Genomic DNA, 100,928 nt, shown 5'->3' on the forward strand with positions numbered 1-100,928 from the left:
CGGACCGATGAGCGACCTCCTCCCCTACCAGTACGTCACCCTCCGCTGCGTCCCCCGCGTCGAGCGTGAAGAGTTCGTCAACGTCGGCGTCGTCCTCTTCTGCCAGGAGGCCGACGTCCTCGTGAGCGGTCACGCGCTGTGCCCGGAGCGTCTGCTCGCCCTCGATCCGGACCTCGACCTCAAGGCCCTGCGCGCCTCGCTCCGGCAGGTCGAGGCCGTGTGTCGCGGGGAGGCCGGCCGCACGGACCTCACGCGCCAGGGCGCCCGGTTCGGCTGGATCGCCGCTCCCCGCAGCACCGTCGTCCAGCCCGGCTCCCGCCACGGCGGCCTGACCACCGATCCGGTGGCCGAACTCGACCGACTCCTCGCCCGACTCGTCCTCCCGGCCCCCTCGAACGCGCCGCCCGCGGCCGTTAGTGTCGAGACATGAACCTCGAACGACCCCAGGCCCCGGACCCCTACGAGCTCCTCCCCCGCGTCCCGTCCTTCACGCTCGAGAGCCCCACGTTCGCCGACGGGGGGACGCTCCCGACGGAGCAGACCTACGGCGGCGGCAACACGTCGCCGGTGCTGCGCTGGTCGGGTGCGCCGGAGGGGACGAAGAGCTACGCCGTCTCCTGCTTCGACCCGGACGCCCCCACGCCCTCGGGTTTCTGGCACTGGTTCGTCGTCGGCATCCCGGCCGACGTCACCGAGCTCGAGGCGAACGCCGGCCTCATCGGCGGCGGCAGCCTCCCCCGTGGCTCGGTGCAGCTGCGCAACGACTACGGCACCGACGACTTCGGTGGCGCGGCCCCACCCCCCGGCGACCGTCCGCACCGGTACATGTTCGCCGTCCACGCCCTCGACGCCGAGGATCTCTCCCTCGACCCGAGCACGCCGCCCGCGCAGGCGTCGTTCGTCATGCTCGAGCACGTCCTCGGGCGAGCGGTGCTCACCGGCATGTCCGCCGCGGACTGACCCCCACTGCTCCACGAGGCGCCGCAAGGCGGATCCCCGACCCGGGGGTCCGCCTTGCGGCGTCTCCGGCGTCTGCGGCGTCGTCACGGAGACGCGCCGCCAGAGAGTGAGGCCGCTTCAGCGGGACGGCGCGCGGAGGGCCCACATCGCGACGGCGGCGGCCGCAGCGACGTTGAGGGAGTCGACCTCGCCCGCCATGGGGATGCGGACGACGAGGTCGGCGGCCGCCACCGTTCGGCGGCCGAGACCGTCGCCCTCCGTGCCCATGACGAGGGCGAGGCGCTCGGGCGGGTCGGCGGCGAGGTCGTCGAGGGAGACCGAGCTGTCCTCGAGTGCGAACGCCGCGACGGTGAAGCCCGCCTCGCGGAGCTGGTCGACCCCGGCGGGCCACACCCCCGTGCGGGTCCACGGCACCTGGAAGACCGTCCCCATCGAGACGCGGATGCTGCGACGGTAGAGGGGGTCGGCGCAGCGTGGGGTGACGAGTACGGCGTCGACCCCGAGCGCCGCGGCCGAGCGGAAGACGGCGCCGACGTTCGTGTGGTCGACGATGTCCTCGAGGACGACGACCCGGCGTGCGCCGTCGAGGACGTCCTCGAGGGCCGACATCTCGGGCCGCTCCATCGAGGCGAGCGCACCGCGGTGGAGGTGGAAGCCGGTCATCTCGCGGATGACGTCCTCGCCCGCGACGTAGACGGGCACGTCGTGCGTGAGCGCCTGGTCGACGAGGTCGGCGAGGTCGTCGAGCCACTTGCGGGCCATGAGGAACGACCGCGGCCGGTGCCCCGCCGCGAGGGCGCGGCGGATGACCTTCTCACTCTCGGCGAGGTACAGCCCCCGCTCGGGCTCGAGCCGACGCCGCAGGTGGACGTCGGTGAGGTGGAGGAAGTCGGCGACGCGTTCGTCACGGGGGTCGTCGATCTCGATGGGGGCGTCCGTCATGCCGTGGGGCCTTTCGCGTCGTTCCTGTGGAGAGTGGTCGGCTTCAGCCGAAGAGCATCCGCACGATCGCGACGACGCCGATGGTCGCGATGACCGCCCGGAGGAGCGGCGGCGGGAGGCGTCGCCCGATGCGTGCTCCGAGGACGCCGCCGAGGAGCGCGCCCGTCCCGAGGACGAGGGCGGTCCACCACGCGATGTCGGAGCCGACGACGACGACGAAGACGAGGGCGGAGGTGGCGTTGGCGACGAGGCCGAGGACGTTCTTGATGCCGTTGACGGTCTGCAGCGGTGCCGGGAGCATCGCGCCGAGGATCCCGACGAGGAGGACGCCCTGCGCGGCGCCGAAGTAGCCGCCGTAGACGCCCGTGAGACCGACGAGCAGCGGGAGGGCAACACGGTGGGTGCGTGGTGTCGCTCCTGCGGCGCGGCGCCGGGCCGCGCGCGCCTTGAACCGGGGGCCGAGGAGCACAAGGACGACGCCGAGCCCGATGAGGAGGGGCACGACGACCTCGAACACCTCCGCCGGCAGCACGAGGAGCAACAGGGCCCCGGCGAGTGCGCCGACGAGAGTGGCCGGCACGAGACGCCGCAGCGTCGGTGCCTCGCCCGCGAGCTCTCGGCGGTAGCCGTGGACGCCGCTCGCTCCCCCGGCGACGAGGCCGACGGCGTTCGTCATGTTCGCGACGACCGGCGGGTACCCGAAGAGGAGCAGCGTGGGGAACGTGACGAGGGAACCCGCGCCGACGACGGTGTTGATCGTCCCGGCCGCGACCCCGGCCAGCAGGATGCAGACCACCTCGAACAGCGACACCCCGCCACCCTAAGGGTGACGGGGTGCCGAGGACGTCTCACGTGGACGCGGTGCCCGTGCCGTGTCGGTCCAGGGTGCGGGACGGGGGGTCGGGCGTCCGGGTCAGCGCGGTTGCTGCGGGTCGTCCGATCGCGGGGTCCACGGGTCTGCGGCCTCCGGGGTGGGCGGCTGCGCGGCCGAGGAGCCCCCGGCCGGCTCGGTCCCGGTACCCGGGGCGCCGAGGGTCGGGTCGGCCACGGCATCGGCGACGGGCGCCGCGGCGGGGTCGACACCGGGGATCCCGGCGGTGGGCGCCTGGACGTTCGGGTCGGCGGCGCCGATCTGCGGGGCGTCCGCACGGGCACCGAGGCCGGCGTTCTGCGGGCGCGGGCGGCGGCCCTGGATGTGCGCGGATGTGCCCTCGGCCTCGGCAGACGTGCTCGCCGCCTCGTCACGGGCCTTGCGGAGCGCCTCCTGCGGATCCTGCAGCGCGATGTCGTGGAAGGCGTCGTCGTCCTCGCCCCATTCGACCTCGACGTCGCCGGAGGTGGCGGCCGAGGCGCCGGGGAAGGAGAAGCCTTCGCTGCCGAAGGCGTTGCCGAATCCCTTCATCGCCTCGGTGAACTCGCTCGGGACGATCCACATCTTGTTGGAGTCGCCGCGCGCGAGCTGCGGGAGGATCTGGAGGTACTGGTAGGCGAGGAGCTCCTGGTTGGGCTTGCCCTTGTGGATCGCCTCGAAGACCTGCTTGATGGCGCGGGCCTGACCCTGGGCCTCGAGGATGCGGGCCTGGGCCGAGCCCTCGGCGCGGAGGATCTGGCTCTGCTTCTCACCCTCGGCCGTGAGGATCTGCGACTGCTTGACGCCCTCGGCCGTGAGGATCGCGGCGCGGCGGTCTCGCTCGGCACGCATCTGCTTCTCCATCGAGTCCTGCACGCTGTGCGGCGGGTCGATGGCCTTGAGCTCGACGCGCGAGACGCGGATGCCCCACTTGCCCGTGGCCTCGTCGAGGACGCCGCGGAGCTGACCGTTGATCTGGTCGCGGCTCGTCAACGTCTGCTCGAGGTCCATCGAGCCGATGACGTTGCGCAGCGTCGTGACGGTGAGCTGCTCGATGCCCTGGATGAAGTTGGCGATGCCGTAGACGGCGGCCTTGCTGTCCGTGACGGCGTAGTAGATGACGGTGTCGATGTTGACGACGAGGTTGTCGCTCGTGATCACCGGCTGCGGCGGGAACGAGACGACCTGCTCGCGCAGATCGATGTTCGCGCGGACCTTGTCGACGAACGGCACGATGACGTGGAAACCGGCATCGAGGGTGCGCGAGTACTTACCGAGTCGCTCGATGATGAGCGAGGTCTGCTGCGGGACGATCCGGACCGACTTGACGACGACGGTCACGACGAGGATCAGCAGCAGAGCGAGCAGGATGGTCCCGATCATGCGTTGTCACTCCCCTTGTGTGAGAACGATGGTGGATGGGTCAGAGGGACGGCCCCGGCCCCGGGGGCGGGGTCGGGTCGTCCGGGCGGGGTACGACGTCCTGCACCGTGGTGGTGGGGGCGACGACGAGCGTGGCGCCCTCGACCCGGACGATCGTGACCGTGGTGCCCGCCGGGAGCGGGATGGTGGAGTCCTCGGAGCGGGCGCTCCAGATCTCTCCGTCGAACCGCACGCGGCCGTCGTGTACGTCGACCGGTTCGGTGACCTGCGCGGTACGGCCGGCGTAGGACTCGGTGCCGAGCCGGGCGTCGGGGATGGAGTCGAGCATCCGACGCTTGAGCGTGGGACGCACCCCGACGAGGAGTGCGAGCGCAGCGACGCAGGCGGCGATCACCTGCATCGCGACGGTCGAGGGCAGGAGCCCGACGACCATGCCGACGACGGCCCCTCCGGCGAGCATGAGGAAGATGAGGTCCGCCGTGGCGGCCTCGACCGCGGTGAGGACGAGGGCCACCGCGAGCCACGCGGCCCACGGGTTCTGTTGCAGCCAGTCCATCCACTCCATGCGTTCCAGCCTCCCCGATCGGTGGCCCGTTGTGGGTCAGTGCTCCTCACCCTAGGGGACAACCGTCGAGCCGGCGCGGACCTCGAGCACCTCGGGGTGGGGTGCCGGTGGCGGGGAGGCGGTGCGGTCAGTCCGTGACGGCCCGTGCCGCCCACCGGCGGCCGTGCTGCTCGAGGACGAGCGGGAGCCCAAAGGTCTCCTCGAGGTTCTCCTTCGTCAGGGTGATCTCGATCGGTCCGGCCGCGACGACGCGACCCTCGCGGAGGAGGAGGACGTCGGTGAACCCCGGCGGGATCTCCTCGACGTGGTGGGTGACGAGCACGAGCGCGGGCGCCTCGATGTCGTCGGCGAGGGCGCCGAGACGGGCGACGAGGTCCTCCCGACCGCCGAGGTCGAGGCCCGCGGCGGGCTCGTCGAGGAGCATGAGCTCCGGGTCGGTCATGAGGGCGCGCGCGATCTGCACGCGCTTGCGCTCCCCTTCGCTGAGCGTGCCGTAGCGGCGGTCGGCCAGGTGGGACACCCCGAGCGCCGCGAGGAGCTCGGTCGCGCGCGTGAGGTCCTGACGGTCGTAGTGCTCGCGCCAGCGCCCCACGACGCCGTAGGACGCGGTGACGACGACGTCCGCGACGCGCTCGTCGCCGGGCACGTGCTCGGCGAGGGAGGCGCTCGCGAGGCCGATGCGAGGACGCAGCTCGAAGACGTCGACCGCCCCGAGCACCTCGCCGAGGACACCGGCGACCCCGGTGGTCGGGTGGAGGCGCGCGGCCGCGAGCTGCAGGAGCGTCGACTTACCGGCACCGTTGGGGCCGAGGACGACCCATCGCTGGCCTTCCTCGATCTCCCAGTCGACCTCGGCGAGGATGTCCTTGCCACCACGGGTCACGGTCACACCGGCGAACGCGAGCACGTCACTCATGGGGGTGACCCTATCGGCAGTCGGGCACCGGACGTGCACGGCCTCGGAGCACGGGCGTCGACGCGTCGTCTCCCCCGCCTACGCTGGGTCCGTGCCGGAACTGCCTGCCTCCGTCCGTCTCGCCCTGTGGGCCACCGACGCCCTGAGCCGCGGGAGGGGCGACCTCGACCGCGTCGTCCGGGACGCCACCCCCGATCTCGCCGACGTCGACGTGGACGCCGCCGTGGCGAGTCTCGACCTCTGGCAGAGGTTCGGGGAACGGGTCGTCCTCGTCTCCCTCCCCGCGCCGGGCGACCTCGTCGGGCTGCCGCGGGGTGGGACGGAGTTCGCCGGTGCCGCGCTCGACGCCGGGGAGTGCGCCTGGTCGCCCCTGCTGGGCGGTGCGCTCGTGCCCGAGTTCGAGGAGTTCGGTCCGAGCGGTGACACCGGCACCCTCCTCAGGTGGGCGGCGTACGAGTGCACCCCACCTCCACTCGGCGAGGACGACGCCGCGGGCGCGGAACGCGCCCTGCGGACCCTCGTGCTGGAGGCCGTGAGTGCCCTCGAGGGCCTCGACGCACCGCACTGGGACGCCGGTCTGCGCGATCTCGCCGACGAGCGCGTCGCGAGCGGCCGGTGGGGTCTGCCGCCCGTCGACGAACGCGCGCGCCGCCTCATCACGCAGGCGGCGATCCTCGAGGCCGTCGCGGGCACCGCCCTGGACCATCTCCACGACGCCCCCACCCTGGCCGTCGGGGAGCGACGCGCGGACATCCTGCGGGAGGTGCGTCGGGAGGCGCGGCGTGCCCTCGTCACGGGCGCCCGCGCCGCGGCCCTCGGCCTCGCCTCCGGCCGCTCCTGACTCCGGACTCGGCTCGCACACCGCGCAGGGGGAACCGCACCGACCCCGACGGCGGGCCTCGACGGACTCCCGCCGGTGGGGATGCGCGGGATCGTCGAGGCGGGCCGGTCGTCCGGACCGGGCCGTGCGGACGCCGTGCCCGTCGGTGTGCGCCCCTCGGTGTGCGCCCCTCGGGAGGGACGAAGGGAGGGTGTACACCCCCAGGGGGGTGCAAACGACCGCACCGGCCGTCGGAGCGTCCGTCGGCCGGTGCGGTCGTGGGTGCGGGTCGTGGAGCGGGATCAGCGGTGCTGCGTCAGGACCTTCTCGTAGACCTCGAGGGTGCGGTCACCGATCGCGGACCAGGAGAAGTGCTCGACCGCGCGGCGGCGGCCGGCGAGACCACGCTCGCGCGCCCGCTCGGGGTCGCTCACGGCGTCGGCGAGGGCCGCGGCGAGGTCGGCCTCGAACTTCGCGGGGTCGACCGGGGTGCCGGTTCCGTCGCCGACCTGCTCGATGTCGACGAGCCAGCCCGTCTCGCCGTCGACGACGACCTCGGGGATGCCGCCGGTCGCGGTGGCGACGACGGGCGCCTCGCACGCCATCGCCTCGAGGTTGACGATGCCGAGGGGCTCGTAGATCGACGGGCAGGCGAACACCGTCGCGTTGGACTCGATCGCGACGACCTTGTCCCGCGAGAGGTGTTCGGCGACCCACACGACGCCCTCCCGGGTCGTGCGGAGCTCGTCGATGAGGGTCTCGACCTCGGCCTTGATCTCCGGGGTGTCCGGAGCGCCCGCGACGAGGACGACCTGGACCTCGGGCGGCAGAGCGGCCGCGGCACGCAGCAGGTGCGGGAGCCCCTTCTGGCGGGTGATGCGGCCGACGAAGACGACGGACGGACGGTCGGGGTCCATGCCGTAGGCGCGGCAGACGTCCTTGCCGGCGCCGGAGTGGTCGGGGTGCCAGTCGGTGGAGTCGATGCCGTTGTGGACGACCGAGACCTTGTCGGGGTCGATCGAGGGGTAGCACGTGAGGATGTCGGCCCGCATGCCGCGGCTCACCGCGATGATGCCCGAAGCCGCCTCGTACGCCGTGCGCTCCACCCAGGAGGACACGCGGTACCCGCCGCCGAGCTGCTCGGCCTTCCACGGACGGAGCGGCTCGAGGGAGTGCGCCGAGATGACGTGAGGCACCCCGGCGAGGAGGGAGGACACGTGACCCGCCATGTTGGCGTACCACGTGTGGGAGTGGACGAGGTCGGTGCCGACGCAGTCGCCGGCCATCGCGAGATCGACGCCGAGGGTCTGCAGAGCGGCGTTCGCCCCGGCGAGTTCGGCGATCTCGGGGTAGCCGGTCGTGCCGTCCTCGTCGCGGGGGCCACCGAAGCAGCGCACGCGGACGTCGACGTCACCGCGGGCGCGCAGCGCCCGCGTCAGTTCGGCCACATGGACCCCGGCGCCACCGTAGATCTGCGGGGGGTATTCCTTGGTGAGGATGTCTACGCGCACGGCCTCACCCTAGACGCCGGGGGCCCTCCGCGGGGCGGCGACGGACGGGCGAAGGGCACGCGCTCGCGGCGGAGCGAGAACGAGGGCCTTCGTTCCTCTTCCCCATCGGGGTTCCGCAGGTAGGTTGAACGCCATGAGGCGTCGGAAGCGCAATCCCAATGTCCTGGCCATCGTCCTCGCCGGCGGCGAGGGCAAGCGGCTCATGCCACTCACCGCCGACCGGGCCAAGCCGGCCGTGCCGTTCGGCGGCATCTACCGGCTCATCGACTTCGCGCTGAGCAACGTCGTCAACTCCGGCTACCTCAAGGTGGTCGTGCTCACGCAGTACAAGTCGCACAGCCTCGACCGACACATCAGCCGCACGTGGCGCATGTCCAACCTGCTCGGCAACTACATCGCCCCCATCCCGGCACAGCAGCGCATGGGCAAGCAGTGGTACATGGGTAGCGCCGACGCGATCTATCAGAGCCTCAACACCCTCGACGACGAACGCCCCGACTACGTCGTCGTCGTCGGCGCGGACCACGTGTACCGCATGGACTTCAGCCAGATGGTCGACCAGCACATCGAGACCCAGGCGGGCATCACCGTCGCGGCCATCCGACAGCCGATCTCCCTCGCCGACCAGTTCGGCGTCATCGAGGTTGACGAGGGCGACGAGCGTCGCATCGGCCGCTGGCGCGAGAAGCCGAAGGACGCGAAGGGTCTGCCCTCCTCGCCCAACGAGGTCCTCGCCTCGATGGGCAACTACGTCTTCGACGCGGACGTCCTGCGCGACGTCGTCGTCGCCGACGCCGACGATGAGGGCAGCACGCACGACATGGGCGGCGACATCGTCCCCCGCTTCATCGAGCGCGGCGACGGCTGGGTGTACGACTTCGCCTACAACGAGATCCCTGGCGCCACCGATCGCGACCGCGCCTACTGGCGCGATGTCGGCACGATCGACAGCTACTACGAGGCCAACATGGACCTCATCGCGATCCACCCGATCTTCAACCTCTACAACTACGACTGGCCCATCTACACCTCGGACGTGGGCAACCACCCGCCGGCCAAGTTCGTGCACAACGAGACGGGTCGACTCGGCGAGGCGATCAACTCGGCCGTGTCCTCGGGTGCGGTCATCTCCGGTGCTCGTGTCGAGGGCTCGGTCGTCTCCCCCCTCGTCCGCGTCAACAGCTTCGCGCAGGTGCACGACTCGGTGCTCCTCGACGCGGTGCGCATCGGCCGCAAGGCCGTCATCGAGAAGGCGATCCTCGACAAGAACGTCGTCGTCGAGGACGGCGCCGAGATCGGCGTCGACCACGAGGCCGATCTCGCCCGAGGCTTTCACGTGAGCGAGGGCGGCGTCGTCGTCGTCCCCAAGAACACCGTCGTCAAGGCGTGAGCGTCGGCACGATCCCAGGCGCCGGCTCCGGCCTCGTGCCGGGTGGGCGCCTACTCGTCGTCATGGACGTCGACTCGACGTTCATCCTCGAGGAGGTCATCGAACTCGTCGCCACCCTTGCGGGCACCGAGGACGAGGTCCGGGTCGTCACCGAGGCGGCGATGCGCGGAGAACTCGACTTCGCGGCGAGCCTGCGGGCCCGGTGCGCGACGCTCGCCGGTCTCGACGCCCAGGTCCTCACGCAGGTCGCGGAGTCCGTCACGGTCACACCCGGCGCCGACGTCCTCGTGAGCGCGCTGCAGGAGGGCGGACACGCGGTGGCGCTCGTCTCCGGCGGGTTCGTCGAGATCGTCGAGCCCCTCGCGGCACGGTTCGGCATCGGACTCGTGCGTGCCAACCGGTTCGCCGTCGCCGACGGGCGCCTCACGGGCGAGGTCGAGGGCGAGATCGTCGACCGGGCCGGCAAGGCGCGGGCGTTGCGGGAGTTCGCCGCGGCCGAGGGAATCGACCTCGACCACACGGTCGCGATCGGCGACGGCGCCAACGACCTCGACATGATGGGGACCGCCGCGCTCGGTGTCGCGTTCTGTGCCAAGGCCGTTGCCCGCGAGCAGGCCGACGTCGCGATCGACGTCCCGGACCTCTCGCTCGTGCTCCCCCTCCTCGGCCTGGATCACGGCCCGGCCCCGGCCTGACTCGGTCGCCTCACGACGGAGTGCGTCGCTCCGCGCCGTGGCAGGGCGGAGGGTGACCAGAGACGTGGACGTCTCCGAGCCGTCCGGCGACTGTCGTGTCCCGGTGTCTCGCGTCCTCCAGGGCCAGACGGCAACGAGCTGCGGCTTTACCCCTAAGCTTCTACTCGACATCGAGACCCCATGCTCAGATCGTCGAAGGTGCGACCGGGGGTGATCTCCTCTCTCGATCTGAAGGGCACGTCGAGGTTCGGAACGGTCTGCCGGGTCGGTCGATCCGCCCTCACGACCTCAGGAGCGGCGTTCCGGCCGATCGGTGAAGAGCTGGATGGTCCCGTAGGGGGCGAGCCCTGCGCGGACGAGCGACTTCGCGCACGGGAGGTTCGCGGGCGCGGCGCACGCGGCCACGAGTTCGTTCTCGGGGACGCAGTGAAGCGCGGCCCGGACGAGGTCGACGCCACGACCCTGGCCGCGACGGCGCGGGTCGAGCTCGAAGGAGATCTCGCGGAGACCACCGACGCCGCGTGCGAGGACGACGACATCTTCGACGCCGGGGTCGGCCGAGCCGTAGACCTGGACCTGGGACCGCACCCGTTCGGCATGCTCGGCGAGCGGGTGCTTGGCGAGGTCGGACCGCGTGACGAGGTGATCGCCGCCGGCCCGCTCCCCCGCGCCGGGGCCGAGGAAGAGGATGTCGAGGGTGTCGATCCACCCGTTCTTCGCGAGGGTCGTGACGACGCGCGGATCGTGTGCGCCGCCCCAGCCGTCGACGCCGAGCTCGGCGAGGTCGTTCTCGGTGCGGTCGTAGGAGACCGCGAGGATCGCGTGCCCGGGGAACGAGAGGATGCCCTGGATGTGGGGGGCCCAGGGCGTCACCCGCATCCAGCCGCCGTCCATGGGGAGGCGGGTCCCCGTGACGAGCCCACGGAGGAACCGGGCGAGGGGATGCCGCGCCGGGGTCCAGATCGGTGAGTCGTTGGACATGCGGGCGGCCTCCATATGGGCATCCGGGATTGCGTCGGGCACGCGAGACGGTGCCGTCGTCGTCCTTATCGGCGAAGACGCCACGTCACGTGAGGGTTTCGGCGTGTCCGCCGCCCGGAACGCTCCTCCCGCGGACCAGACGAGGTCCCTGAGCCCCGAGGAGTCCCCTCCCGTGCCTCCGCTCACGGCTCGACGGCGCCCTCGACGGCGCCGCGGTGCGGTGTCGGTACACACGTCGGGCCGGCCGATGCGTGCACCGCCCGTCGTCAGCCGCCGAAGGCGTGGAACCCGCCGTCGACGTGGACGATCTCGCCCGTCGTCGCGGGGAACCAGTCCGAGAGGAGCGCGACGCACGCCTTGGCCGCGGGCGTCGGATCGGAGATCTCCCAGCCCAGCGGCGCGTGCTCGCCCCACTGCGCGAACTTCGAGAAGGCGGGGATGCTCTTGGCCGCGGTCGTGCTGATGGGGCCTGCGGCGACGAGGTTGCTGCGGATGCCCTGAGGGCCGAGGTCGCGGGCGACGTACCGGCTCGTCGACTCGAACGCGGCCTTGGCGACACCCATCCAGTCGTAGCCCGACCAGGCGACGGAGGCGTCGAGGGTGAGGCCGACGATGGCGCCACCGGGCGACATGAGCGGCAGGCACGCCTTCGCGAGGGCCTTGAGGGAATATGCGGAGATCTGGAGCGCGGGGGCGACGTCCTCCCACGAGGCACCCATGAAGTCGAACGCCTCCTGCGGGGCGAACCCGATGGAGTGGAGGACGCCGTCGAGGTGGTCGGCGTGCTCGCGCACCCGGTCGGCGAGCGCCTCGACGTCCTCCGTGTCGGACACGTCGAGCTCGACGACGGGGGCCTCGACGGGGAGGCGCTTGGCGATCTTCTGCGTGATCTTGGCGGCGCGTCCGAACGAGGTGAGGACGACGCTCGCGCCCTCCTCCTGCGCGAGGCGGGCGACGTGGAACGCGATCGACGACTCGGTGAGGACGCCGGTGACGAGGATGCTCTTTCCGTCGAGCAGGGGCATGGGGACTCCTTGGAGATCGTGGCGGGGCGGGAGCGGGCAGGGCGGGTCGGCGGGCGTCAGTGGCCCATGCCGAGGCCCCCGTCGACGGGGATGACGGCGCCGGAGACGTAGGCGGCGGCGTCGGAGACGAGGAACCGTACGGCGGCGGCGACCTCCTCGGGGGCACCGAACCGGCCGGCGGGGATGAGGCCGCGGTAGGTCGCCTTGAGGTCCTCGGGAAGCTCCTCGGTCATCGCCGTGTCGATGTAGCCGGGGGCGACGACGTTCACGGTGATGCGTCGGGCGCCGAGCTCGCGGGTGAGGGAGCGGGCCACGCCGACGAGGCCCGCCTTGCTCGCCGCGTAGTTGACCTGGCCGGGCGAGCCGTAGAGGGCGACGACGCTCGAGACGAGGACGATGCGGCCGCCCTTGGCGCGCATGAGGCTCCGTGTGGCCCGGCGGGCGCAGCGGATCGCGCCCACGAGGTTGGTGTCGAGGACGGTGTCGACGTCCTCGTCGGTCATGCGGAGGAGGAGCTGGTCGCGGGTGATGCCGGCGTTGGCGACGAGCCCGCCCATGGGGGCGCCGACGATCTTCTCGGCCTCGGTGAAGGCGGCGTCGACGGATTCGGCGTCGGTGACGTCGAGCGTGACGGCGTCCAGTCCGTCGGGGGCCTCCCCGGAACGGCAGCCGACGACGACCGGGTGTCCGGCCTCGCGCAGGTCTCGGGCGATGGCGAGGCCGATGCCTCGGTTGCCGCCGGTGACGAGAACGGGACGGGGCGTCGGGTCGGTCATCGGAACTCCTCGGGGTCGGTGGCCGTGGGGGCGATGACGAACCTAGTGCACGTCGGACTCCGTCGGCGCACACGGCTCGACGTGACCGGCGGGTAGCTTTCTCACGGGTCGGAGGGGTGTGGCGCGATCATCCCCTCGCCCGAGGCCGCTGCGGCGGTAGACTCCCGGCATGGCGCGTGACGGCGAGGAGCGGGTTCACTCGATCTCCAGCCTGCCCCGTTCGCGGGCGGAGGATCAGCACGAGCGCATGCGCTCGTACACGATCTCGATGGCGGTCCGTACGGTCTGCTTCCTCCTCGCCGGGGTCTTCGTCACCGTCGTGGACTGGCCCCCGGGGGCGTGGATCTGCATCGTCGCCGCGCTGCTCCTCCCCTACCCGGCCGTCCTCATCGCGAACAACCGCGACATGCGCACCCACGTCGAGGAACACGACCCCGTCGTCCACCGGATGGTGACGGCCGCCTCGGGCAGCCACGACCGGGACTCCCACGAGGACGCGACGGACGCTCCCGACCCGGAGCCGGCGCCCACCGTCATCCGGGGTACCGCCATGCCCGCCGACATCTCCCCCGGCGACTCGCCCCATGCGGAGACCCCGGTCTGACGCCTCCGGTCCTGCCCTGCGCGGGCCGCCCCGCGTTCGTGCGGGCGTGTTCGCCCCGTTCGCGCTCGATCCTGCTCGCCGCCGCCCGGTCCTCGGCGTCGGTGTCGCTCTCAACCACCGATCGCCGACATCGGGCGGGTGGGTTGGGTGAAGTCGGGCTTGCCGATGCCGTGACCGGCGGCCTTGCGCCACATCTCGCCCCGGATGAGCCGGACGAGGTCGCGGTCGCTCGCGCCCTCCCGCATCGGGCCGCGCAGGTCCACCTCGCCCCGGGCGAAGAGGCAGTTGCGGACCATGCCGTCGGCGGTGAGCCGCACCCGGTCGCACGCCCCGCAGAACGGGGCGGTGACGCTCGCGATGATGCCGACGGTCGCAGGACCGCCGTCGACGAGGAACCGCTCCGCGGGGGCGCTCCCCCGCTCGGGCACGGGGGTGAGGGTGAACCGCTCCTCGAGGCGCGCGCGGATCTCCCCCGCCGTGACCATCTGCGCACGTTCCCACCCGTGCTGGGCGTCAAGGGGCATCTGTTCGATGAACCGCAGCTCGTACCCCCGTTCCAGGCACCACTGGAGGAGGTCGGCGACGCCATCGTCGTTGACGCCCCGCATGGCGACGGCGTTGACCTTGACGGGAGCGAGCCCCGCTTCGGCGGCGGCGGCGAGTCCGGCGACGACGTCGTCGAACCGGTCGCGGCGCGAGAGGGTCGCGAACGTCTCGCGGTCGATCGTGTCGAGGGAGATGTTGACGCGGTCGAGGCCTGCGTCCGCGAGGTCGGCGGCGCGACGCGCGAGGCCGATCCCGTTGCTCGTCATGGCGATCCGAGGCCGGTTCGGCAGCGCGGCGATGCCCGCGACGATGTCGGTGAGGCCCTTGCGCAGGAGGGGTTCACCACCGGTGAGGCGGACCTGCTCGATGCCGAGGTCGCCGAAGACGCGAACGAGGCGCAGGAGCTCCTCATCGGTGAGCATCTGCGGACGCGCCATCCACGGCAGGCCCTCGGCGGGCATGCAGTACGTGCAGCGGAGGTTGCAGTGGTCGGTGAGGGAGATGCGCAGGTCGCGCGCGACCCGACCGAACGTGTCGACGAGGCCCTCGCTGCGCGCGGGCGGCGCCTCCGTCTCCGGGGCGTCCCCGCGGCGTGGGACGGGCCAGGGCAGGTGGCCCGGTGCGCCGCCGCCGGCATCCGGCGTGGTCACGGGTGCGGTGAAGGGGGCGTCGGAGGTCATGCGCGCCACGATAGCGACGCCGGACGTGGGGCGTCGCGTCGGGCGGGGCGAGTCGCGGACGTCGAACGGATCGGACATCTCTGACACCGGTGGTCATGCCCGTCGCCTCCGGCACGAGGCCCGGCAGGGGGCGAGGACGCACGTCGGCCCCGAGGGGCCACGCCTCGGCGCCCGGTGGCGCCCCCGGGCCGGTGCGCCCGCCGCACGGTCCGAGTAGCCTGACCGGCGTGTCCCGGCTCCTCCTCACCCGCCGTTGGCTCACCGCGCTGCTCGTGGCCGCGCTCTTCGCCACCGCCTGCGTCTTCCTCGGACGCTGGCAGTGGGGGCGCCACGTCGAGAAGACCCATCGCAAGCAACTCATCGAGCAGTACTACGAGGCGCCGCCCGTCGCCCTCGACGAGCCGCTGCCGGGCGGCACGGTGACCTTCCCGGACGACCAACAGTGGCGGCACGTCTCCATCGAGGGCGAGTACGTCACGGGCGGCCGGTTCATGGTGCGCAACCGGCCGCAGCGCGTGACGTACGGCTACGAGGTCCTCGACGTCGTCCGTCTGCCCGCCGGTGACACCGTCGTCGTCGACCGTGGATGGGTGCCCAACGCCGAGCGCGCCGACATCCTCCCCGAGGTTCCCCCTGCCCCGAGCGGTCCCGTCCGCATCACCGGGTGGCTACGCCCCGGGGAGGAAGCGCTCGGGCGTGATCTTCCGGCCGGGCAGCTCGCCTCGATCGACCTCGCCGAGGTCGCGCGCGTGACGGGGCTGCAATTGCGACCGACGTACGTCGTCCTCGACGCCGAACGCACCGCCGACGGCGCCACTCCCCCGCGCCCCGATCCGCTCATCCCGCCGTCGACCGACACCGGCCCGCACTTCGCCTACGCGCTGCAGTGGTGGGGTGCCGCCCCAGTCGGGTTCGTCCTCGTGTTCGTCTACCTGCGCCGGGAGTACCGCGACTCCCTCGGCGAGGGCGAGGGGCGTCCCACCGCGCCGCGCCGCCCGCGCAAGACGCGCATCTGGGACGAGGAGGACGGCTGAACGTCCTCGACCCCGGTCACGTCGCGACCGGGGCGGTGCGAGCGCCCTGTCCCCCTGCTCCCCTGTTCGTCGGTGCGACCGAGCCGAGGGCGACGAACTCGTGGCACCCGACGATCCCAGGGACCGGCGGACGCCGGCCTCACTCGGCGAACTGCGTGCGGTAGAGGTCGGCGTAGAGCCCACCGTGGGCGAGGAGTTCGGCGTGGGTGCCCTGCTCGACGACCCGGCCGTCGTCGACGACGAGGATGACATGCGCGCCCCGCACCGTCGAGAGACGGTGGGCGATGACGAACGCCGTCCGGCCGTGCAGCGCGGTGTCGAGCGCCCGCTGGACGGCGGCCTCGGACTCGCTGTCGAGATGGGCCGTCGCCTCGTCGAGGACGACAAGGCCCGGGCTCTTGAGGAGCAGCCGGGCGATCGCGATGCGCTGCTTCTCCCCACCGGAGAGGCGATGCCCCCGGTCGCCGACGACGGTGTCGAGGCCCTGCGGCAGCGCCCGGACGAGTCCGGCGATCTGGGCCGCCTCGAGGACCGACCACAGCTCCGTCTCGTCCGCACCGGGGCGCGCGTACTCGAGATTGGCGCGGATCGTGTCGTGGAACAGGTGCGACTCCTGCGTCACCATGCCGACGACGTCCCGCAGCGAGGAGAACGACGCCTCCCGCAGGTCCACTCCCCCGACGCGCACGACGCCGGAGGTGGGGTCGTAGAGACGCCCGAGGAGGCTCGTCATCGTCGTCTTGCCTGCGCCGCTCGGACCGACGAGCGCGACGAGGCTGCCCGGTTCGACCCGGAACGACACGTCGTGGAGGACGAGGTCCCCACCCTCACGGTCACCGGTGGGGCCGCCCTGCTCGAGGGAGGCGAGGGACACTTCGTCGGCGCCGGGGTAGGCGAAGGCCACGTCGTCGAACTCGACGGAGACCGGGCCGTCGGGGATGTCGACGGGCTGCGGCGCCTCGGCGACGAGCGGCTGCAGATCGAGGACCTCGAAGACCCGCTCGAAGCTCACGAGCGCGGTCATCACGTCGACGCGCACGTTGGAGAGGGCGGTGAGAGGACCGTAGAGACGCCCGAGGAGCGCCGCGAGGGCGAGGAGCGACCCGACGGTGAGGGTGCCGTCGATGACCTGGAGACCACCGATGCCGTACACCGCCGCGGTGGCGAGGGCGGCGACGAAGGTGAGCCCCTGGAAGAAGAAGGTGCGGTTGAGGGCGATCGTCACACCGATGTCGCGGACGCGGCCCGCCCGGACGGCGTACTCGGCCGACTCCCTGCCCGGGTCGCCGAACAGCTTGACGAGGAGCGCTCCCGCGACGTTGAACCGCTCGGTCATGCGCGCGCCGAGTTCGGCGTTGAGACCCATCGACTCCCGTTGCAATCCCGAGAGGCGCCGTCCCATGAGGCGAGCCGGGACGAGGAACACCGGGGTGAGGAGCAGTGCGACGACGGTGAGCTGCCACGAGGTGCTCGCCATGGCGACGACGATGAACACGACCGAGACGACGTTGCTCACCGTCGAGCCGAGCACCGAGGTGAACGCCTGCTGTGCCCCGATGACGTCGGAGTTGAGCCGGGTGACGAGCGCGCCCGTCTGCGCTCGGGTGAAGAACCCGATCGGTTGGGCGAGGACGTGCGAGAAGACCTGGGTACGCAGGTCATAGATGAGGTTCTCGCCGATCCGGGCCGAGGCCCAGCGGCTGAGCAGGCCGACGACGACGTCGAGGACGGCGAGCGCGGCGACGACGCACGCGAGGACGACGACGACACGCCGGTCACCGGGCACGACGCCCCGGTCGACGACCTGGCCGAGGAGCATCGGCGTCGCGACGACGAGCCCCGAGGAGACGAGCGACAGCGTGAGGAACACCGCGATGAGTCGGGAGTACGGCCGGGCGTAGGAGAGCACCCGCCGTGCGGTGCCCTGGTGGAGGCGCGCGCCCGACATCCGGTCCCGGGAGAAGGACCGCATCGTCATCCAACCGCTGCTCGTGCTCACCGACACCTCTCGTCCGCGCTCGCGCGCTCCACCGTCGTCACCACCGGGCGCCCAGGGCGACCGGCCGCACCCCGGAAGGGACGCGGCCGGTCCGGGAGGATGCTCAGGCTCCCGGTCGGGTGCGCCCGCGCATCGCCGCGGTCATCGCGCAGAGGATACGGGCCTGTGCGCCGCGCTCCGTGCGCTGCTGTTCCGCGGCGGTCCGGCTCTCGATGCCCCGGAAGAGTCCCAGCATCTCGCGCATCGTGTTCTCGGGCGCGCCGAGGACGGCCGCGACGAGGTCGTCGACGGTGGCGTCGAGCTGGTCGGGCTCGACGGCGAGGCTCGCGATGCCGGTGGCGACGGCCTCGTGCGCGTCGATCGAGCGGCCGGTGAGGCACAGCTCGAGTGCGCGGGAGGGGCCGACGAGCGAGGTGAGTGCGTGGGTGCCGCCGAGGTCGGGCACGAGACCGAGGGTGACCTCCGCCATCGCGAAGCGGACGTCGGTCGCGACGATCCGCAGGTCCGCGGCGAGGGCGAGCTGGAACCCTGCGCCGATCGCCGGGCCCTGCACCGCGGCGACGACGAGGGCCGGGCACTCCCGCCATGCGGTGAAGCCGTGCTGGAACGTCTCGATGAGGTCGGCGAGCGCCTCGGGCCCGTCCGCGGTGAGGCCGAGGAGGTCGGGTTCACCGTCGACGCCGCCGGGGGTGAGCATGCCGCGGTCGAGACCCGCGGAGAATGCCGGGCCCTCGCCGGTGAGGACGACGACGCGGATCTCCGGCGGCAGGGTCGTCGCGAGCCGCTCCATCTCCGCCCACATCGTGGGGACCTGGGCGTTGCGGCACGTGGGGGCGTCGAGGGTCACCCGCATGACCGGACCGTCGACGTCGACGCGGAGGCGGGGATGTGGTCGGGAGCTGGACTTCGTCGTCATGCGACGACTCTAGGCCGGGGCGACGACGGCCCTCGCCGGGACGCGGGGTGTCCGCCGTCACGCGCCCGCGCCCGAGGGGGGGGTCGGACGAGGCCCCGGCCGAGCGGGCGGCCGTGAAGGGGTCTCGGCCTCAGGCGAGGGAGATGAGGTCGAGGTAGTCCGGACCCCAGTGGTCCTCGACGCCGTCGGGCAGGAGGAGCACCCGCTCGGGCTCGAGGGCGGCGACCGCTCCCTCGTCGTGGCTCACGAGGACGACGGCACCCTCGTACGCGCGGAGGGCGCCGAGGATCTCCTCGCGGCTCGCCGGGTCGAGGTTGTTCGTCGGCTCGTCGAGGAGGAGGACGTTCGCGCTGCTCACGACGAGCGTCGCGAGCGAGAGGCGCGTCTTCTCCCCGCCGGAGAGGACCCGCGCGGGCTTCTCGACGTCGTCCCCGGAGAAGAGGAAGCTGCCGAGGACCTTGCGCACGTCGGTCTCGCCGAGGTCGGGCGCGGCCGACTTCATGTTCTCGAGCACGGTGCGGTCGACGTCGAGGTTTTCGTGCTCCTGGGCGTAGTAGCCGAGCTTGAGCCCGTGCCCGGGGAGGACCTCGCCGGTGTCGGGGGCGTCGATGCCCGCGAGGATGCGCAGGAGCGTCGTCTTGCCGGCACCGTTGAGGCCGAGGACGACGACCTTGCTGCCGCGGTCGATGGCGAGGTCGACGCCGGTGAACACCTCGAGGGAGCCGTAGCTGCGTGAGAGGCCCTCCGCGGTGAGCGGGGTCCGGCCGCACGGCGCGGGCTTGGGGAAGCGCAGCTTGGCGACCTTGTCGCTCATCCGCTGCTCCTCGAGCCCGTCGAGCATCTTCTCGGCACGCCGGGCCATGTTGTGCGCCGCGGTCGCCTTCGTCGCCTTCGCGCCCATCTTCGCGGCCTGCGCGAGGAGGGCGGAGGCCTTCTTCTCGGCGTTCGCGCGTTCGCGGCGGCGGCGCTTCTCGTCGGTCTCCCGCTGCTGCAGGTAGGCCTTCCACCCGACGTTGTACTGATCGAGCTCGGCTCGGTTGGCGTCGAGGTGGAACACCCGGTTGACGACCTCGTCGAGCAGCTGCACGTCGTGGCTGATGACGATGAGCCCGCCCTTGTACGTCTTGAGGTAGTCGCGCAGCCACGTGATGGAGTCGGCGTCGAGGTGGTTCGTCGGCTCGTCGAGGAGCAGCGTCTGCGCGCCGGAGAAGAGGATGCGCGTGAGCTCGACGCGGCGACGCTGACCACCGGAGAGGTGACGCAGCTCCATGCCGAGAACCCGGTCGTCGAGGCCGAGCGCCGAGGCGATCGCCGCCGCCTCCGACTCCGCTGCGTATCCCCCGGCCGCCTCGAAGCGCGCCTGGAGCTTGGGGTAGCGCTCCATCGCCCGCTCGTGGGTCTCCGCGTCGGCGCTCGCCATCGCGCCCTCGGCCTCGTGCATCCGTCGGACGAGGTCGTCGAGGCCGCGCGCCGAGAGGATCCGCGACCGCGCGACGACGTCGAGTTCGGTCTCGCGGGGGTCCTGGGGCAGGTAGCCGATGTCGCCGGATGTCTGGAGCGACCCGCCCGCAGGCTGTGCCCACCCCGCGAGCACCTTCGTCAGGGTCGTCTTGCCGGCGCCGTTGCGCCCGACGAGACCCACCCGGTCACCGGCGGCGACGCGGAACGTCGCGTCGTGCACGAGCAGACGGGAGCCCGCACGGAGCTCGATACCGGTGGCGGCGATCACGCAGTGGTCCTCTCGAATCGGGGCGGCCGCGCGAATGTGACGCCCACTTCGGCGGATCCGGTCCGCGGCAGCCCAACACTGCACGTCAGAGGCATGTGTGGGAGGACGGCGCGACGGCCGCCGGATAGTCTAGTGCAGGCGGTCACCGGGTACCGCGAGGCCAGACGCCGTAGGAGGCAACCCATGACGTTCAACGACGACGCCCAGCTCGACACCTCGGGGGTGTCCCGCGGCGGGGGCGGCGGTGGTCGTGGTCTCGCGCTCGGCGGTGGCGGCGGCATCCTCGGCCTCATCGTCCTCGTCATCTACATGCTCATGGGTGGCAACCCGGGCGATCTGCAGCAGCCGCCGACGCAGGCGGAGCAGCAGGCGCAGGCCGGGGCCGGTGACCTCGCGGAGAAGTGCCGCACCGGCGCCGATGCCAACAGCGACCCGGAGTGCCGCGTCGTCGCCACCCGCAACAGCGTCCAGGCGTTCTGGCGCGAGGAGATCCCGAAGGCCTCCGGCGGCAAGCAGCAGTGGCAGGACACGAAGATGGTCCTGTACCACGGGCAGACGCCGTCGGGCTGTGGCACGGCGAACAACGAGGTGGGCCCGTTCTACTGCCCCCTCGACAAGACCGTCTACCTCGACGCCGCGTTCTTCCGCATCCTCGAGCAGCAGTTCGGCTCCTCCGGTGGCCCGCTCGCCCAGGAGTACGTCGTCGCCCACGAGTACGGCCACGCTCTGCAGGACCAGCTCGGCCTCCTCGAGCGCGCCCAGCAGGACCCCAAGGGGCCCGAGAGCGGCGGCGTCAAGACCGAACTCATGGCCGACTGCTTCGCCGGGATGTGGGCCAAGGGCGCCGTCGAGAGCAAGGACGCGAACGGCCGCGCCTTCATGCAGCCCCTCACCGAGAAGGACGTCCGCGACGCGCTCTCGGCCGCCGAGGCCGTCGGTGACGACCACATCCAGGAGCAGGCCCGTGGCCGGGTCAACCCCGAGTCGTTCACCCACGGCACGTCGGCCCAGCGCCAGCAGTGGTTCATGCGCGGATACGAGAGCGGCGACATCAACCAGTGCAACACCTTCCGCGCCTCGCGCCTCTGACCTCTCCTGACCCGCGGCGACGCCCCGGTCGTGCCCGCTTCGTGCGGACGGTCGGGGCATCGCCGCATTCCCGCTGGACGTTCGATGCAAACGTGATCTGGGTCACTTACATGGGTTTCAGGTTGGTTTCAGTGTTGCCGAGTCGTTATGTTCTGTGCGGCGTTCACCCCTGGAACGCCACCGGAGCGTGACGCTGAATCCTGCCACCACGTTCCCGGTTCGGTACACGCAGAGATGTGTGGGTGGCAGGAACGGAGCACCCGAGCAGTACGGATTCCCTCCCCCATCCGGGAGGACGTCCTTGGGGTGAAGCCAGAGCGGCAACCGCCGCACAGGCCGGGGACACCAGGTTCCCGAACCCGACAGGTCATGTTTCGCAAGCGCCTCCTGGAACCCCCGACACACATGAAGACCTCTTTCAAGGGCGCCTCCGCGCGCCTGGCCGTCACCGGTGCCCTCGCCCTCTCCCTCTCCGGCGGTATGACCCTCGCCTCGGCCCCCGCGGCCGACGCTGCGATCAGCTCCAGCCAGGGCGTCAAGGCCGTCAGCATCGCCAGCACCAAGCGCGGCACCCCCTACCGTTACGGTGCCACCGGCCCCCGCGCGTTCGACTGCTCCGGCTTCACCGGCTGGACGTACAAGCGCATGGGCAAGAACATCCCCCGCACCGCCGACGCGCAGTACCGCGCGAGCATCAAGATCAGCCGCGGCCAGGCCCGCCCCGGCGACCTCGTCTTCTACGGCGGTGGCCGCAAGCACCACGTGGGCATCTACGCCGGTAACGGCCGTATGTGGCACGCTCCCCGTACCGGCGACGTCGTCAAGCTCGCCAAGGTGCGCGGCGGCGCGTCCTTCGGTCGCGTGCGCTGACCCGACGCGATTCCGGGTCGGCTCCCCGACCGGCCCGCATTCCAGGAGTACCCGAGAGGGCCGTCCCCCGTGGACGGCCCTCTCGTCGTGTCCGGGGCCGTCTCCCGGCCCGGCGGACGGTGCCCAGGCGGGCACTGCGGCGACGCCCGGTAGGTCGGTTCGTCGGGCGAACCTCGGGTGGGTTCACCGGGTGCGAGCGGGACCCGAAAGCCCCCCGCGCGACGGGAGCCGTCAGAGGGAGGACGGAACCGCGGAGCGGTCCTCTCCCCCATCGGTCCCCTCGAACTCACGTCGGTCGCCCGCGCCGGGACGAGAGATGTCGCCGCCGCCGATGTGGACGCGAGCCACGCGCGGGGCGATCGCGCACGTGACCTCGTAGCTGATCGTGCCGAGGAGCTCGGCCATGTCGTCGGCGGTGTACTCGAGCTCGCCGCTGCGTCCGAGGAGGACGACCTCGTCGCCCACGGCCACGACCGGTTCGGGGCCGACGTCGATCATCGACTGGTCCATGCAGACGCTACCCACGATCGGGTACCGCCGGCCCCCGACGAGAACCGTGCCGACGTTGCTCAGGTGACGGTCGAAGCCGTCGCCGTACCCGACGGGGATCGTCGCGACCCACGTGTCCCGCGGCGCCGCCCACGTGCGTCCGTACCCGACGGTGCCGCCGGAGGGCACCTGCTTGAGGAACGAGATGCGCGTCGCCCACGTGATCGCCGGGCGGAGGTCGATCGTGCGGGGCGTCGTCGCGTCCGGGTAGTAGCCGTACGCCATGATCCCGGGGCGGACCATCGTGCCCCATGCCTCGGGGTGGGCGAGCACTCCCCCGGAGTTCGCCATGTGCACGAGCTCGAGACACCGTCCGAGACGCGCCTGGACGTCGGCGACGGCACGGGTGAACGTCGCGATCTGCCCGTCGGTGAACGCGTCCTCCGCCGGGGTGTCGCTCGTCGGGAAGTGCGTGAACGCCCCGAGGAGATGCAGGTGTGGGGAGTCCTCGATGCGCACGGCGAGCTCGGGGGCGGTGTCGGGGGTGGTGCCGATGCGTCCCATCCCCGTGTCGATCTTGAGGTGGACGGGCGCGACGACGCCCCGGGCCAGGGCGGCCTCCGCGACGGCGTCGGCTCCCGCCGCGTCGACGACCGCGAGCTCGAGGTCGTGGGCGAGTGCCGCGTCGATCTCCTCGGGGAACGCGTGGGAGAGCTTGAGGATGGGTGACCGCACGCCCGCCCCGCGGAGCTCGATGCCCTCGGGTACGGTCGCGACGCCGAACCGGTCGACGAGCCCGGCGCGCTCGACGTCGCGGGCGACCTCGACCGCGCCGTGGCCGTAGCCGTTCGACTTCACCGCGAGGAGCACGGCGACGTCCGGCCCGACCGCCTCACGGATGCCCGCAAGGTTGTGGCGGATCGCGTCGAGGTGGACGCGAAGGTGTGTCTGATAGAGCATCGGCCTCTCCTTGCCGTCGCCGAGGGGACGCACGCCGACCGGAAGGGGCGACGCACGTGGTCGTGCCGACGATCATCCTCTCCGGACGATCTTCTCGACGTAGGGGGAGGTCGCGAGACCGAGGAGCGCGCCGTAGTTCGGCGTGAACGCCACCTCGGCGCCGAGGCGGACGTCGCCGGTCGCGTCCTCGACGTCGAGGATGAGGTGATCGCTGCTGCCGCCGATCACGCGGATGCCGGGGTCGTGCGGAAGGATCCCGTCGACGCTCGTGTCCTGACGACCGATGTTGCAGATCGCCCGGAGCCGGGTGCCGCGGTCGTCGAACTCCACCGTCTCGCCGAACGCGTTCTGCGCCCGCAGCCCGATGGGCACCGACGGCTTGCGTTCGAGCTCGACGATCTCCGTGACGAGCCGGACGGTGTCCTGCCGGGTGCCGGGCCAGTCGGAGCGGTCGAGGACGTTGCTGCCGAGGACGACGGTCTCGCCGATGCGGAAGTGGTTGATCTCGGGCGGCATGTCGCCGCTCGCGAGGAGTGGCAGGCTCGAGGAGTTGCCGCCGCTGATGAGGCCGAGTTCGAGACCGCTCGCCTCGCGGCAGGCGTCGCGCACCTCGACGAGCATCCGCATGTTCTCGACGCTCGGGACGACCCCGCCGTAGCAGGCGAGGTTGGCGCCGACCCCGACGAGGTCGAGGTGGGGCAGGGCTGCGGCGGCCTTCGCCACGTCGGGCGCCTGATCGGGCCACACACCCTCCCGCAGGTCGCCGACGTCGATCATGAGCACGGCCTGGTGGCGCACCCCGAGCATCCGGGCCGCGTCGGAGAGGACGGTGAGGCTGCCGAGGCTGCTGTTGAGGGTGATGTCGGCGTACCGCACGACGTCGTGCGCAGCCGACGGCGTGGGGATGCGGAGGAGCATCGACGGCCGCTCGAGCCCGAGTGCGGCGACCGAGGCGAGGTTCGGGATGCGGGAGTCGGCGACCATGTCGGCGCCCGCCCCCAGCATCGCGTGGATCACCTCGGGGTGGGCGCACACGACCTTGCCGACGGCGGCGACCTGCGCCCCGTGCGCGTGGCAGAGGTCGTAGACGACCTTCGCGTTCTCGGCGATGCGGTCGGGGTGGATCTCGAGCCGTGGCGTCTGCGCGATCATCGCCGGTCCTCCTGCTGGGTGCGGGCCCACTCGACGAACGTCGCGGCGACCTCGGTGGGATAGGTGTGGGCGAGGGTGCCGAGGGCGGAGAAGAGGTATCCCCGGTCGACGAGGACCCGCGCCTCCGGCGAGGGCAGGAGGGAGGTGACACCCCCTCTGGCGGAGGGGCCGAGGCAGACGCCGGCGAGGATCTCCTCGCCGCCGGGCACCTGGGTGAGCGCGCCGCCGGTGGCGACGACGTACTCGACGGCGGTGAGGTCCTTGCCCCGCACGACCTGCTTCTTGCCGGTCGGGGTGTAGAGATCGGTGAGAGTGCCCGCATGCCGGCGGATGCCCTGGTCGACGGCCCGCTGCGCGAGACGCCGGGTGAGGGCGATCTCGGCCTCGGCCTGGGGCATCGCGCGGAGGTCGGCGAGGGCCGCCTCGATCTCGGCGTCACCGGCGGCGACGTTCGCGGCGTTGACGTAGACGCCGAGGTCGCCCTCGACGGTGCGCTTGGCCGTGGGCTCGGGTTCGAGGGTCTTCGCGGCGAACTCGACGCTGCCCTCGGTGACGGAGTGGACGTCGGTCGTCGCGCCCCCGACGTCGAGGACGACGACGTCGCCCACGGCCTCGGCGAAGAGCTCGGCACCGCGGAGCACGGCCCCGGGGGTGGGGAGGATCTCCGCGTCGGTGAACTCCCGCAGTCGCGCCATGCCGGGCGCGTGCGTGATGTGCGCGTTGAAGACCTCGTGGATGAGGCCGCGCAGCGGGGCGATGTCGAGGACGTCGACCTCGGGGAAGACGTTGTCGGCGAGGAGCACCTCGACGCCCGCCTCGGCGAACAGCGAGGTGATGGGCCGCCGGAGTGCGCTGTTGCCGGCGTAGACGACGGGCGTGGCCCGCTCCCCCGCGGCGTGCTGCTCGGCGAGGAGCCCCGCGAGGAGTTCGGCGTTGCGGAGGACGACGCCCCGTTCGCCGCCGTCGACGCCGCCCGCGAGGAGGACGACGTTGGGGCGGATCTCCCGGATCTCGTCGAGGTCGTAGCTCGCGAGGGGCCCCGCGGTGACCATCGTGACGATCGCACCCGCGCCGAGGGATGCCTCCCGGGCGGCGCGGGCGGTCATGCTCACGGTGAGGCCGTGGACCGTCATGCGCAGCCCACCGGCGGCGGAGGAGTTGACGTGCGTGTCGACGTCGGTGGGATCCGGCCCCCCGGCGTCGCGGCACGCACGGAGGGCCGCGTCGATCCCGAGACCGACGTCGCCCTCCTCCACAGACGTGGGCGCGAACCCCTGAGCGAGGGGGTGGAAGACCCCCTCGCTCAGGTCGAAGGCGTTGGCCTTCGTGATCGTGCTGCCCACCTCGACGGTGAGCACGGTCCTGCGGGACTGCTCGGTCACTCCGCTCCCTCACGGGCGCGGAGCGTCTTGATCATCGCGTCGACGACCATGATCCCCTTGGTGCCGCGGCCGAACGTCGCGTCGAGGCCGGTCTCGGCGGCCATCTCGCGGCTCACCTGGGTGCCACCGGCGATGAGGACGAGGCGGTCACGCACACCCTTCTCGACGCAGAGCTCGGCGAGGCGCTTCATCATCGTCCGGTGCACGTCGTTGTGGCTGATGATCGTGCTGATGAGGATCGCGTCCGCGCCGGTCTCGATCGCCGCGTCGACGAGCTTGGTGAGCGGGACGGACGTGCCGAGGTAGTCGTACTTGACGCCGTACTTCTCGATGCCGCCGTGCTTGATGTCGAGGATCTCGCGGAGCCCGACGCTGTGCTCGTCCTCGCCGACGGTGCCGGCGACGACGCGCAGCCCGCGGGCCTTGACCTCCCCGCGGAGCTCCTCCTCGGGTAGCAGCTCCTCCTTCTCGGGGATGTGGAGGCTGCCGCGGTCGACGTCGAACGCGACCTTGCCCTTGACCTCGACGAACGTGCCCTCGCTCGGGTGCATGGTCTCGACGTTGACGACCTCGGGGTCGACCAGGCCCATCTTCTTCGCCATCTCGACGGCGTAGACCTCGGTGATGTCGACGTTCTCCGGCACGAAGAGCTGGACGAGGACGGTGCCGTCGCCCGCCCACTCGGCCTCGGGTCTGATCTTGTCGCCCTTGCGGTACGGCAGGGTCTTCTCGAGGCGGGCGTCGACGGAGTCGCTCGGGTCGAGCTCGTCGATGTAGACGATCTTGTCCGGGTGCTCGAGGGTGTCGCCGCCGATGGCATCCTCGGGACGCTCGACGCCCTTGTCGCGGAGCCACTGCGGGATCGTGTTGTCGCCGAAGTGGCAGCTCACCGGCGCGAAGTAGTCGGGGTCGCGCTCGACGATGGAACCCGCCCCCACGCCGCCGGAGCCGTCGCGGGCGATGCCGTCGCCGTTGCGCTCGGGGTAGCGCGCGGAGTCGACGAAGAACCCGGCCTCGACGGCGGCGAAGTAGCCGCCGATCTCGATGGCCTCCTCGAGGAACGCGACGGCGCGCGTCTTGAGGTCGTGGATCATCTCGCCGAGCGGGCCGTCCTTCTTGAGGGAGACGAGCTCGTTGATGCCGTCGAGACCCGACCACACCTGCTTGACGGTCTGCAGACCGCGGACGTTGTTGTAGTGCCACGGCACGTTGCGGCCCTCGTCGGGCGTGATCGTGCTCTGGATGTCCGCGCTCGTGAGCATCGAGATGAGGGTGTCGATCGTGTGGGTCCGCACCGCCTCCTCGATGTTCGCCTCGATGTAGCGCGTGTTCTGCTGCGCACGGAACTTGTAGTCGCTGAAGAAGTCGCGCAGCGCCACCGCGTACGGCAGGTCGAACCAGAGCTTGGGCGCGGGCGGCGAGTTCGGCGGCACCGTGGAGAGGCCGATGAGGGCGGGGTCCATGCCGACGAGTTCCGAGAACGCCGTGTTGATGCCGTGCTGGACCATGAGTTCGGGCATGACGAGCCAGCCCGCCTTGGCGGTGGCGTTGGCGTTGTGGGCGCCGTCGATCTGGAAGATGCCCGCGCCGTTCATCACCTTCTTGGCCTCGGCGGCGTCGACGAAGCTCCGGTACATGTTCACGTTGCGGTACAGGACGTTGTACTGCGGGTCCTGGTGCGCCCCGTTGATGCCCTCCTCGGCGAAGAGGACGGCGACCTCCGGCCCGGCGACGCCGGACACGTAGGAGTGGAAGTTGATGGGGCGGCCGACCTCGTCCTCGATCGCGTCGCACGCCTTGCGGCTCGCGCGGATCTGCTTGCGGGTGATGGGCACGCCGCCGATGCCCTCGGGGGTGCCCTCGAGGAGACCGTCGATGTGGGACTGGCCCGTCGTGCGGATGACCATGAGGTGGTCGGCGCCGTGCCAGGCGGCCATGCGCATGCGGCGCACGTCGTCCTCGAAGCGGCCCGAGGCGATCTCGGTGGTGACGACGCACTTGGGCTGAGGGTCGATGTCGCCGAAGTACTCGCTCGCGGGCAGACCGAGGGAGTTCTTCAGGGGCTCCGCCATGTCGCGGAAGTGGAACGGGCCCATGTCGACGCCGCTCTCGGGGACCTCACGCCACGTCCACCCCTTGCGGCGCGGACGGTAGTGCTCGAGGTCCTGGATGAGGTTCTCGACGTCGAGCTTCTCGTTGGGCTCGAGCGGACCGAACGACTCGGAGGTGCTCACTTGCCGTCTCCCTTCGTGAACAGCCCGGTGAGGACGCTCGGGTCCTCGGTGATGCGGGCGGCGGCGGCACGGACGTCGAGCCCGTGCTTCTCCCCGACGAGCAGGACGACGTGACCGGCGCCCTTGCCGAGCAGGCCGGCCTCGGCGATCGCGTCGACGACGCCGTGGCTGCTCACGGAGTCGATGCCCATGCGCAGCAGCACGGAGCGTTCGATCGAGGGGCTCGTGTGGGTGCGGGCGAGATCGACGACGGGGGTCATCATCTGCCGGGTGAGATCCCAGAAGCGGGTCTTGAGCTCGTCGTCGGAGAGCGTCGCGAGCTCCTCGACGCGGGCCTCCATGCGGGCGGTGCGGTCGGCGCCGGTGGGCGCGGTGACCTCCGGGGTGTCCGGGCCCTCGCCCGGCTCCGGGGTCAGGGGGGCGGTGTCGGTCATCGGATGCTCCCTGTCGTGCTCGTCGTGCCGGGGGTGGCGGGGCGTGCGTCGCCACCGGGGATCGTCGTGGCGGTGAGGTCGGCGACGGTCTCGCGCACCCAGGCCTCGTCGGTGTGGGCGTCGGCGGCGACGAACGCGACGTCGACGTCGCCCCACCGCTCGGCGGGCAGGCGCTTGAGGGCGTTCTTCACGTAGCTGCGACGCAGGGCGTCCATGTCCTGCGGACGGCCGGTGACCTGTTCGAGGCGTTCGGGGAGGACGATGACCTCGCCGGGGACGTTCTCGCGCGGGTCGCCGACGCGGACCTCGATGCCGTTCTCGCGGGCGAAGGAGAGCTGCCGGTTGTGGTGCTTTCCGGCGCCGGTGTACTCGGTCTCCTGGACGACGACGATCTCGTCGCGGCCCATCTGCGCGGCGAGGGCGACGGCGGCGGTGACGCTCGTGTTGCCCGCCGGGCCGCGCTCGATGCCCTCGAGCTTGGTGAGCAGCTCGGTGATGTAGAAGACCTCGCCCTGGGTGACGAGGTGGTAGTCGTCCATGTACCGCAGGCAGCGGGCCGCGTTGCGGGGCACGTCGGAGCGGTCGGGCATCACGGCGAACGGCACGCCGAAGCCGGTGTGCCCGGTGGTGAACGACTTGCGGTTGAAGTCGACGTCGGAGGCCATGTGCAGCCCGGAGAGGTCGACGGAGCAGGCGATGACGCGGCTGTCGGCCCCACGCGCCCGCAGGCCGCGGGCCGTGCCGGTGAGGTTGCCGCCACCGGCGTTCGTCACGACGACCGCCTCGGGGTGCTTGCCGTAGGTCGCGAGGGCCTGGTCGGCGATCTCCGCGCCGAGCGTCTCGACGCCGCGGATGCCGAACGGGGTGTAGAGGCTCGCGTTGAAGAATCCGGTCGTCTCGAGCGTGACGAGCATCTGGTAGAAGAGCTCGGGTCCGACCGACAGCTTCTGCACCTCGGCGCCGTAGGCCTCGCACGCGCGGGACTTCTCGACGATCTCCGGCTGGCCGACGCCGCGGGAGTCGAAGACCTCCTGCAGGACAATGCACTTGAGCCGGCGCATGGCGGCCTGGCTCGCGACACCGGCGCCGTAGTTGCCCGAGGTGGCCGTGGCGACGCCCTCGTAGCCGCGGCGCTGCGCCTCGTAGCAGCTCACCGACGCGCGGCGGGCCTTGAACGAGCCGGAGGCGTTGGCCGCCTCGTCCTTGAGGAGGATCCGTGCACCCTTGCCCGGCCCGGCGAACTCCCGCACCGCCTCGGTGAGGTTGCGCAGCTCGTACAGCGGGGTGTTGCCGACCTTCGTCTCGGCCTGGATGCGGGCGATGTCGTCGAGCTCGAACCCGCCGACGTCCATCATGCGCTCGTAGTCGAACGCGATGGGGGTCTGCTCGAACTCGTCGTAGTCGATGCCGAGCGAGCCCTTCATGATCTCGTTCTTGCGCGCCATGACGGCGTCGTAGGACATGTCGCGGCTCATCGGGCGCCTCCGTCCCCGTGCTCGTCGCCGTGCTCGTTGCCGGGGGCCTGCTCGCCCGTGGCCGTGTCGGGGTCGCTCTGCGAGGCGGCCTCGCTGAGGCTCGTCGCGGGCAGGCCGATACGCAGTAGCTCGGGCACGGTGGCGCCGAAGCTGTGGTCGTAGTGCGGGTCGACGCGGACGAGTCGCCCGGTGTGCTCGTGGTCGACGAGGGACCGCACGGTGACCTCGTCGCCCTCGGCCGCGTCGGCGGTGAGGAACCCGTTCATGCGCAGCACGTACGGCGTCGAGGCCGTCTCGGGCGGCAGGCCTGCGGCGCGCTGCTCGGGCTGCAGGAGGACCCGTTCGATCTCGACCCAGGCGCCCGCGGGGATCGTCGCGCCCATCAGACGCGCCGGGTGTAGGCCGAGGGGCCCATGAGGGCACCGGTCATCGGGACGTCGAGCATGTTCTTCAGGCCCGGGGAAGCCTCGACGACGCGTGGCACGACGTTGACGGCGATGGCCTGCGTCGCCTTGCCGCCCGCGTACTCGGGGTTGATCTGCATCGACACCTCGGGGGTGCCGTGGATCGTGATGTAGTCGCCCGTGCCCTGGCCCTCGAGCTCGGGGAGGACCTGCTGGGGGTGGACGAGGGTGAGGACGACCTCATCGCCGCGGTATCCGAGGAGGGTCTGCTTGCAGCCCGCGACCATGCCCGGCTCGATCGTGATGTGCTCGGTCTCGCGCTTGACGGTCGAGACGATCGGCTCGCGCTTCTGCTCGATGCGGTCGATGCCGAGGCCGAGGGCGTCGCTGATCATCCGCGCCGACTCGGGGAAGCCGATGTGGCCGTCGACGGTGCCGTCCTCGACGCCCTTGCGGAACTCCTCCTCCGACAGGCCGACGCCCTGCGTACGCATGACGGTGGGGCCGTAGGGCGAGAGGTCGTTGACGCGGGTGGCCTCGATCGAGGTGACTTCGAGGCAGCCGGCGGTGAGGGCGACGACGAGGGTGTCCATCGACAGGCCCGGGTTGACGCCGGTGCCGATGATCGAGACGCCGTTCTTCTTCGCGAGCTCGTCGAGCTCCTCCGCGATCTCGGGCGACTGGGCCTCGGGCGAGGCCATCTCCTCGGCGATCGAGACGCAGTTGATGCCCGCCTCGAGGATCGTGCGCAGGTCGCCGATCTGCTCCTTGACCCAGGACGTCGTCGCGATGACGACGCAGTCGACCTTCTCGGGGTCGAGGACGGAGGCGGGGTCGTCGGTGACGTCCACACCAAGGTCGGCGTCGATGCCGAGCACCTCACCGAGGGGACGACCGACGTACTCGGGGCGGGTGTCGATGCCGCCGACGAGCTGCATCCCCTCCTTGGAGGCCACGAGGCGGGCCATGCCGCTCCCCATCGCACCGAGACCCCACTGGACGACGCGCAACGTTGACATTCCCGTACTCCTCATCGACGGCCACTGTGCACAGCGCGGCCACGGATCACCACCGTGGCCACTCGCTCCCACGGTAGGGCTCGGAACACGGGCTGTCCGGGGTTTCCCGGACTCCGGCGGGGCATGTCAGCGGGGCCCGAGGAGGGCCTCGAGGGAGGCGAAGGTGGCACCGGCGACACCGACTCGGGCGGCGGAGGGCAGCAGGGCGCGTGTCGTCGCCGCGTCGAGGGCGCGGCTTTCCTCGTCAAGGGCGTCGAGGTGGGCTGCGACGGCGCCGACGTCGCCCCGCACGGCCGGCCCGGTGAGGCAGCCGGGCAGCCCCGCGGCGGCGAGGTCGTCGACGGTGAGCACGGAGACCCCGGCCGCGTGGGCACGCGCCGTCGTTGTGCGGCGTCCCTCCCCCACAACCCGGGCACGGTGACATGCGGCACCGCGGCGAGGGCGCGGGCGAGCGAACCGGCGAGGCGGCCGGACCCGACGAGGTCGATCTGCATCCCGGGCGGGCAGGAGGCCGTCGTCGAGGACGTGCTCGCGTGCGGGCCGGACGGCGGGTCGAGCGGCAGGTCGGGCGGCGGGTCGAGCGGCAGGTCGGAAGGCGGGTCGAGCGGCAGGTCGCGCGGCGTGGACGACGACACGGGCAGGACTCCCCCGATGCTCGATGTGGTGCGGCGCGCGGCGGCGGCGGCCAGGGTACGTCGGGACCGTCGTCCCCGGTGCGGAGCCGATCCCGGGATAGCCTGATCGCACCTCCGAGCAGGAAGGCACGTGCGATGCAGAAGATCATCGACGACCCCACCGATCTCGTCCGTGGCGCTCTCACCGGCATGGCCGGGGCATACCCCGAGCTGTCCGTCGACGTGGAGAACGCGATCGTCTACCGGGCCACGCCCAAGGAGCAGGGCAAGGTCTCGCTGCTCTCCGGCGGCGGCTCCGGCCATGAGCCCCTCCATGGCGGGTTCGTCGGGTTCGGGATGCTCGACGCCGCCTGTGCGGGAGCGGTGTTCACCTCGCCGGTGCCCGACCAGATCCTCGCCGCGACGACGCAGGTCGACCGGGGTGCGGGTGTGCTTCACATCGTCAAGAACTACTCCGGCGACGTCATGAACTTCGAGATGGCCGCGGAGGCCGCCGCCGGTGTCGAGGTCGCCACGGTGATCACGGCCGACGACGTCGCCGTCGCGGACAGCACGTACAGCACCGGCCGTCGCGGCGTCGGGGTCACCGTGCTGCTCGAGAAGATCGTCGGCGCCGCCGCGGAGGACGGCCTCGACCTCGAGGAGTGCCGCTCGCTCGCGCAGCGCGTGGCCGACTCCGGCCGCTCCATGGGCGTCGCGCTCACCTCGTGCACGGTGCCCGCCGCGGGGCACCCCACGTTCGACCTGCCCGAGGGACGCATGGAGGTCGGCGTCGGCATCCACGGCGAACCCGGCCGCCGCACCGACGACCTCGGCACCGCGAGCGAGATCGCCCACGTGCTCGTCGAGCCCATCCTCGCCGACCACGACTTCACCTCCGGCCCCGTGCTCAGCTTCGTCAACGGGCTGGGCGGCACTCCCCTGCTCGAGCTCTACAACCTCTCGGCCGAGATCGACGCGCTGCTCGGGGCCGCGGGCGTCGAGGTCGTGCGTCACCTCGTCGGGCCGTACATCACGAGTCTGGAGATGGCCGGGGCCTCCCTCACCCTCCTCGCCCTCGACGACGAGATGCTGCGCTACTGGGAAGCGCCGGTGAACACCCCCGGGTTGCGCTGGGGCACACCGGGATCCGCCGACCCGGAGACCTCCACCCGCGCGTCGGACGCCGCCCCTGCCGCAGCGTCGACGCAGGACTCACCGCAGGCTGACGCGGCCGATGCACAGGCCCGGACGGAGACCGGCGGGACGACTGCGGCACCGAGCGGCCCCCGTCGGGTCGCCACGGGCGCGGAGGGCACGATCTCCACCGCCACATTCGCGGCCTGGCTGCGGGAGTACGCGCGGCTCGTCGGCGAGAACGAGTCCGTGCTCACCGATCTCGACGCGGCCATCGGCGACGCCGACCACGGCGCGAACATGACCCGCGGCATGGCTGCGGTCGTCGCCTACCTCGACGGGCTCGGCGGCGACGACGCCCTCGCCGAGGTCTCCCCCGCGACGATGCTCGGCAAGGCCGGGATGACCCTCGTGAGCACGGTCGGTGGCGCCTCCGGCCCGCTCTACGGCACGTTCCTCATGCGCACGGGCCAGGCGTGCGGCGACGCACCGGAACTCGACGCCACCACCCTCGCGACGGCGCTGCGGGCCGGGATCGAGGGCGTGCAGGCGCGGGGCAAGGCCACCACCGGGGAGAAGACGATGCTCGACGCGCTCGTCCCCGCCGTCGAGGCCTTCGACGGTGGGCAGGGCGATCTGGTCGCCGCGCTCGACGCCGCCACCTCGGCCGCGGACGCCGGTCGAGACGCCACCACCGACCTGACCGCGACGAAGGGCCGCGCCTCCTACCTCGGCGAGCGGTCCGTCGGTCACCAGGACCCCGGCGCTACCTCGGCTGCGCTGCTGATCGCGGCACTACACACCGCGGTCGCGCAGAGCACCGGCACCGCGTCCTCCGCCGAGGCCGCCCCCGCCCCGCAGTCGGAGTCCTCGCCGGAGCAGGTCTCCGACTCGTCGCCGACGACCTCGGACACGACGACCTCGGCGACCGCGGATGCGGCGGCGACCGCGCCGACGGACTCCCCCACCGGGCCGCAGAACCGAGGCGTCGGGTTCGTCGTCGTCAGCCACAGCCGACCGCTCGCCGAGGCGGCCGTGGCCCTGGCCGCGGAGACAACGCCGGGCGACCCGGTCACCGTGGAGGTCGCGGCGGGAACGGCGGACGGTGGTTTCGGCACCGATGCGGTCGCGATCCGGAAGGCGATCGAGCGTGTCGACGCTGCTGCGGGTGGCGGGGTCGTGGTGCTGCTCGACCTCGGCTCGGCGGTGATGTCGACCGAGACGGCCCTCGACCTGCTCGGCGACGACGTGCGGGGGCGGGTGGCGGTCTCCGCCGGTCCGCTCGTCGAGGCCCTCGTCGTCGGGGTCGTCCAGGCCTCCGTCGGTGGCGATCTCGAGTCCGTGCGCACGGCCTGCGCCGGTGCCCTCGGCGTCAAGGAGGGGCAGATCGCCGACCTCGGCTGAGGGCCCTGCGATGCGGCGGGTGCCGAGACGCGCCCGCCGCGTCGGCGCCCCCCCGGAATAGTGGACGCGTCACTCAGGTTGTCGGGGTCATGAAGGCGTTCGGATTCCTCAGCTTCGGTCACTACGGCACGGGTTGCGGCCCCGGCGACCCCGATGCGGCGGCGATGCTCCGCGACACCGTCGAGATCGCCCGGGGCGCGGACGATCTCGGCGTCAACGGCGCGTACGTGCGCGTCCACCACTTCGCCCGCCAGGCGGCCTCGCCGATGCCGTTGCTCGCGGCCATGGCGGCGAGCACCTCACGCATCGAGGTGGGCACCGGGGTCGTCGACATGCGGTACGAGAACCCGCTGTACCTCGCCGAGGAGGCGGCCGCCCTCGACCTCCTCTCCGGCGAACGACTCGCCCTCGGCGTGAGCCGCGGCTCACCCGAGCCGGCACACCGCGGGTGGGAGGCGTTCGGGTACACCGGCTCCACCGACCCACGGGGCGTCGACATCGCGCGCGACAAGTTCGACCTGTTTCTCCGCGCGATCGCCGGGGAGCGCCTCGTCGACGCAGACCCCGCGCAGTTCGGGCCCGGCGTGCGCCTGCGCATCGAGCCGCACAGCCCTGGCCTGACGAGCCGCGTGTGGTGGGGTGCGGGCACCCGCGAGACCGCGGAGTGGGCGGGCCGCACGGGCGTCAACCTCATGAGTTCGACTCTGCTCACCGAGGCGACGGGGTCGTCCTTCGGCGACCTGCAGGCCGAGCAGATCCGCCGCTATCACGACGCGTTCCGGGCAGCGGGGCACGATCGCACCCCGCGGGTCTCGGTGAGCCGCAGCGTCTTTCCGATCGTCGACGGTCGAGATGCGCTGTGGGCCCGCATGGCCCGGGGTGAGGGCGATCAGATCGGCGTCATCGACGGGTTCACCTCGACGTTCGGGCGTACCTACGTCGGTGAACCCGACGCCCTGATCGAGGAGTTGCGCGCGGACGCGGCCGTCATGGCCGCCGACACGCTCATGCTGACGATCCCCTCCCAGCTCGGGGTGGAGACCAACCTCCGCCTGCTCGGCGCGTTCGCGGAGCACGTCGCCCCCGCGCTCGGGTGGGAGCCCAACCACTCCGGGCCCGTGACGGGGTACCCGCAGGGGTGAGGCTGGGAGGATGCGGGCATGGCCGACCTCCTCGCGATCACTCCCCTGCAGGCCGCCGCGGTCGTCGTCTCGGCGGCTGGCATGTACGTGGCGTTCCTCGTCCTCGTCCGGGTGTTCGGGGCGCGGGTCCTCGCACGGATGTCGACGTTCGACCTCGTCGTCACCCTCATGCTGGGTGCCATCGCGGGTCGCGTCATCCTCGGGGACACCCCCGTGCTCGCGGCCGGGGTGCTCGGCCTCGGCACGCTCCTCCTCCTCGAGGTCGGCGTCGGACGGCTCCGCACGATCCCCCGGATCCACCGGTGGCTCACGCCCGACCCGATCCTCATCGTCGACCGCGGCGAGATCGTCGACGAGGGCCTCCGCCGGGCGCACATCACGACCGACGAGGTGCGGGGCGCGCTCCGGACGCACGGCATCCGCCACCTCGACGAGCTCGCCTACGGGATCTTCGAGCCGACGGGCACGATCAGCCTCCTGCGTGCCGGGCGCGACGTCGACCCGCGGATCCTCGCCGACGTCGTCGACGCGACGGGTCGCCCCGTCCTCCCGTACGAGGAGTGAACGCGACCGGCGCGTGATCGCGGGCGGCCGCCGAGCCGAAGACGGCACCCGAGCACATCGACCGGGGCCTACGTTCGACCGCATCCGCGCGTCCCTCACCCCACGTCCCCCGCTCCCCCGACGACGACGGCGCCGGACCCGAGGTGGGTCCGGCGCCGTGCGAGGTGGGGCGTGTCGGTTCAGGAGAACCATTCCGTCGGCGGACCGGCGGCGAGGAGCCCGGCGAACACGAGCGCGAGGACGACGAGCGTGGCGAGCAGCGCGGGCACCGGGTGACGCAGCGCCGTCGCGGCGACCCGCTCGACCGGCCCGGAGGGCTCCTCCTCGAGGAGGCGCCACCGCTGGGCGAGGAGCCCCCGTCGGGCGGCGGACCGCTCGAACGGGATCGTCGCGTACGGGATCACCGACGAGCCGAGCCCGAGGAGGAGATCCCGCATGCTCCACCGACGGTCGACGGCGACGAGGATCGTCACCGAGACGTAGGAGAGGAACACGAACCCGTGCACGCCACCGCCGAGGCGCACCCCGAGCTCGGTGACGTGGAGGACGTACTTGAGGAGCATCCCGAGGAGCAGGAGCGTCCACGTGACGGCCTCGGCGAACGCGAGGTCGCGGTAGAGCCGCTCCGGCCCGCGCGGGCGTCGGGATCCATCGGCGGCGCGGTGCGCGTCGTCGTGGGGCATGGGCGTCTCAGACGTTGAAGCCAAGCGCGCGGAGCTGCTCCCGGCCGTCGTCGGTGATCTTGTCCGGGCCCCACGGCGGCATCCACACCCAGTTGATGCGGTGGCCGGTGACGAGGCCCTCGAGCGCCTGCGCCGTCTGGTCCTCGATGACGTCGGTGAGTGGGCAGGCCGCGCTCGTGAGCGTCATGTCGATGATCGCCGTGTTCGACGGGTCGACGGTGACGCCGTAGATGAGGCCGAGGTCGACGACGTTGATGCCGAGCTCGGGGTCGACGACGTCGCGCAGCGCCTCCTCGACGTCCGCGGCGTTGGCCGGTGTCGGGCCCGTGGCCGCGGGGGTCGCCGGAGCCGCGACGGCGTCGCCGGCGGGCGGGGTGGTGAGGTTGTCGGTCATGCGTCCTCCAAGGGGGCGGCAGAAGTAGAGTCGTCAGAGGTCGTGGTGTCCGCGCCGGCACGGGCGAGGGCGTCGAGCAGGGCCGACCAGCCGAGCAGGGCGCACTTGACGCGCGCGGGGTACTGGGAGACGCCGGCGAGGGCGACGCCGTCACCGATGACCTCCTCGTCGCCGGGGTCCTGACCCCGGCTCGTGAGCATGGCCTTCATCGCCTGGTAGGTCTGCAGGACCTCCTCGATCGGGTACCCGATCGACTCGTCGGCGAGGATCGACGTCGATGCGACGGAGATCGAGCACCCGAGGGCGTCGTAGCTCACGTCCTCGAGCACCTGGGTGCCGTCCTTCTCCGCGAGGTGGACGCGAAGGGTGATCTCGTCGCCGCAGCTCGTGTTGACATGGTGCACCTCGGCCTCGTAGGGCTCGCGCAGCCCCGCGTGCTGGGGGCGCTTGCTGTGGTCGAGGATCAGTTCCTGGTAGAGGTCCATCACGCGACTCCGAAGATCTCCGGTACCCGGTCGAGGGCGGCGACGAAGGCGTCGATCTCCTCGCGGGTGGTGTAGACGTGGAAGCTCGCCCGCGTCGAGGCGGGGACGCGCAGCGCGCGGTGCAGCGGCCACGCGCAGTGGTGGCCGGTGCGCACGGCGATGCCGGAGTCGTCGAGGATCTGGCCGACGTCGTGGGGGTGCACCCCGTCGACGACGAACGAGACCGCGCCGACGCGGCGCTGCGGGTCGGTCGGGCCGAGGACCCGGACCCACGGACGCTTTGCGAGCTCCTCGAGGGTGTAGGCGACGAGGTCGCGGTCGTGGGCCGCGACCCGGTCCATGCCGATCTCCGACAGGTAGTCCACGGCGGCACCGAGCCCGATGACCTGGGCGGTCATCGGCACGCCGGCCTCGAACCGCTGCGGCGGGGCCGCGTACGTCGACCCCTCGATGCGGACGACCTCGATCATCGAGCCACCCGTGACGTACGGGGGCATCGCCTCGAGGAGTTCGTACCGGCCCCAGAGGACGCCGATGCCGCTCGGGCCGAGGACCTTGTGGCCGGTGAAGGCCATGAAGTCCACGCCGAGGTCGACGACGTCGACGGGGATGTGCGGCACCGACTGGCAGCCGTCGAGCACGGTGAGCGCCCCGACCTCCTTGGCGCGCGCGACGATCCGCGGCACGTCGACGAGGGTGCCGAGGACGTTGCTCACGTGCGTGAACGCGACGAGCTTCGTGCGCTCGGTGATCGCCGACAGCTCGGGGTCGAGGTCGCCGGACTCGTCGATCTCGAGCCACGTGAGCGTCGCGCCCGTGCGGCGGCAGAACTCCTGCCACGGCACGAGGTTGGCGTGGTGCTCGAGGGTCGTGATGCACACCTCGTCGCCCGGACCGATGCGGAGCCGGTCGGCGACGAGCGGGTCGACCCCGTCCAGGGCGCCGGGCGCGTTCGCGTTGGAGAGGGCGTAGGCGACGAGGTTGAGCGCCTCGGTGCCGTTGCGGGTGAAGACGATCTCCTGCGCGGGGGCGCCGATGAACTCCCCGATCCGCTCGCGGGCGGACTCGTAGAGGTCGGTGGCCTCCTCGGCGAGCTGGTGGGCTCCCCGGTGGACCGCGGCGTTGTGGTGCTCGTAGAAGTCACGCTCGGCGTCGAGCACCGCACGCGGCTTCTGCGCCGTGGCGCCGGAGTCGAGGTAGACGAGGGGCTTGCCGCCCCGCACCGTCCGGCTCAGGATCGGGAAGTCCTCACGGAGCCGGGCGATCTCCGCCGCGTCGGGGGCCGGACGTGGGGGGACACCGGCCTCCTCGCGGTCGACCTCCGGGGTGGTGTGAGGTGCCGTCATCAGACGTTCGCCGTCGCGCCCTGGTTCGTGAACCGGTCGTAGCCCTCGTTCTCGAGACGTTCGGCGAGCTCCGGGCCGCCCTCCTCGGCGACGCGGCCGTCGACGAAGACGTGGACGAAGTCGGGCTTGATGTACCGCAGGATGCGCGTGTAGTGCGTGATGAGGAGAACGCCCATGTCGTTGGCGGCCTTCGCCCGGTTGACGCCCTCGGAGACGATGCGCAGCGCGTCGACGTCGAGGCCGGAGTCGGTCTCGTCGAGCACGGCGAACCGCGGCTTGAGGAGCTCGAGCTGGAGGATCTCGTGGCGCTTCTTCTCACCGCCGGAGAAGCCGACGTTGACGTCGCGCTCGGCGAACGAGGGGTCCATCTTGAGGTCGCCCATGACGTTCTTGACGTCCTTGACCCAGTGACGCAGCTTGGGGGCCTCACCGTCGACGGCCGTCTTGGCGGTGCGCAGGAAGTTGCTCACCGAGACGCCGGTGACCTCGACGGGGTACTGCATCGCGAGGAAGACGCCCGCGCGGGCGCGCTCGTCGACGCTCATCGCGAGGACGTCCTCGCCGTCGAGGGTGATGGTGCCGCTCGTCACCGTGTACTTCGGGTGGCCGGCGATGCTGTAGGCCAGGGTCGACTTGCCCGAGCCGTTCGGGCCCATGATGGCGTGCGTCTCGCCCGACCGGATGGTCAGGTCGACGCCCTTGAGGATCTCCTTCGCGCCGTGCTCGGTCTCGACGCTGACGTGCAGGTCGCGGATCTCCAGCACGGAAGGCTGCCGGGTGGTCTCGCTCATGTCTCGCTCCAGGTGGGGGTGGTCAGAAGTTGATGGGCGTCGCGGCGTCGACGTAGACGTCGTCGCCCTCGATCTCGACGCGATAGACGGCGACGGCGGCCGTCGCGGGAGGGGAGGCGGGGACGCCGGTGGCGACGTCGAAGCGCGAGCCGTGGAGCCAGCACTCGACGAAGCAGTCGGAGACCTCGCCCTCCGAGAGGGCGACGGAGCCATGGCTGCAGGAGTCCTCGATCGCGTGGATCGTGCCGTCCTTCAGCCGGATCATCGCGACGTTGCGGCCCTCGACGACGGCCGGGTGCGCCTGGCCGGGCGTGAGGTCGTCGACGGAGCAGACGAGCTCCCTCATTCGCGCGCTCCGTCCAGGGCGAGCTCGGCCTCGATGCGCTCCATGAGGTGCCCGCTCACCTCGGCGACGCCGATCCGCTCGACGATGTCGGCGAAGAAGCCGCGCACGACGAGCCGACGGGCCTCGTCCTCGGGGATGCCGCGCGCCTGCAGGTAGAAGAGCTGCAGGTCGTCGAAGCGCCCCGTCGCCGAGGCGTGGCCGGCACCGGCGATCTCGCCCGTCTCGATCTCGAGGTTGGGGACGGAGTCGGCGCGGGCGCCGTCGGTGAGGAGGAGGTTGCGGTTGAGCTCGTAGGTGTCGGTGCCCTCGGCGGCGGCCCGGATGAGGACGTCGCCGATCCACACGGTGTGGGCGCCTTCGCCCTGGAGCGCGCTCTTGTAGAGGACGTCGGAGGAGCAGCGGGGTGCCTCGTGGTCGACGAAGAGACGGTGCTCGAGGTGCTGACCGGCGTCGGCGAACGAGACGCCGAGGCCCTCGAACGTGCCGCCGGTGCCCGCGTAGAACGCGTTCGTGGAGACGCGGACGAGCGCACCGCCGAGGCTCACGGCGACGTGGCGGACGGTCGCGTCACGGCCGACGACGACGTCGTGCTGGCCGACGTGGACGGCGTCGTCGTCCCACTCCTGCACGGTGACGACGCTCACCTGGGCGCCGTCACCCGCGAGGACGGTGACGACCTGGCCGTGCGTGCCGGTTCCGGCGTGCTCGAGGACGATCGTCGCCTTCGAGAACGCGCCGACGCGGACGGCGAGGAGCCCGTGGCTGAGACCACCGGTGCCGGTGAGGCGCAGGCGGATCGGCTCGTCGAGCTCGGTCTCGGCCGGGACGTCGACGATGCGGGCGAACGGGGCACGGTTCGCCGCGACGGCGGCGACGCGGTCGGCCGGCTTGGGCGGGGTGAGCGCCTTCCAGTCGTCCACGGTTCCGCGGGAGGACGTGACCCCCGCGGGCAGCGTCTCGGCGACGTCGACCTCGGTGCTGCCGGCCTCGTCGGCGAACAACGGTGCGAGGGGGGTGAGCGGCGTGAAGCGCCACCCTTCCTCACGGCCGGTCGGCATGTCGAAGTCGGCGACCTCGTAGGAGGTCTTCCACTCGGCGCGCGACTGCTCGGGGACGGTGGACTCGACCGCACCACGCACGGCGTCAGCAGCGGCGTTCGCCGTGATCTCCGTGGGGGCGGCGTCCGTCGTCACGCCGGGCGTGCCGAGCGTCGGCTTGTCGGAGTCGACGGGCATGCCCGTCGAGGTCTCCCCGGTCTCGGGGCGGGGGGTCTGGCGATCGACGAGCGGCATCAGCCCACGGATCCTTCCATCTGCAGCTCGATGAGGCGGTTGAGTTCGAGGGCATACTCCATGGGGAGCTCACGGGCGATCGGCTCGACGAACCCGCGCACGATCATCGCCATGGCCTCCTCCTCGCTCAGGCCTCGCGACATGAGGTAGAAGAGCTGGTCGTCGCTCACCTTGGACACCGTGGCCTCGTGGCCGAGCTGCACGTCGTCCTCGCGGACGTCGACGTACGGGTAGGTGTCGGAGCGGCTGATCGTGTCGACGAGCAGGGCGTCGCAGACGACCGAGCTCTTGGAGTCGGTCGCGCCCTCGGCGACCTGGACGAGTCCGCGGTAGGACGTGCGGCCGCCGCCGCGCGCCACCGACTTGCTCACGATGGAGCTCGAGGTGTGCGGGGCGTTGTGGACCATCTTGGCGCCGGCGTCCTGGTGCTGACCCTCACCGGCGAACGCGATGGAGAGGGTCTCGCCGCGGGCGTGCTCCCCCTGGAGGAACACGGCGGGATACTTCATCGTCACCTTGGAGCCGATGTTGCCGTCGACCCATTCCATCGTCGCGCCGGCCTCGCAGACGGCGCGCTTGGTGACGAGGTTGTACACGTTGTTCGACCAGTTCTGGATCGTCGTGTAGCGCACGCGGGCGCCCTTCTTGACAACGATCTCGACGACGGCGCTGTGCAGCGAGTCCGACTTGTAGATCGGTGCCGTGCAGCCCTCGACGTAGTGCACGTAGGAGTCCTCGTCGGCGATGATGAGCGTCCGCTCGAACTGGCCCATGTTCTCCGTGTTGATGCGGAAGTAGGCCTGGAGCGGGATGTCGACGTGGACGCCCGGCGGGACGTAGATGAACGAGCCGCCCGACCACACCGCGGTGTTGAGCGACGCAAACTTGTTGTCCCCCGGGGGAATCACGGTGCCGAAGTACTCGCGGAAGAGCTCCTCGTGCTCACGCAGACCGGAGTCCGTGTCGACGAAGATGACGCCCTTCTCCTCCAGGTCCTCGCGGATCTGGTGGTAGACGACCTCCGACTCGTACTGGGCGGCGACACCGGCGATGAGGCGCTGCTTCTCCGCCTCCGGGATGCCGAGCTTGTCGTACGTGGCCTTGATGTCCTCGGGCAACTCGTCCCAGGACGTCGCCTGCTTCTCCGTGGACCGGACGAAGTACTTGATGTTCTGGAAGTCGATGCCGGAGAGATCGCTGCCCCAGTGCGGCATGGGCTTCTTGTCGAACAGGCGGAGCGACTTGAGGCGCAGCTCGCGCATCCACTCCGGTTCGTCCTTGCGCCCCGAGATGTCCTCGACGACCTCGGTGTTGAGGCCGCGACGCGCGGAGGCTCCCGCGACGTCCTTGTCGGCCCAGCCGTACTCGTAGCGTCCGAGGTCCTTCAGGCCCGGGTTGAGCTCCTCGATCGTGCTCATGTGGCGCTCCCTTCGTCGTGCCCGTGGGCGCAGTGGTCGGTGTTCGTGCTCGTGTGTCTCGTGCTGGTGCGTGTGGTGCCGGTCGGTGTCGTGCGGGTCGACGCCGGTGGGGGTGCGGCCGTGCTCGCGGGCGCGCGGCCCGGCGTCCCGAGGACGACGGGTTCGCGCGGGACGAACGTCGTGCACACGTGCTCCCCGCCGGCGAGGGTGGCGAGACGCTGCACGTGGACCCCGAGCAGGCGGGCGAAGACCTCGGTCTCCTCCTCGCAGAACTGCGGGAACCGCGTCGCGACCTCCGGCATGGGGCAGTGACCCTGGCACAGCTGCAGCCCCAGGCCGGACGGGCCGACCGGACGGGCCGAGGCAGCATAACCGTCGGCGGCGAGGGCGGTGGCGAGTGCCTGGGCGCGGGCGTCGAGGTCCTCCCCCGCGGCCTCGACGACCGGCGCATACCGGCCCTCGAGGACGGCGAGGCGGGCGCGAGCGAAGTCGGCGACGGCGTCCTGCCCGAGACGGTCGGCGAGGAACTGCAGCGCGTCGGTGGCGACGTCGCCGTAACCGGTGGAGAGGCGGTTGTGCCCCTCGGGGGTGACGACGAACGCCCGTGCGGGGCGGCCGCGTCCACGCTTGGCGGGGGTGACGTCGGAGGTTGCGATGAGCCCGTCCTGGGCGAGGGCCTCGAGATGGCGTCGCACCCCGGCCGTCGTTATGGCGAGGACCTCGGCGAGACGCGCCGCAGTGACGGGGCCAAGTTCGGAGACCCGTCGCAGCACGACGTCACGCGTACGGGCATCGCCGTCGGTGGAGACACGGCTCCTCGACGCGGCGGACGTCCGACCCTCGATAAACACAACGGTCATCTTACCTAATTCGTCGGAGCCTGTCTCCGGGGGTGGGTTCCGGCCGGTTCGTGGACGCGACCGCAGCCGAAGGCCGGCGTCCTCCTGGCCACGCAGGCACCCCCCCGCCCCTCGCCCCTCGCGTACGTACGCGCGCCGCCGGGGGTGTCGGAGGCGCGTCCTAGACTCGCGCCATGCCGCTCCCCCCAGGCCGTCCGCGCGACGACGTCCCTCAGCCCGACGAGTCCCGACACCCCGTCCCCGGCGCCACCGGTGAGGCCGGTGAGGCCGCGGTGTCGGTACGGGGGCTCGACAAGCACTTCGGGGACGTGCGCGCCGTGCACGGCATGACGTGGGGGGCCCACCTCGGGCGCATCACCGCCGTCCTCGGTCCCAACGGTGCGGGCAAGACGACGACCGTCGCCTGCCTCGAGGGGCTGCTGCGCCCCGATGCCGGTGAGGCACGCGTCCTCGGCGTCGACCCGTGGGGCGCCGGGCCGGACCATCGCGCCGCCGTCGGCGTCATGCTCCAGGACGGCGGTCTGTCCAACACGAGCACTCCGGCGCGGCTCATCCCCCACCTCGCCCGCCTCTACGCCGACCCGTGGCCGCTCGACGACCTCACCGGGCGCCTCGGCATCCGCGACTTCGAGCACACGAGCGTCCGGCGCCTCTCGGGTGGGCAGCGCCAGCGCGTCGCCCTCGCCGCGGCACTCGTCGGCCGCCCGAGGGTCGCGTTCCTCGACGAGCCGTCCGCCGGGCTCGACCCCCACGCTCGCCTCGACGTGTGGGAACTCGTGCGCGAGGTCGCCGCGGCCGGCGCATGCGTCGTCCTCACCACCCACTCCTTCGAGGAGGCCGAGCGTCTCGCCGACGACCTCGTCGTCGTCGCCGACGGTCACGCCGTCGCGACCGGCACCGTCGCCGAGGTCGCGGACGGGCGTGGCCTCGAGGAGACGTACTTCACCCTCACCCGTCCGGGCGCCCACCACGACGGAGGTCACCGATGAGCACCACCCTTCGCGCACCGGGTGGCGCCGCGGCCCCCACCGGTGCCCGCGTCCTCACACAGGCACGGTTCGAGGCCTCCACGCTGCTCCGCAACGGCGAGCAGCTCCTCGTCGCGATCGTCCTGCCCGCGCTCACGCTCTTCGCCCTCCTCTACGCGCCCGTGCCCGGGTTCGACGGCCCGCACCGGCTCGACCTCGCGATGGCGGGCGTCCTCGGCCTCGCGGTCATCTCGACCGCGTTCACGGGTCAGGCGATCTCGACGGGATTCGACCGGCGTTACGGGGTCCTGCGGCTGCTCGGCACGACGCCGCTCGGGCGGGGCGGTCTCCTCGCGGCGAAGGCCCTCGCGGTGCTCGTCGTCCTCGTCATCCAGTCCGTCGTGCTCGGCGGCATCGGCGCGACCCTGGGATGGCGGCCCCACCCCGGGCACCTCCTCCTCGCCGTGCCCGTCCTCGTCGTCGGCGCGTGGGTGTTCGTCGCACTCGCGCTCCTCCTCGCCGGCACGCTGCGGGCCGAGGCCGTGCTCGCCCTCGCGAACCTCGTGTGGGTCCTCCTTCTCGGCATCGGTGGCATCGTCATCCCGCCGCACGTCCTACCCGGAGGCCTCGAACGTCTCGCGGCGTGGCTGCCCTCGGGCGCCCTCGGCGATGCGACGCGGGCCGCAATGCTCCACGGCACGATCCCCCTCGCGCCGATGCTCGTCCTCCTCGTGTGGGGCGTCGTCGCGAGCGTCCTCGCCGCCCGCTTCTTCCGCTGGAGCGACTGAGCCGCGCCCTCCCCGCTCGGGCGTCCCCGGCGCCGTCGTCGTCGAACGGGTTCCGGCCCGCGTGTCGGACGGAAGGGCCCGTCCCCCGGACGGCGGGGTCGGTCACGGGATCCGGGGATAGGGTGGCCGCGTGAGCACGACCTCGACCCCCGGTAGCCCCGTCCAGACCCCCGCCGACGTCGTCGCACCCCCGCGCGGTGCACGCGACTGGATGTGGATCGCCCTCATGGCGAACCTCGTCGGCAACATCGCGATCATCCTCACCGGCGGCCTCGTCCGCCTCACCGGATCGGGCCTCGGCTGCCCGACGTGGCCGGAGTGCACGCCGGGATCGATCGTGCCCACGGGGCAGCAGACCGAGGGGTTCCACAAGTTCATCGAGTTCGGCAACCGGATGATCACGCCGGTGCTCGGCGTCATCGCCCTGTGGGTGCTCGTCGTCGCCGTCATGCGGTTCTGGAACACGCGTCGGCGGTTCGTCGTCGACTGCGCGATCCCCCTCCTCGGCGTCGTCGTGCAGGCGGTGCTCGGCGGGATCATCGTCCTCGCCCACCTCGACCCCAAGACGGTCTCGCCGCACTTCCTCATCTCGCTGTTCCTCGTCTCGAACGGCACGTACCTCCTGTACCGGTACCGCGAAGGCGACACGACGCCGCAGCGGGTCGTGCCGCACGCCGCCCAGCGTCTCGCGTGGGTGACCGCGGGGGTCGGCGCCGTCGTCTGCGTCCTCGGCACGGCGGTCACGGGCTCGGGCCCGCACTCCGGCGACTCGATGGCGAACGTGCGGTTCGGTTTCGACCCGCACGCGACGAGCTGGCTCCACGCCGACGCGGTGATGCTCTTCCTCGGCCTCTCGGTGGCGCTCGTCGTCGTGAGTCGCCTCGTCGAGGTGCCCGTCCCGTTCCGTCGCGCCTGGGACTGGACCCTCGGCCTCTCACTCCTCCAGGGCGTCGTCGGCTACGTCCAGTACTTCACGGGGCGCCCCATCGCCCTCGTCGCCGTCCACCTGCTCCTGTCGGCGCTCTTCGTCGTGTTCCTCACCCAGGGAGTCCTCACCGCCCGGCGGCGCTGAGATCCCGACGACCCGAACGCCCCGCACACCACCCGGTGTGCGGGGCGTTTCTCGTCTTCGGGCCGGTGGGGTCCGCGCCACGGGAGCGGTGCACCGGATGCGCCGAGGGCGACGAGGTGTCCCTCCCACCGCCGGAGGGGGCGGCAGGTCCGGCACGTCGCACAGCGCCGCAGATCGAGACATGACGACTCGACTTCCCGTGGTGCCGTGGACCCTCGAAGTCCGTGGCCAGGGCCTCGCCGAGGAACCCGGACCGGCTGCGGCCCGAGCAGTCCGCCACGGTGCGAGCCCCCGCCCGGTCACGGGGCGACGGCCCCTTCCTTCCCCATCCCCGGGTGGTGGGACTCGGTGGGCCGCGTCGCACCTGTGGCCACACCCGGACGTGGGAGAGCCCCGGCGCGCCGGAGGTCCGGGCGGCGGGGGGCTCTCGCGTGTTCCCTGCGGTGTCGACTCAGCCGAGGCCGGGGAGCGGGAAGTAGACCAGCGGATCGACGGCCACGCCGACGAAGAGGAGCGTGAGGTAGCTGATCGAGTAGTGGAACAGCCGCATGGGCCGGAGGGCGGCGAGGGTGGTGTTCGCCGGGTCCTTCGCGCGTCCGAGGAGCGTGTGCGCCTCACGGACGAACACGCCACCCGTGACGACGGCGACGACGGTGTAGATCCAGCCCATCGGTGCGAGCGGGATGAGCGCGAGGGAGGCGAGGACGGTGGCCCACGCGTACGCGACGCACTGCTTCGCGACGCCCGTGTCCTCCGCGACGACGGGCAGCATCGGGATGCCGGCAGCGGCGTAGTCGTCCTTGAAGCGCATCGAGAGCGGCCAGTAGTGCGGTGGCGTCCAGAAGAACACGACGAGGAAGAGGACGAACGGCGCCCAGGCGAGGGAGTTCGTCACGGCCGACCAGCCGATGAGGACGGGCATGCAGCCCGCGATGCCGCCCCACACGATGTTCTGCGCCGTGCGGCGCTTGAGGACGATCGTGTAGAAGACGACGTAGAGCAGGATCGCGCCGAACGACAGGGCCGCCGACAACTCGTTGACGAGCAGCCCGAGCACGAGCACCGAGGCGACGCCGAGGACGACGCCGAAGATCACCGCGTTGCGCACCGGCATGACGCCGGTGGCGAGGGGGCGACCCTCCGTGCGGTGCATGAGGCGGTCGACGTCGCGGTCGATGATGCAGTTGAACACGTTCGCGCACGCCGCCGAGAGGGTGCCGCCGACGAGGGTGGCGAGCACGAGCGGGATCGAGGGGACGCCGCGCTCTGCGAGGAACATCACGGGGAAGGTCGTGATGAGCAGCAGTTCGATGATCCGGGGCTTCGTCAGCGAGACGTAGTCGCGCAGGCCCGCCCGCGGCATCGGCTCACCTGCGCCCGGCCCCGGGGTGGGAGTGTGGGCGCTGGAGTTCCGGCCTGGCTGAAGAGTGGTCACGATGTGGTCGCAGATCCTTCGCGTGCAGGGGCCCGACGGGGGCAGGGTGCTGAGGCCCAGTGTAGGCGCGCGACGCGTCGCCGCGCGTGGGCGGCCCCGATGCCGTCGTCGGCGGCGGCAGATACGCTCGTGGGGTATCAGGAACCGTGGCGTGAGGCGCCCCACCGAGCCCGGTGGGAGACGCCCCCACGCCCTCCCACCAGCGCCTCCGGCGAAGGAGACCCCATGACCGACCAGCTCACCGACCGCGATCCCTCCCTGCCCGCGCCCCGCTGCAGCGAGGTGGGGTGGACCGACCTCGACGTCCGCGCCGTCGACACGGTCCGCGTCCTCGCGGCCGACGCGGTGCAGAAGGCCGGCAACGGCCACCCGGGGACGGCGATGAGCCTCGCGCCGCTGGCCTACCTGCTCTTCCAGAACGTCATGACGATCGACCCGCACGACCCCGACTGGCTGGGGCGCGACCGGTTCGTCCTGTCCTGCGGGCACAGCAGCCTCACCCAGTACCTCCAGCTCTACCTGTCCGGGTACGGCATGGAGATGGACGACCTCAAGGCGCTGCGCACGTTCGGTTCGCAGACGCCCGGCCACCCCGAGGTGCACCACACCCGCGGCGTCGAGATCACGACGGGCCCGCTCGGCTCCGGTCTCGCCACGGCCGTCGGCATGGCGATGGGCCAGCGCCGTCAGCGCGGCATGTTCGACCCCGACGCGCCCGCCGGAGAGAGCCCGTTCGACCACCACGTCTACGTCATCGCCTCCGACGGCGACCTCATGGAGGGCGTGAGCGCCGAGGCCTCCTCCCTCGCCGGTCACCAGGAACTCGACAACCTGACGGTGATCTACGACCAGAACTTCATCTCGATCGAGGACGACACCGACATCAGCTTCAGCGAGGACGTCAAGGCGCGCTACGAGGCGTACGGGTGGCACGTCGAGGTCGTCGACTGGCGCGGCGAGCCCTACGTCGAGGACGTCGACGCCCTCTACGACGCCCTCCAGGCAGGCGAGAAGCGTAGCGGCAGGCCGACCCTCGTCATCCTCCGCACGGTCATCGCGTGGCCGGCCCCGTCCCTCCAGGGCACGGGCAAGTCGCACGGGGCGGCCCTCGGCGAGGAGGAGATCGCGGCGACGAAGAAGCTCCTCGGGTTCGACCCCGAGGTCGCGTTCCCCGAGGAGGCCGAGGTCCTCGCCCACGCCCGTAAGGTCGCCGACCGCGGTGCGAAGGCCCACGCCGAGTGGGAGGAGCGCTTCCAGGCGTGGCGCTCGGCCCACCCCGAGGCGGCCGCGACGCTCGACCGCATCCGCGACCACGAGCTGCCCGAGGGGCTCGACCAGGCCCTGCCCGTCTTCCCCACCGACGCCAAGGGCATGGCGACCCGCAAGGCCTCAGGCCAGGTCATCAACGCGATCAAGGACGTCGTCCCCGAGCTGTGGGGCGGGTCGGCCGACCTCGCCGAGTCCAACAACACGGACATGAAGGGCGAGCCGAGCTTCGTGCCCGAGAGCCGCGCCACGAAGATGTGGCCCGGTGGCCCCTACGGCCGCAACCTCCACTTCGGCATCCGTGAGAACGCGATGGGCATGGCGCTCAACGGCATGGCGCTCGAGGGCCTCACGCGCCCCTACGGCGGCACGTTCCTCATCTTCTCCGACTACATGCGCCCCGCAGTCCGTCTCGCCGCCCTCCAGGACCTCGGCGTGACGTTCGTGTGGACGCACGACTCCGTCGGTCTCGGCGAGGACGGCCCGACGCACCAGCCCATCGAGCACCTCACGTCGCTGCGCGCCATTCCCCACCTCGACGTCGTCCGCCCGGCGGACGCGAACGAGACGGCCTGGGCGTGGCGTCAGATCATCGCGAACCACGACCGCCCCGCGGGTCTCGCGCTCAGCCGCCAGAACCTCCCGGTCCTCGACCGCGACGTGTACGCCGCCGCCGAGAACACGACGAAGGGCGGCTATGTCCTCGCCGACACCGACGGCACCCCCGACGTCCTCCTCATCGCGAGCGGCTCCGAGGTCTCCCTCGCCCTCGCCGCCCGCGAGGAACTCGCGGAGATCGACGTCGCCGCGCGCGTCGTCTCGATGCCGTGCGTCGAGTGGTTCATGGAGCAGCCGCAGGAGTACCGAGAGAGCGTCCTCCCCCCGACCGTCCGCGCCCGCGTCGCCGTCGAGGCCGGGCACCCGATGACGTGGTACCGCTTCGTCGGGGACGCCGGTCGCGTCATCGGCATCGACCACTTCGGCGCCTCCGCCGCCGGGGAGGTCCTGTTCGAGGAGTTCGGCTTCACCTCCACCGCCGTCGTCGACGCCGCCAAGGACTCCATCGAGGACGCCCGCCGCGGCGCCCGTGTCGGCACGGACGCGCGGATCGCCAACGACGAAGGGACCGAGAAGTGAGCGCCAACCCCCGCCTGGCCGCCCTCTCCGAGGCCGGCGTTTCCATCTGGCTCGACGACCTCAACCGCGAGCTCATCTCCTCGGGACGCCTCGCGCGTCTCGTCGAGGAGTACTCCGTCGTCGGTGTGACGACGAACCCGACGATCTTCGCGACGGCCCTCGCCGACGGTGAGGCCTACGCCGACCAGGTCGCCGAGCTGTCGAAGAACGGCGCGAGCGTCGACGAGGCGATCCTCACCCTCACGACCGACGACGTCCGCGACGCGTGCGACGTGTTCATGCCGGTCTACGAGGCCACCGGTGGCGTCGACGGCCGCGTCTCGATCGAGGTCGACCCCGGCCTCGCACACGACACCGCGGGCACCGTCGAGAGCGCCGAGCTCCTGTGGCGCACCGTCGACCGACCCAACCTCCTGGTCAAGATCCCCGCCACCGACGAGGGGCTGCCCGCCATCAGCCAGGTGCTCGCCAAGGGCATCAGCGTCAACGTCACGTTGATCTTCTCGGTCGACCGGTACCGCGGCGTGCTCAACGCGTTCCTCACAGGTCTCGAGCAGGCCCGGGAGCACGGTGTCGACCTCTCGACGATCCACTCGGTCGCGTCGTTCTTCGTCTCCCGCCTCGACACCGACGTCGACGCCCGGCTCGACGCGATCGGGTCGGAGGAGGCCCTCGCCCTCAAGGGCAAGGCCGCCCTCGCCAACGCGCGCCTCGCCCACCGGGCATTCGAGTCCGTACGCGACACGCCCCGTTGGCGCACCCTCGCCGACGACGGCGCCCACCTGCAGCGTCCGCTCTGGGCGTCGACCGGGGTCAAGGACCCCGACTACCCCGACACGATGTACCTCACGGGGCTCGTCACCGAGGACGTCGTCAACACGATGCCCGCGGCGACCCTCGAGGCGTTCGCCGACCACGGCGAGGTCGCGGGCGACACCGTCACCGGCCGCGCCGAGGAGTCAGAGGCCGTCCTCGACGATCTCGAGCGCCTGGGCATCTCCTACCCCGAGGTCATCGCCAAGCTCGAACGGGAGGGCGTCGAGAAGTTCGTCGGCTCCTGGGGCGAGCTCACCGGCACGGTGCAGCGTGCCCTGGAGAAGGGCGAGTGAACCCGGCCCCCATCACGCGGGAGCACAACCCGCTGCGCGCGCCCGACGACCTGCGGCTCCCGCGGATCGCCGGGCCGTGCGCGGTCGTGCTCTTCGGCGTCACCGGCGACCTCGCCCGCAAGAAGCTGCTCCCCGCGATCTACGATCTCGCGAGCCGTGGTCTGCTCCCGCCGGGCTTCTCCCTCGTCGGGTTCGGCCGTCGCGACTGGAACGACGCCGATTTCGCCGAGTACGTCCGGGAAGCCGTCACCGCCCACGCCCGCACACCCTTCGGCGAGGAGGTGTGGAGCGAGCTCGTCGACGGACTCCGGTTCGTCTCCGGCTCGTTCGACGACGACGCGGCGTTCGACCACCTCGCCGACCTCCTCGCGGAGCTCGACGAGAAGCGCGGAACGGGCGGCAACCACGCCTTCTACCTCTCGATCCCGCCGGACGCGTTCCCCGACGTGTGTCGGCAGATCCAGCGCAGCGGCCTCGCTGACGGCGACGCCCGCGGGGCACACCCGGAGTCGTGGCGGCGCGTCGTCATCGAGAAGCCGTTCGGTCACGACCTCCGCAGCGCGCAGGAGCTCAACCGCATCGTCGAGGGCGTGTTCCCCGCCGACTCGATCTTCCGGATCGACCACTACCTCGGCAAGGAGACCGTCCAGAACATCCTCGCCCTGCGGTTCGCCAACGAGATGTTCGAACCGATCTGGAACGGAAACCACGTCGACCACGTCCAGATCACCATGGCCGAGGACATGGGCATCGGTGGCCGCGCCGGGTACTACGACGGCATCGGCGCCGCACGCGACGTCATCCAGAACCACCTCCTCCAGCTCCTCGCGCTCGTCGCGATGGAGGAGCCGCTCTCCTTCGACGCCGAGCATCTGCGGGCGGAGAAGCGAAAGGTCCTCGAGGCGACCCGACTCGCCGGGCCCGTCTCCACGGCGGCGGCCCGCGGCGTCTACGCCGCCGGATGGCAGGGCGGCGAGCCCGTCGGTGGGTACGCCGAGGAGGAGGGCGTGGCCCCCGACTCGACGACGGAGACGTTCGCCGCGCTCGCCCTCGCCGTCGACACGCGACGGTGGGCCGGCGTGCCGTTCTACCTCCGCACCGGCAAGCGCCTCCCCAAACGCGTCACCGAGGTCGCGGTGATGTTCCGCCCCGCGCCGCATCACCCCTTCGGGCACGACGCCACCGAAGAGCTCGGCGCGAACGCCGTCGTCATCCGCGTCCAGCCGGACGAGGGCGTCACGCTCCGGTTCGGTGCCAAGGTCCCCGGCACCGCTCTCGAGGTCCGCGACGTGAGCATGGACTTCGGCTACGGCCGGTCGTTCATGCAGTCGAGCCCGGAGGCCTACGAACGGCTCATCCTCGACGTGCTCCTCGGCGACCCGCCGCTGTTCCCCCGGCACGAGGAGGTCGCGTCGTCCTGGCGGATCCTCGACCCCGTCACCGCCGCATGGGCGCGGTCGGGCGAGCCCGAGCCGTACCCCGCCGGCAGCTGGGGTCCGTCCTCCGCCGACGAACTCCTCGCCCGTGACGGACGCACCTGGAGGCTCCCGTGATCGTCGACATGCCCGACACCTCCGTCGGCGACCTCTCCCGCAAGCTCCTCGAGCTGCGGCACGGCGTCGGGGCCATGGCCCTGAGCCGGGTATTCACGCTCGTCGTCGTCACGACTCCGCAGGACGAGGAACGTGCCCTCGCCGTCGCGGAGACGGCGACCCGCCAGCACCCCTCGCGCATCGTCGCGGTCGTCCGTGGGTCGGCACGCGGCAAGGATCGCATCGACGGCCAGATCCGCGTCGGCGGCGACGCCGGGGCGAGTGAGATGGTCGTCCTGCGGCTCAGCGGTGACCTCACCGAGCACGGCGAGGCCGTCGTCCTCCCCCTCCTCCTCGCCGACTCCCCCGTCGTCGCGTGGTGGCCCGGTGAGTGCCCGGAGGACGTCTCGGCGCACCCGATCGGTCGCATCGCGCGCCGCCGCATCACCGACGCCGAGCACACCCCGTCGCCGAGCGACGAGATCCGGCGGCGGGCCGCGACGTACGCACCGGGCGACAGCGACCTCGTGTGGACGCGGACGACCCGCTGGCGGGGCCTCCTCGCCGCGGCGCTCGACCTGCCCCCGTACGAGCCGGTCACGCGCGTGTGCGTCACCGGGGCCTACGACTCGGCCTCGGCCGACCTCCTCGCCGCGTGGCTCGGCGCCGCGTTGTCGTGCGACGTCGTGCGGGCCCGCACCGAGGCCGGCACGGGTCTCGTCAGCGTGCGTCTCGACCGACGCAGCGGGCCGGTCGACCTCGTCCGCCCCGACGGACTGGTCGCGACGCTCGAACAGCCCGAGCAGCCCGCGCGGCGGCTCGTCGTCGCCCGACGCGAGGAGGCGGAGTGCCTCGCCGACGAACTCTCCCACCTCGGGGAGGACGACGTGTACGCCCGCACACTGCACCGCGGCATCCCTCTCCTCGAGGGCGCCGCGCTCCCCGCGAAGGAGGCCGTCGAGAAGGGCACCGCCCCCTCCCCCGACGCCTCCCGGGCACTCGCGCGACGGCTGCGGGAACGAGCCGGGGTGCCGCGCGCGCAGGACTGACGCCGCACCACCCGGGGACGAACAGGAGAGAGCCCGAGCCGGACACCGGCTCGGGCTCTCTGGTACGTCCGACGGGGTCAGCCCTGGAACCTCACGACGAGGCCGAGGCCGACGATGGCGGCGAGCCACACGAGGGCCATGCCGACGGTGATGCGGTTGAGGTTGCGCTCGGCGACCGAGGAGCCACCCATCGTGCTCGACATGGCGCCACCGAACATGTCGGACATGCCGCCGCCCTTGCCCTTGTGGGCGAGGATGAGGAACACGAGGAAGACACCGGTGACGGCGAGGAACACCTCGAGCGCGATCTTCAGGATGTCCACGGTGTTCGACCTGTTCTGTGCGGGGGTGTCTGACGGGCGCGGGCGACGTGCTGCGTCCCCGAGCGCCCTTCCAGAGTACCCGAGGCCGCCCTGGGACGCCGGAACGCCCGGCTGCGAGCCCCGTGAGGGGGCAGGCGGACCGGGCGTCCCGTCGACGTCGCTGCAGGGCCGGGGCCCGCGGTGACTCAGTTCTTGTCGAAGCCGCAGATCTTCGCGAACTCCTCGGGCTTGAGCGACGCGCCGCCCACGAGCGCACCGTCGACGTCGGGCTTGACCATGATGTCGGCGACGTTCGAGGACTTGACGGAGCCGCCGTAGAGGATGCGGATGCCGTCGGCGGTCGCCTGGCCGTACAGCTCGGCGAGCTTGCCGCGGATCGCGCCGCAGACCTCCTGGGCGTCCTCGGGCGTGGCGACCTCGCCGGTGCCGATGGCCCAGATGGGCTCGTAGGCGATGACGATGCTCTTGACCTGCTCGGCGGGGATGCCCGCGAGGTCGGCCTCGATCTGCGCGAGGACGTGCTCGACCTGCTTGCCGGCCTTGCGGACCTCGAGGGCTTCGCCGCAGCAGAGGATCGGGGTGAGGCCGTGCTTGTAGGCCGCCTGGACCTTGCGGTTGAGGAGCTCGTCGGACTCGGCGTGGTACTCGCGGCGCTCGCTGTGGCCGATGATCGCGTAGGTGCAGCCGAGCTTGGCGAGCATCGAGCCGGACACCTCACCGGTGTAGGCGCCCTCGTCGTGCTCGGAGATGTCCTGCGCGCCGTAGACGATCTGGAGCTTGTCGCCCTCGACGAGTGTCTGCACCGTGCGGAGGGCGGTGAACGGCGGGCAGACCGCCACCTCGACCTTGGCGAAGTCGTGCTCGGCGTCCTTGAGCGACCAGTCGAGCTTCTGCACGAGCTGGGTCGCCTGCAGGTGGTCGAGGTTCATCTTCCAGTTGCCCGCCATGAGCGGGGTACGCGAAGCCATGTTCGTCCTCTCGGGAGAAATCGGTGGATGTGGGGGCGGGCGTCAGTCCGCGAGGATCTCGATGCCGGGCAGGTTCTTGCCCTCGAGGTACTCGAGGCTCGCGCCGCCACCGGTGGAGATGTGGCCGAACTGGTCGTCGGTGAAGCCGAGCTGGCGCACCGCGGCGGCGGAGTCGCCACCGCCGACGACCGTGAGGGCGCCGTTCGACGTGGCGTCGACGAGGGCCTTCGCGACGGCCTTCGTGCCCTCGGCGTAAGGGGCCATCTCGAACGCGCCCATCGGGCCGTTCCAGAAGACGGTCTTGCAGTCGGCGAGCTTGCTCGCGAACAGCTCACGGCTCTTCGGGCCGATGTCGAGGCCCATCTCGTCGGCCGGGATCGCGTCGGAGGGGACGACCTCGGTGTCGACGTCAGCGGAGAACTCGGGTGCGATGACCGTGTCGACGGGAAGGACGATCTCGACGCCGTTGGCCTGCGCGTCGTCGAGGAACTTCTTGCACGTGTCGACCTTCTCGGCGTCGAGGAGGCTCGTGCCGACCTCGTGCCCCTGGGCCTTGAGGAACGTGTACGCCATGCCGCCACCGATGAGGAGGCGGTCGGCGGTCTTCATGAGGTTCTCGATGACGGCGAGCTTGTCGGCGACCTTGGCGCCGCCGAGGACGACGGCGTAGGGGCGCTTCGGCTCCTCGGTGAGGCGCTTGAGCACCTCGACCTCGGCACCGACCAGGCCACCGGCGTAGTGCGGGAGGCGTGTCGCGACGTCGTAGACCGACGCCTGCTTTCGGTGGACGACGCCGAAGCCGTCGGAGACGAACGCGTCGGCGAGGGAGGCGAGCTCGTCGGCGAAGGCGCCGCGCTCGGACTCGTCCTTGCTTGTCTCACCGGGGTTGAAGCGAAGGTTCTCGAGGAGGGCGACGTCGCCGTCCTTCAGGCCCGCGACGACCGACTTGGCCGATTCCCCCACGGTGTCCTCGGCGAACGCGACGTCCTTGCCGAGAAGCTCGGAGAGACGCCCGACGACGGGACGCAGGGAGTACCTGTCCTCCGGGGCGCCCTTGGGGCGGCCGAGGTGGGCGACGACGACGACCTTGGCGCCCGCGTCGCTGAGCTTCTTGAGCGTGGGGACGGAGGCGCGCACGCGGCCGTCGTCGGTGATGGTGCGGTTCTCGTCGAGCGGGACGTTGAGATCGCTGCGGACGAGAACGGTCTTGCCGTGGAGGTCCTCGGCGAGGAGGTTGTCGATCGTCTTCATGGACTGCTCCTGTGCAGGGGTGAGACGTGCGCCGGCGAGGCTCCCCGCCGACGGGTGGTGCGGGCTACGTGGGGAGACGCCGACGCCGGGCGACCGGGAGTCCGGCCGCCCGGCGTCGGCGGTGAGTCATGCTCGGCTCAGGGCCGGATGCTCAGAGCTTGGAACCGACGAGGACCGTGAGGTCGACGAGGCGGTTCGAGTAGCCCCACTCGTTGTCGTACCAGCCGAGCACCTTGACCGTGGTGCCGATGACCTTGGTGAGGCCGGCGTCGAAGATGCAGGAGGCCGGGTCGGTCTCGATGTCCTTGGAGACGATCGGGTCCTCGGTGTAGACGAGCTTGCCCTTCATGACGCCCTCGGCGGCCTTCTTGATGATCTCGTTGACCTCCTCGACGGTGGTCTCACGGGACGCCTCGAAGGTGAGGTCGGTGGCGGAGCCGGTGGGCGTGGGCACGCGCATGGCGTAGCCGTCGAGCTTGCCCTTGAGCTCGGGGAGGACGAGGGCGACGGCCTTGGCCGCACCCGTCGTCGTGGGGACCATGTTGAGGGCGGCGGCGCGCGAACGACGGAGGTCCTTGTGCGGGCCGTCCTGCAGGTTCTGGTCCTGCGTGTACGCGTGGATCGTCGTCATGAGGCCGCGCTCGATGCCGAGGCCGTCGTTGAGGGCCTTGGCCATGGGGGCGAGGCAGTTCGTCGTGCAGGACGCGTTGGAGATGACCGTCTGCGAGCCGTCGTACTTCTCGTCGTTGACGCCCATGACGATGGTGATGTCCTCGTTCTTCGCCGGGGCGGAGATGATGACCTTCTTGGCGCCGGCGTCGACGTGGGCCTTGGCCTTGGTGGCATCGGTGAAGAAGCCGGTCGACTCGACGACGATGTCGACGTTGTGCTCGCCCCAGGGAAGCTGGGCCGGGTCCTTCTCGGCGAAGGCGAGGATCTTCTTGCCGTCGACCGTGATGGACTGCTCGTCGTACGTGACCTCGCCCGGGAAGCGGCCGAGGATCGAGTCGTACTTGAGCAGGTGCGCCAGCGTCTTGTTGTCGGTCAGGTCGTTGACGGCGACGATCTCGACGTCGGCGCCGGAGGCGACGACGGCCCGGAAGAAGTTACGTCCGATACGGCCGAAGCCATTGATACCTACGCGAACGGTCACGGTGAGGCCTTCCTGTAATGGTTCAGGGATTGCGTTCTCGACCTCGCGTCACCGGGCCGGCACCGGGGGCGCCGCGGCGGAGACGTCGGGGACGGAGGTCGCACGCCTTCGTACGACACTTCGACCCTAGGCGATACCCACTGGTCCTTCCACTCGTGGGGCCCGAAAGTCCCTTCTCGGCGTGCCCTGCAGGGATGGCCGGGCGCGGGGCGCCGAGGTGGTTGTGCGTGGTCCGGGCCGGTGGGGCGGGCCGAGCCCCATATGTTGACGGGTCATGAGCACCCGAGCCGACGAGCCACGTCCTCCGCGCTCCACCTCGCCCGGGACGGCCGGCGCCGCGCCATCCCCCTCCCCCGTCGGCGTCCCCGCCCCCGGCCGACGCCCGGCGACTCCTCTCGGCTGGCGCCGCTCCGCGACGAACTTCCTCCGCCAGACGTCGATGGCGGGGGCCTATCCGCACGGCATCCACCCCGTGCTCGTGCCCGGCGTGTCGGTCGACGAGCAGCGGTACGACTACCGCACCGACAAGGTCGTCGTCAGGCTCGTCGCGGCGAGCATCCTCGCGTTCGTCACGTGGGGGGTCCTCGATCCGCAGGGGCTCTCCCGCGGGTCCGAGGCGGCGATCGTCTGGGTGACGACGTACTTCGGCTGGTTCTTCAGCGGTCTCGCCGCCGTCGTCCTCTTCTCCCTCCTCTTCATCGGGTTCAGCCGGTACGGCACGATCCCGCTCGGCCTCGACGGGGAGGAGCCGGAGTTCTCGACCGTCTCCTGGGTGTCGATGCTCTTCGCGGCCGGCATGGGCATCGGGTTGCTGTTCTTCGGCCCGTACGAGCCGATGCAGTACTACCTCGAACCGGCGCCCGGCACGGCCGACCCGGAAACGCGTCGCGCGATGCACCAGGCCCTCGTCCAGACGGTCTTCCACTGGGGCCCGCAGGCGTGGGCGATGTACGCCCTCGTCGGCGCGACGGTCGCGTACGGCGCCTACCGGCGGGGTCGCACCGTCCTCATGAGTTCGATCTTCGAGCCGCTCATCGGCCGGCGTGGGGCGCAGGGCCTGCCCGGCCGCCTCATCGACGTGTTCGCGATCATCGCCACGCTCTTCGGCACGGCAGCCGCGCTCGGCATCGGTGCCCTCCAGATAGGGCGGGGGCTCCAGGTCGTCACGGGCATCGGGCGCGTCGGCAACGGCATGCTCATCGCGATCGTCGCGTTCCTCACCGTCGCGTTCGTCGCCTCGGCGGTGAGCGGGATCGACCGCGGCATCCGCTACCTGTCGAACATCAACATGACGGTCGCCGTGCTCACCGCGTTCTTCGTCTTCGTCGCGGGCCCCACGCTGTTCCTCGCGAACCTCACCCCCTCCGTCGTCGCCGACTACCTGGGCCAGACCCTCGGCCTCATCGCGTACTCGGCGTCCTACGGCGAGAAGGAGGCCGCGTTCCTCCGCACGTGGACGATCTTCTACTGGGCGTGGTGGGTGTCGTGGTCGCCGTTCGTCGGCATGTTCGTCGCGAAGATCTCCCGCGGTCGCACGCTGCGCGAGTTCGTCACGGTCGTCATCATCGTGCCGTCGCTCGTGTGCCTGCTGTCGTTCTGCGTGTACGGAGGCACGTCGATGTGGATGCAGGAGTCCGGCGCCGCCGACGTCGCGTCCGCTCCGAACGCGCAGGACGCGCTCTTCATCCTCCTCGACGCCCTCCCGTTCGCGCAGGTCACGCCGTTCGTCGTGCTCTTCATGCTCACCGTCTTCTTCGTCACGAGCGCCGACTCCGCCTCGGTCGTCATGGGGAGCCTCAGCCAGCGTGGTCGTCCTCACCCGAGCGCGGGGATCGTCGTCCTCCTCGGCCTGTTCCTCTCGGCGATCGCCGTCGTGATGATCCTCGCGGGTGGCCAGGAGGCGCTCACCGGCATGCAGAACCTCATCGTCGTCTCGGCCCTGCCGTTCGCCGTCGCGATGGTCGCGATGATGGTCGCGTTCGCCCTGGATCTGCGTACCGACCCGGTCGTGCTGCGCCGCGCGTACGCCGACAAGGCCGTGGGCCTCGCCGTGCGGGAGGGTGTGCGCCGCTACGGCGACCGGTTCGTCCTCGCCGTGGCCGTCGCGCCCGAGGGGGCCGGCGCCGGCGACGACATCGACTCCGACACGCGAGCGATGACGGAGTGGTACCAGCGCCGTGACGAGCACGGCGACCCCGTCGACTACGACTACGAGGCGGGCCGGTACCTCGACGGCCCCGTCGAGGACGAGGAGCGGGACGACACGGCGCCGACCGACGCCTGAGCCGTTCCTCCCCGACGCCGCGAAAGCCCTCCCCGATCGAGGTCGGGGAGGGCTTTCTCGTGCCCGGGGCATGGTGCCCGGGGCGTGGTGCCGGGGCGTGGTGCCCGAGGCGTGGGCGGGCGGCCGGTGCCGCTCCGACGTCAGTAGAGGCGGGTGTCGGCCTGGCTCTGGATGCGGAACCAGCGGCACCCGTAGCCGTCGAGCTGGACCTCGAACCGCTTCTTCGGGTCGACGGGCAGCGGCTCCTGTTCCCACAGGTCGACGAGTCGGGAGTCGGGCTCCACCCGCGGGACGGACACGGAGACGGTGCGCCCCTCGGGGCTCAGGTTGTGCACCGTGACGACGATCGCGTCCTCGCCGCGGGCCGCGAGGACGAGCACCGCGGGGTCGCCGACGTCGACGACCTCGGTGGGCGCCCAGCCGAGCTCGGGGTGGCGACGGTGCAGGAAGATCAGGGTGCGGACGAACCCGTACAGCGACTCCGGATCGGGGCGCTGATCCGCGACGTTGACGTGGTCCGGGGCGTACCCGCCGTCGGGGAACGGCGCGACCCAGCGGCGACGGGGCGCGTTGGAGAAGCCCGCGCCCTCCTCCGACGTCCACTGCATCGGGGTGCGGACCGCCATCCGACCCTCCTCGGCGAGGTTCTCGCCCATGCCGATCTCCTCGCCGTAGAAGATCGACGGGGTGCCGGGCAGCGAGAACAGCAGCGAGTACGCCATGCGGATGCGGCGCGGGTCGCCGTCGAGCATCGGGGGCAGGCGGCGCTTGAGGCCGCGATCGTAGACCTGCATGTTCTCCTGTGGACCGAACGCGTCGAACACCTCCCGTCGCTCGGAGTCGGTGAGCTTGTCGAGCGTGAGCTCGTCGTGGTTGCGCAGGAAGTTGGCCCACTGCGTCTGCCGGGCCAGGGGGAAGCTCGCCCGCTTCTCGAGCGACTCGACGATCGGGCGGGCGTCGTGGCGGGCCATGGCGAGGTAGATCTTCTGCATGCCGATGAAGTCGAACTGCAGCGCCAGGCCGTCGCCGCGCTCGGCGCCGAAGAACTCGTACTGGTCCTCGTAGGGCACGTTGACCTCGCCGAGCAGGATCCCGTCCCCCGTGCGGCGCCGCAGCAGGGCGCACGTCTCGCGGAGGAAGTCCATCGGGTCGCCGAGCTCCTTCTTCTCCTCCCCCGTGTAGCCCGTCGTCTCGAGGATGAACGGCACCGCGTCCACCCGGAACCCGTCGACGCCGAGCTGGGTCCAGAACCCGATGATGCGTGCGATCTCCTCGCGCACCGCCGGGTTGGCGATGTTGAGGTCGGGCTGGAACCGGTAGAAGTTGTGCAGGTACCACTCCCCCGTCTTGTCGTCCTTCTCCCAGATCGAGTCCTCCTCGTCGGGGAACACGACCTTGTCGGAGGTGTCACCGGGGTCGGTGTCGCGCCACACGTACCAGTCGCGGTACGGGTTGTCCGTGCTCTTGCGGGACTCCTTGAACCACGGGTGCTCGTCCGAGGTGTGGTTGAGGACGAGGTCGACGATGACGCGCATGCCGCGGTCGTGGGCCGTGCGGGTCACCTCGACGAAGTCGCCCAGCGTCCCGAGCCGCGGGTCGACGCCGTAGTAGTCGGTGATGTCGTAGCCGTCGTCCTCGTCGGGCGAGGGGTAGAACGGCATGAGCCACAGGCACGTCACGCCCAGTTCGGCCAGGTAGTCGATGCGGCGGGCGAGGCCGGCGAAGTCACCGACGCCGTCCCCGCTGCCGTCCTGGAACGTCTCGACGTCCAGGCTGTAGATGACGGCGTTCTTCCACCACATGTCACTCGTGTCGGTGATGCGCATGTGCTCTCCTCGTGGTGCGGGTGGGGTCGGTGGGCGTGAACGAGCCGGCCGGTCGGCGCAGTCGGTCAGCGCAGGTCCGGCAGGACGTGCTCGCCGGCGGCCTCGATCCAGGGTCGCTGTTCCTGCCCGACGTGGTGCAGGTAGACGCGGTCGAACCCGCCCAGGTCGACGAGCTCGCGGATGCGGGCGGTGAGGCCCCCGAGGTCGTGGTCGACGAGGCAGGCGCGCCCGATCATCTCGTCGGTGGCTCCGCGGCTCACGTCCTCGAGGTGGGCGGTCGTCACGTCCGTGGCCGTGACCGTGCTCCACACGTTGCTGCTCCACTGGTCGCGGGCGATCGCCCACGCCTCCTCCGACGTGGGCGCCCACGACACGTGGACCTGCAGGACGAGCTCGCCGTCGCCGCCCGCGTCGCGGTAGGCGTCGACGATGCGGCGCAGTCGCTCGGGCGGCTGGTTGATCGTCACGATGCCGTCGGCCCACGTCGCGCCGCGGGCCGCGGAGCCCTCAGAGAGGGTCGGCTGGAACAGCAGCGGCGGCTCGGCCGGCAAGGTCCACAGCTTGGCGTTCTCCACCGTGACGAGGCCCCGGTGCGTGACCGTCTCGCCGCGGTGCAGGCGCCGGACGATGTCGACGCACTCCATGAGCCGGGCGTCGCGCTCGTCCTTGCTGGGCCACCGCTCGCCCGCGATGTGCTCGTTCATCCATTGGCCCGTGCCGAGGCACATCCAGAACCGGCCGGGGAACATCTCGGTGAGCGTCGCCGACGCCTGCGCGAGGATCGCCGGGTGGTAGCGCATCCCCGGCGCCGAGACCGTGCCGAACGAGAGGTTCGTCGACGCCATCGCGGCCCCCAGCCACGACCACGTGAACCCCGCCTGGCCCTGCCGCGAGCTCCACGGAGCGAAGTGGTCGGAGCACATCGCCGCGTCGAATCCCGCGATCTCGGCGAGCTGCACGTCGGCGAGGAGTCGGCTCGGGGCGATCTGCTCGTGCGAGGCGTGGAAGCCGAAGATCGTCATGCCGCCATTCAAACCGACGCCGCCGTCATGGACACGCCGCATCGTCGACCGTCTCCCGCGTCACGGGACGCAGCACGGCGCCGACGCCCGGCCGCCTCGTCGGGCGTCGCACGTCCCTCACGGTCGAAGGGCCCGAGCGATGAGCGTGCGCCCGCGCCTCCCACAGCCTCAGGCGTCGAGCATGTCCTCGGTCAGGTTGGCCTCCGTGCCGGGGATGCCGCGCTCTGCCGCGACCTTGTCGGACATCGCGAGCAGCCGGCGGATGCGCCCCGCGACGGCGTCCTTCGTCATCGGCGGGTCGGCGAGGGCACCGAGCTCCTCGAGGCTCGCCTGTCGGTGCTCGAGCCGCAGCTCACCGGCGGTGCGGAGGTGGTCGGGGACCTCCTCGCCGAGGATCTCCAACGCGCGTTCCACACGGGCACCGGCGGCGACCGCGGCCCGCGCGGAGCGGCGCAGGTTCGCGTCGTCGAAGTTGGCGAGACGGTTGGCGGTGGCGCGGACCTCTTTGCGGACCCGACGCTCCTCCCACGCGAGGACGGCGTCGTGCGCGCCGAGGCGGGTGAGCATCGCGCCGATGGCGTCGCCGTCACGGATGACGACACGGTCGACCCCGCGGACCTCCCGCGCCTTGACGCCGATCCCGAGGCGCCGTGCCGCACCGACGAGCGCCAGGGCGGCCTCCGGCCCGGGGCACGTGATCTCCATCGAGCTCGACCGGCCGGGCTCGGTGAGCGAGCCGTGCGCGAGGAACGCGCCGCGCCAGGCGGCCTCGGCATCGCACGCCGCGCCGTTGACGACCCGCGGCGGTAGACCGCGCACGGGGCGACCCCGCAGGTCGACGAGACCCGTCTGCCGGGCAAGGGCCTCTCCGTCCGTGATGACCCGGACGACGTAACGGCTCGTGCGGCGCAGCCCGCCCGGGGCGAGGACGAGGAGGTCGCTGTGTATGCCGTAGACCTCGGCGATGTGGGTGCGGAGGCGCCGCGCGGCCGCGGCCGTGTCGAGTTCCGCCTCGACGACGATGCGTCCCCCGACGATGTGGAGCCCACCCGCGAACCGGAGCATCGCCGACACCTCGGCCTTGCGACAGCAGGGCTTGGTCACGACGAGACGGGAGAGTTCGTCCTTCACCTTCGCAGTCATCGCCATGGGGGTCATCCTGCCATCCGCCGGGCCCCACTCTGCGAATGCCGTTGCACCACGGCCCGAATCACCCCCTCGAGCACGGCTCTGGGACGCCGCGTGACCCACCTCGACGGGCGGGCGCGGCGTCCGCCCGTCACTCGATGACGTCGCGGTAGGCGGCGGCGAGACGCAGCGGATCGTGCTCGACGGGGTTGTCGGTGCGCGACACCGGCGCGACGACGAGTTCCGCCCCGAGCTGCCGCGCGTGCGCGGCGAGGGCTTCGTGGTCGTCGACGACGCGCGGGTCGGCGAGGACGACGTCGATCCGCATGTCCGGGGCGTGCGCGCGGAGCGTGTCGAGGTGCTGCCCAGCCGAATACCCCTGCGTCTCGGAGGTGTGCATCTGCAGGTTGAGCGTGAGGATGCGCCGCGCGGGGGTGGCGCTGAGGACCTCGGCGAGCTGCGGCACGAGGAGGTGCGGCATGACGGACGTGTACCAGGAACCCGGACCGAGGACGACCCAGTCGGCCTCCCTCAGTGCGTCGAGGGCCTCGGGCCGCGCCGGCGGTTCCGGCGGGTCCAGGCGGATCTCCCGGACCTGGCCGGGTGTCTTCGCGACGGCGGCCTGACCGCGTACGAGGGTCGCCACCTCGGGATGCTCGGCGTCGAGACCGGTGACGTCGGCGGTGATCGTGAGCGGGACGGCCGCCATCGGCAGCACCCGCCCCCGCGCCCCGAGGAGGCGTCCGACGAGGTCGAGACCGCTCACGGCGTCGCCGAGGAGGTCCCACAACCCGACGATGAGGAGGTTGCCGACGGCGTGCCCGGCGAGCTCCCCCTCGCCGCCGAACCGGTGTTGGAGGACGTCGCGCCACAGGTGGCCCCACTCGGAGTCGTCGCACAACGCGGCGAGGGCCATGCGCAGGTCGCCGGGCGGGAGGATGTCGTACTGCTCCCGGAGGCGCCCGCTCGATCCGCCGTCGTCGGCGACCGTGACGACCGCCGTCACGTGGTCGGTGACGTGCCGGAGGGCGGAGAGGGACGCGGCGAGGCCGTGCCCGCCGCCGAGGGCGACGACGTGGGGTCTCATTCGCGCCCCAGGTCGCGGTGGAAGAGCAGGGTGGCGATGGCGGGCGTGCGGAGCTCCTCGGCGAGCCGCTCGGCGACGGCGACCGAACGGTGCTTGCCGCCCGTGCATCCGACGGCGATGGTGATGTAGCGGCGCCCCTCCTTGAGGTAGCCGGCCAGCATGGGCTCCATCAGGTCGACGGCGCGGTCGATGAACTCCCGCGCCTCCGGCTGGGCGAAGACGTAGTCGGCGACCGGCTTCTCGAGGCCGGTGTGGCCGCGCAGCTCCGGGATCCAGTACGGGTTGGGCAGGAACCGCATGTCGAAGACCGTGTCGGCGTCGAGGGGGACGCCGTATTTGAACCCGAACGAGACGATCGCGATGCGGAGTCGGGCGGACGCGGCGCCACCGAGCATCTCCCGCACCTTGGCGGTGAGCTGGTGGACGTTGAGGCCGCTCGTGTCGACGAGGAGGTCGGCCTGGGAGCGCAGGTCCGAGAGGCGCGACCGCTCCTCCTGGATGCCGTCGAGGAGTCGGCCGTCGCCCTGGAGGGGGTGCGGTCGACGGACGCTCTCGAACCGGCGGACGAGGGACTCGTCGCTCGCGTCGACGAAGACGACGCGCGGGTGGTGCCCCTCGGCGCGCAGCGTCGTCAACGCCTCGGTGAACGCGTCGAAGAACCCGCGGGTACGCACGTCGACGACCGCGGCGAGGCGGTGCACCGCCGGGCTGCGACGGACGAGGCCGGCGAGCTGCGGGAGCATGCTCGGCGGCAGGTTGTCGACGACGTACCAGCCGAGGTCCTCCATCGCGTGCACCGCCGTGCTGCGACCGGCGCCGCTCATCCCCGTGAGGATGATGAGGTCGCTGCGGTGCTCCTCGCCGTCCACCTCCTCCGCGGCGACGTCCGCGGCCGTACGCGCGGGCGCCTCGGTCGTGTGGTCGCCGGTGGTCCTGTGGGTCGTCCGATCGGTCATGTCGTCTCCTCACGCTCGGTCACGGCATCGTCCCCGGTCGGGTCGGCTCCCTCATCGTCGGCCGCCGGTGTTCCTCCATCCTGCACCCCACGCTCCGGGGGCGTGTCGTCGAGGACCTCACCGGTGAGCAGGTCGACCGCGGGGGCGGGCGCCGAGCCCGCGAGGCGGTCGGAGATCGACCGCGCGAGGGCCGGACCGATGCCGGGGACGGCCTGGACCTCCTCGGTGGTCGCGGCCCGGATGCGCTTGACGGAGCCGAACTCGGCGAGCAGGGCCGCGCGCCGAGCTGGGCCGAGGCCGGGGATCCCGTCGAGCTCGCTCGCCGTCATCGCCTTCGAGCGTCGCTGCCGGTGGAACGTGATGGCGAAGCGGTGCGCCTCGTCGCGGAGACGCTGGAGGAGGAACAGTCCCTCGCTCGTGCGCGGCAGGATGACGGGGAACTCCTCCCCCGGCAGCCACACCTCCTCCAGGCGCTTGGCGAGGCCGACGACGGCGACACCGTCCACCCCCATGTCGTCGAGGACACGCGCTGCGGCCTCGACCTGCGGGCGACCACCGTCGACGACGACGAGCTGCGGCGCGTAGGCGAACCGTTGCGGGCGCCCGGTGCGGGGGTCGACGCCGGGGGCGACGACCGGTGCGGCCCTTCCCGAGCCGCCCTGTGCCTGGGAGGGCGCCGCAGGCGCGACCGTGGCGGCGGCGGGCGCGACGTCGCGGTCGAGGTCGTAGGCCGCGCCCTCGGGCTCCTCCACGCCGGCCGGATTCATGCCGGACGGGTCCTGCCGGTGCCGACGGAACCGTCGGCGGAGGACCTCGGCCATCGCCATGGCGTCGTGCACCGGGGCGCCCGGCTGCGCGGCCTCGCCGTTCTCGAGACGGTCGCCGCGGACGATGAACCGGCGGTACTCGCTCTTGCGCGGCAGCCCGTCCTCGAAGACGACCATCGACGCGACGACGTTCGTGCCCTGCACGTGCGAGACGTCGTAGCACTCGATGCGGAGGGGGGCCTCGTCGAGCTCGAGCGTCTCCTGGAGCTCCTCGAGGCTCTTGCTGCGGGCCGTGAGATCGCCCGCGCGGGCGACCTTGTGCCGGCTCAACGCCTGGGTCGCGTTGCGGGTCACCGTCTCCATGAGCGCCCGCTTGTCGCCGCGCTGCGGCACCCGCACCTCGACCGCGGCGCCTCGGCGCTCGGTGAGCCAGGCCGCGACGGTGTCGACGTCCCGCGGCGCGGTCGAGACGAGGACCTCGCGCGGCACGACCTCGCCGCCGTCGCCGTACACCTGGCCGAGGAGCTGCTCCATGAGCGCCTCGTCGGTGTCGTCGAGGCCCTGCGAGCGTTCGAGGATCCACCCGCGCTGGCCGCGGATGCGGCCGCCGCGGACGTGGAAGACCTGGACCGCGGCCTCGAGCTCGTCGCCGACGAGTCCGAACACGTCGGCGTCGGTGGCGTCCGGCAGGACGACGGCGGACCGTTCGAGAGCCGTCGTGAGGGCGCCGAGGTCGTCGCGCAGCCGGGCGGCACGCTCGAAGTCGAGGTCGGCGGCCGCCTCCTTCATCTCCCGCTCGATGCGCGTGACGAACCGGCCGGTGTCGCCCGCCATGAAGTCGCAGAAGTCCGCGGCGATGTCGCGGTGCTCCTCCTCGCTCACCCGTCCGACGCAGGGCGCCGAGCACTTCTCGATGTACCCGAGGAGGCACGGCCGTCCGACCTGCTCGGCCCGGCGGAACACACCGTTGCTGCACGTGCGCACCGGGAAGACGCGCAGGAGGAGGTCGAGGGTCTCGCGGATCGCCCATGCGTGCGTGTACGGCCCGAAGTAGCGAGTGCCCGGCTTCTTCTTCCCGCGCATCACCTGGGCGCGCGGGTAGGTGTCCCCCATCGTCACCGCGAGGTAGGGGTAGGACTTGTCGTCGCGGTACTTGACGTTGAACCGCGGCTCGAACTCCTTGATCCAGCTGTACTCGAGCTGGAGGGCCTCGACCTCGGTGGAGACGACGGTCCACTCGACACGCGCCCCGGTGAACACCATCCTGCGCGTGCGCGGGTGGAGCCCCGCGACGTCCTGGAAGTACGACGAGAGACGGGCCCGCAGGGACTTGGCCTTGCCGACGTAGATGACCCGCCCCTCGCTGTCGAGGAACCGGTACACGCCGGGGTCGACGGGGATCTCACCCGGGCGGGGACGATAGGTCGAGGGGTCTGCCACGCCCGTCACTGTAGGACGCGGCACCGACGACCCGTCGTCCCCTCCTCGGGCGTGACGTCGAGGACCTGTCAGCTCGTGGGAGTGGCCCCGCCGAGCGCGACGTCGTACCGGGTGAGCCCGGCCGGCGACGGACCGGCGACGACCTCACCGCTCTTGGAATCGAAGACGCTGCCGTGGAGGACGCAGACGGGGCGGCCGGAGCCCTCCTCGATCGCCGTGACGCGGCCACCGGCGTGCGGGCAGTACGTCGAGAAGACGTTGTACTCCCCCGCCGAGGGCTGGGTGACGACGGCGCCGACGTCCTCGAGGACGAGACCGCCCCCGACGGGCACCTGCCCGGCCGAGACGGCCTTCTGCACGGCGGTCTGGACCTTCTGCGTCTCCTCGGGCGAGGCCGCGCCGCCCTTCTTCTCGTCCTTCGAGCCGCAGCCGGCGACGAACGTAACCGTCGCGATCGCCCCGCCGACGCCCACCATGCGGAGCACCGTGCGCCGGGAGGGCCTCGTCTCCGCCCCTACGCCGGTGGGGGTGTGCTCGGTGGTGACTACCGGGGTGGACTGGAGCTCGGTCACGTCGGTCCTCTCGTCGCGCTCTCGGACGACACGGTCGCGCCGCCCCTGCGGCCACTGTAGGCATCCCGCAGGACCCTCCGGGGGAGTCGCGACGAGCCGGGCCGGAGGTCCCCACCCGGTCCCGTGTCAGGTGCGTCGCGCGATCGCGGCCGCCTTGCGGCTCCGTCGGGGCGGCGGAGGCGCCTCGTCGTCGGACGGCGTCGTGTCGCCCTTCGCGGCCGTGGTGGTCCTCTTCGCCGCAGCCTTCGACGTGTGCTTGGCCGGGGTGCCCTCGGACGAGCTCGTCGAGCTCGTCGAGCTCGACGCATCGGAGGAGGTCGCGAGCTTCTTGCCCTTGGTCGAGCCGGAGCCCTTGGCCGAAGCGAGCTTGCCGCCGCGGGCGACGGGTTCGGCGGGTGGGAGGACGTCGGGCACGTGACCGGCACGGGCGAGGACGGGCGCGAGATAGCGTCCGGTGTGGCTCACCGCAACGGCCGCGACCTGTTCGGGGGTGCCCTCGGCGACGACGCTGCCGCCACGGAACCCGCCCTCCGGGCCGAGGTCGACGATCCAGTCGGAGCTCTTGATGACGTCGAGGTTGTGCTCGATGACGAGGACGGTGTTGCCCTTGTCGACGAGGCCCTGGAGCACGCCGAGGAGCTTGCGGATGTCCTCGAAGTGGAGGCCAGTCGTGGGCTCGTCGAGGACGTAGACGGTGCGGCCGGTGCTGCGCTTCTGGAGCTCGGAGGCGAGCTTGACGCGCTGCGCCTCACCACCGGAGAGGGTGGGGGCGGGCTGGCCGAGGCGGACGTAGCCGAGGCCGACGTCGGTGAGGGTGCGCAGGTGACGGGCGATCGCGGGCACGGCGCCGAAGAACTCGACGGCCTCCTCGATCGGCATGTCGAGCACCTCGGCGATGTTCTTGCCCTTGAACCGCACCTCGAGGGTCTCCCGGTTGTACCGGGCGCCGTGGCACACCTCGCACGGCACGTAGACGTCGGGGAGGAAGTTCATCTCGATCTTGAGCGTGCCGTCGCCGGAGCACGCCTCGCAGCGCCCGCCCTTGACGTTGAAGGAAAAACGGCCGGGCTGGTAGCCGCGGATCTTCGCCTCGGTCGTCTCGGCGAACAGCTTGCGGACGTTGTCGAAGACGCCGGTGTACGTCGCGGGGTTGGAGCGCGGCGTGCGGCCGATGGGGCTCTGGTCGACGTGGACGACCTTGTCGAGCTGGTCGAGGCCGGTGACGGTCTTGTGGCGGCCGGGGACCTGACGGGCGCCGTTGAGTTTGTTCGCGAGGACGGTGTAGAGGATGTCGTTGACGAGGGTCGACTTGCCCGAGCCGGACACGCCGGTGACGGCGCAGAGCACGCCGAGGGGGAACGAGACGTCGACGTCGTGGAGGTTGTTCTGCCGCGCGCCGACGACGGCGATCTGTCGCTCGGGGTCGACGCCGCGGCGGTGCTGCGGCACCTCGATCTCGCGACGGCCGGAGAGGTACTGGCCGGTGATCGAGCGTTCGCACCGCTTGAGATCGGCGACCGTGCCGGAGTGGACGACCTCGCCGCCGTGCTCTCCGGCGCCGGGGCCGATGTCGACGACCCAGTCGGCGGTGGAGATCGTGTCCTCGTCGTGCTCGACGACGATGAGGGTGTTGCCGAGGTCGCGCAGGCGCGTGAGCGTGCCGATGAGGCGGTTGTTGTCGCGCTGGTGGAGGCCGATCGATGGCTCGTCGAGGACGTAGAGGACGCCGACGAGGCCCGAACCGATCTGGGTGGCGAGGCGGATGCGCTGGGCCTCACCGCCGGAGAGCGTCGCGGCGGGACGGTCGAGGGAGAGGTAGTCGAGGCCGACGTCGAGGAGGAACCCGAGGCGTGCCTGGATCTCCTTGAGGACGCGCTCGGCGATGGCCGCCTCGCGGCTGCTCAACTCGACGGTGGCGAGGAACTCCGCGCACTCCGCGATGGCGAGACCGCTGACCTCGGCGATGTTGCGGCCGCCGAGGAGCACGGCGAGGGACTCGGGCTTGAGACGGGCCCCCTTGCACACCGGGCAGGGGATCTCCCGCATGTAGCCCTCGTACCGCTCACGGGAGAGGTCGGACTCCGTCTCGGCGTGGCGACGACGGACGAACGGGATGGCGCCCTCGAAACCCGTCGAGTACTGCCGCTCGCGGCCGAACCGGTTGCGGTACCGCACGTGCACCTTGTGGTTGTGGCCGTGGAGCACGGCGTCCTTGGCGCGCTTGGGCAGCGCCTTCCACGGCGCATCGAGGGAGAACGAGAGGTCGTCGGCGAGGGCGGTGAGCACCCGAAGGAAGTAGTCGGCGACGCCGGAGGCCTGCGACCACGGGGCGACGGCGCCCTCGCGGATGGAGAGGTCCTCGTCGGGCACGACGAGCTCGGGGTCGATCTCGAGCTCGGTGCCGAGGCCGGTGCACGCGGGGCAGGCGCCGAAGGGACTGTTGAAGGAGAAGGAGCGCGGCTCGACCTCGTCGGCGTCGATGACGTGGTCGTTGGGGCAGGCCATGCGCTCGGAGAACCGGCGCTCGCTCGGCAGCGCGGCGGGGTTCTCCTCGAGCTCCTCCCGCGTGGGGTCGGTGTCGATGTCGACGAAGTCGATGACGACGACGCCGTCGGCGAGACCGAGGGCGGTCTCGACGCTGTCGGTGAGTCGCTGTTTGGCGGAGTCGTCGGCGCCCTTGGCGACGAGACGGTCGACGACGACCTCGATCGTGTGCTTGCGCTGCTTGTCGAGCTTGGGCGGCGTCGACAGCGAGACCACCTCGCCGTCGACACGGGCGCGGGCGTACCCCTTGGTCTGGAGCTCGGAGAAGAGCTCGACGTACTCGCCCTTGCGTCCCTTGACGAGGGGCGCGAGGACCTGGAACCGGGTGCGCTCGGGCAGGGTGAGGAGCCGGTCGACGATCTGCTGCGGGCTCTGCCGGGTGATGGGCTCGCCACACGTCGGGCAGTGGGGGCGGCCGGCGCGCGCGAAGAGCAGCCGGAGGTAGTCGTAGACCTCGGTGATCGTGCCCACGGTGGAGCGCGGGTTGCGGCTCGTCGACTTCTGGTCGATCGACACCGCCGGCGAGAGGCCCTCGATGAAGTCGACGTCGGGCTTGTCCATCTGCCCGAGGAACTGCCGCGCGTAGGCGGAGAGGGACTCGACGTAGCGGCGCTGCCCCTCGGCGAAGATCGTGTCGAACGCGAGGGAGGACTTGCCCGAGCCGGACAACCCCGTGAACGCGATGAGCGCGTCCCGCGGGATGTCGATCGAGACGTCCTTGAGGTTGTGCTCCCGGGCTCCGCGGACGACGAGACGGTCGCGGGAGGGGCGGGCAGGAGCGTCATTCGTAGGCACGTCGCACATCGTAGGGGCCACCTCCGACAACCCTTCGACCGCGCCGCGCCCCACCTCGCCCCGGACGTCTCCCCCGTCACCGATGCGCGAGACGGCCCGCCGCCCGCCTGTCTCCGCGCGCTCCCGCGGGCTCGCACGTGCGTCGGGGCGTCGACCTCGGCAGCGGGCTCAGGCGAGGACATCCCAGGGCACTCCGGCGACGGCGACGGTCGCACCGGGCGGGAGGTCGGCGACGTCCCCGGCGAGGGCCTGCCGGCACCACCGCACCGCGTCCCCGTGGCCGGGCAGCGGGGCCGCGGATCCGCTCGACACCCCTTCGCTCGATCGGGTGACGAGCGCCGACCAGTCCGGGTGCCGGAGGGCGACGACCGGCCCGGTGACGACGTCGAGGACCTGACGGTCGAGGGCCTCGAGGAGGTCCTCCGAGCCACCGTCGCAGGCGTCGCACCCGCAGTCCGGGACGAGGGCGACGTCGACGGCCTCCCCCGTGTCCGAGGCGGGGACGTCGCCGGGGCGGGCGCGCACGGCGAGGACGACGTGCGGGGTCATGTCCTCCGCGGCCAGGGTCGCGTCCGGGGCGTCGTGGACGAGGAGGTGCATGACCGCCGTCCGCTCTCGGGTGCAGTTCACGCGCCAGGCCTCGACGACGGGGAGGCCTCCCCCGTCGCTCTCCCCCGGCTCGAGAGGCTCGACGGCGAGGCCGGGGACGTCGGCGAGGACGCGCGCCCAGGCCCGCGCCCGCGTGCGCAGCACTCGGTAGCGGGCCGGGTCGGTGACGCGGGAGTACTCCTCCTCGCGCGGCATGTCGTCGAACGACCGCGGCGGGGGCCACGAGACCGGGTCGTCCGCGGCGTGGATGCGGACGACGCGCGCGAGGAGGTCGTCCTCGGTGGGCGTAGACGGCTGGGGCACGGCACTCACCCCTTGACGCAGAGGATCGTGTCGAGCTTGGTGACGACCTCCACGAGCGGGCTCGGCCCCGTCGTCTGCGCCTCGATGACCTCGGCGAGATCCTTGTAGGCGCCGGGGATCTCGTCGAGGACCCCGGCGTCCTTGCGGCACTCGATCCCGCGGGTCTGGGCTGCGAGGTCCTCGACGCTGAACGACTTGCGCGCCTTGTTCCGCGACATGCGGCGACCCGCGCCGTGGGACGCCGAGCACAGCCCCGCCTCGTTGCCGAGACCCCGGACGACGTAGGAACCGGTGCCCATCGACCCCGGGATGAGGCCGAGCTCGCCCCGCCCCGCCCGGATCGCGCCCTTACGGGTGACGACGAGATCGACCCCGTCGTAGGTCTCGTGTGCGACGTAGTTGTGGTGGCACGTGACCCGCCCGGAGAACGTCACGCCGGGGAAGACGCGTCGCACGACGCCCTCGAGGAGCACCAGCATCGACTCCCGGTTGAGAAGCGCGTACTCCTGCGCCCAGTGGAGGTCGTGGAGGTAGGCGTCCATCTGCGGCGTGCCGTCGAGGAACACGGCGAGATCGCGGTCGGGCAGACCGACGTTGTGCTCGAGCCCCTTCGCCGCGTCGATGTGCCGCTCGGCGAGCTCCTTGCCGATGTTGCGGGAGCCGGAGTGGAGCATGAGCCACACCCGACCGTCCTGGTCGACCGTCACCTCGATGAAGTGGTTGCCGCCGCCGAGCGTGCCGCACTGCGCGATCGCGCGGCTGCGACGGTCGGCGATGCGGGGTGCGCGCAGCTCCCGGAATCCCGTGAGGTGCGCCGAGACGCGCGAGGCGAGACCGGGGTCGTCACGAAGGTCGGCGGCGTCGTCGTGGGCGTGGAATCCGACGGGGATCGCCGCCTCGATCGCCGCGCGGAGCGGGCCGAGGTCGTCAGGCAGGTCCTCGGCGGTGAGGGACGTCTGCACGGCGGCCATGCCGCACCCGATGTCGACGCCGACCGCCGAGGGGGCGACCGCGCCCTCCATCGCGATGACCGACCCGACGGTCGCGCCGTACCCGAAGTGCACATCGGGCATCACCGCGAGTCGACGCGTCCACGGCAGGGCGGCAACATTGCGGAGTTGCTGCTGCGCCGACGGTTCGATCGCGTCGAGGTCGGCCCACAGCACGGTGTTCTCCGCGCCGGGCAGCGGCTGCGGGAACGACGGGCGGGCACGCGCGCCGGTGACCTGCGAGGACGTGGTGTTCATGGTCATCGAGTGTGGCGCTCCCCCACCGTTCACGCCACTGCATATCCGTTACGTCACCGCGCGCGGCACGGGCGGGGACCGTCCTCCGCGGCACGGCCGGTCGCCCCCGGCCCGACGGATGCGCGTCATGGGCGAGAATGGGTCGACCGGCGCACGCCCGTCGACCGACGAAGCGTGCGTCCCACGGCCCACCTCGTCCCCGACGGAGGAATCCCATGAGCACCTACACCGGCGACGTCACCCCCGGCGGCCCGAGCGACGTCCGCGACCTCGGCACCCTCACGCTGCGCAAGTGCAGCGTCGGGAGCATGGACAACGACGTCTACCTCCTCATCGACACGGCCACCGGCGAGCAGCTCCTCGTCGATGCGGCCGACGACGCGGAGCGCCTCGTCGGCCTCGTCGAGGAGGGCACCGGCCGTCTCTCCGGCATCGTCACCACCCACCGGCACGCCGACCACACCGGCGCACTCGAGGAGATGGCCCGGCGCACCGGTGCGCCGACCTACGCGGGCGAGAACGACGCCGACGCCCTCCCCGTGGCGCCCGACCACCGTCTCGCCCACGGCGACACGCTGCGGGTCGGTGAGACGACGCTGCAGGTCATCGAGCTCCGCGGCCACACGCCGGGCGCGATCGCCCTCGCGTGGACCGACCCCGACCGCCACGCCCACGTCATCACCGGCGACTCCCTCTTCCCCGGCGGCCCCGGCAAGACGAACTCCCCGGACGACTTCGGGCAGCTCCTCGGCGACCTCACCGAGCGGATCTTCGACCGGTTCGACGACGACACGTGGATCTACCCCGGCCACGGCAAGGACACGACCCTCGGCGCCGAGCGGCCCCACCTCGACGAGTGGCGCGCACGCGGGTGGTGACGCGCCGCCCCCACGTTCCGCCGCTCGTCCTCGTCCTCCTCGCGATCGGCTCCGTCCAGTTCGGCGGGGCCCTCGCGGTGACGCTCCTGCCGCTCGTCGGGACGCTCGGCTCGGTGACGCTCCGCCTCGCGATCGCCGCCGCCGTCATGCTCGCGGTCCTGCGTCCCTCGGTGGCCGGGTACGACCGACACGACTGGGCCACGGTCGCGGCGTTCGGCGGGGCCCTCGCGCTCATGAACACGGCGTTCTACGCCTCGCTCACCCGCCTGCCCATCGGCGCGGCCGTCACCGTGGAGTTCATCGGCCCGCTCCTCCTCGCGGCCGTCCTCTCCCGACTCGCCCGTGATCTCGTCGCGGTCGGGGTGGCGGCCGTGGGTGTCGTCCTCGTCTCCGGCGTCCTCGGCACCGGCGCGCGGCTCGACTCCGTCGGTGTGCTCCTCGCACTCCTCGCCGGCGCCGCGTGGGCGGCCTACATCGTCCTGTCCGCGCGCACCGGGCGCCGCTTCCCCAAGCTCGACGGACTCGCGTTCTCGATGGCGGTTGCGACCGTCCTCGTCGCCCCCGCAGGCCTCGTCACCGCCGGGGCGCGTCTCTGGGAGCCCGACGCCCTCGTCCGCGGCCTCGGGATCGCGCTCCTCTCCTCCGTCCTCCCCTACTCGTTCGAACTCCTCGCGCTGCGCCGCATGAGCGCGGCCGTCTTCGGCATACTCCTCAGCCTCGAACCTGCCGTGGCCGCCCTCGCGGGATTCCTCGTCCTCGGTCAGGTCCTCACCGGCACCCAGATCCTCGGCATGGTCGCCGTCGTCGCGGCGTCCGCCTCAGTGACCCGCCGCGAGGAACCCGCACCGCCCGAACCTTGATGCTCCAGAGGAGGGACCAAGGGCCGGATGCGGCGGGAGGACCACCAGGAGCGTGCCGATCTCGTTACCGTGGTGGCAGTCCCCGGCGGGTACGAAGGTCCGCCGCGGTCCAGTCGGATGGAGGAACGATGACCAGTCGCGTGGGTAAGGCATCCCTGCGGAGCAAGATCATGTCGGCCCAGGAGGCCGCCACGTTCATCAAGGACGGCGACAACGTCGGCATGAGCGGCTTCACCGGAGCCGGCTACCCCAAGGCCGTGCCGGTCGCTCTCGCGGCTCGCATCCGCGAGGAGCACGCCGCGGGCCGCCCGTTCAGCGTCGGCGTGTGGACCGGTGCCTCGACCGCCCCCGAGCTCGACGGCGCCCTCGCCGAGACGGGCGGTGTCCGCACCCGTCTGCCGTACCAGTCCGACCCGGTCACCCGCGCCCGCATCAACGAGGGCACGATCGACTACAACGACATCCACCTCTCCCACCTCGGCCCGCTCGTGCGCGAGGGTTTCCTCGGCAACCTCGACGTCGCGGTCATCGAGGTCACGGCGATCACCGACGACGGCCGTCTCATCCCGAGCTCGTCCATCGGCAACAACAAGGTATGGCTCGACGAGGCCGACAAGATCGTCCTCGAGGTCAACTCGTGGCAGAGCATGGACCTCGAGGGCATGCACGACGTCTACGAGAAGTTCGCCCTTCCGCCCTACCGCCAGCCGCTCCAGATGACGCGGCCGGGCGACCGCATCGGTCAGCCCTACCTCTCGGTCGACAACGAGAAGATCGTCGCGATCGTCGAGACGGAGCAGTCCGACCGCAACACCCCGTTCAAGCCGCTCGACGAGACGTCGAAGGCCATCGCAGGTCACTTCATCGAGTTCCTCGAGCACGAGGTCTCCCGCGGGCGTCTGCCCAAGGAGCTCCTCCCGCTGCAGTCGGGTGTCGGCAACATCGCCAACGCCGTCCTCGCCGGCCTCCTCGACTCGAAGTTCGAGGGCCTCACCTCCTACACCGAGGTCATCCAGGACGGCATGGTCGAGCTCATCGACGCCGGCAAGCTCACCGTGGCGTCGGCGACGGCGTTCTCCCTCTCCCCCGACGCGGCGGAGCAGATGAACAACGACGCGGCCCGCTACCGCCGCAACATCATCCTGCGTCCGCAGGAGATCTCGAACCACCCCGAGCTCATCCGTCGTCTCGGCGTCATCGCCTGCAACGGCCTCATCGAGGCGGACATCTACGGCAACGTCAACTCGACGCACATCATGGGCAGCCGGATGCAGAACGGCATCGGCGGCTCGGGCGACTTCGCCCGCAACGCCTACATCTCGTGCTTCGTGACGCCGTCGACCGCCAAGGGCGGCGCGATCTCCGCGATCGTGCCGTTCGTCAGCCACGTCGACCACACCGAGCACGACACGAGCGTCATCGTCACCGAGCAGGGCCTCGCCGACCTCCGTGGTCTCGCGCCGCGCAAGCGGGCCAAGCTCATCATCGAGAAGTGCGCGCACCCCACGTACCGCCCGATGCTCGAGGAGTACGTCGAGCGGGCGGGCAAGGTCGCCAACGGCCAGCACACGCCGCACGACCTCATGCGGGCCCACGAGTGGCACCAGCGGTTCATCGCCGAGGGCACGATGATGCCGGGTCGCTGATCCGTCGCGGCTCGGCCGCACGCGTGACGAAGCGCCCCGCCCCCGTCGAGGGGGGTGGGGCGCTTCGTCGTGCCCGGCGCGGCCGCAGTTCCGCGCGTGCGGTCCCGTGTGGGCCGCAGAGTCGCGGTCAGGCCGCGGCGTGGTCCCGGCGGGTCTTGAGGAGGGAGGCGATCGTCGTCACGCCGAGGATGAGGACGATGGCTCCGAGCGACGCCGTCGTCGAGATCTCGGGGACGTGGAGGCCCTCCCCACCGTTGATGAACGGCAAGGAGTTCTCGTGAAGGGCGTGGAGGATGAGCTTGACGCCGATGAACGCGAGGAGGACCGAAAGCCCGAGGCTGAGGTAGACGAGGCGCTGGAGCAGCCCACCGATGAGGAAGTAGAGCTGCCGCAGACCCATGAGCGCGAAGATGTTCGCGGTGAGGACGATGAACGGCTCCTTGGTGAGGCCGAAGATCGCGGGGATCGAGTCGAGCGCGAACATGAGGTCGGTCGTGCCCAGGGCGACGATCGTGATGAGCATCGGGGTCGCGACGCGCTTGCCGTCGATGTGGCCGAAGAGCTTGGTGCCGAACTCCCAGGAGGTCGTCGCGCTGAACTTGCGCTCGACGAACTTGAGGACGCCGTTTTCCTGGAAGTCGTCGTCCGCGTCCTCGTCGGAGAGCCCCTCCTTGCCGAGCTTGATCGCCGTGTAGATGAGGAACGCGCCGAAGATGTAGAAGACCCAGGCGAACTGGTTGATGAGCGCGGCGCCGACGGCGATGAAGATGCCCCGGAGGACCAGGGCGATGACGATGCCGATCATGAGCGCCGCCTGTTGGTACCTCTCCGGCACCCCGAACTTCGCCATGATGATGATGAAGACGAAGAGGTTGTCGATCGACAGCGAGTATTCGGTGAGCCATCCGGCGAAGAACTGGATGCCGTAGTCCCAGCCAGAGATGAGGCCGATGCCGATGCCGAACAGCACCGCGGCGCCGACGAAGAACGTGAGGTGGCGGGCGCATTCGGCCATGGAAGGCTTGTGCGGGCGGCGGGCGATGACGACGATGTCGACGAGGAGGAACGCCGTCATCACCGCGAGGGTGACGACCCACACCCACAGGTGTACGTGCATGAGGTGAGAGACCTTTCGGAGGGAACCGTCGGAGGTCTCTCCCGCCCGGGTCGGCGGACCGGCACCCCGAACCCGGTCAGCGACGGCGGCGCCGGGCTGCCTCGGGTCGTGCTGACGAGGTCACCGCGTGGGGATACTCCCCTCCGTGGGTCTGAAGTCTGTCATACGCCGAGCCCGCCCGGTGACGCGGATCACCGGGTCGCCTCGTTCATCTGGCGGAGTTCCTTCTTGAGGTCGGAGACCTCGTCGCGGAGCCGGGCGGCGAGTTCGAAGTGGAGGTCCTCTGCGGCCTGGTGCATCTGCGCGGTGAGGTCCTGGATGAGGTTGGCGAGGTCGCTCGCGGCCTCGGGGACGGCATGGCGGGGCGCATCGGCGGCGGCGCGGCCGCGGCTCTTGCCGCGGGACTGGGTGCGTCCGCTGCCCATGAGGGCCTCGGTGTCGGCGTCCTCGCGGCGGAGTTGATCGGTGATGTCGGCGATCTTCTTGCGCAGCGGCGTGGGGTCGATCCCGTGTTCGGTGTTGTAGGCGATCTGCTTCTCGCGGCGGCGTCGGGTCTCCTCGATGGCGGAGTCCATCGAGGGGGTGACGGTGTCGGCGTACATGTGGACCTGGCCGGAGACGTTGCGGGCAGCGCGGCCGATGGTCTGGATGAGGCTGCGGGTGGAGCGGAGGAAGCCCTCCTTGTCGGCGTCGAGGATCGACACGAGGCTCACCTCGGGCAGGTCGAGACCTTCACGGAGGAGGTTGATGCCGACGAGGACGTCGTACTCGCCGAGGCGGAGTTCGCGGAGGAGTTCGACACGGCGGAGGGTGTCGACCTCGGAGTGGAGGTATCGGACGCGGACGCCCTTGTCGAGGAGGTAGTCGGTGAGGTCCTCGGCCATCTTCTTCGTGAGGGTGGTGACGAGGACGCGTTCGTCCTTCTCGGTGCGGAGGCGGATCTCGTGGAGGAGGTCGTCGATCTGGCCCTTTGTGGGCTTGAGGACGATCTCAGGGTCGACGAGGCCGGTGGGGCGGATGATCTGCTCGACGAACCCGTCGGACTTGGCGAGTTCGTAGTCGCCGGGGGTGGCCGAGAGGTACACGGTCTGTCCGATGCGTTCGAGGAACTCCTCCCATTTGAGGGGGCGGTTGTCCATGGCGCTGGGGAGGCGGAAGCCGTGGTCGACGAGGGTGCGCTTGCGGCTCATGTCACCCTCGTACATCGCGCCGATCTGGGGGACGGTGACGTGGGACTCGTCGATGACGAGGAGGAAGTCCTCGGGGAAGTAGTCGAGGAGGCAGTTAGGGGCGCTCCCCCGCGGGCGGCCGTCGATGTGGAGCGAGTAGTTCTCGATGCCGGAGCACGAACCGATCTGCCGCATCATCTCGATGTCGTACGTGGTGCGCATGCGGAGGCGCTGCGCCTCGAGGAGCTTGTTCTGCTGCTCGAGTTCGGCGAGACGGCCTTCGAGTTCGAGTTCGATGCCGCGGATGGCGCGTTCCATGCGTTCGGGGCCGGCGACGTAGTGGGAGGCGGGGAAGACGTACATCTCCTGCTCCTCGCGCACGACCTCCCCGGTGAGCGGGTGGAGGGTGTAGAGGGCCTCGATCTCGTCGCCGAAGAACTCGATGCGGATGGCGAGTTCTTCGTACATGGGGATGATCTCGACGGTGTCGCCGCGGGCGCGGAAGGTGCCGCGGGTGAAGGCGAGGTCGTTGCGGGTGTACTGCATGCCGACGAACTTGCGGAGCAGCTCGTCACGGCCGATCTCCTGCCCGACCTCGAGCCGCACCATGCGGTCGACGTACTCCTGTGGCGTGCCGAGGCCGTAGATGCACGACACGGAGGCGACGACGACGACGTCACGCCGGGTGAGCAGGGAGTTCGTCGCGGAGTGGCGGAGGCGTTCGACCTCGTCGTTGATCGAGGAGTCCTTCTCGATGTACGTGTCCGTCTGGGGGACATACGCCTCGGGCTGGTAGTAGTCGTAGTAGCTGACGAAGTACTCGACCGCGTTGTTGGGCAGGAGTTCGCGGAACTCGTTGGCGAGCTGCGCCGCGAGGGTCTTGTTGGGTTCGAGCACGAGGGTGGGCCGCTGGACCTGCTCGATGAGCCACGCCGTCGTCGCGGACTTACCGGTGCCGGTGGCGCCCAGGAGCACGACGTCCTGCTCCCCCGCGTTGATGCGCTTCGTGAGCTCGGCGATGGCGGCAGGCTGGTCGCCGCTCGGGGAGAACTCGGAGACGACCTCGAACGGGGCGACGCGTCGCTGCAGATCTGTGGTGGGCCGCATGTGTCACACGGTAGACCCCACCTCCGACACCCCTTCCGTCGTGGCCGGTCACGACGGGCCCGCCCCGCCACGGTCGGCGGCGTCGAGAGGCGACGGGAGGCGTCGTCGCGCCCGTGGCGTCAGGCGACGTCCAGTCGCCGCACCCCGACGACGAGCCCGGCCACCAGGAACGCGGCAACGACGTAGGGCGCCGCCGCGATGAGGTGGCGGCCCGCGGACACGGTGCCGAGGGCCGGTCCCAGCAGTGCGGGGAGGACGAGGAGAAGCACGACCACGACGGGAGGACGATCGCGCGCACCACTCCCGCGTGGAGCCAGAGGACCGCGAGGTCCGTGGCGCCGAGGACGACGACGAGGAACCACACCGCTGCACGTGCCCCGGTCTCGAGGGCACCCGGCGAGGCCGACGACCCGGTGACGGCGACGGCCGCCATGAGCGTGAGCACCGCCGCGACGACCATGCCGAGGTCGACGACGAGGAGGGCGGAACTCACCGCGCGGCGGGTCGCCCCGAGGCCGAGGAGGGACGGCACGAGCCGCGGTAGCGCCGCCGCGAGGACGACGGCGGTCCAGGCGGTGGAGAGGGGGCGATCCAAGCGAGCCCCGTCATCGTCACCCGGCCGGGTTCGGCCGCAATACCCGCGACGCCGTCGAACGGACTGCCACCCGTGGCGAACTCCCACCCGAGCCACCGGCCGACGACGTACAGGAGGGTGACGGCGGCGAGGAGCGCCACAGCCGTCCCGCCGACGGCGCCGAGGGCCCGTCGTCCGAGGACGGAGAGCACCGCGCCCGTGCGGTCCGCGGCCGTGAGGCGGTGCTTCCCCCGCGGGTGTCGAGTTCGTGCCCGGATTCGTGGCCGAGGTGCTCATCGGTGCGCTCCTGTGCTCGGGTCCGCCGGAGCGATGGCCGGCGTGGTGAGGTCGACGAGGACGTCGGTGAGGGAGGCGAGGGAGTCCCCGCGGGAGTGGGCCCGGCGGACGTCGTCGACCTCCCCGGCGGCGACGACCCGGCCGCGGTCGAGGACGACGACGTCCTCGACGAGGGGTTGGATCTCCTCCAGCAGGTGGGAGGAGAGGATCATCGTGCGCGGGTGCGCGGCGTAGTCGGCGAGGAGGGCGTCGTAGAACGCGCGGCGGGTGACGGCGTCCATGCCGAGGTGCACCTCGTCGAGCACGGTCACCTCCGCGCGGGTGGCGAGGGCGAAGGCGGCACGCAGCGCGGCCCGGCCTCCCGTCGAGAGCTTCGCGGGTGTGCGCCGCTCGGGCACCTCGAACGCCTCGAGCAGGGAGGTGAAGAACACGCCGTCCCAGTGCGGGCGCAGCCGGGCGTGGAGGTCGATGTTCGCCCCGATGGAGAGGTCGTCGACGACGAACCCCGCCGCGCGGGGAGCGGGCGGGGTTCGTCGTGTCGGACAGCGGGGGTCAGTCGTGCCAGCCGGTACGGCGGGCCCAGGTCTGCATGCGGGGCCACGCCTCGTTGAACCACGGCTCCTTGGCGGCGGCGTAGGCCGCGTTCGACTCGTGAGCCTCGGCGAGATCCTCCTTGATGCGGGTGTACTCCTCGCGGGCGGCCGGGTCTCCGCGCAGCCAGTCACGGAAGAGCAGCGCGTACTGCCATCCCGCGCTCGACAGCTCACGCACGTGGACGTGGGCGACGCGGCCCGGATCGCACGACCCGTGAAACCGTTTGACCCACAACGAGGGGTCGGGCATCGCGTCGGTCGGGTGGTCCATGCGGTAGTCCTCGACCCGCGGGAACCCCGCGGCGGCGAGGGCCGCGACGAACGCCGGGTCGTCGGCGTCGCGGAGGTCACGGACACCGACCTGGATGTCGACGACGTCCTTGCCCGCCATGCCCGGCACGCTCGTCGAGCCGACGTGCTCGATCTCCGGCGCCCGCTCCCCCAGCACATGGGAGAGCCGATCGACGAGTCGGGCCGCCTGCTGCTGCCACCGCGGATCGTACGGCGAGACGACGGGCGTCGGGCGACGGTGGAAACGGCCGGCCCGGAGGTTCTCCGCGTACGGGACGATCCGGTCGTTCCACACCGCGTCGACCCGGCGGAGGAGGTCCTCCTCGTCGCCGGAGTTGTCGAGGACGACGTCGGCGGCCTCACGGCGCGCCGCGTCGGAGGCCTGGTGACTCATGCGCGCCTGAGCGTCGGACTCGGTGAGCCCCCGTCCCACGAGGCGCCGCACACGGGTCTGCGCGGGCGCCTCCACGACGACGACGAGGTGGTAACGACCGCCCATGCGCTTCTCGACGAGGAGCGGCACGTCGTGGACGACGACGGCGTCCTCCGGTGCGGCGTCGACGTTCTCCTGGGTGCGGGCCGCGATGAGCGGGTGCGTGATCGCCTCGAGATCGCGGCGGGCCTGTTCGTCGTCGAAGACCACTCCGGCGAGGGCGGCCCGATCGAGGGATCCGTCGGCGGCGAGCACCCGGCCGCCGAATCGCTCGACGACTCTGCGGAGCCCGTCACCACCGACCTCGAGCACCTCGCGCGCGATGGCGTCGGCGTCGACGACGACCGCTCCCGCGTCGCGGAGGCGTCGTGCGACGGTCGACTTGCCCGATCCGATTCCGCCGGTGAGGCCCACTGTCAACATGACGACACTCTAGTTCGCCCCGCCCACCTGTGGCAGGGACACGACCGATACCGCCGCCGAGCCGTGCCGGCGACTCACCGCCCCTCCCGCCGGGCGGCGCGGTGGGTGGGCCACGATCGCCCACTCCCCCGGGGCGTCGTCAGTCGGTGCTCACGTCGGCGACGCCTCGCCCAACCTCGAAGGACGCCCGCGTCCGCGTGTCCGTGCACGTCACCGCCTCGGAGGTGGCGCTGCACGTGATCTGGGCGCTCGACATCGAGGATCCCGGCGTGAGGGCGGCCGACCTGCGGCCGTCGACGACGACCGTCGCGTCCCAGCCCGTGCGATGCCAGGAGGCGAGCGGGGCGCCGAGGGCGGCGATCTCGGGCCCCTGCTCCCCGGCGCACATCCGGGTCACGCGTCCGGCCCGGATGAGGAACGTGCGACCGTACTCCCGTCCTTCGCAGGCCGACGCCGGGGAGGCGCTCGGCGCACCCGCGGACGATGCGGTTCCGCTGGGAGTCGGGGAGGTGGAGGGGCGACGCGAGGCGGACGGTGGCGGCGACGGCGGCGGGGTCCACGTCGAGCGGGCGACGTCGCACCAGGCCACGTCGTCATGGACGACGCAGTGGACGTTGCCGTCGGCCGTGAGGAAGCTCCCCGTCGACACGGTGACGCGCCGCGGCCCCGAGGAACGCCGCGGATCGACGAGGGCGAGGCGGTCTCCGCGCCACGAGACCGTGGCCTCGTACTGCGTGACGGGCCCGTCCGCACGATCGAACGCCGTCCACTCGACCCGCACGTCGCCCCCGACGACCCGTAGGTCACGGACCACCGCGTACTTCTGCTTCTGTGCCGTGTCGAGTCCGACCGATGCGGCCGGTGTCGCGGGCCCCGTGTAGAGCACGAGGGTGTCCGGGCGCGGATCGTCGTCGACGGTGCAGCTGAGGACACCGATGAGGTCGAGACCCCCGTCGCCGGTCACGTCGGTCTCCACGGGCGGCACCGGCGCCATCCCCATCGCGTACCCGTCCGTCACCTGCAGGGTCGTCTCCGTCGTGCCGATCGATCCGCGATGGCTCGACAGGTGGTGTAGCGGCAGCCCACACGCCGCGGGAGCCGAGCGGATCGCCGCCGCATCGACGTCGACTCCATGGGTCGGGGCCGCCGTCGTCGGTGCGACGGTGACGATCTCGGGAGGGGGCACCGAGACGACCGGGCGGGACACCGGGGCCGGTGCCGGGCCCCCGGCGCATCCGGTGAGGACGACAGGAAGGAGGACGGACGCCACGGCGGCAAACCGACGGACCCCGATGCGTCGGCTCCACCCCTCCCCGGCCTGGTGCATCCGCCCCTCCTCCGTCCGACAGCCCTCCCTGCCTCCAACGGCCGAATCCCCGCACACCTGAGCACAATTCACCCACCCTGACCGTCGGCACCCACTGGCGGGACACGCGGACGGGCCCCCTCCCTCGTGAGAAGAAGGGGGCCCGTCCGGAGCGTCGACCGAGGGACGAACCCTCGGCGCCCGGGGTCAGTTGCCCGTGAGCTTCTCGCGCAGCGCGGCGAGAGCCTCGTCCGAGGCGAGCGTGCCCTCGGTGCTCACCTGCGACTCCGAGGAGCCACCGGAGGAGTAGGACGTCGTGGTCTCGACACCACCCGTGGCGACGGCCTCGGCGTCGGCCTTGATGGCCTCCTCGACCTGCGCACGGTGCGCCTCCCAGCGAGCGTGGGCCTCGGCGTACTGCCGCTCCCACTTCTGCCGGGCCTCCTCGTAGCCCTCGAGCCACTCGTTCGACTCGGGGTCGAAGCCCTCGGGGTACTTGTAGTTGCCCTGCTCGTCGTACTCGGCCGCCATGCCGTAGAGCGTGGGGTCGAACTCCGTCGTCGCGACCGACGGGTCATTGGCCTGCTTGAGCGACAAGGAGATCCGGCGACGCTCGAGGTCGATGTCGATGACCTTGACGAAGATCTCCTGGCCGACCTGGACGACCTGCTCCGGCAGCTCGACGTGACGCTCGGCGAGCTCGGAGATGTGCACGAGACCCTCGATGCCGTCGTCGACGCGGACGAACGCACCGAACGGGACGAGCTTCGTGACCTTGCCCGGCACGACCTGGCCGATGGCGTGGGTGCGGGCGAAGTGCTGCCACGGGTCTTCCTGCGTCGCCTTGAGCGAGAGGGAGACGCGCTCGCGGTCCATGTCGACGTCGAGGACCTCGACCTTGACCTCCTGGCCCACCTCGACGACCTCGGACGGGTGGTCGATGTGCTTCCAGGACAGCTCGGAGACGTGGACGAGTCCGTCGACACCGCCGAGGTCGACGAACGCACCGAAGTTGACGATCGACGACACGACACCGGTGCGGACCTGACCCTTGCCGAGCTCCTGGAGGAAGTTCGTGCGGACCTCGGACTGCGTCTGCTCGAGCCACGCACGGCGCGAGAGGACGACGTTGTTGCGGTTCTTGTCGAGCTCGATGATCTTGGCCTCGATCTCCTTGCCGACGTACGGCTGGAGGTCGCGGACGCGGCGCATCTCGACGAGGGAGGCGGGGAGGAAGCCTCGGAGGCCGATGTCGAGGATGAGACCACCCTTGACGACCTCGATGACGGTGCCGGTGACGACGCCGTCCTCTTCCTTGATCTTCTCGATCGTGCCCCAGGCGCGCTCGTACTGGGCGCGCTTCTTGCTCAGGATCAGCCGACCCTCCTTGTCCTCCTTCTGGAGGACCAGGGCCTCGACCTCGTCGCCGACGCCAACGACCTCGTTGGGGTCGACGTCGTGCTTGATGGACAGCTCGCGCGAGGGGATGACGCCCTCGGTCTTGTAGCCGATGTCGAGGAGGACCTCGTCACGGTCGACCTTGACGATGACGCCTTCGACGATGTCGCCATCGTTGAAGTGCTTGATGGTGGCGTCGATCGCGGCGAGGAGGTCTTCCTCGGAACCGATGTCGTTGATCGCGATCTCGGGGTGGCTGACAGTCATGTAGTGGGGACTCCGATGCGGACAGATGGTCGGAGGGCGTCGGCGTGTGCCGCCGCCCTGGTCGGACGGTGTGAACAAGAGGTGGTGCTCGTGACCGAGGCGGCCCGCCGTTCGCGGTGGAGGGCGAGATCACCTCGTGGCCGACGCGGGAAGGTTCGAGTGTCGGTGGCCACGCGCGCCCGTGGACACAGCGGGCGCACCCGGTCAGTCTACCCGTGCGCCCGGGACGACGTAAAGCCGGTGTGGCGTCGGCAGACTGTGTCGTATGTCCGCCCCCCACGAGTCCGAGACCGACACCACGCGGGCGCGCCACGACGTGCGTCCCGAGGGTGCCTCCGCGCCCCTGTCGCCGGCCGCCCCCGGCCATCCCGACAACGACGGGCCCGACGACCGTGGCCGCACTCCAGCCACTCCAGGCACTCCAGCCACTCCAGGCACTTCGGACGCGACGGGTGTCGGTGCGGGCTACGACCGCGAGGTGAACGCCACCGAGACCGTGACGGCGAACCGGCACTGGTGGGACGACGAGGCGTCGACGTACTACGAGGAGCACGGCGCCTTTCTCGGCGACGCCGATCTCGTGTGGGGTCCGGAGGGGGTGACCGAGGCGCAGCTCGGTCTGCTCGGGGACGTCGACGGCAGGCGCGTCCTCGAGTTCGGGGCCGGCGCGGCGCAGGGCGCCCGCTACGTCGCCGGACGGGGTGGACGTGTCGTCGCGACGGACCTTTCCCTCGCGATGCTCCACCAGGCCGAACGCATCGACGCGTGGAGAACGGGTGCCGCCCCTCCCCTGCTCCAGTGCGACGCCTCGGCGTTGCCGTTTCCCGACGCCACGTTCGACGTCGTCTTCTCCGCCTACGGCGCGGTCCCGTTCGTCGCGGACGGCGCGGGCCTCCTCCACGAGTGCGCCCGGGTGCTCGTCCCCGGAGGTCTCCTCGTCTTCTCGACGACGCACCCGGTGCGGTGGGCGTTCCCCGACGTGCCCGGCTCGGAGGGGCTCACGGCGACGATGTCGTACTTCGACCGCACCCCCTACTCCGAGGAGGACGCGAACGGAACCCTCGTCTACGTCGAGCACCACCGCACCCTCGGTGACCGCGTGCGGGACATCGCCGCGGCGGGGCTCCACCTCGTCGACCTCGTCGAACCCGAGTGGCCCGAGGCGAACACGGAGACGTGGGGGGGCTGGAGCCCGTTGCGGGGCCGTCTGCTGCCCGGGACGGCAATCTTCGTGTGCCGCCGCCTCGCCACGACCCGAGCGGTCGCACCGGCCCCGACGGCAGCCCCTGTGGCGGGCGACTCCGGCGATGACGACCGGGTCGACCTCGCCGAACCGCCCGACAAGACCCCACCCGAGCGGCCATGATGGAGAGCGTGACCAGCACCAAGAAGCCTCTTCCGTCAGACATCGAGATCGCGCAGAACGCCGAGCTCGCCCCCATCCCCGAGGTCGCCGCGATGGTCGGCCTCGACGAGAAGCACCTCGTGCCCTACGGCCGCAACGTCGCCAAGGTCGACCTCGCCGCCATCGACGAGATGTCCGGCCGCCCCGACGCCAAGTACGTCGTCGTCACGGCCATCACGCCCACCCCGCTGGGCGAGGGCAAGACGACGACCGCCGTGGGTCTCGCGCAGGGCCTCGCGAAGATCGGCCGCAAGCCGGTGCTGGCGCTGCGTCAGCCCTCCCTCGGCCCCGTGTTCGGTGTGAAGGGTGGCGCGGCCGGCGGTGGCTACAGTCAGATCGTGCCGATGGAGACCCTCAACCTCCACCTCACGGGTGACTTCCACGCGATCACCGCCGCGCACAACTTGCTCGCCGCGATGGTCGCCAACCATCTGCACTTCGGCAACGAGCTGGGCCTGGACGAGATCCAGTGGCGCCGGGTCATGGACATGAACGACCGCTCCCTGCGCCACATCATCGAGGGCTGCGGCGCCAAGACGGACGGCGTCACCCGCCAGACCGGGTTCGACATCACGGCCGCCTCCGAGGTCATGGTCATCATGGCGCTCGCCACCTCGCTCACGGACCTCCGCGAGCGTCTCGGCCGCATCGTCGTCGGCTTCACCAAGGACAAGAAGCCCGTCACCGCCGAGCAGATCGGCGCCGCGGGCGCGATGGCCGTCCTCCTCAAGGACGCGCTCATGCCGAACCTCATGCAGACGCTCGAGCACACGCCGGCGTTCATCCACACCGGCCCGTTCGGCAACATCGCCACCGGCAACTCCTCGATCATCGCCGACCGCGTCGGCATCAAGGCCGGTGACATCCTTCTCACCGAGGCCGGGTTCGCCGCCGACATGGGCGCCGAGCGGTTCTTCAACGTCAAGTGCCGCGCCGCGGGGCTCACCCCGAACGCCGCCGTCATCGTCGCGACCGTGCGCGCGCTCAAGTCGCACTCCGGCCGCTACCAGGTCAAGGCGGGCAAGTCGCTGCCCGAGGAGATGCTCCAGGAGAACCCGGGCGACGTCGAGGCGGGGATCGAGAACCTCCGCAAGCACATCCAGATCATCCGCGACTTCGGCGTGCAGCCCGTCGTGGCGATCAACGCCTTCCCCACCGACTTCCCCTCCGAGCACGACGTCATCAAGCGCGCCGCCGAGGACATGGGGGCGCGCGTCGCCGTCTCGACGCACGTCGCCGACGGTGGCGAGGGCGCGATCGAGCTCGCGAAGACGGTCGTCGAGGCCTGTGACGACGAGGTGGACTTCACCCCGACCTACGAGTTCTCCGACTCTCTCGAGACGAAGATCGAGAAGATCGCCACCAAGGTCTACGGCGCGGACGGCGTCGAGCTCTCCCCCGCCGCGAAGAAGTCCCTCGCGATGTACACCGAGCAGGGTTACGGCGACCTGCCCGTCCTCATCGCGAAGACGCAGATGTCGCTTTCCCACGACGCCTCCCTCAAGGGTGCGCCGACGGGATGGACCCTCCCGGTCCGCGAGGTCCGCCTCGCCGCCGGCGCCGGGTACGTCTACGCGATCTGCGGCAACATGATGACGATGCCGGGCCTGTCGAAGACCCCGGCCGCCATGCGCATCGACATCGACGAGAACGGCAACACCGTCGGCCTCTTCTGAGTCGACATCACCGCTGCGGCGGGGCCTCCCACCATGACCCGGTGGGAGGCCCCGCCGCCGTTTCGCGGGACGACGGAACGGCGGCTCGAGGGACGCATGATGAAATAGGGGACATGTCACCACCTTTGCGTCTTCCCTCCTGGACCACCGTCGTCCCCCTCCTTGCCATCCTCACCCTGGTCCTCGTCCTGGGGCGCGAACTCGGCCCGATCCTCGTTGGAGGACTCGCCGTCCTCCTCGGCGCCGCCGTGCTCTCGGCCGTACACCACGCCGAGGTCGTCGCCCACCGTGTCGGGGAGCCGTACGGCTCCCTCGTGCTCGCCGTGGCCGTGACGATCATCGAGGTCGCGCTCATCGTCACGCTCATGGTGAGCGGCGGCAAGGAGGTGGCGACCCTCGCCCGCGACACGGTGTTCGCGGCCCTCATGATCACGACGAACGGCATCGTCGGCCTCTCCTTGCTCGTCGCCTCCCGCCGCCGCGGCACCGCCCACTTCAACTCGCACGGCACCGGCGCGGCCCTCGCCACCGCACTGACCCTCGCGGTGTTGTCGCTCGTCGTCCCGACGTTCACGAGCACGCCCGGCCCGGAGTTCACCGGACCCCAGCTCGTCTTCGCCGCCGTCGCCTCCCTCGTGCTCTACCTGCTGTTCGTCTCGACGCAGACGAAGACGCACCGGCACGTCTTCCTCCCCATCGACGAGGGCGGGGAGGTCCTCGACGAGCACCACGACGATCCCCCGAGCGCGCGTGCCGCATGGACGAGCCTCGCGCTGCTGCTCGTCGCCCTCGTCGGTGTCATCGGTCTTGCGAAGGTCGAGTCGCCCGCGCTGGAGGCGGGGGTCCGCGCGGCAGGGTTGCCGCACTCGTTCGTCGGCGTCCTCATCGCGATGCTCGTGCTCGCGCCCGAGACCCTCACCGCCGCGAACGCCGCTCGTCGCGGCGCGACGCAGGTCTCCCTCAACCTCGCACTCGGCTCGGCGATGGCGAGCATCGGACTCACTATCCCCACGATCGCGGTCGCGTCGATCTGGCTGGAGGGGCCGCTGCACCTCGGCCTCGGTGCGCTGCACATGTCGCTGCTCGCCGTGACGGCCGTGGTCGCCGTGCTCACCGTCGTCCCCGGCCGCGCTACCCGCCTCCAGGGCGGTGTGCACCTCGTGCTCCTCGCCGCCTACGTGTTCCTGGCGGCGAATCCTTGACCGGTCGCCGTCGGCCCTCAGGAGGGGCATAGGACCGCAGGAGCCTCTCACCCCGATGTGGGTGAGAGGCTCCCTCCGGTTCTGCTGCGCGGCCCGGCCGCGCCGGCTCAGTGCTCGGCGTCCTGCCAGGAGCGGCCGGTGCCGATGTGGACCTCGAGGGGCACGGCGAGGTCGGCGGCGGCGCCCATGCGGTCGCGGACGAGGTCGGTCACCGTGTCGAGCTCGCCGGGAGCGACCTCGAGGACGAGCTCGTCGTGCACCTGCAGCAACACCCGGGAGGCGAGCCCCGCCTCGCGCAGGCCCGCGTCGACGCCGAGCATCGCGACCTTGACGATGTCGGCCGCCGACCCCTGGATGGGCGCGTTGAGGGCCATACGTTCGGCCATCTCGCGGCGCTGCCGGTTGCCGGAGTCGAGGTCGGGCAGGTAGCGCCGACGCCCGAACATCGTCTCGGTGTACCCGACGGCTCGGGCGTCGTCGACGACCTGCCGCAGGTAGTCGCGCACCCCGCCGAAGCGGAGGAAGTACTCGTCCATGAGGCCCCTGGCCTCGGCGGTGGAGATCCCGAGCTGCTTGGAGAGCCCGAACGCCGAGAGGCCGTAGGCGAGGCCGTACGACATCGCCTTGACCTTGCTGCGCATCGCCGGGGTGACCTCGGCGGGCGGCACGCCGAACACCCGACTACCGACGAACCGGTGGAGGTCCTCCCCGCTCTGGTACGCCTCGATGAGCCCCTCGTCGCCGGAGAGGTGCGCCATGATGCGCATCTCGATCTGGCTGTAGTCGGCCGACATGAGCGTCTCGTAGCCCTCGCCGACGACGAACACCGACCGGATGCGCCGACCCTCGTCGGTGCGGATCGGGATGTTCTGCAGGTTCGGGTCGGTGGACGAGAGGCGGCCGGTCGCGGCGATCGTCTGCTGGTAGGTCGTGTGGATGCGACCGTCGGGCGCGACCGACTTGATGAGCCCCTCGGCCGTGACCCGCAGCCGGGAAGCGTCACGGTGGCGCAGGAGCGCCTCGAGGAACGGATGCTCGGTCTTGGCGTAGAGGTCGGCGAGAGCGTCGGCGTCGGTCGTCCACCCCGTCTTCGTCTTCTTCGTCTTGGGCATGTCGAGCTCCTCGAAGAGCACGACCTGCAGCTGCTTGGGCGAACCGAGGTTGACCTCGTGCCCGATCGCCTCGAACGCGTCGGCCTGCGCCTGATCGACCTTCGTCGCGAAGTGCGACTCCAGCTCCTCCAGCGCGGCGAGATCGGCCGCGATGCCGACCCGCTCCATCCCCGCGAGGACGTCGACGAGGGGCAGTTCGACGTCGCGCAGCAACTCGGTGCCGCCGGACTCCTCGACCTTCTCGCTCAACACCCGCCACAGATCGAGCACCGCGCGCGCCCGGCTCATCGCCTGGCGTGCCTGCCCGTCGTCCTCCCCCACGGAGAAGTCGAGCGTGCCCTGCCCCGCCTGCTCCTTCTCGGGGGCGAGGAGCTCTCGATGCAGATACCGCACCGAGAGGTCGGCGAGGTCGTAGCTGCGCTGGTCGGGCCGCACGAGGTAGGCCGACAGGGCGGTGTCGCCCGTGAGACCTCGCACGGCCCAGCCGCGTTCGCCGAGCATCCGCATCTGCGGTTTGGCGTCGTGGAACACCTTGGGGCGCGCCGCGTCGGCGAGCCACTCCCCCACGGCCGTCTCGCCCGCCGGGTCGAGCTCGGTGAGACGCACGAACGCGACGGCCGGCTCGGCGGTGTCACCCTCGCCGCCCTCCGTACCCTCGCCGGAGGCCAGGGCCAGGCCCTCGGCGTCGCCCTCGCCCTTGGCCCACGTGCCGACCACGCAGACCCCCACGGGATCCCCCGCCGCGGCGTGGCGGTCGAGCCAGGCGGGGACGTCGGCGGGCTCGAGGACGACGCCGTCGACGTCGAGGGCCTCCCCGGCGCTCTCCTCCGGCGTGGCGGCGAACGTCTCGAACAGCCGGTCGCGCAGCACGCGGAACTCGAGGCTGTCGAACACCCGGTGCACCTCCTCGCGGTCCCACGAGGTGCGTTCGAGGTCGGCGAGGGTGACCGGCAGGGCCACGTCGCGCACGAGCGCGTTGAGGCGACGGTTGCGCAGCACCCCGTCGAGGTGCTCGCGCAGCGATTCCCCCGCCTTGCCCTTGATCGCGGTGACGTTGGCGACGATGCCGGTGAGGTCGCCGTACTGCCCGAGCCACTTGGCCGCGGTCTTGGGGCCGACGCCGGGCACGCCGGGCAGGTTGTCGGAGGACTCCCCCACCATCGCCGCGAGGTCGGGGTACCGCTCGGGCCGCACGCCGTACTTGGCCTCGACCGCGTCGGGCGTCATGCGCGCGAGCTCCGAGACGCCCTTGATGGGGTAAAGCACCGTCGTCGTGTCGGTGACGAGCTGGAAGGAGTCGCGGTCACCGGTGACGATCGACACCTCGTCGATGGCGGGCGTGCCGTCCTCCCCGAGCGCGTTGGCCTGGGTGACGAGCGTGGCGATGACGTCGTCGGCCTCGTACCCGTCGACCTCGACGTGCCGGATGCGCAGCGCGTCGAGCACCTCCTTGAGCAGGTCGACCTGCCCGCGGAACTCGTCGGGGGTCTTGCTGCGCGTGGCCTTGTACTCGGCGTACTGCTCCGTGCGGAACGTCTGCCGCGACACGTCGAACGCGACCGCGAGATGCGTGGGGTCCTCGTCGCGCAGCACGTTGATGAGCATCGACGTGAACCCGTACACGGCGTTCGTCGTCTGCCCCGTGGTGGTGGAGAAGTTCTCCGCCGGCAGCGCGAAGAACGCACGGTAGGCCAGGGAGTGCCCGTCGAGAAGGAGAAGTCGGCTCACGGTGCGAGCCTAGACGCCCGCTCCGACAACCACCGACCCCCGACGGGCGGGTGGACACACGGCCGCGCCGCAACCACCCGCGACGCGCTCCCCGATGACACGATGACCCGAGTCATCCACCCGGCGGCGCCGCGCGCCTCCCCACGCTGAGGAGTCCCCATGACCGACGACACCCCCGACCTCGCCCGCGACGCGGCCCGCGACAACACCCTCGGCCGACTCGGTCAGCACGTCGAGGGCGACGGGTACACGGGAACCCTCATGGAGCACATGGGCATCCAGATCCAGGAGGTCTCCGCCGAGGGCGCCCGGGGCACCATGCCCGTCGCGGGGAACGTGCAGCCGTACGGCATCCTCCACGGCGGCGCGAACGCGGCCCTCGCCGAGACCCTCGGCTCCTACGCGGCCTCGGTGCACGCGGGTGAGGGACGCGCCGCCGTCGGTGTCGAGCTGAGCTGCACCCACCACCGCGCCGCCCGGTCGGGTGTCGTCACGGGTGTCGCCCGGGCGATCCAGCTCGGCAACAGTCTCGCCTGCTACGAGATCGTCATCACCGACGAGGAGGACCGCCGCCTGTGCACCGCGCGGCTCACGTGCCTCGTGCGGGAGCGTCCGCCGGCTCTGTGAGCCTCCCCGCACCGCAGCGGGCCCGCCCGTGGGACGTCCCCGGGCGGGCTCCATGCGGTGTCGGCGCTGCGGTGTCGGCGCCGCTGGGTCGGCGTGGCCGTGAGGGTCAGGAGTGCGCGGCCACCGGGCCGAGGAGGACCTGGCGGCGCTGCTGGGCGCGACGACGCCGCTGGAGGAGGAGCTGGTCGACGTTCGTCGGCCGGGCCTCGGGCCCTCGCAGGCGGCGCAGGAGAGTGGAGGTCTGCGCCACGCGACGCGTGACGACTGCGGCGAAGCCGAGGCGCGCGAGCGTGCGGTGGGCGTCCTTGGCCTGGGTGGGCAGGGCGCACCCGATGTGGTCGACGCCCCGTTTCTGCGCGAGCCCGGCGACGGCGGTGAGCAGGCAGCGCGCCACGCCCTGGCCGCGCGCCTCGGGCACGACGTAGACGTCCTCGATGCCGAGGGAGGGCACGTCGAGGTGGGCGGTGAGCGGCGAGGCCGTGAGCCACACGTACCCGACGACCCGCCCCTCGAGCACGGCGGTGAGGATCGTGACGTAGTCGCGGGTGACGGCCTCGGCGAACCGGCCCTCCTCGACCGCGCGCCGCGCGGACTCGACGGAGTGCTCCTCCTCCCCCCGGTGGGCGATCCACATCTCTGCGAGAAGCTCCAGGTCGTCACGGCAGAACGGGAGGACGGAAGGCTGGCGACGAGCCACGGTCTTCACCTCGGCGAGATCAGGGGGTGTCCCGACGCCGGAATCGGAGCACGGGGGCGGCGACGACGGCGCAGGGGTTTCGGGACGAACGCTCCGAGCATAGTGGTCGGCCGACCGCCCGGGAAGCAGAAGTGCCGACCGATCCGTGACCTGCCGTTGACCTTCCCTTGACCCAGCACTGAGCCCACGCCCTCGGCCCCAGCGGGTGACGAACCCCCTACTGTGGCGGGCATGGACGCCTCGATCCCCGGTCTCGGCACCCTCGTCAACACCGTCGCGGTGGCGGCCGGTGCCCTTCTCGGCATGGGCGCGGGGCATCGCTTCTCGGAGCGGACGCGCACGATCGTCACCGACTGCCTCGGACTCGTCACCCTGCTCATGGCGGCGCTGTCGGCCATGTCGGTCACCTCCCCCGCGCTCGCGGCGGACGTGGGCGCCTCCGCGCCGGTGCTCATCGTCCTCGGCAGCCTCGTCCTCGGTGGCGTCGTCGGCTCGGCGTTGCGCATCGAGGACCGCCTCGAAGGACTCGCCGGCACCGTCCGCGACGCCGTCGCCGCGCGCCTGCGCCGTCGCCGCACCGCGACGGGCAGTGCGGCCACCACGACCGCGCCGCGTGCGAGGACGACGGGAATGACGGCCGCGGGCGCGACTGCCGCGCAGCCAGTGGACCGGGCCACGCCCCCGGTCGCCGACGACACGGCCGTCGACACGGCCGACGACACCGACGACGGCACGGCGGCGGAGGCGCGGGAACGGTTCATCGAGGGGTGGTTGACGGCGACGTTGTTGTTCTGCGTGGGTCCGTTGACGATCCTCGGGTCGATCAACGACGGTCTGGGGCGCGGCATCGATCAGCTGGCGGTGAAGTCGGCCCTGGACTTCTTCGCGTCGATCGCGTTCGCCTCGACGTTCGGCGTGGGGGTGCTCGCCTCGGCGGTGTCGGTGCTCGTGGTGCAGGGCGGTTTGACGCTCGTCGGGATGCTGCTGGGCGCGGTGATGCCGGAGTCGCAGATCATGGCGCTCACGGCGACGGGCGGCCTGTTGCTCGTCGGGATCGCGTTCCGGCTGCTGGACGTCAAGCACATCCGCGTCGGCGACCTCCTGCCCGCGCTCGTCGTCGCCCCGCTCCTCACGGCCGCCGTCGCGGCGTTCCACTGACCTCGGCCGACAACGGTGAACGGCGGCGGTCCCCGCGTCTCCCCGATGCAGGTGGGCGCGGCCCGGACATGCGAAGACCTCGCCCGCCTCGACGCGGAGGTTGCCGTGGCACCGGTGCCCGCCCTGCCTGGGCGGTCATTCTCCGGAACGCAACGCGTCTATGGGTTCGATGCGGGCGGCGCGCAGCGAGGGGTAGATGCCCGCGAGGAGGCCGATGGCCCCACCGGCTGCGGGTCCGGCGGCGAGGACCCACCGGTCGAGCGTGGGCGGCCAGCCCTGGATCTCGGCGACGACGACGGTGAGCAGCGCCCCGAGGCACGTGCCGAGGACGGCCCCGAACAGGCCCACGAGCGTGCTGTTGAGGAGGAAATAGGCGAGGATGTCGCGGCGCCTGGCCCCGATGGCGCGGCGGAGTCCGATCTCGGTCGTGCGCTGGAGCACGGCGACGAGGGTGACGTTGGCGATGCCGACACCGCCGACGACGAGGGACACCCCGGCGAGGGCGAGCAGCAGGCCCTGGGTGTCGGACGACACGGCGGCGCGGGTGCCCTCGGGCGCGGGCGCGACCTGGGCCTTGAGCGACTGCGGTGCGTCGGGTCGGAGGGCCACGGCGACCTGTTCCGAGACGGAGGCCGCGGCGCCTGCCCGGGTGAGCACGAGCATCTTGTCGGGGGTCGTGAGCCCCAGTCGCCGCCGGGCGAACCCCTCGGGCACGACGAGACTGCTGAGCAGGGCGGATTCGCGGTCGACGGAGTCGATGATCCCGATGACGACGACGGGCAGCCCTTCGACGAACACGACGGGCCCGCGGGTGGGGTCGGTGACGTGGAGGCGTTGTGCGGCCTCCCGCCCGAGGACGGCGACGGCCTCGCCGCGGTCGTCGTGGAAGGAGGAGGGGAACACGCCGCGTCCCTGTGCGCCGACGGCCTCGAACAGGCCGGGTGAGACGGCGAAGGTGGCCACGGCCTCGGAGGCGGATTCGCCGGGCTCGTGTACGGGGCTGCCCCGCACTTCGCGTTCGGGTTTCAGTTCGGTGATGTCGCCGGCGGCGACGACGCCGTCGATGCGGAGCACCTTCACCTCCCCGTGCCAGGGCAGCCCTTCACCGGGGAGGGGCCCGCGTTTGTCGGCGGCCTGCGTCGTCACGGAGACGTCGCGGGGTGCGAGATCGTCGAATCGTGAGCTGATCTGGCTGTCGAGGCTGGCGGCGAGGCCGAGGGTGCCGACGAGGACGGCGACTCCGACGAGGGTGCCGAGGGCGGTGAGCAGGGAGCGCAGGGGCCGGGCGGTGAGGTCGGTGAGGACCTCGCGCGCCGTGTCCGACGCGGAGACGTGGCCGTCCTCTCCGGGGTGCGTGTTCTTGTGCCGTCGGCGTCGGCGTTCGCCCCACGACGCGGGGGGCCGCCACGAGTGCGTCGGCCGCGACGTCGGCGCCGGTCGACGCGCCGGGAGCCGCGTCACCGTGCCACCGCCAGGTGCCCGTCGGTCATGACGGCGACCCGCCCGGCTCGGGCCGCGACCTCGTCGCTGTGGGTGACGACGATGAGGGTGAGTCCGTCGGCGTGGACGTCGTCGAAGAGCTGGAGGATACTCTCGCCCGTCGCGGAGTCGAGGTTGCCGGTGGGTTCGTCGGCGAGGAGCACGTCGACGCGGGCGGCGAGGGCGCGGGCGATGGCGGTGCGTTGTCGTTCGCCGCCCGACATGGTCGCCGGGGAGGCGTCCCTCCGGTGGCTCAACCCGACCCGGTCGAGCGCGGCCAGGGCTCGGCTGCGGCGCTCGACGCGGGGAAGTCCGCGGTAGAGCATTCCGAGTTCGACGTTCTCGGTCGCCGACTTGGCGTTGATGAGGTGGAACGCCTGGAACACGAAGCCGATGGTGCGGCCGCGGATGGCGGCGCGGCGGTGGTCGGGGAGGGTGTCGACGGGTTCGCCGAACACCGAGACGGTGCCGCTGCTGGGCCGGTCGAGCAATCCGAGGATGTTGAGCATGGTGGACTTGCCGGAGCCGCTCGCGCCGCAGATCGCGAGGTAGTCGCCGACCTGGACGTCGAGGGTGACGGGTTTGAGCACCTCGACGTCACCGAAGCGCCGGGTGACGTCGCGGAGTTGGAGCACGGGCGGGGTCTCGGCGTGCCCGGTGGGAACGGTCATGGGGTGTGCGGCGTCATCGGGACACGACCACGAGGTCGCCGGGCGCGAGCGTGCCACCGCCGTCGACGGAGCGGATCTCGACGAACCCGTCGGCGCTGAGGCCGGCGGTGACGGGGACGTCACGCAGGGTGCCGTCGGCGTCACGGACGGTCACCACGGCTCGGCCGTCGGCGGCGCCGCGGACTGCGGCGACGGGGACGGCGAGCACCTCGGCGGCAGTGGTCGCGGTGGTGAGGGAGACGCGGACGGCGTCGCCTCGACGCTCGGCAGGGAACGGCGTCGTGGGGGTGATGACGAGGACCGTGTCGGAGCCGCGATGCGCGATCTCGGTGACGCTGCCGGTGCCGGCGGGTCCGCCGTCGTCGCCGCCGAACTCGACCTTCGTCCCCGTGCGCACGAGCGCGGCCTCGTCGGGTTGGACGGTGGCCTCGAGGGTGAGCTTGCCGGGTGCGAGCGTCGCCCATCCGCTGCCCTGGGGCGCGTCGCCCGACCCGGTGTCTCCGTCACCTCCGGCACCCCCGCCGCCCGCGGCTGCGCTGTCCCCGCCCGACGCGGCGCTGTCTCCACCACCGGAGGGGTCGGCGGCGGCACTGACGACGGTGGCGGGGAGTGCGTCGACGAAGACGACCTCGCAGAAGGGGACGCGGGGGCCCGCCTGCACGGCGAGACGGTTGCGGGTGGCGACGGCCTCGCCCACCTTCGCCTGGGCGCGGGCGAGCGCCGCCTGGGCGGTGGAGGTGTCGGGGCCGCGGCGCAGCTTGGCGAGAGCGGCCCGGGCATCACGGGCCTGCACCGCCAGGAGGCGTCGGTGTGTGCCGGTGGACGTGGTCTGGGCGAGGGCGCGTTCGGCCTCCTCGACGGCGATCTGTGCGCGGATCACCTCGGCCTCCGGGGGCGGGTTTGCGGCGGCGCGGAGGACGCGTTGCGCCTGGGCCACCTCGTCCTTGGCGGCGCGCACCGCGGCGTCGGCGTCGCGGAGGGCGGAGACGTCCTCGGGGCCGGGGGCCACGGGTGTGAACCCGGCAGCGGAGTAGAGCCGCTGCACCGCCTGTTGGGTGGAGGGGCCGAACACTCCGACGCGGTCGGTGATGGGGTGGTCGAGTCGGCGCAGCGCGGCCTGGAGTTGGCGCACGTCGATGCCGTCGGAGCCGGGCAGCATGTCGCGGAATGCGGGAACCTTGCCGCGCAGCGCGATCACGGGGCGACCGTTGACGGCGGCGAGGACGCCGCCCTCGGTGATCTTGGCGCCGTTCTTGGGCGGGCGGGTGAACACTTTGGGGCCTTCGCCGCCGCCGGCGGCGGGCGTGCACTCGACGGGGATCTCTCCCTGCGTGGTGATGGTGCCGCGCGTGACGAGGTGTGCGGCCATGCGTCGCGAGGTGACGGGCTCGGTGAGCACGGTGTGGGGCGGACCCTGTGCCGCCGATCGGACGGCCTCGGTCGTCGTCGTCCGGGTGAGCACGAGGGCGAGGGTGCCGAGCACGAGTGCGGCGACCACCGCTGCCGCGATCCACGGCACGGGCGGGCGGCGCCGCCACAGTGGGGTGGTCACGGGTTCCTCCGATGGCGCGTCGTGGCCGGTGGTGAACAGCGCGTCCTCCAGCGAGGTGGCGTCGTCCCGCGGCTCCTCGCCGCGAGTCGCGCTGCGGAAGGGGTTCGTGCGCCTCATCGCGCTCCCGCCGTCACTTGAGGATCTCCGTGGCGCGCTTGACGGCGGCCTGCCGCAGTTCGGTGAACGCGGCGATGTCCCCCTCGTGTGCCGCCGTCACGGCCTTCTCGTGCCGCTCGATGAGCGCATCCTGCGTCTCGCGGAACTTCGTACTCACCACGCACTCCGCGTCCGCCGTGGCGGTGTCGATCTCCACCTTTTCCAGTTT

At 71.5% G+C, this 100,928-nt stretch carries 89 protein-coding genes (1 of these 89 only partly in view); 30 read left to right on the forward strand and 59 right to left on the reverse strand.

From position 1 onward, the window contains the following. The 3 genes in view from MOPEL_RS10800 to MOPEL_RS10810 are tightly spaced (each overlapping or abutting the next) and all read left to right on the forward strand, a layout consistent with a single transcriptional unit that may run on beyond the window. Positions 1–11 carry the 3' end of a HipA family kinase gene (locus MOPEL_RS10800; protein ID WP_009482941.1) on the forward strand. 760 nt of this gene lie to the left of the window's left edge, so 11 of the gene's 771 nt are visible here — the last part of the coding sequence; its start codon lies off the left edge, out of view; the stop codon is at positions 9–11. After that, on the forward strand, positions 8–430 hold the full coding sequence (locus MOPEL_RS10805) for a DUF3037 domain-containing protein (protein ID WP_009482942.1): 423 nt from the start codon (positions 8–10) through the stop codon (positions 428–430). Before MOPEL_RS10800 ends, MOPEL_RS10805 begins: the two co-directional genes overlap by 4 nt. Beyond that, the gene (locus tag MOPEL_RS10810) at positions 427–960 is read left to right on the forward strand and encodes a YbhB/YbcL family Raf kinase inhibitor-like protein (protein WP_009482943.1); all 534 of its coding nucleotides are present in this window, start codon (positions 427–429) and stop codon (positions 958–960) included. The genes MOPEL_RS10805 and MOPEL_RS10810 overlap by 4 nt, the downstream gene beginning before the upstream one ends. A gap of 117 nt (positions 961–1,077) precedes the next feature. Here the strand turns inward: MOPEL_RS10810 and MOPEL_RS10815 are convergent, their stop codons facing one another. From MOPEL_RS10815 to MOPEL_RS10835, 5 genes are all read right to left on the reverse strand, one after another. After that, positions 1,078–1,902, reverse strand: coding sequence for a TrmH family RNA methyltransferase (locus MOPEL_RS10815; RefSeq protein WP_009482944.1), 825 nt, complete (start codon positions 1,900–1,902; stop codon positions 1,078–1,080). 43 nt (positions 1,903–1,945) lie between these two features. Continuing rightward, on the reverse strand, positions 1,946–2,713 hold the full coding sequence (locus MOPEL_RS10820; RefSeq protein WP_009482945.1) for a sulfite exporter TauE/SafE family protein: 768 nt from the start codon (positions 2,711–2,713) through the stop codon (positions 1,946–1,948). A 102-nt stretch (positions 2,714–2,815) separates the two neighbouring features. After that, positions 2,816–4,135, reverse strand: a complete 1,320-nt coding sequence (locus tag MOPEL_RS10825; protein WP_009482946.1) for an SPFH domain-containing protein — start codon at positions 4,133–4,135, stop codon at positions 2,816–2,818. 40 nt (positions 4,136–4,175) lie between these two features. Continuing rightward, positions 4,176–4,700, reverse strand: coding sequence for an NfeD family protein (locus MOPEL_RS10830; RefSeq protein ID WP_009482947.1), 525 nt, complete (start codon positions 4,698–4,700; stop codon positions 4,176–4,178). Positions 4,701–4,827: 127 nt separating this feature from the next. Further along, on the reverse strand, positions 4,828–5,616 hold the full coding sequence (locus MOPEL_RS10835) for an ABC transporter ATP-binding protein (protein ID WP_009482948.1): 789 nt from the start codon (positions 5,614–5,616) through the stop codon (positions 4,828–4,830). A 91-nt stretch (positions 5,617–5,707) separates the two neighbouring features. On the opposite strand from MOPEL_RS10835, the gene MOPEL_RS10840 reads away from it, so the two are divergent. Continuing rightward, positions 5,708–6,457: an Rv1486c family protein gene (locus MOPEL_RS10840; protein WP_040634111.1), complete on the forward strand. Its 750-nt coding sequence runs from the start codon at positions 5,708–5,710 to the stop codon at positions 6,455–6,457. Positions 6,458–6,738: 281 nt separating this feature from the next. On the opposite strand, the gene glgA is transcribed toward MOPEL_RS10840, so the two are convergent. Next, a complete protein-coding gene (gene glgA, locus MOPEL_RS10845; RefSeq protein ID WP_009482950.1) occupies positions 6,739–7,947 on the reverse strand; it encodes a glycogen synthase in 1,209 nt (402 codons plus the stop codon). 133 nt (positions 7,948–8,080) lie between these two features. Between glgA and glgC the strand changes: the two genes are divergently transcribed. Together glgC and serB are read left to right on the forward strand one after the other, a co-directional pair. After that, on the forward strand, positions 8,081–9,337 hold the full coding sequence (gene glgC, locus MOPEL_RS10850) for a glucose-1-phosphate adenylyltransferase (RefSeq protein WP_009482951.1): 1,257 nt from the start codon (positions 8,081–8,083) through the stop codon (positions 9,335–9,337). Further along, positions 9,334–10,032: a phosphoserine phosphatase SerB gene (serB, locus tag MOPEL_RS10855; protein ID WP_009482952.1), complete on the forward strand. Its 699-nt coding sequence runs from the start codon at positions 9,334–9,336 to the stop codon at positions 10,030–10,032. The genes glgC and serB overlap by 4 nt, the downstream gene beginning before the upstream one ends. A 288-nt stretch (positions 10,033–10,320) precedes the next feature. Here serB and MOPEL_RS10860 read toward each other — a convergent pair whose 3' ends face one another. The 3 genes from MOPEL_RS10860 to fabG all read right to left on the reverse strand — a co-directional run bounded on the left by MOPEL_RS10860 (position 10,321) and on the right by fabG (position 12,814). Continuing rightward, positions 10,321–11,013 (reverse strand): N-acetyltransferase, encoded by a 693-nt coding sequence (locus MOPEL_RS10860; RefSeq protein WP_141631310.1) that lies wholly within the window; start codon positions 11,011–11,013, stop codon positions 10,321–10,323. Between the two features lie 266 nt (positions 11,014–11,279). Next, on the reverse strand, positions 11,280–12,038 hold the full coding sequence (fabI, locus tag MOPEL_RS10865; protein WP_009482954.1) for an enoyl-ACP reductase FabI: 759 nt from the start codon (positions 12,036–12,038) through the stop codon (positions 11,280–11,282). Between the two features lie 56 nt (positions 12,039–12,094). Next, entirely contained in the window at positions 12,095–12,814 is a 720-nt protein-coding gene (fabG, locus tag MOPEL_RS10870) for a 3-oxoacyl-ACP reductase FabG (RefSeq protein ID WP_009482955.1), read from the reverse strand. A 169-nt stretch (positions 12,815–12,983) separates the two neighbouring features. Here fabG and MOPEL_RS16080 point away from each other — a divergent pair, with 169 nt between their 5' ends. Beyond that, positions 12,984–13,418: a DUF3099 domain-containing protein gene (locus tag MOPEL_RS16080; RefSeq protein WP_009482956.1), complete on the forward strand. Its 435-nt coding sequence runs from the start codon at positions 12,984–12,986 to the stop codon at positions 13,416–13,418. Positions 13,419–13,528: 110 nt separating this feature from the next. Here MOPEL_RS16080 and moaA read toward each other — a convergent pair whose 3' ends face one another. After that, positions 13,529–14,644: a GTP 3',8-cyclase MoaA gene (moaA, locus tag MOPEL_RS10880; protein ID WP_141631311.1), complete on the reverse strand. Its 1,116-nt coding sequence runs from the start codon at positions 14,642–14,644 to the stop codon at positions 13,529–13,531. A gap of 227 nt (positions 14,645–14,871) precedes the next feature. Here moaA and MOPEL_RS10885 point away from each other — a divergent pair, with 227 nt between their 5' ends. Next, on the forward strand, positions 14,872–15,678 hold the full coding sequence (locus MOPEL_RS10885; protein ID WP_009482958.1) for an SURF1 family cytochrome oxidase biogenesis protein: 807 nt from the start codon (positions 14,872–14,874) through the stop codon (positions 15,676–15,678). Positions 15,679–15,817: 139 nt separating this feature from the next. Here the strand turns inward: MOPEL_RS10885 and MOPEL_RS10890 are convergent, their stop codons facing one another. From MOPEL_RS10890 to MOPEL_RS10900, 3 genes are all read right to left on the reverse strand, one after another. Then, positions 15,818–17,656, reverse strand: coding sequence for an ABC transporter ATP-binding protein (locus MOPEL_RS10890; RefSeq protein ID WP_009482959.1), 1,839 nt, complete (start codon positions 17,654–17,656; stop codon positions 15,818–15,820). A gap of 124 nt (positions 17,657–17,780) precedes the next feature. Beyond that, on the reverse strand, positions 17,781–18,593 hold the full coding sequence (locus tag MOPEL_RS10895; protein ID WP_040634114.1) for an enoyl-CoA hydratase/isomerase family protein: 813 nt from the start codon (positions 18,591–18,593) through the stop codon (positions 17,781–17,783). A gap of 130 nt (positions 18,594–18,723) precedes the next feature. Then, complete coding sequence (locus MOPEL_RS10900; RefSeq protein ID WP_009482961.1) at positions 18,724–20,322, reverse strand: ABC-F family ATP-binding cassette domain-containing protein; 1,599 nt, start codon at positions 20,320–20,322, stop codon at positions 18,724–18,726. A gap of 183 nt (positions 20,323–20,505) precedes the next feature. Here MOPEL_RS10900 and ypfJ point away from each other — a divergent pair, with 183 nt between their 5' ends. Together ypfJ and MOPEL_RS10910 are read left to right on the forward strand one after the other, a co-directional pair. Further along, a complete protein-coding gene (gene ypfJ, locus MOPEL_RS10905; protein WP_009482962.1) occupies positions 20,506–21,411 on the forward strand; it encodes a KPN_02809 family neutral zinc metallopeptidase in 906 nt (301 codons plus the stop codon). Between the two features lie 405 nt (positions 21,412–21,816). After that, the gene (locus MOPEL_RS10910; RefSeq protein ID WP_040634116.1) at positions 21,817–22,281 is read left to right on the forward strand and encodes a C40 family peptidase; all 465 of its coding nucleotides are present in this window, start codon (positions 21,817–21,819) and stop codon (positions 22,279–22,281) included. A gap of 231 nt (positions 22,282–22,512) precedes the next feature. On the opposite strand, the gene alr is transcribed toward MOPEL_RS10910, so the two are convergent. The 9 genes from alr to MOPEL_RS18540 form a co-directional block, all read right to left on the reverse strand. Then, positions 22,513–23,730: an alanine racemase gene (gene alr / locus MOPEL_RS10915; protein WP_009482964.1), complete on the reverse strand. Its 1,218-nt coding sequence runs from the start codon at positions 23,728–23,730 to the stop codon at positions 22,513–22,515. Between the two features lie 72 nt (positions 23,731–23,802). Continuing rightward, a complete protein-coding gene (locus MOPEL_RS10920) occupies positions 23,803–24,882 on the reverse strand; it encodes an alanine racemase (protein WP_009482965.1) in 1,080 nt (359 codons plus the stop codon). Then, complete coding sequence (locus MOPEL_RS10925) at positions 24,879–26,264, reverse strand: glutamate mutase L (protein WP_009482966.1); 1,386 nt, start codon at positions 26,262–26,264, stop codon at positions 24,879–24,881. The genes MOPEL_RS10920 and MOPEL_RS10925 overlap by 4 nt, the downstream gene beginning before the upstream one ends. Beyond that, positions 26,261–28,498 carry a D-ornithine 4,5-aminomutase subunit OraE gene (gene oraE / locus MOPEL_RS10930; RefSeq protein WP_009482967.1) on the reverse strand — a complete coding sequence of 746 codons (2,238 nt, stop codon included), beginning with the start codon at positions 28,496–28,498 and terminating at the stop codon, positions 26,261–26,263. Before oraE ends, MOPEL_RS10925 begins: the two co-directional genes overlap by 4 nt. Next, positions 28,495–28,932 (reverse strand): D-ornithine 4,5-aminomutase subunit OraS, encoded by a 438-nt coding sequence (oraS, locus tag MOPEL_RS10935; protein WP_009482968.1) that lies wholly within the window; start codon positions 28,930–28,932, stop codon positions 28,495–28,497. The genes oraE and oraS overlap by 4 nt, the downstream gene beginning before the upstream one ends. Next, positions 28,929–30,407, reverse strand: coding sequence for a 2-amino-4-oxopentanoate thiolase subunit OrtB (gene ortB / locus MOPEL_RS10940; RefSeq protein ID WP_009482969.1), 1,479 nt, complete (start codon positions 30,405–30,407; stop codon positions 28,929–28,931). Before ortB ends, oraS begins: the two co-directional genes overlap by 4 nt. Continuing rightward, positions 30,404–30,790, reverse strand: a complete 387-nt coding sequence (gene ortA / locus MOPEL_RS10945; protein ID WP_009482970.1) for a 2-amino-4-oxopentanoate thiolase subunit OrtA — start codon at positions 30,788–30,790, stop codon at positions 30,404–30,406. Before ortA ends, ortB begins: the two co-directional genes overlap by 4 nt. Continuing rightward, on the reverse strand, positions 30,790–31,830 hold the full coding sequence (gene ord, locus MOPEL_RS10950) for a 2,4-diaminopentanoate dehydrogenase (protein WP_009482971.1): 1,041 nt from the start codon (positions 31,828–31,830) through the stop codon (positions 30,790–30,792). Before ord ends, ortA begins: the two co-directional genes overlap by 1 nt. A 126-nt stretch (positions 31,831–31,956) precedes the next feature. After that, positions 31,957–32,181, reverse strand: coding sequence for a DUF2520 domain-containing protein (locus tag MOPEL_RS18540; protein ID WP_009482972.1), 225 nt, complete (start codon positions 32,179–32,181; stop codon positions 31,957–31,959). A 419-nt stretch (positions 32,182–32,600) separates the two neighbouring features. On the opposite strand from MOPEL_RS18540, the gene dhaK reads away from it, so the two are divergent. The 3 genes from dhaK (at position 32,601) to MOPEL_RS10970 (ending at position 36,691) form a co-directional block, all read left to right on the forward strand. Then, complete coding sequence (gene dhaK / locus MOPEL_RS16740) at positions 32,601–34,985, forward strand: dihydroxyacetone kinase subunit DhaK (protein ID WP_009482974.1); 2,385 nt, start codon at positions 32,601–32,603, stop codon at positions 34,983–34,985. Positions 34,986–35,074: 89 nt separating this feature from the next. Then, the gene (locus tag MOPEL_RS10965; RefSeq protein WP_009482975.1) at positions 35,075–36,127 is read left to right on the forward strand and encodes an LLM class flavin-dependent oxidoreductase; all 1,053 of its coding nucleotides are present in this window, start codon (positions 35,075–35,077) and stop codon (positions 36,125–36,127) included. 18 nt (positions 36,128–36,145) lie between these two features. Next, positions 36,146–36,691: a DUF421 domain-containing protein gene (locus tag MOPEL_RS10970; RefSeq protein ID WP_009482976.1), complete on the forward strand. Its 546-nt coding sequence runs from the start codon at positions 36,146–36,148 to the stop codon at positions 36,689–36,691. A gap of 179 nt (positions 36,692–36,870) precedes the next feature. Here the strand turns inward: MOPEL_RS10970 and MOPEL_RS10975 are convergent, their stop codons facing one another. The 9 genes from MOPEL_RS10975 to MOPEL_RS11015 are packed head-to-tail and all read right to left on the reverse strand — an operon-like array spanning position 36,871 to position 44,306. Beyond that, positions 36,871–37,374 (reverse strand): DUF3817 domain-containing protein, encoded by a 504-nt coding sequence (locus tag MOPEL_RS10975; RefSeq protein WP_009482977.1) that lies wholly within the window; start codon positions 37,372–37,374, stop codon positions 36,871–36,873. A 7-nt stretch (positions 37,375–37,381) separates the two neighbouring features. Beyond that, positions 37,382–37,768 carry a metal-sulfur cluster assembly factor gene (locus tag MOPEL_RS10980; RefSeq protein WP_009482978.1) on the reverse strand — a complete coding sequence of 129 codons (387 nt, stop codon included), beginning with the start codon at positions 37,766–37,768 and terminating at the stop codon, positions 37,382–37,384. Beyond that, positions 37,765–38,253 carry a Fe-S cluster assembly sulfur transfer protein SufU gene (gene sufU / locus MOPEL_RS10985; RefSeq protein WP_009482979.1) on the reverse strand — a complete coding sequence of 163 codons (489 nt, stop codon included), beginning with the start codon at positions 38,251–38,253 and terminating at the stop codon, positions 37,765–37,767. The genes MOPEL_RS10980 and sufU overlap by 4 nt, the downstream gene beginning before the upstream one ends. Further along, the gene (locus MOPEL_RS10990; protein WP_009482980.1) at positions 38,253–39,599 is read right to left on the reverse strand and encodes an aminotransferase class V-fold PLP-dependent enzyme; all 1,347 of its coding nucleotides are present in this window, start codon (positions 39,597–39,599) and stop codon (positions 38,253–38,255) included. The genes sufU and MOPEL_RS10990 overlap by 1 nt, the downstream gene beginning before the upstream one ends. Beyond that, the gene (sufC, locus tag MOPEL_RS10995; protein ID WP_009482981.1) at positions 39,599–40,390 is read right to left on the reverse strand and encodes a Fe-S cluster assembly ATPase SufC; all 792 of its coding nucleotides are present in this window, start codon (positions 40,388–40,390) and stop codon (positions 39,599–39,601) included. The genes MOPEL_RS10990 and sufC overlap by 1 nt, the downstream gene beginning before the upstream one ends. Before the next feature lie 22 nt (positions 40,391–40,412). Continuing rightward, the gene (locus tag MOPEL_RS11000) at positions 40,413–40,736 is read right to left on the reverse strand and encodes a non-heme iron oxygenase ferredoxin subunit (RefSeq protein WP_040634119.1); all 324 of its coding nucleotides are present in this window, start codon (positions 40,734–40,736) and stop codon (positions 40,413–40,415) included. Beyond that, positions 40,733–42,028 carry a Fe-S cluster assembly protein SufD gene (gene sufD / locus MOPEL_RS11005; protein ID WP_009482983.1) on the reverse strand — a complete coding sequence of 432 codons (1,296 nt, stop codon included), beginning with the start codon at positions 42,026–42,028 and terminating at the stop codon, positions 40,733–40,735. The genes MOPEL_RS11000 and sufD overlap by 4 nt, the downstream gene beginning before the upstream one ends. Beyond that, positions 42,028–43,446 carry a Fe-S cluster assembly protein SufB gene (gene sufB / locus MOPEL_RS11010; RefSeq protein WP_009482984.1) on the reverse strand — a complete coding sequence of 473 codons (1,419 nt, stop codon included), beginning with the start codon at positions 43,444–43,446 and terminating at the stop codon, positions 42,028–42,030. Before sufB ends, sufD begins: the two co-directional genes overlap by 1 nt. Continuing rightward, complete coding sequence (locus MOPEL_RS11015; RefSeq protein ID WP_174270595.1) at positions 43,443–44,306, reverse strand: helix-turn-helix transcriptional regulator; 864 nt, start codon at positions 44,304–44,306, stop codon at positions 43,443–43,445. The genes sufB and MOPEL_RS11015 overlap by 4 nt, the downstream gene beginning before the upstream one ends. 173 nt (positions 44,307–44,479) lie before the next feature. On the opposite strand from MOPEL_RS11015, the gene MOPEL_RS11020 reads away from it, so the two are divergent. The 3 genes from MOPEL_RS11020 (at position 44,480) to MOPEL_RS11030 (ending at position 47,134) form a co-directional block, all read left to right on the forward strand. Next, entirely contained in the window at positions 44,480–45,295 is an 816-nt protein-coding gene (locus MOPEL_RS11020; RefSeq protein ID WP_009482986.1) for an ABC transporter ATP-binding protein, read from the forward strand. Beyond that, on the forward strand, positions 45,292–46,062 hold the full coding sequence (locus MOPEL_RS11025; protein ID WP_009482987.1) for an ABC transporter permease: 771 nt from the start codon (positions 45,292–45,294) through the stop codon (positions 46,060–46,062). The genes MOPEL_RS11020 and MOPEL_RS11025 overlap by 4 nt, the downstream gene beginning before the upstream one ends. A gap of 130 nt (positions 46,063–46,192) precedes the next feature. Next, the gene (locus MOPEL_RS11030; protein ID WP_009482988.1) at positions 46,193–47,134 is read left to right on the forward strand and encodes a COX15/CtaA family protein; all 942 of its coding nucleotides are present in this window, start codon (positions 46,193–46,195) and stop codon (positions 47,132–47,134) included. A gap of 451 nt (positions 47,135–47,585) precedes the next feature. Here MOPEL_RS11030 and MOPEL_RS11035 read toward each other — a convergent pair whose 3' ends face one another. Then, positions 47,586–48,497, reverse strand: a complete 912-nt coding sequence (locus MOPEL_RS11035; protein WP_009482989.1) for a heme o synthase — start codon at positions 48,495–48,497, stop codon at positions 47,586–47,588. A gap of 297 nt (positions 48,498–48,794) precedes the next feature. On the opposite strand from MOPEL_RS11035, the gene tkt reads away from it, so the two are divergent. From tkt to MOPEL_RS11055, 4 genes are read left to right on the forward strand one after another with little or no spacing between them, the layout of a single operon-like run. Beyond that, positions 48,795–50,972, forward strand: coding sequence for a transketolase (tkt, locus tag MOPEL_RS11040; RefSeq protein WP_009482990.1), 2,178 nt, complete (start codon positions 48,795–48,797; stop codon positions 50,970–50,972). Then, positions 50,969–52,081 (forward strand): transaldolase, encoded by a 1,113-nt coding sequence (gene tal, locus MOPEL_RS11045; protein WP_009482991.1) that lies wholly within the window; start codon positions 50,969–50,971, stop codon positions 52,079–52,081. The genes tkt and tal overlap by 4 nt, the downstream gene beginning before the upstream one ends. After that, complete coding sequence (zwf, locus tag MOPEL_RS11050; protein ID WP_009482992.1) at positions 52,078–53,634, forward strand: glucose-6-phosphate dehydrogenase; 1,557 nt, start codon at positions 52,078–52,080, stop codon at positions 53,632–53,634. The genes tal and zwf overlap by 4 nt, the downstream gene beginning before the upstream one ends. Next, positions 53,631–54,662 carry a glucose-6-phosphate dehydrogenase assembly protein OpcA gene (locus tag MOPEL_RS11055; RefSeq protein WP_009482993.1) on the forward strand — a complete coding sequence of 344 codons (1,032 nt, stop codon included), beginning with the start codon at positions 53,631–53,633 and terminating at the stop codon, positions 54,660–54,662. The genes zwf and MOPEL_RS11055 overlap by 4 nt, the downstream gene beginning before the upstream one ends. 77 nt (positions 54,663–54,739) lie before the next feature. Here the strand turns inward: MOPEL_RS11055 and secG are convergent, their stop codons facing one another. The 4 genes from secG to gap form a co-directional block, all read right to left on the reverse strand. Continuing rightward, a complete protein-coding gene (gene secG, locus MOPEL_RS11060) occupies positions 54,740–54,985 on the reverse strand; it encodes a preprotein translocase subunit SecG (protein WP_009482994.1) in 246 nt (81 codons plus the stop codon). Positions 54,986–55,170: 185 nt separating this feature from the next. Further along, positions 55,171–55,953 carry a triose-phosphate isomerase gene (tpiA, locus tag MOPEL_RS11065; protein WP_009482995.1) on the reverse strand — a complete coding sequence of 261 codons (783 nt, stop codon included), beginning with the start codon at positions 55,951–55,953 and terminating at the stop codon, positions 55,171–55,173. A gap of 42 nt (positions 55,954–55,995) precedes the next feature. After that, positions 55,996–57,204, reverse strand: coding sequence for a phosphoglycerate kinase (locus MOPEL_RS11070; protein ID WP_009482996.1), 1,209 nt, complete (start codon positions 57,202–57,204; stop codon positions 55,996–55,998). A 151-nt stretch (positions 57,205–57,355) separates the two neighbouring features. Next, on the reverse strand, positions 57,356–58,357 hold the full coding sequence (gene gap, locus MOPEL_RS11075; protein WP_009482997.1) for a type I glyceraldehyde-3-phosphate dehydrogenase: 1,002 nt from the start codon (positions 58,355–58,357) through the stop codon (positions 57,356–57,358). A gap of 274 nt (positions 58,358–58,631) precedes the next feature. Between gap and MOPEL_RS11080 the strand changes: the two genes are divergently transcribed. After that, a complete protein-coding gene (locus tag MOPEL_RS11080; RefSeq protein ID WP_141631313.1) occupies positions 58,632–60,641 on the forward strand; it encodes a BCCT family transporter in 2,010 nt (669 codons plus the stop codon). Positions 60,642–60,781: 140 nt separating this feature from the next. On the opposite strand, the gene MOPEL_RS11085 is transcribed toward MOPEL_RS11080, so the two are convergent. The 10 genes from MOPEL_RS11085 to MOPEL_RS11130 all read right to left on the reverse strand — a co-directional run bounded on the left by MOPEL_RS11085 (position 60,782) and on the right by MOPEL_RS11130 (position 74,937). Next, positions 60,782–62,467: an alpha-amylase family protein gene (locus tag MOPEL_RS11085; protein WP_009482999.1), complete on the reverse strand. Its 1,686-nt coding sequence runs from the start codon at positions 62,465–62,467 to the stop codon at positions 60,782–60,784. Positions 62,468–62,532: 65 nt separating this feature from the next. Continuing rightward, on the reverse strand, positions 62,533–63,489 hold the full coding sequence (locus MOPEL_RS11090) for a TIGR03885 family FMN-dependent LLM class oxidoreductase (RefSeq protein WP_009483000.1): 957 nt from the start codon (positions 63,487–63,489) through the stop codon (positions 62,533–62,535). A 168-nt stretch (positions 63,490–63,657) separates the two neighbouring features. Continuing rightward, positions 63,658–64,638 carry a DNA-binding protein WhiA gene (gene whiA / locus MOPEL_RS11095; protein ID WP_009483001.1) on the reverse strand — a complete coding sequence of 327 codons (981 nt, stop codon included), beginning with the start codon at positions 64,636–64,638 and terminating at the stop codon, positions 63,658–63,660. 130 nt (positions 64,639–64,768) lie between these two features. Further along, positions 64,769–65,704, reverse strand: coding sequence for a gluconeogenesis factor YvcK family protein (locus tag MOPEL_RS11100; protein WP_009483002.1), 936 nt, complete (start codon positions 65,702–65,704; stop codon positions 64,769–64,771). Beyond that, positions 65,701–66,660 carry an RNase adapter RapZ gene (rapZ, locus tag MOPEL_RS11105; protein WP_009483003.1) on the reverse strand — a complete coding sequence of 320 codons (960 nt, stop codon included), beginning with the start codon at positions 66,658–66,660 and terminating at the stop codon, positions 65,701–65,703. Before rapZ ends, MOPEL_RS11100 begins: the two co-directional genes overlap by 4 nt. Further along, positions 66,657–68,867 (reverse strand): excinuclease ABC subunit UvrC, encoded by a 2,211-nt coding sequence (gene uvrC, locus MOPEL_RS11110; protein ID WP_040634187.1) that lies wholly within the window; start codon positions 68,865–68,867, stop codon positions 66,657–66,659. The genes rapZ and uvrC overlap by 4 nt, the downstream gene beginning before the upstream one ends. A gap of 68 nt (positions 68,868–68,935) precedes the next feature. Next, a complete protein-coding gene (locus MOPEL_RS11115) occupies positions 68,936–69,439 on the reverse strand; it encodes a Rieske (2Fe-2S) protein (RefSeq protein ID WP_009483005.1) in 504 nt (167 codons plus the stop codon). A 126-nt stretch (positions 69,440–69,565) separates the two neighbouring features. Next, positions 69,566–72,787 carry an excinuclease ABC subunit UvrA gene (gene uvrA / locus MOPEL_RS11120; RefSeq protein ID WP_009483006.1) on the reverse strand — a complete coding sequence of 1,074 codons (3,222 nt, stop codon included), beginning with the start codon at positions 72,785–72,787 and terminating at the stop codon, positions 69,566–69,568. A gap of 159 nt (positions 72,788–72,946) precedes the next feature. Further along, positions 72,947–73,690 carry a DUF6226 family protein gene (locus MOPEL_RS17785; RefSeq protein WP_009483007.1) on the reverse strand — a complete coding sequence of 248 codons (744 nt, stop codon included), beginning with the start codon at positions 73,688–73,690 and terminating at the stop codon, positions 72,947–72,949. Between the two features lie 5 nt (positions 73,691–73,695). Continuing rightward, positions 73,696–74,937 (reverse strand): RtcB family protein, encoded by a 1,242-nt coding sequence (locus tag MOPEL_RS11130; protein WP_009483008.1) that lies wholly within the window; start codon positions 74,935–74,937, stop codon positions 73,696–73,698. Positions 74,938–75,152: 215 nt separating this feature from the next. Between MOPEL_RS11130 and MOPEL_RS11135 the strand changes: the two genes are divergently transcribed. The 3 genes from MOPEL_RS11135 to scpC all read left to right on the forward strand — a co-directional run bounded on the left by MOPEL_RS11135 (position 75,153) and on the right by scpC (position 78,321). Beyond that, positions 75,153–75,815 carry an MBL fold metallo-hydrolase gene (locus MOPEL_RS11135; RefSeq protein WP_009483009.1) on the forward strand — a complete coding sequence of 221 codons (663 nt, stop codon included), beginning with the start codon at positions 75,153–75,155 and terminating at the stop codon, positions 75,813–75,815. Then, the gene (locus MOPEL_RS11140) at positions 75,809–76,675 is read left to right on the forward strand and encodes an EamA family transporter (protein ID WP_009483010.1); all 867 of its coding nucleotides are present in this window, start codon (positions 75,809–75,811) and stop codon (positions 76,673–76,675) included. Before MOPEL_RS11135 ends, MOPEL_RS11140 begins: the two co-directional genes overlap by 7 nt. 128 nt (positions 76,676–76,803) lie before the next feature. Next, the gene (gene scpC, locus MOPEL_RS11145; protein ID WP_009483011.1) at positions 76,804–78,321 is read left to right on the forward strand and encodes a succinyl-CoA:acetate CoA-transferase ScpC; all 1,518 of its coding nucleotides are present in this window, start codon (positions 76,804–76,806) and stop codon (positions 78,319–78,321) included. 127 nt (positions 78,322–78,448) lie between these two features. Here scpC and MOPEL_RS11150 read toward each other — a convergent pair whose 3' ends face one another. From MOPEL_RS11150 to MOPEL_RS17790, 3 genes are all read right to left on the reverse strand, one after another. Further along, positions 78,449–79,438: a TerC family protein gene (locus MOPEL_RS11150; RefSeq protein ID WP_009483012.1), complete on the reverse strand. Its 990-nt coding sequence runs from the start codon at positions 79,436–79,438 to the stop codon at positions 78,449–78,451. 191 nt (positions 79,439–79,629) lie between these two features. After that, the gene (uvrB, locus tag MOPEL_RS11155; RefSeq protein ID WP_009483013.1) at positions 79,630–81,714 is read right to left on the reverse strand and encodes an excinuclease ABC subunit UvrB; all 2,085 of its coding nucleotides are present in this window, start codon (positions 81,712–81,714) and stop codon (positions 79,630–79,632) included. A gap of 119 nt (positions 81,715–81,833) precedes the next feature. Continuing rightward, positions 81,834–81,989 carry a hypothetical protein gene (locus tag MOPEL_RS17790; RefSeq protein WP_009483014.1) on the reverse strand — a complete coding sequence of 52 codons (156 nt, stop codon included), beginning with the start codon at positions 81,987–81,989 and terminating at the stop codon, positions 81,834–81,836. Positions 81,990–82,021: 32 nt separating this feature from the next. Here MOPEL_RS17790 and MOPEL_RS11160 point away from each other — a divergent pair, with 32 nt between their 5' ends. Beyond that, a complete protein-coding gene (locus tag MOPEL_RS11160; protein WP_009483015.1) occupies positions 82,022–82,258 on the forward strand; it encodes a hypothetical protein in 237 nt (78 codons plus the stop codon). A 323-nt stretch (positions 82,259–82,581) separates the two neighbouring features. Here the strand turns inward: MOPEL_RS11160 and MOPEL_RS11165 are convergent, their stop codons facing one another. The 4 genes from MOPEL_RS11165 to rpsA form a co-directional block, all read right to left on the reverse strand. Beyond that, a complete protein-coding gene (locus MOPEL_RS11165) occupies positions 82,582–83,016 on the reverse strand; it encodes an ATP-binding cassette domain-containing protein (RefSeq protein ID WP_009483016.1) in 435 nt (144 codons plus the stop codon). 121 nt (positions 83,017–83,137) lie between these two features. Next, complete coding sequence (gene coaE, locus MOPEL_RS11170) at positions 83,138–84,325, reverse strand: dephospho-CoA kinase (RefSeq protein ID WP_009483017.1); 1,188 nt, start codon at positions 84,323–84,325, stop codon at positions 83,138–83,140. A gap of 139 nt (positions 84,326–84,464) precedes the next feature. Further along, the gene (locus MOPEL_RS17320) at positions 84,465–85,652 is read right to left on the reverse strand and encodes a hypothetical protein (protein WP_009483018.1); all 1,188 of its coding nucleotides are present in this window, start codon (positions 85,650–85,652) and stop codon (positions 84,465–84,467) included. Between the two features lie 186 nt (positions 85,653–85,838). After that, positions 85,839–87,296 carry a 30S ribosomal protein S1 gene (gene rpsA / locus MOPEL_RS11180; RefSeq protein WP_009483019.1) on the reverse strand — a complete coding sequence of 486 codons (1,458 nt, stop codon included), beginning with the start codon at positions 87,294–87,296 and terminating at the stop codon, positions 85,839–85,841. Between the two features lie 265 nt (positions 87,297–87,561). Between rpsA and MOPEL_RS11185 the strand changes: the two genes are divergently transcribed. The 3 genes from MOPEL_RS11185 (at position 87,562) to MOPEL_RS11195 (ending at position 91,579) form a co-directional block, all read left to right on the forward strand. Continuing rightward, positions 87,562–88,662 (forward strand): class I SAM-dependent methyltransferase, encoded by a 1,101-nt coding sequence (locus tag MOPEL_RS11185; RefSeq protein WP_009483020.1) that lies wholly within the window; start codon positions 87,562–87,564, stop codon positions 88,660–88,662. After that, a complete protein-coding gene (locus tag MOPEL_RS11190) occupies positions 88,662–90,377 on the forward strand; it encodes a formate--tetrahydrofolate ligase (RefSeq protein WP_141631320.1) in 1,716 nt (571 codons plus the stop codon). Before MOPEL_RS11185 ends, MOPEL_RS11190 begins: the two co-directional genes overlap by 1 nt. 113 nt (positions 90,378–90,490) lie before the next feature. Further along, positions 90,491–91,579, forward strand: a complete 1,089-nt coding sequence (locus tag MOPEL_RS11195; RefSeq protein ID WP_009483022.1) for a calcium:cation antiporter — start codon at positions 90,491–90,493, stop codon at positions 91,577–91,579. A 107-nt stretch (positions 91,580–91,686) separates the two neighbouring features. Here the strand turns inward: MOPEL_RS11195 and polA are convergent, their stop codons facing one another. After that, entirely contained in the window at positions 91,687–94,419 is a 2,733-nt protein-coding gene (polA, locus tag MOPEL_RS11200; protein WP_009483023.1) for a DNA polymerase I, read from the reverse strand. A gap of 159 nt (positions 94,420–94,578) precedes the next feature. On the opposite strand from polA, the gene MOPEL_RS11205 reads away from it, so the two are divergent. Next, positions 94,579–95,046, forward strand: coding sequence for a PaaI family thioesterase (locus MOPEL_RS11205; RefSeq protein ID WP_009483024.1), 468 nt, complete (start codon positions 94,579–94,581; stop codon positions 95,044–95,046). A gap of 106 nt (positions 95,047–95,152) precedes the next feature. On the opposite strand, the gene MOPEL_RS11210 is transcribed toward MOPEL_RS11205, so the two are convergent. Further along, on the reverse strand, positions 95,153–95,743 hold the full coding sequence (locus tag MOPEL_RS11210; protein ID WP_040634126.1) for a GNAT family N-acetyltransferase: 591 nt from the start codon (positions 95,741–95,743) through the stop codon (positions 95,153–95,155). 231 nt (positions 95,744–95,974) lie between these two features. Between MOPEL_RS11210 and MOPEL_RS11215 the strand changes: the two genes are divergently transcribed. Beyond that, complete coding sequence (locus MOPEL_RS11215) at positions 95,975–96,901, forward strand: DUF554 domain-containing protein (RefSeq protein WP_040634128.1); 927 nt, start codon at positions 95,975–95,977, stop codon at positions 96,899–96,901. A gap of 135 nt (positions 96,902–97,036) precedes the next feature. On the opposite strand, the gene MOPEL_RS11220 is transcribed toward MOPEL_RS11215, so the two are convergent. The 4 genes from MOPEL_RS11220 to MOPEL_RS17795 form a co-directional block, all read right to left on the reverse strand. After that, a complete protein-coding gene (locus tag MOPEL_RS11220; RefSeq protein ID WP_009483027.1) occupies positions 97,037–98,362 on the reverse strand; it encodes an ABC transporter permease in 1,326 nt (441 codons plus the stop codon). Further along, the gene (locus tag MOPEL_RS11225) at positions 98,359–99,051 is read right to left on the reverse strand and encodes an ABC transporter ATP-binding protein (protein ID WP_009483028.1); all 693 of its coding nucleotides are present in this window, start codon (positions 99,049–99,051) and stop codon (positions 98,359–98,361) included. Before MOPEL_RS11225 ends, MOPEL_RS11220 begins: the two co-directional genes overlap by 4 nt. Before the next feature lie 13 nt (positions 99,052–99,064). Next, positions 99,065–100,720 carry a peptidoglycan-binding domain-containing protein gene (locus MOPEL_RS11230; protein ID WP_009483029.1) on the reverse strand — a complete coding sequence of 552 codons (1,656 nt, stop codon included), beginning with the start codon at positions 100,718–100,720 and terminating at the stop codon, positions 99,065–99,067. 13 nt (positions 100,721–100,733) lie between these two features. After that, a partial coding sequence (locus tag MOPEL_RS17795) for a hypothetical protein (RefSeq protein WP_009483030.1) occupies positions 100,734–100,928 on the reverse strand: 195 nt, incomplete at its 5' end.

The sequence above is a fragment of the Mobilicoccus pelagius NBRC 104925 genome (assembly GCF_000247995.1).
In the GTDB taxonomy this organism is placed as follows: Bacteria; Actinomycetota; Actinomycetes; order Actinomycetales; family Dermatophilaceae; genus Mobilicoccus; species Mobilicoccus pelagius.

Bases quoted from the DNA above. Each gene is read 5' to 3' on its own strand.
- MOPEL_RS10805 (WP_009482942.1), top strand. From the start codon at position 8: ATGAGCGACCTCCTCCCCTACCAGTACGTCACCCTCCGCTGCGTCCCC.
- MOPEL_RS10810 (WP_009482943.1), top strand. From the start codon at position 427: ATGAACCTCGAACGACCCCAGGCCCCGGACCCCTACGAGCTCCTCCCC.
- MOPEL_RS10815 (WP_009482944.1), bottom strand. From the start codon at position 1,902: ATGACGGACGCCCCCATCGAGATCGACGACCCCCGTGACGAACGCGTC.
- MOPEL_RS10825 (WP_009482946.1), bottom strand. From the start codon at position 4,135: ATGATCGGGACCATCCTGCTCGCTCTGCTGCTGATCCTCGTCGTGACC.
- MOPEL_RS10830 (WP_009482947.1), bottom strand. From the start codon at position 4,700: ATGGAGTGGATGGACTGGCTGCAACAGAACCCGTGGGCCGCGTGGCTC.
- MOPEL_RS10835 (WP_009482948.1), bottom strand. From the start codon at position 5,616: ATGAGTGACGTGCTCGCGTTCGCCGGTGTGACCGTGACCCGTGGTGGC.
- glgC (WP_009482951.1), top strand. From the start codon at position 8,081: ATGAGGCGTCGGAAGCGCAATCCCAATGTCCTGGCCATCGTCCTCGCC.
- MOPEL_RS10860 (WP_141631310.1), bottom strand. From the start codon at position 11,013: ATGTCCAACGACTCACCGATCTGGACCCCGGCGCGGCATCCCCTCGCC.
- fabI (WP_009482954.1), bottom strand. From the start codon at position 12,038: ATGCCCCTGCTCGACGGAAAGAGCATCCTCGTCACCGGCGTCCTCACC.
- fabG (WP_009482955.1), bottom strand. From the start codon at position 12,814: ATGACCGACCCGACGCCCCGTCCCGTTCTCGTCACCGGCGGCAACCGA.
- MOPEL_RS16080 (WP_009482956.1), top strand. From the start codon at position 12,984: ATGGCGCGTGACGGCGAGGAGCGGGTTCACTCGATCTCCAGCCTGCCC.
- moaA (WP_141631311.1), bottom strand. From the start codon at position 14,644: ATGACCTCCGACGCCCCCTTCACCGCACCCGTGACCACGCCGGATGCC.
- MOPEL_RS10890 (WP_009482959.1), bottom strand. From the start codon at position 17,656: ATGACGATGCGGTCCTTCTCCCGGGACCGGATGTCGGGCGCGCGCCTC.
- MOPEL_RS10895 (WP_040634114.1), bottom strand. From the start codon at position 18,593: ATGACGACGAAGTCCAGCTCCCGACCACATCCCCGCCTCCGCGTCGAC.
- ypfJ (WP_009482962.1), top strand. From the start codon at position 20,506: ATGACGTTCAACGACGACGCCCAGCTCGACACCTCGGGGGTGTCCCGC.
- MOPEL_RS10910 (WP_040634116.1), top strand. From the start codon at position 21,817: ATGAAGACCTCTTTCAAGGGCGCCTCCGCGCGCCTGGCCGTCACCGGT.
- alr (WP_009482964.1), bottom strand. From the start codon at position 23,730: ATGCTCTATCAGACACACCTTCGCGTCCACCTCGACGCGATCCGCCAC.
- MOPEL_RS10920 (WP_009482965.1), bottom strand. From the start codon at position 24,882: ATGATCGCGCAGACGCCACGGCTCGAGATCCACCCCGACCGCATCGCC.
- oraS (WP_009482968.1), bottom strand. From the start codon at position 28,932: ATGACCGACACCGCCCCCCTGACCCCGGAGCCGGGCGAGGGCCCGGAC.
- ortB (WP_009482969.1), bottom strand. From the start codon at position 30,407: ATGAGCCGCGACATGTCCTACGACGCCGTCATGGCGCGCAAGAACGAG.
- ortA (WP_009482970.1), bottom strand. From the start codon at position 30,790: ATGGGCGCGACGATCCCCGCGGGCGCCTGGGTCGAGATCGAACGGGTC.
- ord (WP_009482971.1), bottom strand. From the start codon at position 31,830: ATGTCAACGTTGCGCGTCGTCCAGTGGGGTCTCGGTGCGATGGGGAGC.
- dhaK (WP_009482974.1), top strand. From the start codon at position 32,601: ATGCAGAAGATCATCGACGACCCCACCGATCTCGTCCGTGGCGCTCTC.
- MOPEL_RS10965 (WP_009482975.1), top strand. From the start codon at position 35,075: ATGAAGGCGTTCGGATTCCTCAGCTTCGGTCACTACGGCACGGGTTGC.
- MOPEL_RS10970 (WP_009482976.1), top strand. From the start codon at position 36,146: ATGGCCGACCTCCTCGCGATCACTCCCCTGCAGGCCGCCGCGGTCGTC.
- MOPEL_RS10975 (WP_009482977.1), bottom strand. From the start codon at position 37,374: ATGCCCCACGACGACGCGCACCGCGCCGCCGATGGATCCCGACGCCCG.
- MOPEL_RS10980 (WP_009482978.1), bottom strand. From the start codon at position 37,768: ATGACCGACAACCTCACCACCCCGCCCGCCGGCGACGCCGTCGCGGCT.
- sufU (WP_009482979.1), bottom strand. From the start codon at position 38,253: ATGGACCTCTACCAGGAACTGATCCTCGACCACAGCAAGCGCCCCCAG.
- MOPEL_RS10990 (WP_009482980.1), bottom strand. From the start codon at position 39,599: ATGACGGCACCTCACACCACCCCGGAGGTCGACCGCGAGGAGGCCGGT.
- sufC (WP_009482981.1), bottom strand. From the start codon at position 40,390: ATGAGCGAGACCACCCGGCAGCCTTCCGTGCTGGAGATCCGCGACCTG.
- MOPEL_RS11000 (WP_040634119.1), bottom strand. From the start codon at position 40,736: ATGAGGGAGCTCGTCTGCTCCGTCGACGACCTCACGCCCGGCCAGGCG.
- sufD (WP_009482983.1), bottom strand. From the start codon at position 42,028: ATGCCGCTCGTCGATCGCCAGACCCCCCGCCCCGAGACCGGGGAGACC.
- sufB (WP_009482984.1), bottom strand. From the start codon at position 43,446: ATGAGCACGATCGAGGAGCTCAACCCGGGCCTGAAGGACCTCGGACGC.
- MOPEL_RS11015 (WP_174270595.1), bottom strand. From the start codon at position 44,306: ATGACCGTTGTGTTTATCGAGGGTCGGACGTCCGCCGCGTCGAGGAGC.
- MOPEL_RS11020 (WP_009482986.1), top strand. From the start codon at position 44,480: ATGCCGCTCCCCCCAGGCCGTCCGCGCGACGACGTCCCTCAGCCCGAC.
- MOPEL_RS11025 (WP_009482987.1), top strand. From the start codon at position 45,292: ATGAGCACCACCCTTCGCGCACCGGGTGGCGCCGCGGCCCCCACCGGT.
- MOPEL_RS11035 (WP_009482989.1), bottom strand. From the start codon at position 48,497: ATGCCGCGGGCGGGCCTGCGCGACTACGTCTCGCTGACGAAGCCCCGG.
- tkt (WP_009482990.1), top strand. From the start codon at position 48,795: ATGACCGACCAGCTCACCGACCGCGATCCCTCCCTGCCCGCGCCCCGC.
- tpiA (WP_009482995.1), bottom strand. From the start codon at position 55,953: ATGGCTTCGCGTACCCCGCTCATGGCGGGCAACTGGAAGATGAACCTC.
- MOPEL_RS11070 (WP_009482996.1), bottom strand. From the start codon at position 57,204: ATGAAGACGATCGACAACCTCCTCGCCGAGGACCTCCACGGCAAGACC.
- MOPEL_RS11080 (WP_141631313.1), top strand. From the start codon at position 58,632: ATGAGCACCCGAGCCGACGAGCCACGTCCTCCGCGCTCCACCTCGCCC.
- MOPEL_RS11085 (WP_009482999.1), bottom strand. From the start codon at position 62,467: ATGCGCATCACCGACACGAGTGACATGTGGTGGAAGAACGCCGTCATC.
- MOPEL_RS11090 (WP_009483000.1), bottom strand. From the start codon at position 63,489: ATGACGATCTTCGGCTTCCACGCCTCGCACGAGCAGATCGCCCCGAGC.
- whiA (WP_009483001.1), bottom strand. From the start codon at position 64,638: ATGGCGATGACTGCGAAGGTGAAGGACGAACTCTCCCGTCTCGTCGTG.
- MOPEL_RS11100 (WP_009483002.1), bottom strand. From the start codon at position 65,704: ATGAGACCCCACGTCGTCGCCCTCGGCGGCGGGCACGGCCTCGCCGCG.
- rapZ (WP_009483003.1), bottom strand. From the start codon at position 66,660: ATGACCGATCGGACGACCCACAGGACCACCGGCGACCACACGACCGAG.
- uvrA (WP_009483006.1), bottom strand. From the start codon at position 72,787: ATGTGCGACGTGCCTACGAATGACGCTCCTGCCCGCCCCTCCCGCGAC.
- MOPEL_RS11130 (WP_009483008.1), bottom strand. From the start codon at position 74,937: ATGAACACCACGTCCTCGCAGGTCACCGGCGCGCGTGCCCGCCCGTCG.
- MOPEL_RS11135 (WP_009483009.1), top strand. From the start codon at position 75,153: ATGAGCACCTACACCGGCGACGTCACCCCCGGCGGCCCGAGCGACGTC.
- scpC (WP_009483011.1), top strand. From the start codon at position 76,804: ATGACCAGTCGCGTGGGTAAGGCATCCCTGCGGAGCAAGATCATGTCG.
- MOPEL_RS11150 (WP_009483012.1), bottom strand. From the start codon at position 79,438: ATGCACGTACACCTGTGGGTGTGGGTCGTCACCCTCGCGGTGATGACG.
- uvrB (WP_009483013.1), bottom strand. From the start codon at position 81,714: ATGCGGCCCACCACAGATCTGCAGCGACGCGTCGCCCCGTTCGAGGTC.
- coaE (WP_009483017.1), bottom strand. From the start codon at position 84,325: ATGTTGACAGTGGGCCTCACCGGCGGAATCGGATCGGGCAAGTCGACC.
- MOPEL_RS17320 (WP_009483018.1), bottom strand. From the start codon at position 85,652: ATGCACCAGGCCGGGGAGGGGTGGAGCCGACGCATCGGGGTCCGTCGG.
- rpsA (WP_009483019.1), bottom strand. From the start codon at position 87,296: ATGACTGTCAGCCACCCCGAGATCGCGATCAACGACATCGGTTCCGAG.
- MOPEL_RS11185 (WP_009483020.1), top strand. From the start codon at position 87,562: ATGTCCGCCCCCCACGAGTCCGAGACCGACACCACGCGGGCGCGCCAC.
- MOPEL_RS11190 (WP_141631320.1), top strand. From the start codon at position 88,662: ATGGAGAGCGTGACCAGCACCAAGAAGCCTCTTCCGTCAGACATCGAG.
- MOPEL_RS11195 (WP_009483022.1), top strand. From the start codon at position 90,491: ATGTCACCACCTTTGCGTCTTCCCTCCTGGACCACCGTCGTCCCCCTC.
- MOPEL_RS11205 (WP_009483024.1), top strand. From the start codon at position 94,579: ATGACCGACGACACCCCCGACCTCGCCCGCGACGCGGCCCGCGACAAC.
- MOPEL_RS11215 (WP_040634128.1), top strand. From the start codon at position 95,975: ATGGACGCCTCGATCCCCGGTCTCGGCACCCTCGTCAACACCGTCGCG.
- MOPEL_RS11225 (WP_009483028.1), bottom strand. From the start codon at position 99,051: ATGACCGTTCCCACCGGGCACGCCGAGACCCCGCCCGTGCTCCAACTC.
- MOPEL_RS11230 (WP_009483029.1), bottom strand. From the start codon at position 100,720: ATGAGGCGCACGAACCCCTTCCGCAGCGCGACTCGCGGCGAGGAGCCG.